At 51.3% G+C, this 115,343-nt stretch carries 88 protein-coding genes and 1 tRNA gene (1 of these 89 running past the window's edge); 42 read left to right on the top strand and 47 right to left on the bottom strand.

The features are described from left to right. Positions 1-97 precede the first annotated feature (97 nt). The 3 genes from ung to purB all read right to left on the bottom strand — a co-directional run bounded on the left by ung (position 98) and on the right by purB (position 5,787). Positions 98-775 carry a uracil-DNA glycosylase gene (gene ung / locus EL633_RS13545; RefSeq protein ID WP_126627693.1) on the bottom strand — a complete coding sequence of 226 codons (678 nt, stop codon included), beginning with the start codon at positions 773-775 and terminating at the stop codon, positions 98-100. Between the two features lie 415 nt (positions 776-1,190). After that, positions 1,191-4,238, bottom strand: coding sequence for a family 78 glycoside hydrolase catalytic domain (locus EL633_RS13540; protein WP_126627692.1), 3,048 nt, complete (start codon positions 4,236-4,238; stop codon positions 1,191-1,193). 235 nt (positions 4,239-4,473) lie between these two features. Beyond that, positions 4,474-5,787, bottom strand: coding sequence for an adenylosuccinate lyase (purB, locus tag EL633_RS13535; RefSeq protein WP_126627691.1), 1,314 nt, complete (start codon positions 5,785-5,787; stop codon positions 4,474-4,476). Positions 5,788-5,986: 199 nt separating this feature from the next. Between purB and EL633_RS13530 the strand changes: the two genes are divergently transcribed. The 5 genes from EL633_RS13530 to EL633_RS13510 all read left to right on the top strand — a co-directional run bounded on the left by EL633_RS13530 (position 5,987) and on the right by EL633_RS13510 (position 11,272). Next, a complete protein-coding gene (locus EL633_RS13530) occupies positions 5,987-7,387 on the top strand; it encodes a hypothetical protein (protein WP_126627690.1) in 1,401 nt (466 codons plus the stop codon). Positions 7,388-7,690: 303 nt separating this feature from the next. Then, a complete protein-coding gene (rpmE, locus tag EL633_RS13525) occupies positions 7,691-7,897 on the top strand; it encodes a 50S ribosomal protein L31 (RefSeq protein WP_126627689.1) in 207 nt (68 codons plus the stop codon). Positions 7,898-7,997: 100 nt separating this feature from the next. Further along, positions 7,998-9,434 carry an MGDG synthase family glycosyltransferase gene (locus EL633_RS13520; protein WP_246039131.1) on the top strand — a complete coding sequence of 479 codons (1,437 nt, stop codon included), beginning with the start codon at positions 7,998-8,000 and terminating at the stop codon, positions 9,432-9,434. A gap of 27 nt (positions 9,435-9,461) precedes the next feature. Further along, the gene (locus tag EL633_RS13515; protein WP_126627688.1) at positions 9,462-10,472 is read left to right on the top strand and encodes a DUF1385 domain-containing protein; all 1,011 of its coding nucleotides are present in this window, start codon (positions 9,462-9,464) and stop codon (positions 10,470-10,472) included. Positions 10,473-10,585: 113 nt separating this feature from the next. Continuing rightward, on the top strand, positions 10,586-11,272 hold the full coding sequence (locus EL633_RS13510; RefSeq protein ID WP_126627687.1) for a protein-tyrosine phosphatase family protein: 687 nt from the start codon (positions 10,586-10,588) through the stop codon (positions 11,270-11,272). Here the strand turns inward: EL633_RS13510 and EL633_RS13505 are convergent. Further along, complete coding sequence (locus EL633_RS13505) at positions 11,209-12,096, bottom strand: Cof-type HAD-IIB family hydrolase (protein WP_126627686.1); 888 nt, start codon at positions 12,094-12,096, stop codon at positions 11,209-11,211. The two genes, EL633_RS13510 and EL633_RS13505, sit on opposite strands and share 64 nt — an antisense overlap. Positions 12,097-12,286: 190 nt before the next feature. Between EL633_RS13505 and EL633_RS13500 the strand changes: the two genes are divergently transcribed. Next, positions 12,287-13,774, top strand: coding sequence for an HD domain-containing protein (locus EL633_RS13500; RefSeq protein WP_126627685.1), 1,488 nt, complete (start codon positions 12,287-12,289; stop codon positions 13,772-13,774). 175 nt (positions 13,775-13,949) lie between these two features. Here EL633_RS13500 and EL633_RS13495 read toward each other — a convergent pair whose 3' ends face one another. Next, on the bottom strand, positions 13,950-15,026 hold the full coding sequence (locus EL633_RS13495) for a tetratricopeptide repeat protein (RefSeq protein ID WP_126627684.1): 1,077 nt from the start codon (positions 15,024-15,026) through the stop codon (positions 13,950-13,952). Positions 15,027-15,410: 384 nt separating this feature from the next. Here EL633_RS13495 and EL633_RS13490 point away from each other — a divergent pair, with 384 nt between their 5' ends. Beyond that, positions 15,411-16,979: a S1C family serine protease gene (locus EL633_RS13490; protein ID WP_246039130.1), complete on the top strand. Its 1,569-nt coding sequence runs from the start codon at positions 15,411-15,413 to the stop codon at positions 16,977-16,979. 329 nt (positions 16,980-17,308) lie between these two features. Here EL633_RS13490 and EL633_RS13485 read toward each other — a convergent pair whose 3' ends face one another. The 4 genes from EL633_RS13485 to EL633_RS13470 all read right to left on the bottom strand — a co-directional run bounded on the left by EL633_RS13485 (position 17,309) and on the right by EL633_RS13470 (position 21,676). Then, the gene (locus tag EL633_RS13485; RefSeq protein ID WP_126627683.1) at positions 17,309-18,787 is read right to left on the bottom strand and encodes a hypothetical protein; all 1,479 of its coding nucleotides are present in this window, start codon (positions 18,785-18,787) and stop codon (positions 17,309-17,311) included. A gap of 418 nt (positions 18,788-19,205) precedes the next feature. Then, entirely contained in the window at positions 19,206-19,982 is a 777-nt protein-coding gene (locus EL633_RS13480; protein WP_126627682.1) for a hypothetical protein, read from the bottom strand. A 202-nt stretch (positions 19,983-20,184) separates the two neighbouring features. Then, positions 20,185-20,976: an anti-sigma factor family protein gene (locus EL633_RS13475; protein ID WP_126627681.1), complete on the bottom strand. Its 792-nt coding sequence runs from the start codon at positions 20,974-20,976 to the stop codon at positions 20,185-20,187. Between the two features lie 73 nt (positions 20,977-21,049). Beyond that, entirely contained in the window at positions 21,050-21,676 is a 627-nt protein-coding gene (locus EL633_RS13470) for an RNA polymerase sigma factor (protein ID WP_126627680.1), read from the bottom strand. A gap of 577 nt (positions 21,677-22,253) precedes the next feature. On the opposite strand from EL633_RS13470, the gene EL633_RS13465 reads away from it, so the two are divergent. Then, positions 22,254-23,378, top strand: coding sequence for a citrate synthase (locus tag EL633_RS13465; RefSeq protein ID WP_126627679.1), 1,125 nt, complete (start codon positions 22,254-22,256; stop codon positions 23,376-23,378). 57 nt (positions 23,379-23,435) lie between these two features. On the opposite strand, the gene EL633_RS13460 is transcribed toward EL633_RS13465, so the two are convergent. After that, on the bottom strand, positions 23,436-25,352 hold the full coding sequence (locus EL633_RS13460; RefSeq protein WP_161982129.1) for a protein kinase domain-containing protein: 1,917 nt from the start codon (positions 25,350-25,352) through the stop codon (positions 23,436-23,438). A 228-nt stretch (positions 25,353-25,580) separates the two neighbouring features. Between EL633_RS13460 and EL633_RS13455 the strand changes: the two genes are divergently transcribed. After that, the gene (locus tag EL633_RS13455; protein WP_126627677.1) at positions 25,581-26,291 is read left to right on the top strand and encodes a hypothetical protein; all 711 of its coding nucleotides are present in this window, start codon (positions 25,581-25,583) and stop codon (positions 26,289-26,291) included. Between the two features lie 76 nt (positions 26,292-26,367). Here the strand turns inward: EL633_RS13455 and EL633_RS13450 are convergent, their stop codons facing one another. The 3 genes from EL633_RS13450 to EL633_RS13440 all read right to left on the bottom strand — a co-directional run bounded on the left by EL633_RS13450 (position 26,368) and on the right by EL633_RS13440 (position 28,839). Next, positions 26,368-26,577, bottom strand: a complete 210-nt coding sequence (locus EL633_RS13450; protein ID WP_126627676.1) for a TOBE domain-containing protein — start codon at positions 26,575-26,577, stop codon at positions 26,368-26,370. Positions 26,578-26,672: 95 nt separating this feature from the next. Continuing rightward, the gene (locus EL633_RS13445) at positions 26,673-27,383 is read right to left on the bottom strand and encodes a TPR end-of-group domain-containing protein (RefSeq protein ID WP_126627675.1); all 711 of its coding nucleotides are present in this window, start codon (positions 27,381-27,383) and stop codon (positions 26,673-26,675) included. A 502-nt stretch (positions 27,384-27,885) separates the two neighbouring features. Further along, positions 27,886-28,839, bottom strand: a complete 954-nt coding sequence (locus EL633_RS13440) for an aldo/keto reductase (RefSeq protein ID WP_126627674.1) — start codon at positions 28,837-28,839, stop codon at positions 27,886-27,888. Between the two features lie 219 nt (positions 28,840-29,058). On the opposite strand from EL633_RS13440, the gene EL633_RS13435 reads away from it, so the two are divergent. Then, positions 29,059-30,288: a cysteine desulfurase-like protein gene (locus EL633_RS13435; protein ID WP_126627673.1), complete on the top strand. Its 1,230-nt coding sequence runs from the start codon at positions 29,059-29,061 to the stop codon at positions 30,286-30,288. A gap of 67 nt (positions 30,289-30,355) precedes the next feature. Here EL633_RS13435 and EL633_RS13430 read toward each other — a convergent pair whose 3' ends face one another. Genes EL633_RS13430 through EL633_RS13420 form a run of 3 tightly spaced genes read right to left on the bottom strand, consistent with a single transcriptional unit; the run spans position 30,356 to position 33,059 of the window. Continuing rightward, positions 30,356-32,284 carry an SHOCT-like domain-containing protein gene (locus EL633_RS13430; RefSeq protein WP_126627672.1) on the bottom strand — a complete coding sequence of 643 codons (1,929 nt, stop codon included), beginning with the start codon at positions 32,282-32,284 and terminating at the stop codon, positions 30,356-30,358. 35 nt (positions 32,285-32,319) lie between these two features. Then, positions 32,320-32,694 carry a hypothetical protein gene (locus EL633_RS13425; protein ID WP_126627671.1) on the bottom strand — a complete coding sequence of 125 codons (375 nt, stop codon included), beginning with the start codon at positions 32,692-32,694 and terminating at the stop codon, positions 32,320-32,322. Between the two features lie 5 nt (positions 32,695-32,699). Then, complete coding sequence (locus EL633_RS13420; RefSeq protein WP_126627670.1) at positions 32,700-33,059, bottom strand: DUF2089 domain-containing protein; 360 nt, start codon at positions 33,057-33,059, stop codon at positions 32,700-32,702. 615 nt (positions 33,060-33,674) lie between these two features. On the opposite strand from EL633_RS13420, the gene EL633_RS13415 reads away from it, so the two are divergent. Together EL633_RS13415 and EL633_RS13410 are read left to right on the top strand one after the other, a co-directional pair. Further along, positions 33,675-34,271, top strand: coding sequence for an RNA polymerase sigma factor (locus EL633_RS13415; protein ID WP_126627669.1), 597 nt, complete (start codon positions 33,675-33,677; stop codon positions 34,269-34,271). Then, a complete protein-coding gene (locus EL633_RS13410) occupies positions 34,243-36,369 on the top strand; it encodes an ABC transporter substrate-binding protein (protein ID WP_126627668.1) in 2,127 nt (708 codons plus the stop codon). Before EL633_RS13415 ends, EL633_RS13410 begins: the two co-directional genes overlap by 29 nt. Positions 36,370-36,436: 67 nt before the next feature. On the opposite strand, the gene EL633_RS13405 is transcribed toward EL633_RS13410, so the two are convergent. Next, complete coding sequence (locus EL633_RS13405; RefSeq protein WP_126627667.1) at positions 36,437-37,864, bottom strand: hypothetical protein; 1,428 nt, start codon at positions 37,862-37,864, stop codon at positions 36,437-36,439. Positions 37,865-38,182: 318 nt separating this feature from the next. Between EL633_RS13405 and EL633_RS13400 the strand changes: the two genes are divergently transcribed. The 4 genes from EL633_RS13400 to EL633_RS13385 all read left to right on the top strand — a co-directional run bounded on the left by EL633_RS13400 (position 38,183) and on the right by EL633_RS13385 (position 41,364). After that, the gene (locus EL633_RS13400) at positions 38,183-39,163 is read left to right on the top strand and encodes an ABC transporter ATP-binding protein (protein WP_126627666.1); all 981 of its coding nucleotides are present in this window, start codon (positions 38,183-38,185) and stop codon (positions 39,161-39,163) included. Beyond that, positions 39,163-39,876: an ABC transporter ATP-binding protein gene (locus EL633_RS13395; RefSeq protein ID WP_126627665.1), complete on the top strand. Its 714-nt coding sequence runs from the start codon at positions 39,163-39,165 to the stop codon at positions 39,874-39,876. The genes EL633_RS13400 and EL633_RS13395 overlap by 1 nt, the downstream gene beginning before the upstream one ends. A 129-nt stretch (positions 39,877-40,005) precedes the next feature. Then, entirely contained in the window at positions 40,006-40,536 is a 531-nt protein-coding gene (locus EL633_RS13390; RefSeq protein ID WP_126627664.1) for a GNAT family N-acetyltransferase, read from the top strand. A 39-nt stretch (positions 40,537-40,575) separates the two neighbouring features. Further along, entirely contained in the window at positions 40,576-41,364 is a 789-nt protein-coding gene (locus EL633_RS13385) for a hypothetical protein (protein WP_126627663.1), read from the top strand. A 143-nt stretch (positions 41,365-41,507) separates the two neighbouring features. Here the strand turns inward: EL633_RS13385 and EL633_RS13380 are convergent, their stop codons facing one another. Beyond that, positions 41,508-42,605, bottom strand: coding sequence for a Gfo/Idh/MocA family oxidoreductase (locus EL633_RS13380; protein WP_126627662.1), 1,098 nt, complete (start codon positions 42,603-42,605; stop codon positions 41,508-41,510). A gap of 315 nt (positions 42,606-42,920) precedes the next feature. Here EL633_RS13380 and EL633_RS13375 point away from each other — a divergent pair, with 315 nt between their 5' ends. Next, the gene (locus EL633_RS13375) at positions 42,921-44,249 is read left to right on the top strand and encodes a sensor histidine kinase (protein ID WP_126627661.1); all 1,329 of its coding nucleotides are present in this window, start codon (positions 42,921-42,923) and stop codon (positions 44,247-44,249) included. 75 nt (positions 44,250-44,324) lie between these two features. Here EL633_RS13375 and EL633_RS13370 read toward each other — a convergent pair whose 3' ends face one another. After that, on the bottom strand, positions 44,325-45,341 hold the full coding sequence (locus EL633_RS13370) for an SRPBCC family protein (RefSeq protein WP_161982128.1): 1,017 nt from the start codon (positions 45,339-45,341) through the stop codon (positions 44,325-44,327). Positions 45,342-45,590: 249 nt separating this feature from the next. Further along, positions 45,591-46,499 (bottom strand): SRPBCC family protein, encoded by a 909-nt coding sequence (locus EL633_RS13365; protein WP_161982127.1) that lies wholly within the window; start codon positions 46,497-46,499, stop codon positions 45,591-45,593. A 298-nt stretch (positions 46,500-46,797) separates the two neighbouring features. Between EL633_RS13365 and EL633_RS13360 the strand changes: the two genes are divergently transcribed. The 4 genes from EL633_RS13360 (at position 46,798) to EL633_RS13345 (ending at position 52,879) form a co-directional block, all read left to right on the top strand. Next, positions 46,798-48,204 (top strand): outer membrane protein assembly factor BamB family protein, encoded by a 1,407-nt coding sequence (locus EL633_RS13360; RefSeq protein WP_126627658.1) that lies wholly within the window; start codon positions 46,798-46,800, stop codon positions 48,202-48,204. A gap of 417 nt (positions 48,205-48,621) precedes the next feature. Beyond that, positions 48,622-49,977 carry an outer membrane protein assembly factor BamB family protein gene (locus EL633_RS13355; protein ID WP_126627657.1) on the top strand — a complete coding sequence of 452 codons (1,356 nt, stop codon included), beginning with the start codon at positions 48,622-48,624 and terminating at the stop codon, positions 49,975-49,977. Between the two features lie 473 nt (positions 49,978-50,450). Next, the gene (locus EL633_RS13350; RefSeq protein ID WP_126627656.1) at positions 50,451-51,812 is read left to right on the top strand and encodes a helix-turn-helix domain-containing protein; all 1,362 of its coding nucleotides are present in this window, start codon (positions 50,451-50,453) and stop codon (positions 51,810-51,812) included. 320 nt (positions 51,813-52,132) lie between these two features. Continuing rightward, positions 52,133-52,879, top strand: a complete 747-nt coding sequence (locus EL633_RS13345; protein WP_371865560.1) for a COG4705 family protein — start codon at positions 52,133-52,135, stop codon at positions 52,877-52,879. A gap of 118 nt (positions 52,880-52,997) precedes the next feature. Here EL633_RS13345 and EL633_RS13340 read toward each other — a convergent pair. Next, positions 52,998-53,070, bottom strand: a tRNA-Arg gene (locus EL633_RS13340). Between the two features lie 431 nt (positions 53,071-53,501). On the opposite strand from EL633_RS13340, the gene sufB reads away from it, so the two are divergent. Beyond that, positions 53,502-54,902 (top strand): Fe-S cluster assembly protein SufB, encoded by a 1,401-nt coding sequence (gene sufB / locus EL633_RS13335; RefSeq protein WP_126627654.1) that lies wholly within the window; start codon positions 53,502-53,504, stop codon positions 54,900-54,902. 95 nt (positions 54,903-54,997) lie between these two features. Here sufB and deoC read toward each other — a convergent pair whose 3' ends face one another. The 4 genes from deoC to EL633_RS13315 are packed head-to-tail and all read right to left on the bottom strand — an operon-like array spanning position 54,998 to position 59,205. Beyond that, positions 54,998-55,720 carry a deoxyribose-phosphate aldolase gene (gene deoC / locus EL633_RS13330; protein WP_126627653.1) on the bottom strand — a complete coding sequence of 241 codons (723 nt, stop codon included), beginning with the start codon at positions 55,718-55,720 and terminating at the stop codon, positions 54,998-55,000. Between the two features lie 43 nt (positions 55,721-55,763). After that, on the bottom strand, positions 55,764-57,446 hold the full coding sequence (locus EL633_RS13325; protein ID WP_126627652.1) for an early set domain-containing protein: 1,683 nt from the start codon (positions 57,444-57,446) through the stop codon (positions 55,764-55,766). Between the two features lie 53 nt (positions 57,447-57,499). After that, positions 57,500-58,426: a ribokinase gene (gene rbsK, locus EL633_RS13320; protein WP_126627651.1), complete on the bottom strand. Its 927-nt coding sequence runs from the start codon at positions 58,424-58,426 to the stop codon at positions 57,500-57,502. A gap of 29 nt (positions 58,427-58,455) precedes the next feature. Further along, positions 58,456-59,205: a DeoR/GlpR family DNA-binding transcription regulator gene (locus EL633_RS13315; RefSeq protein ID WP_126627650.1), complete on the bottom strand. Its 750-nt coding sequence runs from the start codon at positions 59,203-59,205 to the stop codon at positions 58,456-58,458. Between the two features lie 181 nt (positions 59,206-59,386). Here EL633_RS13315 and EL633_RS13310 point away from each other — a divergent pair, with 181 nt between their 5' ends. Together EL633_RS13310 and fni are read left to right on the top strand one after the other, a co-directional pair. Then, the gene (locus tag EL633_RS13310) at positions 59,387-59,854 is read left to right on the top strand and encodes a macro domain-containing protein (RefSeq protein WP_126627649.1); all 468 of its coding nucleotides are present in this window, start codon (positions 59,387-59,389) and stop codon (positions 59,852-59,854) included. 177 nt (positions 59,855-60,031) lie between these two features. Beyond that, a complete protein-coding gene (fni, locus tag EL633_RS13305) occupies positions 60,032-61,216 on the top strand; it encodes a type 2 isopentenyl-diphosphate Delta-isomerase (RefSeq protein ID WP_126627648.1) in 1,185 nt (394 codons plus the stop codon). A 20-nt stretch (positions 61,217-61,236) separates the two neighbouring features. On the opposite strand, the gene EL633_RS13300 is transcribed toward fni, so the two are convergent. The 11 genes from EL633_RS13300 to EL633_RS13250 form a co-directional block, all read right to left on the bottom strand. Beyond that, positions 61,237-61,845: a molybdenum cofactor guanylyltransferase gene (locus tag EL633_RS13300; RefSeq protein WP_281275910.1), complete on the bottom strand. Its 609-nt coding sequence runs from the start codon at positions 61,843-61,845 to the stop codon at positions 61,237-61,239. A 27-nt stretch (positions 61,846-61,872) separates the two neighbouring features. Further along, on the bottom strand, positions 61,873-62,337 hold the full coding sequence (locus tag EL633_RS13295; RefSeq protein ID WP_126627646.1) for a hypothetical protein: 465 nt from the start codon (positions 62,335-62,337) through the stop codon (positions 61,873-61,875). 257 nt (positions 62,338-62,594) lie between these two features. Then, positions 62,595-62,954: a hypothetical protein gene (locus EL633_RS13290; protein WP_126627645.1), complete on the bottom strand. Its 360-nt coding sequence runs from the start codon at positions 62,952-62,954 to the stop codon at positions 62,595-62,597. Between the two features lie 186 nt (positions 62,955-63,140). After that, complete coding sequence (locus EL633_RS13285) at positions 63,141-64,928, bottom strand: sensor histidine kinase (protein WP_161982125.1); 1,788 nt, start codon at positions 64,926-64,928, stop codon at positions 63,141-63,143. A gap of 216 nt (positions 64,929-65,144) precedes the next feature. Continuing rightward, on the bottom strand, positions 65,145-66,773 hold the full coding sequence (locus EL633_RS13280) for a molybdopterin-dependent oxidoreductase (protein ID WP_126627643.1): 1,629 nt from the start codon (positions 66,771-66,773) through the stop codon (positions 65,145-65,147). A 128-nt stretch (positions 66,774-66,901) separates the two neighbouring features. Next, positions 66,902-68,353 (bottom strand): glycosyltransferase 87 family protein, encoded by a 1,452-nt coding sequence (locus tag EL633_RS13275; RefSeq protein ID WP_126627642.1) that lies wholly within the window; start codon positions 68,351-68,353, stop codon positions 66,902-66,904. A 1-nt stretch (position 68,354) separates the two neighbouring features. Beyond that, positions 68,355-69,359 carry a radical SAM protein gene (locus EL633_RS13270; RefSeq protein ID WP_126627641.1) on the bottom strand — a complete coding sequence of 335 codons (1,005 nt, stop codon included), beginning with the start codon at positions 69,357-69,359 and terminating at the stop codon, positions 68,355-68,357. Continuing rightward, positions 69,356-70,045 (bottom strand): TIGR04282 family arsenosugar biosynthesis glycosyltransferase, encoded by a 690-nt coding sequence (locus EL633_RS13265; protein ID WP_126627640.1) that lies wholly within the window; start codon positions 70,043-70,045, stop codon positions 69,356-69,358. Before EL633_RS13265 ends, EL633_RS13270 begins: the two co-directional genes overlap by 4 nt. Next, positions 70,038-70,751 (bottom strand): glycosyltransferase family 2 protein, encoded by a 714-nt coding sequence (locus EL633_RS13260; RefSeq protein ID WP_126627639.1) that lies wholly within the window; start codon positions 70,749-70,751, stop codon positions 70,038-70,040. The genes EL633_RS13265 and EL633_RS13260 overlap by 8 nt, the downstream gene beginning before the upstream one ends. 40 nt (positions 70,752-70,791) lie before the next feature. Then, positions 70,792-71,211 (bottom strand): hypothetical protein, encoded by a 420-nt coding sequence (locus EL633_RS13255; RefSeq protein ID WP_126627638.1) that lies wholly within the window; start codon positions 71,209-71,211, stop codon positions 70,792-70,794. Between the two features lie 307 nt (positions 71,212-71,518). After that, complete coding sequence (locus tag EL633_RS13250; protein ID WP_126627637.1) at positions 71,519-72,034, bottom strand: LURP-one-related/scramblase family protein; 516 nt, start codon at positions 72,032-72,034, stop codon at positions 71,519-71,521. A 1,568-nt stretch (positions 72,035-73,602) separates the two neighbouring features. Here EL633_RS13250 and EL633_RS13245 point away from each other — a divergent pair. Continuing rightward, positions 73,603-74,661 (top strand): N-acetyltransferase DgcN family protein, encoded by a 1,059-nt coding sequence (locus tag EL633_RS13245; protein ID WP_246039129.1) that lies wholly within the window; start codon positions 73,603-73,605, stop codon positions 74,659-74,661. Positions 74,662-74,790: 129 nt separating this feature from the next. Here EL633_RS13245 and EL633_RS13240 read toward each other — a convergent pair whose 3' ends face one another. The 3 genes from EL633_RS13240 to EL633_RS13230 all read right to left on the bottom strand — a co-directional run bounded on the left by EL633_RS13240 (position 74,791) and on the right by EL633_RS13230 (position 78,989). Then, positions 74,791-76,323, bottom strand: a complete 1,533-nt coding sequence (locus tag EL633_RS13240; protein ID WP_126627635.1) for an ammonium transporter — start codon at positions 76,321-76,323, stop codon at positions 74,791-74,793. Positions 76,324-77,222: 899 nt separating this feature from the next. Beyond that, a complete protein-coding gene (locus tag EL633_RS13235; protein WP_161982124.1) occupies positions 77,223-77,897 on the bottom strand; it encodes a pentapeptide repeat-containing protein in 675 nt (224 codons plus the stop codon). A 51-nt stretch (positions 77,898-77,948) separates the two neighbouring features. After that, positions 77,949-78,989 (bottom strand): dipeptide epimerase, encoded by a 1,041-nt coding sequence (locus EL633_RS13230; protein WP_126627633.1) that lies wholly within the window; start codon positions 78,987-78,989, stop codon positions 77,949-77,951. 258 nt (positions 78,990-79,247) lie between these two features. On the opposite strand from EL633_RS13230, the gene EL633_RS13225 reads away from it, so the two are divergent. The 4 genes from EL633_RS13225 to EL633_RS13210 all read left to right on the top strand — a co-directional run bounded on the left by EL633_RS13225 (position 79,248) and on the right by EL633_RS13210 (position 82,349). Next, positions 79,248-79,850 (top strand): HDIG domain-containing metalloprotein, encoded by a 603-nt coding sequence (locus tag EL633_RS13225; protein WP_126627632.1) that lies wholly within the window; start codon positions 79,248-79,250, stop codon positions 79,848-79,850. Between the two features lie 21 nt (positions 79,851-79,871). Then, positions 79,872-80,300, top strand: coding sequence for a hypothetical protein (locus EL633_RS13220; RefSeq protein WP_126627631.1), 429 nt, complete (start codon positions 79,872-79,874; stop codon positions 80,298-80,300). 37 nt (positions 80,301-80,337) lie between these two features. Beyond that, positions 80,338-80,901: a CRISPR-associated protein Cas4 gene (locus EL633_RS13215; protein ID WP_126627630.1), complete on the top strand. Its 564-nt coding sequence runs from the start codon at positions 80,338-80,340 to the stop codon at positions 80,899-80,901. A 221-nt stretch (positions 80,902-81,122) separates the two neighbouring features. Then, a complete protein-coding gene (locus EL633_RS13210; RefSeq protein WP_126627629.1) occupies positions 81,123-82,349 on the top strand; it encodes an ornithine cyclodeaminase, nickel-pincer nucleotide-dependent in 1,227 nt (408 codons plus the stop codon). A 42-nt stretch (positions 82,350-82,391) separates the two neighbouring features. On the opposite strand, the gene EL633_RS13205 is transcribed toward EL633_RS13210, so the two are convergent. Then, a complete protein-coding gene (locus tag EL633_RS13205; protein WP_126627628.1) occupies positions 82,392-83,345 on the bottom strand; it encodes a helix-turn-helix transcriptional regulator in 954 nt (317 codons plus the stop codon). Positions 83,346-83,503: 158 nt separating this feature from the next. On the opposite strand from EL633_RS13205, the gene EL633_RS13200 reads away from it, so the two are divergent. Both EL633_RS13200 and EL633_RS13195 read left to right on the top strand, forming a co-directional pair. After that, the gene (locus tag EL633_RS13200) at positions 83,504-83,995 is read left to right on the top strand and encodes a DinB family protein (RefSeq protein ID WP_126627627.1); all 492 of its coding nucleotides are present in this window, start codon (positions 83,504-83,506) and stop codon (positions 83,993-83,995) included. A 404-nt stretch (positions 83,996-84,399) separates the two neighbouring features. Then, positions 84,400-85,758 carry a DNA polymerase Y family protein gene (locus tag EL633_RS13195; RefSeq protein ID WP_161982123.1) on the top strand — a complete coding sequence of 453 codons (1,359 nt, stop codon included), beginning with the start codon at positions 84,400-84,402 and terminating at the stop codon, positions 85,756-85,758. Between the two features lie 10 nt (positions 85,759-85,768). On the opposite strand, the gene EL633_RS13190 is transcribed toward EL633_RS13195, so the two are convergent. Continuing rightward, positions 85,769-86,620, bottom strand: a complete 852-nt coding sequence (locus tag EL633_RS13190) for a PPK2 family polyphosphate kinase (RefSeq protein ID WP_126627625.1) — start codon at positions 86,618-86,620, stop codon at positions 85,769-85,771. Positions 86,621-86,807: 187 nt separating this feature from the next. On the opposite strand from EL633_RS13190, the gene EL633_RS13185 reads away from it, so the two are divergent. The 4 genes from EL633_RS13185 to EL633_RS36535 all read left to right on the top strand — a co-directional run bounded on the left by EL633_RS13185 (position 86,808) and on the right by EL633_RS36535 (position 94,599). Beyond that, positions 86,808-88,061 carry a DUF4097 family beta strand repeat-containing protein gene (locus EL633_RS13185; protein ID WP_161982122.1) on the top strand — a complete coding sequence of 418 codons (1,254 nt, stop codon included), beginning with the start codon at positions 86,808-86,810 and terminating at the stop codon, positions 88,059-88,061. 310 nt (positions 88,062-88,371) lie between these two features. After that, on the top strand, positions 88,372-91,965 hold the full coding sequence (locus EL633_RS13180; protein ID WP_126627623.1) for an AAA family ATPase: 3,594 nt from the start codon (positions 88,372-88,374) through the stop codon (positions 91,963-91,965). Between the two features lie 561 nt (positions 91,966-92,526). Beyond that, a complete protein-coding gene (locus EL633_RS13175) occupies positions 92,527-93,960 on the top strand; it encodes a deoxyribodipyrimidine photo-lyase (protein WP_161982121.1) in 1,434 nt (477 codons plus the stop codon). Positions 93,961-94,434: 474 nt separating this feature from the next. Beyond that, the gene (locus tag EL633_RS36535) at positions 94,435-94,599 is read left to right on the top strand and encodes a hypothetical protein (RefSeq protein ID WP_161982120.1); all 165 of its coding nucleotides are present in this window, start codon (positions 94,435-94,437) and stop codon (positions 94,597-94,599) included. 6 nt (positions 94,600-94,605) lie between these two features. Here the strand turns inward: EL633_RS36535 and EL633_RS13170 are convergent, their stop codons facing one another. Next, positions 94,606-97,590: a sensor histidine kinase gene (locus EL633_RS13170; RefSeq protein WP_126627621.1), complete on the bottom strand. Its 2,985-nt coding sequence runs from the start codon at positions 97,588-97,590 to the stop codon at positions 94,606-94,608. Between the two features lie 62 nt (positions 97,591-97,652). Continuing rightward, positions 97,653-99,629 carry a nitrilase-related carbon-nitrogen hydrolase gene (locus EL633_RS13165; RefSeq protein WP_126627620.1) on the bottom strand — a complete coding sequence of 659 codons (1,977 nt, stop codon included), beginning with the start codon at positions 99,627-99,629 and terminating at the stop codon, positions 97,653-97,655. A 729-nt stretch (positions 99,630-100,358) separates the two neighbouring features. Between EL633_RS13165 and EL633_RS13160 the strand changes: the two genes are divergently transcribed. The 4 genes from EL633_RS13160 to thrS all read left to right on the top strand — a co-directional run bounded on the left by EL633_RS13160 (position 100,359) and on the right by thrS (position 104,946). Continuing rightward, positions 100,359-100,775, top strand: a complete 417-nt coding sequence (locus tag EL633_RS13160; RefSeq protein WP_126627619.1) for a hypothetical protein — start codon at positions 100,359-100,361, stop codon at positions 100,773-100,775. Between the two features lie 155 nt (positions 100,776-100,930). Beyond that, complete coding sequence (locus tag EL633_RS13155) at positions 100,931-101,542, top strand: hypothetical protein (protein WP_126627618.1); 612 nt, start codon at positions 100,931-100,933, stop codon at positions 101,540-101,542. A gap of 134 nt (positions 101,543-101,676) precedes the next feature. Further along, on the top strand, positions 101,677-102,507 hold the full coding sequence (locus tag EL633_RS13150) for a hypothetical protein (RefSeq protein ID WP_126627617.1): 831 nt from the start codon (positions 101,677-101,679) through the stop codon (positions 102,505-102,507). Between the two features lie 648 nt (positions 102,508-103,155). Then, positions 103,156-104,946 carry a threonine--tRNA ligase gene (gene thrS / locus EL633_RS13145; RefSeq protein ID WP_126627616.1) on the top strand — a complete coding sequence of 597 codons (1,791 nt, stop codon included), beginning with the start codon at positions 103,156-103,158 and terminating at the stop codon, positions 104,944-104,946. Positions 104,947-105,124: 178 nt separating this feature from the next. On the opposite strand, the gene aceB is transcribed toward thrS, so the two are convergent. Together aceB and secA are read right to left on the bottom strand one after the other, a co-directional pair. Beyond that, entirely contained in the window at positions 105,125-106,732 is a 1,608-nt protein-coding gene (aceB, locus tag EL633_RS13140) for a malate synthase A (RefSeq protein ID WP_126627615.1), read from the bottom strand. A gap of 105 nt (positions 106,733-106,837) precedes the next feature. Then, positions 106,838-109,684, bottom strand: a complete 2,847-nt coding sequence (gene secA, locus EL633_RS13135) for a preprotein translocase subunit SecA (protein ID WP_371865559.1) — start codon at positions 109,682-109,684, stop codon at positions 106,838-106,840. A gap of 953 nt (positions 109,685-110,637) precedes the next feature. Here secA and EL633_RS13130 point away from each other — a divergent pair. The 3 genes from EL633_RS13130 (at position 110,638) to EL633_RS13120 (ending at position 113,603) form a co-directional block, all read left to right on the top strand. Next, positions 110,638-111,570 (top strand): hypothetical protein, encoded by a 933-nt coding sequence (locus tag EL633_RS13130; RefSeq protein WP_126627613.1) that lies wholly within the window; start codon positions 110,638-110,640, stop codon positions 111,568-111,570. 118 nt (positions 111,571-111,688) lie between these two features. Continuing rightward, on the top strand, positions 111,689-112,489 hold the full coding sequence (locus EL633_RS13125; protein WP_126627612.1) for a GspE/PulE/PilB domain-containing protein: 801 nt from the start codon (positions 111,689-111,691) through the stop codon (positions 112,487-112,489). A 181-nt stretch (positions 112,490-112,670) separates the two neighbouring features. Further along, entirely contained in the window at positions 112,671-113,603 is a 933-nt protein-coding gene (locus tag EL633_RS13120) for an NAD-dependent epimerase/dehydratase family protein (RefSeq protein ID WP_126627611.1), read from the top strand. Positions 113,604-113,745: 142 nt separating this feature from the next. Here the strand turns inward: EL633_RS13120 and sat are convergent, their stop codons facing one another. Then, positions 113,746-114,921, bottom strand: coding sequence for a sulfate adenylyltransferase (gene sat / locus EL633_RS13115; protein WP_126627610.1), 1,176 nt, complete (start codon positions 114,919-114,921; stop codon positions 113,746-113,748). Between the two features lie 60 nt (positions 114,922-114,981). Then, on the bottom strand, positions 114,982-115,343 hold the 3' portion of the coding sequence (gene cysC, locus EL633_RS13110; RefSeq protein WP_126627609.1) for an adenylyl-sulfate kinase. The gene runs 193 nt beyond the window's last position; only the last 362 of its 555 coding nucleotides appear in the window; the start codon falls outside the window, past its right edge — the gene reads right to left on this strand; it ends in the stop codon at positions 114,982-114,984.

Below are 115,343 nucleotides of genomic sequence, written 5' to 3'. Positions count from 1 at the left end.
ATGGATATACATGAGTATTACTTCCATCCCCATATGCTTATATTCTTTACACGTCACATCTTACGGCTGAGATACAAGCCAGTCAATGCCATCTTGCCTAGAGATCCGGTATCTGCCAGTCGATCTCAGCTTTACCGGCGGCCTGTAGAGCCTGATTGATTTTGCTAAATGGGCGGCTGCCAAAAAAGCCATTACGCGCCGATAGGGGTGAAGGATGGGCCGACTCGATAATGGTATGGCGGGTCGTATCGATCAGGGCCTTTTTCTTCTGCGCATAACCACCCCACAGCACAAAGACCACCGGACTCTCCTTCGCATTTACCACCTTAATCACATGGTCTGTAAAGGTCTCCCAACCATGATTCTTATGTGAATTCGCCTGGTGGGCCCGTACGGTCAGGACCGCATTGAGCATCAAGATTCCCTGATCCGCCCAGGGCACAAGATATCCGATATTGGGGATGCGGCAGCCCTGGTCTTCACGCAGCTCCTTAAACATATTTACCAGAGAAGGAGGTGGCTTGATGCCTGGGCGCACGGAGAAACAGAGGCCGTGAGCCTGATTGTTATCATGATAAGGATCCTGTCCTAACAAGAAAACATTCACGTTATCATAAGGTGCATGCTGAAAGGCTGAAAATACATCCTCCTCTGGCGGGAAAACCTCATGCTTTTGCCGCTCATCATCAACAAACTGCGTTAATTTCCGGAAATATGGTTTTTCAAATTCATCGTTCAGATGCTCATGCCAGCTTTGCGGAATATTTATCTGCATACATTTCCCTTTTAACTCTTATTTTAGAACAACAAGATCTGAGTATCTTTATTATCCTTTACTTCGTTATTATTCTTTCACGAATGGCGTAAAACGGCAATCTATTTGTGGTGGCATGGCCACCTATTTGTGGGCCGCCGCAAGCGGCGGCGGATGGGAGGAGGGGGAGCGAGGGGACACCCCCTCGGACCCCGGCAAGGGGCTGGCTGCCCCTTGCAACCCCGCTTTTCATGCGGTGGTAGGAGGAGAGTCGAGTCCCGCTTCTCCATGGGGTTGGAGCGGATCTAACCTCGCTCCTCCATAGGGTTTAGAGGAGGGTCGAACCTCGCTTTTCGGGGGGTTGGAGGAGGGTCGAACCTCGCTTTTCGGGTGGCTGGAGGAGGGTCGAGCTCTGCTTCAACAAATTGGGGGGAGCTCATGCGGGGTGTAGAGGGAAGCTATAGTGGGTCTGGTTGGGTGTGATGGGATAGGTGGTATTGGAGAGGATGATTTCTCCGGTGGTGCCGGGGGGGAGGGAGACTTCGATGCCGAGGGTGGCATGCTGATGAGTCCAACTGAGGGTTATGTCGCCGTGGGGGGTGGGGACTGTGCCACGGGCCCATTGGAGTTTGCTGGTATGGGGGGCGATACGGATATGGCTATAGCCGGGGTTGGCGGGCTGGATGCCGAGGACCTGGGCTGAGAGGAAGTAGGCGGGCGCTGCCGACCAGCCGTGACAGAGGCTACGGCTCCAGTGTGGACTGGTCAGGTTGGGGAAGGTCTCCCAGAAGGTGGTGGCTCCCTTTTCTAGCATACGGCCCCATTGCTCACGTATCAGGCTGATGACGGTATCGATCCTGTTATAGGCGAAGAGGGTTTCGGCGGTAAAGAAGAGGAACCAGGGACTACCAACGGGAACAATGGCGTCAGCGGCGAATTTGCTGGCCTGATCAGGTGAGCTACCGATGAAGTTGCCTTGCTGAGCGGCCTCGACGAGGGGAAGGATACGCTCAACGCGCTCAACAGGTGCGCAATTACAGAGCAGGACCAGCGTGTTGGTGTGCTCACTGATCCTGGTGCGCGCCAGAAAGGTGGCACGATCATCGAGATGAGTACCATACTCGGCGCTCAGGGCCTGGTGATACTGATAGCCCTGCTCATCACGGACGGTATCAACATAGGCTCCACGCTCCTCAGACCAACAATAGGCGTTGATGGCGCTATAGATACGTTCAGCAGCCTCACGATATTGCTGGACCTCCTGTTGCGGCTGAGAGGAGTTATCTGAGAGAACTTCAGCCATGCGGGCGGCGCGGCGCAGGCTTTCAACAAGTAAAGCATTGGATGAGGTGACCTCACCGTCACGCGTCAAGTCCATCGCCGACCAATCAACCAGGTTCCAGACATCAGGAAAGTTGATCAGTCCACGCGGCGAGAGGAATGCCAGGCTACGCTGTAAGCATTCACGGACCGCTGGATAGAGTTGCGCCAGGATGTCACGGTCTCCAGTAAGCTCATAGTGCTCCCAGACATTCCAGATCCAGAGGAACGTCCACATGGGGATCTGGCTGAACCAGCCACTGGCAACGTGGTCGGTGGTTAGATGAGCCTGCCCCTGTAAGTGTGGCGGCTTGATCGCATCCAGGCGGCGCGAGAGGGATTGTCCCGTCAGGAGGAGGCAACGCGTGGTGAGGTCATAGGCACCAAAGGCGACGGCATTGCTCAATGCTGAATTGCGGGCATCACCAACCCAGAAGACCTGCTCATAAGCCGGGCAGTCTACATAGGTATCCTCCATACACAACTGGACCGTGTAGGCGGCAACGTCCCAGATCGAGGTGAGTAGCTGGTCACTACAGGCGAAGCTGCCACGGCGCTCCACCGGATAGGTGTTGAGGAGGGTATGGAGATTATAGAGCCGGATCGGTGCGCTATCAGGCGTAGGAAAACGGAAGGTGAGTGAAGCGTAACGATAACCACGGCGTTGATGCGAGCGGAACGTCTGATGACCAGCTCGACAAGTATAGCGGAACGTGTTACGCAACATATCGGTCCAAAAGATGCCGCTGGCATCGATGCCCTCAAAGAAATTGGCATCCACAATCGTGCCCTCAGGCGCATCCAGTTCAAGGACGGGAAAACCTACGACTTCACGGCCAAAGTCAACGACTATATGCAGGTCACCGTTAGACTGTGGGTAGAGTAGGGTGTAATTGGCATCCTGGTGTAAGAAGGCGGATATATGCTCAGCCAGGACGGCGGTCGAGCTATCCAGGAATTCGCGTGGCTGGGGTCCGGCGATACTGGCATCACAGAAACCACTGGCTGGGAGCGCGAACTGCTGGGCACGCGTAATCAGCGCGATATCCTCCATATTCTCAGCAGCGGCGATAGCTATGCGCTCGCTAGCTGGCAGTTCGTCAGGCGTGGCCGCTGCTAACAGACGCTGATAGGTATCATCGCGCTCATCAAAGGAGCCAAGATAGACCCAGACGGCCGTTGGATCATCCACCAGTCGCGAAGCGGAAAAGGTCAGGTCCTCAGTCGTCTGAAAAGAGAGTGCCGGCCATTCGGTACCCGCAATCACAAAGAGATTATGGCCTGCCTGAAGGTCAAAGATGTTGTTATGAATGCGCTGACCACTACAACTGATGCCGCGCCCCTCATAATCGGCTGAACTGGCGCTGACAAGCGTAACCTGACATGGCTGCTGGACGATCAGTTCGGTTACAAAGGCGACGCCACGCGTGCCCAGAGGCTCACCGCGCAGGCCCAGCGAAAGGTCACGCACACGATGGCGCAGATCAAAGCTCCAGCCCACGCCCGGCCTCTGACGAGCCAGTTCAAGGGCCAGCACCTTCGTCGGCTGCACCACATCCCGTGTCAAAAAAGGAATCCCACGCGGTACCAATTCATCCCAGGGTGAGGTGCCCACTGGTCCAATGATTGTGGCTGGCTGCCAGTCTTCAGACAGGACATACGAGGGATCGCGCCAGCCATCTTCGGTACGCGCATCATACTGCTCCTCAAAACCCTGCTGCACACAGATACGCGGTACCGCACGCACAAAGACGGGATCAGGTGACACCCGCCAGGTGGCATCACTAACCAGGCGGCGACTTGTGCCATCAACAAACTCCAGCAGTAGCTCACACAGAAAGCCACCCCGGCCCCGAATATATTGAAAGCTATGATCACCCAGATGCGTCACACGGGCCGCCAGGACATTCTCCTGGCCCGTATGCAGCCAGGAGGTAATATCATACTCATCATAGCTATAGGCCCACGGAAACGAGCGCACAGGACCATTGCCAGCATCATGTCCATTCACATACAGTTCATAGCGACTATCGGCCGTAATCAATAGCGTCGCCCGCTGAATAGCCGTGGGACACTCAAATGACCGACGTAAACGTAACCAAAAATTACGTGGTGAAGCCTCACCAGCATCCCAGATCCAGCTGACCAGCGAAGAAAAATCCATTTACCTATCGCTCCTTTGCAAATATGTTTCTATTTATAACTAGTATAAAAGCAAACGAAACAAAATGTAACCCGAGATATCGCTCAAGGTGCCATGCATTTTTTGCAGCGGCATGTGTTGTCGGATATGAAATATCGCGATGTGAACAATATTGGTAGCGAGGAGCTAGACCTGTGTGGCATTGTCCAAAAAACCAGGATGCGTTCTTCCACACATCCTGGCATGTTTAATGCTCTTAGGCCAGGCCAATACGTTTGAAGGAGGTATCGATGTACTTGGTGTAGTAGTCAGTATTGGTGAGTTCGGCCAGTTCGGTAGGATTGAGGTAGCTGGCAACTTCAGGATCCTGATTGAGCGCATCGACCAGGGCGGCCCCTTTGATCGCCCCTTCACTGGTCATCGCCCAGACCTTTTTAGCGTTGCGCTGCACCATCTTATATGCTTCCTGACGACCTACGCCTTTATCGATCAAGGCCAGCAGGATGCGCTGTGAGAAGACGAGGCCACCGGTCATATTGAGATTGGCCAGCATGCGCTCGGCATCTACTTGCAGGCCGCTCATGACATTGTTGAAGATATGCAGTGTATAATCCAGCAATGTGCAGGCATCAGGAATAATGATGCGCTCGGTTGAGGAATGGCTGATGTCGCGCTCATGCCAGAGGGCTACATTCTCCATCGCCGTTACCGCATAGCCACGGAGCAGGCGGGCCAGTCCACAGATGCGCTCGCACAGTTCAGGATTGCGTTTGTGCGGCATCGCTGACGAACCTTGCTGACCCGAACCAAAGGGCTCAAAGGCCTCGCTCAACTCGGTTCGCTGTAAATGCCGGATCTCCTGGGCCATCTTCTCTAGCGAACTACCGACCAGAGCCAGCGTCGTCATAAAGTGAGCATGGCGATCGCGCTGTACAACCTGATTCGAGATCGGAGCCACGCCAAGTCCCATTTGTTCACAGACATATTCCTCGATCTGTGGTGGTATTGAGGCATGGGTACCAACCGGACCAGATATTTTTCCGACGGTAACCTGCTCAATGGCGGCCGCCAGACGTGTCTGGTGGCGACGCAATTCATCAACCCAGAGGGCCAGCTTCAAACCAAAGGTCATCGGCTCAGCATGGATACCATGGGAGCGGCCCGTGATCAACGTATATTTATGTTCAACGGCCCTTTTCGCGATGGTATCGGTCAAGGTCGCCAGGCCAGCCGTCAAAATCGCGCCGGCCTCTTTAAGCTGCGCGGCCAGACCAGTGTCCAGTACATCGGAAGAAGTCATACCCAGATGGATAAAGCGGCCCTCAGGACCCAATTGTTCCTGGATCGAGCGCAGGAACGAGATCACATCGTGATGTGTCTCCTGCTCGATCTCCTGCATACGCTGAGCATTATACTCGGCCTTACGAATCTTCTCGATCGCCTCTTGAGGAATGACGCCCTCGCGTGCCCAGCCTTCGCAGGCCAGTAGCTCTACTTGAAGCCATTTATCTGTTTTGTGTTTGGATGACCAGATGGCGGCCATCTCTGCTCTTGAATATCGCTCAATCATGAATAAATATTTCCCTTATGTATGCGCTAACATGGAAGTGAACTGATCTTCGCACATGACATGGCGCGAGCTCATAAATATGAGCTCGCATTTTTGTTTACGTAGTGGGATAATCAGTACTGCGTCATGCCTAGTTTACCACAGATGCCAATGTACATCACTGTCTAATTTTTTTACTTACAAGGAAGTGAGATCGAGCGTGTTGAAAAGTTTCGCTTCATCCTTCTCTCCGGCCTTAACACGAAATGCGGCTGTTTTATATACCATTAAGAACCTGCTCCCGGCAGGAATAGTAGTAGTGCTCACCGTCTTTACCGTGTGTAGCTACTATCTGTATCATCCTTATGCTGAGCTGACCGCTGACACCCCTGGATATGTGAACTTCGCCCAACAATTACGCACAACTGGAAATCCCATCAATGTCTTTCGGCTACCGACATACCCGCTTTTTCTACTCCTCATCAGCCTTTTTGTTGGCCCACAGAATCTGTTCGCTGTAAGCATCGTCCAGGGGATTCTTTTTATATGTGCTGTGATAGAGTTCTATGTACTAACTCTGCTCCTCTTCAAGCAAAGTTGGATCGCGTGCTGTATTAGCTTACTGGTCGGAACCAACATTATCCTTATCTCCTACAGCAAAACTCTGATGACTGAAGGACTCTCCCTCTGGTTGCTGCTGAGCAGCCTGTTGCTGGCCATCTGTATCATGCGTAGCGGCAATATGGCCCTCTTAAAATGGCTGGGGCTCTTCCTGGCCCTCCTGTTTTTTACCCGACCCGAGTGGGCTAGCTTTCCCATCCTCTTATTTGCATACCTCCTCTGGAATGGCTATCGGCGTAGCGAATTTCGCTCAAAGCTATTGAGCATGGTGCGTGTCGCCATCGTTCTCTATGCACTGTTAGCGATCTATATCGGCTGCAACTTTTTTATCCATCATTACCTTGGCTTAACCAGCGTCGAAAACATGAACCTGATCGGCAAAGTAATGCAATACCATATGCAGAACGAAGCCCCTCCGGGTTATGAGCATATACAACGCATCATTGATTTCAATGTGACCCATACCCATCTCTCTCCCTATCAACTACTTGGCAAACATCCCGAACTTGGTCGTAATAATGCCCAGCCAGTGGGGGATTTCGCCCGCGCCATCATCTGGCGCCACCCCTTTGAATTTATCGGCAAGACCATACCATTGCTCTTTGAGTCACTGACCAGCTATTATCCGGTCAGCATTTCAGCCTCGCCTCTGAATATTCCACAGCACAATTGGACAGAGCAGGCCGTTAGCGTCCTATCGTCGCTGCATCGCAGGCTCTATGCCCTCAACGTTCTCTTCCCCTATGGCTCAATCATCTGGATCAGCCTCCTGTGCTGGTCCCGTACCCGTAAGCATCTGAGCGTTCAAGCCATGGGACTGATCGTCCTCACCGTCTGGTTTGCTCTGATCCTCACCACCCTTGGTGGCTACTACCTGAGCGACTACATGCGTGTCCATATCGTATTTGACGCGCTCATCATCATAACTATCTGGGGAACTATCCTATACGTACCTTACCTTTTCTTTCATCTTTTGATTGCTCCGAAGAAGTGGGCATAAAATGACAATAGATTGTGTTATCTATAACAGAATGAATGAAATAGTACGCACTAGTAATGCTGCTGGATTTGATCCTTACTGGTGCGCGATATAGGTGAGAGCATGATTGATAAGGCATTTGGGGAGGCGAAAATCCTGCCTTATTGAGGGTGACATCTTGACGAAGATGAGCCTTGCATGTACAATCATGCTTGCATTGCTATGAGCATTTTGCAGGTTGTAGAGGTGAGGGAGGCAGAGGTGCAGCAAACAACAAGGCCTTCCAAGCAGCGAAGCCATAAGTGTTGATATCCAGGAGATATTATGAAAGCAGGAATCCATCCAAATTATGTTGAATCCACGGTGCAATGCGCTTGTGGCAACACATTTACGACAATGAGCACGAAGCCTGTGTTGAAGGTTGATGTTTGCTCGAAGTGCCATCCTTTCTTTACTGGTCAGCAGCGTATTCTTGACGCCGCCGGTCGTGTGGAGCGCTTCCGCAAACGCTTCAACCTTAAGGATGAGTAGTTCATTACCAGGGAGTAGTCGTATAGGGATAAAGGTGAGTAGAAACATGCCTTTATCCCTATTTCGCTATGCGTTACTTTTTTTGTAAATTGCAGGGGGGGTGAGTCAACTGAGCGATCCAACGCAAAGAACTATTCTGTTCCTGATTGCTGATACTGGCGCGGGGCACCGGAGTGCGGCCAACGCGATCAGTAATGCCATCCGTCTTATTTCGCAGCGCGAACAGGAAGCATGGCTGGCACAGCAACCAGCAACAGGAGGCGAGCTTCCACCTTCCTCTTATCGTATCGAGATTGTTGATGTGTTTGAGGAGTACAGCCGTTTCCCGTTACGTGAGGCGGTCAAACTCTATGGACCAACGATACGTTATAATCCAAAATTGTTTGGCGAGTTTTTTCATCGCAGTAATCGTGAAGGCACGGTAATGGCGATGACGAGCCTGGCAACCCCGCTTATTTTTAATGGATTATTGAAACTCTTTACGACTATTCAGCCGGACGTGGTTGTCTCGATCCATCCGATGATTAATTTTGTCACGATCCGAGCCTTGCGCCAGCTAGGTTTGAAGATTCCTTTTATCACGGTCGTGACCGATCTGATTAGTGTCCATTTCTCCTGGTTTGCGCCAGGTGCTGATGCCTATATTGTGCCAACAGAGCAGGCAAAGCAGCTCTATCTGTCGCGCAAGCTAGATCCTAGACGCGTGCATATGTTGGGCATGCCGATTGATCCCAAATATACACGTGAAGTGGCTCCAAAGGAAGAACTCCGTAAAAAATTTGGCCTTTCGCACGATTTACCCGTTGTCTTGCTGGTTGGTGGTGGTGATGGAGCTGGCGGCCTGCATGCCGCGGTACGCGCTATTTCTCAGGCTCACCTACCGGTACAGTTACTGGTGGTAACGGGCCGCAACAAAAAACTCTATGCCCAGTTACAGCGTACACGCGCACGTCTTCATGTGCCGGCCCAGATCTTTGGCTTCGTACATAATATGCCTGAATTGATGCATGCAGCCGATGTGATCATTACCAAAGCTGGTCCTGGCACCATCTGTGAAGCCTTAGCCTGTAATCTCCCCATCATTTTAAGTGGCTATGTGCCCGGTCAGGAAGAGGGTAACATCGATTATGTTGTGCATAATGATGTTGGTGTTCTGGCCCTCGATGCTCATACGTTGACCGATGCTTTGCGCCGCCTCATCAAGCCTGGCTCACCTGAACTGCGCCGCCGTCTGGCCAATGCCAGCAGCATTAGTCGACCAGCCTCCTCATTTGATATTAGCCACAAAATTCTCAGCTTTTTACCGGCTCCAGGACAGGATAGTGTCTGGAAGAGGCAAGGAACTCGTCCGGTGCAGTATAGAATGTCCGGACGTATCCAATCGGCGATTCGTATTCGGCGTTTACATAACCATTTACCAAAGACTATTACTAGAAGTTCTGTGGTACGTCGTTTCTCGAAGACACAGGATATCTCCAATGAAGCCTCCAAGCCTGTGAGGCGGCTTGTACGTCGAAATATCAAAGATAGGATCTAGATCTACAGGAAGCGAAAGGATTGCTAGATGGCAAAGTTTTATTATGGTGGTCAGGCGGTAATGGAAGGGGTGATGATGCGTGGTCGCAATGCGGTTGCCATGGCGGTCAGGCGTCCCGAGGGCGAGATCTATGTATACGAAGAGGCATTGACGCCTAAGATTTATCAGAATAAATATTTGCGCCTCCCATTTCTACGTGGCATGGTACTCCTCTGGGAAATGCTGGTGCTGGGTACGCGGCTCATGACGATTTCAGCCAATCTCGCCTCAGGAGCCATGGATCCAGCGGCTCCAGTAGCTGCCAGTCCCGCTTCAGCCGGTGCGCCGACCCCTATTGTTGGAGACCAGGAAGCTAGGGAGTCACCGGAATCCATCGGTGGTGCCAGCCTGATCCTGCCATTGATTGTCTCACTGACCTTTGCCATCGCCATCTTCTTTGTGGGTCCACTCCTATTGACCAGTCTGTTGCGCCAGCAGATCGGTGATGGCTGGCTGAACATTACGCTGGAAGGTGTAATTCGCCTGGTATTGTTGATTGGTTATCTGTATTTGATTGGCCGTGTGGCAGATATCCAGCGGGTCTTTGGTTATCATGGGGCCGAACATAAAGCCATTAATGCCATGGAGCACGGTGATCCGCTGGATGTGCCTCATGTGCGGCAGGCTTCGCGTGTGCATACCCGCTGTGGAACAGGCTTTATGCTCCTGGTGATGGTAGTCTCAATCTTCGTATTCGCCTTTATTGGTTCGCCTCCCCTATTGATCAAGATCGTTGCGCGCATCGTCCTGGTACCGGTTGTAGCGGGTATCGCTTACGAACTGATGCGCCTGGGTGCGGCCAATTATCGCTATCGCGTGGTACGCTGGTTGCTGGCTCCAGGCCTGGCCCTACAGGGACTGACCACCCGTGAGCCCGATGATAGTATGATTGAGTGTGCCATTGCCTCTCTAAAGCGGGTTGTGTCCCGCGATACTGAAACCGAGGCTGTCACTGGCGAGAAGTCGGTTGTCCCTTCGGACTTAGTCACAAACGTGTAGCTGTTTGCAGTCTGTAGTGGATCATGCTATAGATATTAAATGTGTACATACCAGAAAAATATATTGATCTAAACTAAATAGCAGACATATTCATAGAAGAGGGAAGTTTAGGAATGTCGTCAGATTCAGTAAAGCCACCTCCAATTGATGAGAGTAAGCAGGGGGGGACGCCACCTCCTAGCGCGGCGGCTGAGGCTCCACGCGTAAAGTTTTCGTTTGTACATTGGGCTACTACAGGTGTGTTGCGGCTCCTCTATCGCCGCTGGACGCGTATCGCGGCCCGGCTGTTTCCTGAGAACTCTAAAGGGGAGCAGATCGCGCATGCATTACATATTCCTTTGCCCGATACGTTAAATATGAGTTGGGTAACCGAACACCTGGCGGTTGGTGGACGTGTGCGTCTGGAGGATATTCCGGCTCTGAATAGAGCTGGCGTCACCCATGTCGTGGATACGCGCTCTGAGTACTGTGATGATAAGGATGCTCTGGCTCGTGAGCATATTGACCTGCTCTATCTACCTACGCCCGACACATATCCACTATCAGTGGAGCAGTTGATGGAAGGCGCAGCCTGGGTCAACGAACATATCAGCCAGGGAGGGCACGTCCTGATCCATTGTGAGCATGGCGTTGGCCGCAGTGTTCTGCTGACCTGTGCCACACTCGTCTATGGTGGTATGCATGCCAGTGAAGCGTTAGATCTGGTCAAAGATAAGCGCTGGCAGGCGGCTCCAAATCAGAGACAGGTTGCCCGCTTACGGGAGTTTGAATCCGCGTTCCGGGTACTCAACAAAGCATAGCGCTCAATGGCTACTGCCACCCCATCTTCCAGATTGGTGGCAGTAACCGCATTGGCACTGGCCTTCACACGCTCTGGTGCCTGTCCCATCGCCACACCCCAGCCAGCAGCCTCAATCATCTCTAGATCATTATGATTATCCCCGATCGCCATGACTTCAGTCATAGCTATGTCTAGATGCTTTGCCAGCAGAGCTATCCCGGTCGCCTTTGAGCATTGCTGTTGCATGACCGTAATCTCGGCGGTACCATAATTGCCACGTGTAATGCGATTCCAGGAACAGGGCAACTGCGAGATGGCAGGCGCGACACGTTCAATAGCCTCTTCGTCCGCAAATGCCACGACCCGTATAGGATCAGGCTGGTCCACACAGAGGAGATGGTGGGGCATGCGCAGGACTTGTGGGAACTCTCGAAAATAGCCGTCTAACCCCGTATTATCAAACTCAGCGTGTCCACTCCATGTCTCTTCTATGCTACCTGCGATATGGTGAATGACAGGCTGGATCTGGTGGGCGACCAGGATATCGACGGCCTGCTGGGCCAGATGGGCAGGCAGCAGTTGGGTGTGGAGTACCGTACCATCTGGATGATCCAGAATCAGGGCACCATCACAGGTGATCAGCGGAATCTGAATGCCCAGTATATCGGCAAACTGGCGGCTATTTTCATAGCGCCGGGCCGTTGCCAGTGTGACCACCATCCCGGCGGCCTGGGCAGCCTGGATCGCGGCTTGCGTACGCGGGGCAATCTGTTTCTGTGGTGTGAGGAGTGTGCCATCAATATCGATGGCAATCATTTTAATGGCCTCTGGCTCTTTTATCATCAAGTGGCTCCAAGTGGAATAGCATACGAAAAGCGACGAGCATAGACCAGCCCGCCGCACATACCCCTGTGATCATTTGATTTTATTATACATCAAGTTCAACAGACATAGCAGGAAATGCTATGTCATCACCTACTAGTTGGGAAGATAGACATTATTCCTTTTCCTTTGATACAATGACAGTATGAGTATGCGAGAAGAGCCTTTTGAGGGCACATTAAATCAGGAGCAGTCAGGCCAGCCAGCGCTGGATGCAACGCCACTGACAGAAAATCCTGCCGTTAACCATAATACTGACGTTGTACAATCAATCGAGCGTTCATATTGGACTGATGCTGCCGGTTATCCGCTCCTACCTGATGAGCGGCCGGTTGGGACGGTTCGTGATAGCCTGTATGATCTGATTCCACTGGGCTCTCGTGAGCTCAAACTGATCAATACCGCGCCATTTCTACGTCTTCAGCAAGTCAAGCAACTGGGATTTGTTTATCGCGTCTGGCCTGGGGCGACACATACCCGTTATGAACATAGCCTGGGCTGCTACCATCTGGCCGTACGTGCTTTGCGTTCCCTGCTGTTACGTGGCCCGGACGGAGGACTCGACGGGATCGCGATCAGTAGTATTCAAACTCTGGTTGTCTCGGCCCTCCTACACGATATTGGCCACTATCCGTTTTCGCATACCATTGAGGATCTGGGTTATCCAATTATTCATCATGAGAAGGTTGGACGCTCGATTATCGAAAAAAGCGAGATCGCGACCATTTTGGAACGCGACTACCAACTTTCACCCGGTCGTGTCGCTGACTTTATCGATCCACCCAAGTCGAGTCCTCTCCCACCGGATGATGAACTACTCGGCCATCTACTAAGTGGAGCGTTAGATATAGATAAGTTGGATTATCTCCCCCGTGATGCACGCGCCTGTAACGTGCCGTACGGTGGCGTTGATGTGTCGCGCCTGCTGAGTTCGCTACGCATCCATCGCGATCTACACGACGAGCGTTGTCTGGTCGTGACACATAAAGGGATTAGTCCTTTGCACTCGCTGTTGCATGCTCGTCAGGAGATGTTTGATAACATTTACTGGCACCACACCAGTCGAGCCTTCCAGGTGATGCTGGTACGAGCAGTTTTTGATGCCCTGGACGTTCAGGCACTCACTGCCGAACAACTGATGGGATTGACCGATGCTGGCCTGCTGACCCTGCTGGCTGGAGACAAGATGCCCGCTAGCTCACGAGCCCTGGCGGCCGATCTAGAGTTGCGCCGTCCTTATAAAGTCGCCCTAGAAGTGAGTCCAGCCGCTGGCAGTTTGTTCCGCCGCCTGGAAGCGCTGTTCTGGGACGCCCATCGGCGCCGCTATATCGAGCAGAAAGTGGCCCAGGAACTCGCCGAAATCCTCCAGATGCCCGTGACCGACTATGAAGTCCTGCTGGAAATTCCACGTCCCGAGAAATGGGAAATGGACGTCTGGATCTCGTTTGAGCATCCGCCAATCGGCATGAAACCACTTATGAAATGGGTTGAAGCCACCGGACTCCAATCAGACGATCTGGCCCGCTACGAGCAACATCAACGCCGTATCCGTATCGTGATCCCTGAAGCTCTGCGTAGCGCCATCAATCAACATCCAACCGATGATCTTCTCCTATCCATCGTGGATCACCTGATCTAAACAAGATCAAAAAGCATAAAGAAGCAGTAACGGCAGGTCTTGCACCTGCAACCCGTTCAACGTATGACCATGCACAGGCCAGATTCTGAACACGTCTGGCTGTGATCGCCGTCACACGACTACGTGTTTGGAGGACGTTACTTACGTGAACTGGTTGCAGGTGCAAGACCTGCCGTTACTTTTTGCGTTGGTACATGAGGCGGAGGGATTTTTCGTGGATGCGGCGGGCCGGGGCATAGTCAGGCGATAGGCGTTTAGCGCGGTCGGCGGGTATGACGGCTTCGCGATAGCGACCCAGACGGAAGAGGGTGTCGGCCTTCATAGTCAGGAAGCGTACATTGGAGGCATCCATGGCGATGAGGTGGTCAAGGGCTTCATTGGCTTCCTCGAATTGTCCTAATCCACGCAGGCTACGCATAAAGTTTTCCCAGACCAGGATATCGTTGGGTTGCATCTCGGCCAGTTGATGGGCCAATGCCTTGAGTTCTTCATACATCTCTAAGGTACGAAATGCCTGTATACCGAGTGTCAGGCTTTTGACATCCTGAGGATTTAAGGTGAGCGCCTGGCGTATGATTGGAATGACTTCGCGCATACGGCCGATGCGGCAGAGAATTTCAGCTTTCATTTGTAGGGCGAAGAGTTGCTGGGCATCGCGTTCCAGGCTGCGATCAAAGGCTTCTAATGCTTCGGCCAGCCGATTGAAATTGAGTAAGGCCACGCCATAGTTAGCCCAGGCGCGAGCGTCAGCGTCGGATAGCTCGACGGCGCGTCGAGCACTACGTAACGCCTCTGGAAATTTGCCCTGGAGCAACTGTAGACCGCTACGATTCATCCAGGCCAGACCAAGGTTGGTATTGAGCAGGAGGGCCTGGTCATTGGCGATCATAGCTTCTGAGATGCGCTCCATCTTTTGGAGCGCACGGGCCTTATATGCTAGAGCGGACGCCGAATTCAGCTCGATAGTCAGGATATCCTGAGCAATTTCATAGAGCGGCTCAAAACGATTCATGCCATCTAACACTGCGGCCATCCCCAGCAATGCATCCATATCCTGAGCATCTTCAGTGAGAAGATATATAAAGGCCTCGGCTGCTTGCGACCAGTTTCTGTTTAGAAGGTGTTCATGGGCCGTCCGCCGTATCTGCTCAACCACCACAGGCTCCAATGATGCATCCTTTTCTCTATCTTTAAAATTTGTGTGCTGTTTATGTTCAGAAATAGTTGTATTTTGTGCAGTCGGGGATGCCATTCCCTGCTCCCTCTCCTGTATTGTATGCTCATCCAATGTTTGGCTGCTCCATCTTCTGCTCAATTAGTGTTCCCATTATCTCATTATCGACTACGATGAGCAACCCCTTTGTACAAAATGGACTGAATCGTTATAATGGTGGGATAGAAGTTATTCATGTGTGCGTTGCTAATGGGTTGGATAGATCTTTGGGATCTGTTAAAAGATGAAATTTTTTCCATACAAATTTTTTACAAATCCCATAAAGATTTTTCATGCTCTTGTTATACAGTATAGACAAGAAAGTTTTATTACGCTCCAATGATTTCCATGGGAGCTGTAAATGTGTTACGGTGACGATGTTGGTAGTGGGAGGTTTGTAGTGGTTTACGAGGAGGTATCAGAATGGGTAATTCAGATACAAATGATCTAAATAATTTACATAATGATAGAACAACGCCATACCAGCCTGCCCCATCATCGCAGCCTGGACAGCCGGAGGATGAGCGGTTGTCGTATGTTCCACCCACACGAGGTGGCAGTTATGGTACTGAAGAACAGCGCTATCATGAGTATATGCAGCCAGGGGCATATCGACCGGGATCCGCCCAGCCGGTAAATCAGCCTGAGGACGTTTATGGTGCTGTTCCGTCATCCGCGTATCCTCCGCAGTCACGACCGCAAGCGCAGCCTGCGGACAATCGCTATTGGGGTCCGACAGCGAACAACAGTATGCCACAACCGGGGGCGGTTTATCCGAATAGCTATAATCAAGCCGGTTATACTCCTAATGGTCCAGGTGTGCTACCAACCCCGGGGGCTGGTCCTGGTCCTGGACGTAAGAAAGGGAGTGGCATGCGGGCCGCTGCTATCGCGGGCCTGGCCTTGATGATGGCGCTGGTACTTGGTGTTGGTCTGTTTGCCGGCTGGCAGTTTCGATCTTCTTCGATCGCTCCGACGGCGCCTGGCGTCAACAACTCAACCCTCCAGCCAGGGAGCAATCCACAGGCGCCGATTCCAGCTCTCACTGGCAATAACGTTCAGGCTGTGCGTGAAGCAGTGATTGCCAAGACGCGTCCGGCGGTTGTGCAGATTACTGTGCACACCCAGAAAGGTGATGCACTGGGTTCCGGTGTGATTATTGATAAGCGTGGCTACATCGTCACCAACAATCACGTAATCAGTGGCGCGAATGTGGTGGACGAAGTCGTGCTTTCAGACGGAACCCGTATTCGTAATGCCCAGGTAGTTGGTACTGATCCCGCTGATGATCTGGCGATCATCAAGATTACACCACCAACCAATATGGCGGTAATCACTCTTGGTGATTCTTCTAAATTGCGTGTGGGACAGGATGTGCTGGCGATTGGTAATCCACTGGGTAATACTCAAACGGTAACCAATGGTATTGTGAGTGCGCTGGGACGTAATGTGAGCGAGGGTAATGGTGCCACCATTCCTAACGCGATCCAGACCGATGCGCCGATCAATCCAGGTAATAGTGGTGGTGCGCTGGTGGACCTGCAAGGTCAACTGGTAGGTATTCCTACCCTGACCGCCGTAGATCCGGAGTTTAACTCACCTGCTAATGGTGTTGGCTTTGCCATCCCTTCAAATCGTGTACAATTTATCGCGACACAGTTGATCTCAACTGGCCAGGTACAACATACTGGTCGTGCCGCCATCGGCATCATGCCAGCAGCCGTAGATGCCACCCTACAGATGCAAGATAATCTGGCGGTTGACCATGGTGTTTATGTCACGCAACTGGTATCTGGTGGGGCCGCTGAGAAAGCAGGCGTGAAGGTTGGCGATGTCATTGTACAGATTGATAACAAGGCCATTGATGCCATTCCATCGCTTGAAGACGCCCTGATCGCTAAGAATCCTGGTGATACGGCATCGATCAAAGTATATCGTGGCACACAGCAGATCACTTTCAATGTTACTCTGGGTGAGCTTAAAGCCAATTAATCCTGGTTAGTCAGCTTCAAGTAACGTTTATCTGATCCAGGCTGAATAGATGGATAATGATAATATGAGACATCCCGAACTTTAAGGTCGAGTTTGTAAAAAAACACCTCCTGGAGAGAGACTGAAGGAAAAAACAGACAACCATTCAGTCTCTCCAGGAGGTGTTGTTCATGTCATCCCAATATCTCACCCGGCTCGAGGAGTCACAAGTTCCAGTCTGGCATGGTTGTAGTGCAACCTGACGTGCAGGTAGCGCGCCGTAAAGAGTTCCTGTGCTTACTACGCGCCATCTACACGTTTCAGGTTGGGGAAGTAGCAGTAGAGATAAATTAGATCCGCCACGCGCGCATATTGAGTTGTGATTTAAGAAAAGAAGTGATTGGCTCTCTGGCTTGCTGGTAAATTCTAAATAGTAGTGGGAAGATAAAGTAAACAAAGACTAGCAAACTATAGAGCACATAGAGTTTTTGCCCCCACTCCAGATGTGGATGGCTGACAAATGGTCGCCATAGAACACTAAATTCTGGAATATAGTGGCAGGCAGCTTCAAGTGTATAGTTGTTTGCCATACAGATTGGAATGTAGGTTGCGCTCTGAAAGAGGACTGCGCATAGACCTACCCAGGCTGATAAGCTCAAAACCAGTACTGTCAATAGATTAATTAGTAATCCTCCATCTTTACTTTGCAGACGTACCGCGATAGCAAATGAGGCCGGGATAGAAGCAAAGAGAAAGAATCTTGGTCCCCAATAAAGTCCACCATACCAGGACCACCATCTAGAATATACAAGTATCAATCCAACTGTGAAACAGATCCACAAAGAATAAATCTGGTAAAGATCTAAGGCATATTTTTTTTGCCAGGTTTTCAATGTATGGCCTACAGGTAATAAGAGTCCAGGAGTAAAGAAAATGAGTCCTTTGCCAAAGGAAAAGAGAATGGAGAGGAGACCAAAGAGGAAAGGATAACTAAATCCTGCTAATCCTGAATATGGCATGAAAGTATGGAAACCAGCATCATTGTCATAACCATTAGAGAAGAGGGAGCCACGGCGTATCCAGGACTCTGCGAGTATGAGGAGACCTGCTGCTGCTAGCGCCAGGACGTAACGGAGCCGTTTCTGGTCGAACATCCTTTTGAGGATCATAATGCCCAGACTGATCATGGTGGCCGGTGTATTGACGACGCCTAACACGATCGCAATCCAACCAACTGGCGCTGTAAAACGGATGAATACGGCCATGATGCCGAATCCTACACAAACGGCGGTAAATATTTCTCCATAGTAGGATGTTAAATGGGCGGCAAACATTGAGCACGTTACCATGAGTAAGAAGAATTTTCTCAAGAGTGTACGATCCATCCGATCTTTACAGAGCAGATAAGTGATCAGCAAACTAAATGCAAAGAGGATGTAATTGTAGAGCAGAATGGTCTCTTTTGGCTGCCCTATTTTTTCTCCCAGCCATAACAGCGGTAGCGAAAATAATGGACCAATTAATGAATATTTGTTGTGAATTGATTGGACTATTCCATGATGGAAAAAATCTGAAATATACTGATAACGTAGCGTACCATCTCCATGCATTGTGCGCGGCATGATGAGGAGGATGAAGAACATACCAATCAGAATCAGTCCAGTTTCAAGGTATGCAAACACGGTACTATACCTGGCTGGCTTTTCGGGAAACTCTTCAACCTGAGGAGTAGAAGGGATTACTGGCTCAAGCTTGAGCGTATCTTTGTCTGTTGAAGTATGTGTATGCAAGCTTGTATTGTCAGTACTATACTGAGTGTTTTCTTTCACTTTACACCTGATGGACACTATTAAATACCAGATCTCATTCGTCAATTACTGAAAAGAGGGACAGGATATGACTGTTGTGCAATAATCATCTTTTCCTATTGCATTTCATCTATGTAATGTACTAGATGGCCTTATAAAAAAGCAAATTAATAGCCCCTTTGAATATTTATACGCAATTTAAATCCTTGTTGATGCATTGCTTTTTTGTATACTTGCGGATTGTCAATAAAGAGGTGAATGGTGGATCTATCCTGGATCTTTATGCGTGTTTGTCATAACAAGAAAAGTTTCTCTTACTAGAGACGACAAACGTAATAGAAAGCCGGTGTTGTACGTATACGGGCAGTACCCCACTCAGATATTGTTGGCGAATTGCCAACAATATCTGAGGATGTCTCATGTATATGTAGATAAAGGTTTATTGCGAAACCTTGACGGGATCAGCCGCGGCAGGATTGGAGATCGGAGTGGACTGGTTGCCGCGGGAGCGGCGACTGGCCAGGACGACGCCGATAAACAGAATAATCCAGCCCAGCGCCATAATCAGCCAGAAGATAGTATCAATTCCCAGGAAGCGGGCCAGGGTTCCGGCGGCGGCATTGAGGATGGCGCCAATAAAGATAAAGACATTCGCCCAGAGGATGTTGCTGGTGCGTGTACCGCCCATGTTGGCCTGCTTGCGCAGTAATTTCCAGCCGGAGAGCAGGGCGACGCCAGCGACCGCCACTACTCCCAATGTGTTGAGTAGAATAGTCATTACCAGCCAGGGACCAGGATGCAGCGTGCCGGTTCCGGGTGTGCCGGCGATCTGGCTGAGTTTGTGCATATCAACGGTCGCATCCAGTACAAAGATAGCGGAGATCGTACTCAATAGCAATAGGAAGCCCACGCAGACCCGTGTGAAGCGTGGCTTACTCACCAGCGCAATACTGCCCAGTCCCAACCAGGACGGCATGATAGTACCTCCCAGCGCATAGTAGAGGCGAAAGAAATACACGCCCGGCCCTGAGGTGGGTCCGGCGAGCAGCATCGCCATATAGGCGAGTGTAGCAATAAAAGCCATGCATAGCGAGATCGACCAGTAAAGCTGATAACTACGTCGCCGACCAAGGTACTGGCGCAGAATCATCCATGCAAATATCCCGGTTACCAGAACATTGATTAATGGTGGTAAAAGTAATAACGTTGTGTTCAAAATATGCTCATTTCCTGCATGAGATCCTTTCCTTCCTGATACAGGCAAGCAACACCTGAGCATAGATCGAAGGGTCCCATTGAAAAAAGATCAAAGGAGCACGAAATATGTACGTCAAACCTGCTTCCGTGCTCCCGGATATTCTATAGACAGAATATAGCATAAATTATTTGCTTCGACAGCAGCAAAATCTCGTAGAGGCTTAGCGCTGGTACCTTTGTTTTAGCAGCAAAAATCCTAGCAAGCCCAGGATCAGCAGGATAATTCCCAGATCCAGACGAGCCACGTTGTTGCTCAGGTCAAAGAGGAAGAAGGTTGGCGAGCTTGCAGGCTTATTCACCGTCCTGGCAGGGGTCGCTGGTTGAAGCTTGGGAGGCTGAGTGGGTTGCATAGTTGGTGTGGGGCTGCCCGCTCCCCCTCCTGTAGCTGGTCTTGTCTCACTATGGGTGGTTGCGCCATTTGATACGGCAGGATTATTCGTGTTTGAAGGCGCTTGATTAGAGGTTGTCGAACTTGCGGTTCCTGATGCACCACCACCCATATGTGGGAAGGAAAAGGTGCTGAGCACTGCTGAAAGCATGAAGCAGATACCCACAACTGCTACCAATCCGCTCACCATGCGTAGCGTCCTCTGGAGCGTACGCCGCTGTACAGTCCTGCCCCCAAATCGAGGACGTGCTTGTCCTGGTGTGAATGGGATAGGGGCGGGACGTTCTTGCTCTCTGTGTGTATCTGTCACTAAATCCTGTAATGGCTCTGGCTCGGATTGCTCCAGAGAGATGTCCACAGGTAAAGCAAACGAGCGTGGCAAGGTAGGAGCAGGCAAGGACCGCAGTAACTGTACCGTTTGTCGCAACTCGGCAAGCTCTAACTGACACTGCTCGCAGGTCTGCAGGTGTGCACGATCGGCGTCAGACTGTACTCCCCCTGAGAGTTGGTCATCGAGCAAGGCCGAGAGCTGTTCAGTTGTCAAATGCCGATCAAATTGTGACACGCGTGCACTCCATTATGTATAGTATTAAAACGTAATCGTGAAAGCTGCCTGCCACGATTATCAGATAGTGTTCTTAAGTCAGACGATAATTGCGTGGTAAAAGTTCCTGATGTTGTTGTAGATATGTGCGCAACCGTGCTCGCCCCCGCGAAATACGCGAGCGGACCGTGCCAATATTGGTTTGTGTGGCTTGCGCGACCTCTTCATACGAGAGGCCATGAATATCATAGAGAACAATCACTGTACGTTGATCTAAGGGAAGCGCTTGCAGGCCATGCTGAATAAGCTCCTGGAGTTCTCTGGTCAGCACCACTTCTTCTGGATTGTTTGCCCGATCAGTCAGGATGAGTGCCTCAGCGGAACCGGAGTTACGAGACTCATCTTCGTCTGTCAGCATGTCGAGCGAGGCCGTAGGATGGCGCTGAACGCGGCGCCAGTGATCACAGGCCATATTAGAGCCGATACGCAGGAGCCAGGCGCGAAAGGAAGCGTTGCCCCGATAGGAGCGAATCGCCTTGAACGCCGCGATAAAAGCGTCCTGGGTCACATCGGCTGCCGTATCACTGTCACCAAGCATACGAAAAACAGTACCATACATAATGTGTTGATACTGTCCGATGAGCTGATTAAATGCTTCGACATCTCCGTGCTGGCTACGGGCGATGAGTTGTTCCTCGTCGTCACGTGCGAGCTTGTCCATAGATGGCCTCACTTCTTGCTATTTGCGCTAGTTTATCATATTTTATCCCTCATGACTATAATCTTGATAGATATGTATAAGTTTATCCCACATCCTTTATTGCCGCCTGCGGCGGCAGGGGAGAGGGGGAAATATTCGGGGACACCCCCAACCCCGGCAGGAAGGGCTCACCGCCCCTCCTGCACCTCCCGGCTTTTCTTACTCTATTTGATAAACGTCAAGCTGCGGTAGGGAAGAGAGGTGCTATTCGAGGACGTCATGTCCTCAGCATGTCAATGTGGTTGTGGAGAGATTGGGGGTGGTCGCGACCACCCCCAATCTCTCCACAACCACATCAAAAACAAGCGAGCGCCGTGGGCGCGAGGCGTGAGGAAAAGGGAATGCGCATAGCGTTAGCTAGCTGACATGACATGGTTAGAGGTGATACGGTATAATAGCAACGAATACCTGTTGTGAATAAAACACATGTATGCTTCGATGTGGAAGTAATATAAGCCCTCGTTCTGGCTATGTGTAAGCCTGGGGCTGTGTTCGTTCTCACACTAGCGAAGCTGATATCTCCTATGGAGGATCTTTTATGCCGACCACTACAGACGGTCTTGAGGACATCGTAGCAACCCGTTCTCGGATCTGCGATCTGGATGGCAAGCTGGGTAAGCTGACGTATTATGGCGTCGATATTCATGATCTGGCACAATCTTCTTCTTTTGAAGAGACGGCCTATCTTTTGTGGCATGGTGTTTTACCAACGCGTGCGCAATTAGATGATCTGCGCCTACGCTTGCATGCCCATCGTGCACTCCCCGGTCAAATTATTGAGCTGATGCATCTACTTCCAAAGACAACGACGCCAATGGATGTCTTGCGTACATCAGTTTCCGCACTCTCTGCTTTTGATAAAGATTTAACTGATACATCCCCACAGGCTAACCATGTGCGGGCGGAACGACTGACGGCTGTGATGCCGACGATTGTGACCAGTTGGGAACATATTCGTCATGGTCGTGAGCCAATTATGCCTTTAACAGACCATGATCATGCAACAAACTTTCTGTATATGTTGACGGGCAAACTGCCAGATAGCTATACGGCCCATGTCCTGGATGTGGCGTTGATTCTGCATGCCGACCATGAGTTGAATGCCTCAACCTTTGCCGCTCGTGTGACTGCCGCGACGCTGGCAGATATGTATGCGGCCATCGCTTCGGCGGTTGGTACGCTTTCAGGACCCTTGCACGGCGGCGCTAATGAGCAGGTTATCCGTATGCTCTTGCGTATCGGTGAGGTAAGCAAGGCTGAAAGCTATATTAAAGGGGCATTGGACCGTAAAGATCGCATCATGGGTTTTGGCCATCGTGTCTATCGTACCGAAGATCCTCGTGCCAGCCATCTGCGTGAAATCTCGCAGGAATTGGGGCAGCGTACCGGTGATAGTACCTGGTTTGAGATCTCACAGGTAGTTGAGCGCATCGTCAAAGAGCAAAAAGGTTTGTACGCCAACGTAGACTTCTATTCAGCCTCAGTTTATTACATGCTGGGTATTCCCGTTGATCTGGATACACCTATTTTTGCCTGCAGCCGTGTTGCTGGTTGGACCGCCCATGTGCTCGAGCAGTATGCGCATAATCGTTTGATTCGCCCTCGTGCCGACTATAAGGGTCCTAAAAATACATCATATGTATGTTTGGATCAACGCGCCTGATAAAGCAGGCCAGAGCGATCCCTATAACCGCATCGCTTTCACCAAGAGGTGCAATGTCTATGGAAGTAGACGTTGCACCTCTTGTTTCATTTCCTGGTAGTTCTGATAGCGTAAGCGCGTATCTTCGCTGAGTGCCCGACTGAGGATACTCTCAAGGGCGAGCGAGACATTAGGATTGAGGAGGCGAATAGGTGGAAAGGTCGGATAGTGAGGTGGAGCAACATTACTGAGTGCATGATGCACGCTAGCAGCAAGTGCATAGATGCATGTGCGCTGGTCATACATTTTGTCCTGAATGGGCAGGTATGGCGAGATGGCGAGTTTGCGTGTGGTTCTGCGCCCACGCGTGCTGTGCTGAGGTCCTTTGGGTGGTGGTGGAGGTGGAATCTGAAATCCTGTCAAAAAGACCCGACCACGCTGGACCTCGATCAGTATGTTGGCGGGCGATATATCATAGGGACGTATGATTGGCTGCTGCTTTTCAAGGGCCAGCAAGATATTGAGCAGGCTATTTATGTAGCCGATCACCTCTTGTTCAGTCAGGGGACGTAGGAGTTTTTCGATCCGTTCCGCCAGACTTTCGCTATCAATATAGTTCATGACCGCATAATAGTGTCTACCCTCGGCAAAACGGTCCAGTATGCGGGGCAACAAAGGATGGCGTAGCCGAGCCAGTGGTTCGGTGGCCTGATCATAATATGCGACATCTTTAGCCCGTTGGGCGAGAGGATTATCGGTACACTCCCAGCGCTTCAAGACCACACGCTGTCCCTTGTTCTGAGCATCCAGGGCGACCGCAGTCATAATCCCGGTCTCCTCGGTCTGCTTGAGGATACGCGTGAGTGTGTAGCGGCCCTGGCGGATAGTGGTACCAACTAGAGGACTATGAGCAAGCTTGAATGAAGGCTGGGTGAGGCGGCCACAGTTGGAGCAGCAGCGCTGTCCAAAGCGGACCTGCGCATCGCAGTACTGGCAATAGCGATCATCATATTCAGCGCCACAATGGGTACAGCGGCGTGCTCCGGTGCGGTTCTGTTGACCACAATGCTGACAGACATAGCGTTGTTGCGCTACAGTCACGGCCTGGGTATAACGATCCGCAAACTCGATAATACTGGGATAGCGCTGGCGATAATCCTTGGAGAGTGCTCGCTGCAGGACGGCCCAGACTTCGACCGGGATGCGTGGATTCCATTGTTGCGGTGGCGGTGGCGTTTCCTTGATATGGGCCTTCCACATATCTTCCAACTGGCGATACACAAAAGGCGGACGACCACTCAGAAGCTCATAACAACAGACTGCCAGCGCATATTGATCTGAATCGCGTCTGGGAGCCCCCTGCCATTGTTCGGGCGGCATATAAGCGGCGGTCCCGGTGATCTCACCCAGCGAGGCATGGGTCTGCATACCCAGATAATAAGCTGTACCAAAATCTGCCAGCAGAACCTGTCCGTTGCGCCCAATCAACAGATTGCCCGGCTTCACATCCTGATGGACCAGGCCATTTTCATGGACATAACGTAACGCTTCCGCCGTCTGTTGCACATATGGAATCAACTCTTCCGCGAAGGTCTGGCGACGGGTCCCATCGGGTCGACGGAAAAGACCACTGATCGTCTGTGGCGCATATTCCATCACAAAATAAGGCTGGTTACTCCCCGCTAGCTGACCAAAATTATAGATTGGTAGAATATTCGGATGCTGCATCGTCGCGATGCGGCGCGCCTCCTGAAAAAAATTGGCCTGAGATTTAGACGTAAACTGATCCCGGCGCAAAACCTTCAGGGCCAGGATACGGCTGAGTGGATTTGGTTCACGAACTTTATATACATAACCATAGCTACCTGCACCAATGAAATCCATCACCTCATAGATGCCGATTTGTGCACCCTGTACCAGGAAATCACAATACTGACAGCTTACCGTACCATTAGGATTATCATGCGTGCTATGTGGATTAAGACAGCGGGCCAAGTTGTTTATCCTACCCCTTCTGCATAGAATGAGTTGCACAGAGAGAAGAGTCATCCTCTCTCACTCATATACGTCTATCGCAAGTCCAGGTTACGCTTTCCTGGCTATACCCCGACTACTGTATCGTATTATGCCACGGTCAGCGACTTCTCCGCGTATTACAAGTGAGTAGTATCTCTGTCTATTTTATCTTAGCAATAGAGCGTTCTCGCGGAAAGAGGTTGTGTGATGATCGATAATAATGATGAGAATTATGTAAGTAATGCCCAGAATACGCAGAGTCAGGGACAACTCGTGCGTATTGGTGCGGAGGCTGTATATCTCAATGGCATTTTACAGATTCCCCAGGATGCCCGTGGTTTAGTTATTCTTGCCCATGGTATTGAAGATCCTGCGCAGAATCCACATCAGAATGTGATTGCGCTGGCCTCAGCGTTCCAGGAGCACGGTCTGGCCACCTTGCAGGTAGATCTCTTCTCCAGCGACGAAATTGCCCTGGATGAGCGTACCGACTTTTTTCGCCAGAATATCGATATCATGCAGCAACGTCTGGTCGGGACCGCCGAATGGTTCCTGGAAAATGCTTCGACCGAGAATCTCTCCATTGGCTATTTCGGCATCAACGAAGTTGGGGCCGCAGCCATTGCCGCCGCGGCCGCACGACCAGATATCGCGGCAGCCGTGGTTGTCCTTGGCAGTGCTGGCGAACTGGCTAGCCAATATGCTGCCCATGATCTGGCTCCCACGCTGCTGTTAGCGGCCGAAGGAGATAATGTAGCCGTAGACAATCACAAGCAATTACTCGACCTCCTGACAGGCGAGAAGAAAAGCGAAGTTGTGGCCGGAGAATCCAATCTCTTCTCCAATCAGCATAGCGTCAACGAAGTCATCCGCCTCGTTGGAGGCTGGCTCTCCCACTGGCTGGTCCCGATTGTCTGAGCACCAACAAACAAAGGCATCCAACCGCTTAAACCGTTGGATGCCTCTAAGCTTTTATATCACCAAAGGACACACATTATTCTTTACCCAGCATGACCTCGGTAGATTTAATGATAGCCACAATTGGATCGCCGCTCTTCAACTGTAGTGACTCGGCTGAGGTGCGAGTGATTGCTGAAACGATCTCCTGACCATCAGTCAGTGCTACTACTACCTCCGCCATCACACTACCCAGTTTTACCGATTGCACCGTTCCTTTAAGCTGATTACGCGCACTAATTTGCATGCAATATACACTCCTGTTTGACTGCCATCTCTGGTTCAACTAGAGATAGCGAGAGCACGAAAAACACATTCCTCTTTTGATTGTACGCATTTTTTCTAATTCAAAGTTTCACGTAGCAACGCCAGATCTGGATCTGTCTGTGCAAATTCGGCGCCTGGAGGATAGAGTGCGATTGCCTTTTGCAAGGTGGGCCCTGCTTTCGCTAGCAGATCATGGGTGGCGTAAAAACAGGCCAGATTATAGAGGATATTACCCTTCAATTCATCTGGTACCTCGGCCTCGATGACTCTATTGGACCAGTTTTCATAGACTTCCAGGGCGCGCTCTGGCTGGTGGCGATCAATCAGGTAGTAACTCAGATGAATCTGGGTGTGTTCGTAGCAGTTACCCATAAAAGACAGGTAGAGTGGTATCCCTTTGGGGAGCCAATCGAAGCGATCGAATGCCAATAGCTCTTCATCTGAGAGTTGCTGTGTGAGCGCAATGAGATCGTCATAGGCTTGATCTGATTCCGCGAGGATATCTGGCCAGAGGCGATGGCGATTCTGCTCAAAGACGATTGGATTGATCTGCTCAAAATCGCCCGATGGTGTTTGTGCTTCATGGCGCAAGTAGGCCTGTAATCTAAGCACAAGGCGCTGACGCCAGTAGGTCAGATGAGACACATGATCTTTAGCGGACCAGTAGTCAGGTTCACCAATGACAGCCAGTTCGGCGGGTGGCAATTGCTGAAAAAACGCATTCTGATCGCGTTGTGATTGAAGTAAGAGCTGAATTAATAGCGCTTTAAAGTCATGTTGATGCATGGGTATTATTCTTCCTTTGGCTTCTTGGATTAGACAACAGAAAACTGGACATAGTGGTCCCTTAAAAGATGTTTATGTAGAGGAGGAATGCACTTGAAGGTGTGAAGAAAGGCTACAGACTCGTGTGTGCGCTGGAATGTAGACTCTAAAAGAAGCGCGGAAGCTGTGATAGGTTGCTGAAAGAAAGGCTGATCATTGTGTATGCGAGCAAATCAGCGAAAGGCGCCTCTAACCTGAGAAGTGCAATACCCCGTTGAATTTTTTTTGCCATGGCACCTCCTTTCTTCGCTTGAAACATATGTAATGTCTTAAGTATACCGGAATCAGTAATTATTAGCAAGTAAATATAAATGTAGGAGTGCCATGCATCCCATGAAAAGCACCACGGGGACGTGGTCGTGATGAGAGGAGGGATCGCTGGGAGAGGTTTTTGTGAGGGCAAAAAAGGGCCCCCACAAATCATATCGATTGTAGGGGCTTTGTGCTGTTTTATGTGCTAGATTTAGGGGTGTGCAGCCAGGAAGCTGTTGATCTGGTCGAGTTCGAGATCGCTGAGGCGGAACTCGGCGGCCATGAGCATTTCTTCGATCTGTTCGCTGCTACGTGAGCCCACGATGGCTGCGGTGACGCCAGGATTTTTGAGGGTCCAGGCTACTGCGACGACGCCGGCGGTGACGTTGTGTGGGAAGCCGATTTCTGAGAGCAGGTTGGCCAACTCCAGGTTACGCGAGAGGCGTGGCTCCTTATATTCGTCATTCTGTTTGCGCCAGTCGTTATCAGGCATCTTTTCGATGCGCTCTTTACTCATGCGACCGCTCAGCAGGCCAGAGGCCATTGGCGAGTACACGATGACGCCGATGTTGTTTTTCTCACAGTAAGGGAGAATTTCTTTTTCGGCCTCTGAATGAACCAGCGAATATGGTGGCTGTAATGTCTCAACCGGTGCGATCTTCTCGGCGCGTTTCATTTGCTCGACATTAAAGTTCGAGACGCCAATATGACGTACCTTGCCCTCTTTTTTCAGTTTGGCCAGAGCTTCCCAGCCCTCTTCGATATCTGGCTCCGGGTTAGGCCAGTGGATCTGATAAAGATCGATGGTATCAATACCCAGGCGTTTCAAGCTGGCTTCGCACTCACGGCGGATCGAGTCTGCCTTCAGGCTATTGCCAACTTCACGTTTCTCATCCCAGACGAGAGAGCACTTTGTGAAAATAAGGGGTTTCTCACGACCCTTGATAGCCTTACCAACGATCTCCTCAGAATGACCAAGACCATAGACCGCCGCCGTATCGATCCAGTTGATACCTAGTTCAAGGCCTCGTTTGATGGCCGCGATAGATTGGGTGTCATCCTGGCTCCCCCAACCACCTGACCAGTCGCCACCACCGATGGCCCAGGCTCCGATACCGATAGGGGTAATTTCCATGTCTGTTCTGCCGAATTGGCGCGTATGCATGCTAGATCCTTTCATCTATTTCAAGGGTAAGTGGTTTATATGTTTCTTGTTACACGTATCACTCAGCCATCAAGAGACAACGTGCGACATTTTTGCGTTTCCTATCTGTAGTATAAACCGAGATGGTAGCGGTTGAATTGCTTGCCAGCATCGGGTGGATGGTACAATGGGTGAGTTGACTGCAGGATGCCTTGAATATTTTTGGAGAGGATTTTTTAGATGTTTAAGATTGATGAGGTGCGGACTCATTTTCCTGGTTTGGATAGTGGGGCGATCTTTTTTGATAATCCAGGTGGGACACAAGTGGCACGTGAAGTGATGATGCGCATGCAAAATTATTTTTTGTACGCAAATGCAAATCATGGCGGAGCCTTTCGGACGAGTCAGGCGTCTGATGCTGTAGTGTTGGAGGCACGCGAGGCAGTCGCAACCTTCCTGAATGCTGCCCGACCCGAGGAGATTGTCTTTGGTCAGAATATGACGAGTCTGACCTTACATATTAGCCGCAGTATTGCTCGTTTGCTCCAGCCTGGTGATGAGATTGTGGTGACGCGACTGGACCATGATGCCAATATCGCGCCCTGGCTACTGATTGCTGAGGATCGGGGTTGCGAGATACGCTGGGTGGATTTCCGACCAGAGGATTGCACACTGGATATGCAGGCTCTGGAAGCGGCGATCAACGAACGTACAAAACTGGTGGCGATTGGCTATGCCTCGAATGCGGTAGGGACGATCAATGACGTGCGTCAGGCGGTACAACTGACCCGGCGGGTTGGGGCCCTCAGTTTTGTGGATGCGGTCCAGTATGCGCCGCATAAGCTTATCGATGTACAGGAATTGGATTGTGATCTGCTGGCCTGCTCCGCGTATAAGTTCTTCGGGCCGCATACGGGTATCCTCTATGGTAAATATGACTTGCTTGAGCGCCTGACGGCCTATAAAGTGCGTCCAGCGGGCCAGCATACGCCGGATAAGTTTGAGACCGGTACACAGAGCTATGAGTCGATTGCGGGCGTGCTGGGAGCTTTAGAGTATCTGGCCGGCTTAGGTACAGGTGAGGGCGAGAAACTGGAGCGTCGAGAGGCTCTGGCGCGTGGTATGCAGGCGCTTGAGTCCTATGAAGAAGAGCTGAGTCTAGCTTTGCTGGCGGGCCTACAGACGGTACCTGGACTCAAGCTATTGGGAATTACGGCTGCGGAGCGTGTCGGACAACGTGTGCCAACCTTCTCCTTTACGCTGGAAGGCTGGAATTCTCGCCAGGTTGCGGAACGTCTGGCTGCTGAAGATATCTATGTCTGGAGCGGCGATTTCTATGCGCTGGAAGCGATTGCACGCCTGGGACTTGAGAACCAGGGTGGCATTGTACGTGTTGGTCTGGCCCACTATAATACCGCGCAAGAGATCGATAAACTGATTAGTGTGCTCAAACAGTTGCAAGCTAACTAGAGACGGGCACAAAAACAGGGATGTGCCGAATATGTATTCAGGCACATCCCCGTATGACTTAGCGGGCTTAATTGCCCAGGGCCTCAAGGAGCATATCGCCCTCTTCAGGAGTAACACGCCCCTCGGCGATCATGCGCAGGATGGCTTCGCGTTCCTGCTCAACATCGACCGGTGGTGTGGCCGCTGTCGTTGGCTCGGCCGGTGCCGCTGGCACCTCTGGCTGAGCACGCTCAACTCTGGCCTGTTCCTGTTCCGGAGAATACCCCTGTGGATATGCCGCATACGGATCAAGTGACGCTGATGGTTGCTGCGCAGGTGGCGTCGGTGGTGTTGGTGGTGTTGGCGGCGTTGGTGGTGTTGGGGGCACTGGCCGTTCAGTTGGTGGTGCTGGAGGACGAGGCACATTCATGTTGCGTAGTGCCTGTTCCACCGCTTCCATTGCTCCCTGAACCCCTTCGGAGGCCGCACGTTGCGCCTGCTCCACAAGGCGATTGATACGCTCCGGATCCATACTCCATTCACGATCATGCGTGCGGAAATTGAAACGGGCCGCCTTATCATGCTGGCGACGAGCGCGTTCAGCATTTTTCTGGTACTGTTTACGGGCGCGTTCAGCGTTTTTTTGCTGTGCCTTTGAGGAGAACTCATCGGCAATCGCCGAAGTGATCTCGACTCCCAGGTCGCGTCCCATATTGCCCATCTCACGGCCAAAAGAGGCCATCTCACTCGCGAACTCATCCCACCAGGCGCCATTATCGTTGCTACTGCTACTCTTCGGACCTTTCTCGCCCTTTAAGTGCAGATCGCCACCGACCGCCAGGTCCAGACGTGCAGCCCCTTCCCCATAGACGAGGGTAGCGCGATTACCCGTTCTATTAGAGACAACCGAGCGGCCTGTGATATCTCCACCAACCGAAGCCTGGATGGTCAGGTTCGCCTGTTCTGGCAGGACCACGATGGCGTCACTACCAACACGCACAAACGAGGTGCTGCCCGTAGCGAAGTCCGCCTGTAGATTGAGATCCGATCCAACTGTACCGACATTGACCGATCCGTGAATACCCTGTAAAGAAGCATCCGAGCCGATTGTGCCCGTGCGGATATCGCCGCCAATATCCGTGAAGGCGGCATCGCTGCCAATGCTACCCAGCGTGACATTCCCGCTTATGCCACGAATATCCACATCGGTGCCGATACTGCCAGCGTTAACCTGGGCACCCTCATGAATGATCAGATCATGGCCGATACTGCCTAATTTGATCTGCGCCTGTGGACTTTTAGTAATCTGGCACTCATGGCCGATTGATTTTGCCGTCAGGCTACTGACTTCCTGGACCGAAAGGCTATTGCCAATATTCCCAAAGACGACCGTACTCTCACGTTGCCCCACCAGCGTACAGTCGTTGCCAACGTTATCGCAGCGAAACGTATTGACGTCCTGTACCTCTAGATCATTGCCGACACTACCAATGATTGCCTCTTCAATATCTTTGAGCCAGAGATCATTCTCGACCGCTTCTAGCTCTACGCGGCCAATGGCTGAAAGAGCCACATCCCCGCGTATGCGTCGCTGGGCCTTGATTGCGCCCAGGTTCTTGCCGGCGACATCCCCAGTGATATCTTCAAGAGTGACATTCCCCTGGATATCTAACAGATTGAGATCACCTTGAATATTGCTGAGACTGACATCGCCCTGAATAGCTTTAAGGTTGAGATCAGCATTTACCTTCCGGCCCTGTACCTGGCGCACCTGCTCAATGCTGGCATCATCGTTGAGCTCTGAGAGATACACGCTCGTCTCATAAGGAACCTTGATCGTCAGACTATCCTGGGAATTCTGGATGGTGATGTTCTGTTCCTCAGGATCACTCAAGAACAACTCGCTATCAGTCTCAATCTCGATGCTCGGCTGATCCCAGCCACTTATAGTAAGTGCATCATTGATAGTTCTCAGTGTAAGGGATTGAATATTTTCGGCAGAGATTGTTTTTTTCATAGCTTTTTTATTTCTCCTCGTGGAAGATAGCATGGTTACTCAACAAAGACTTCCAGCCGCTCGCCCTGCTCCAGGTCCTGTATATCCAGGAGACGGCCGCTGGCCCCCTCTTCAATCGAGTGTAAAACATCCTCGATCAAGCGTGAATTTAGCTGGGGGAGTAGATGGCCGCCCAGGCGAGCACTTGTACGCAATAATTGAACTGGCATACTGGCAATAATGTTTTTGCGCTTCTGGTGAGGACGCAAGCTGGTCGCCCGGATCCTCAGGGTACGCTCACGTACGGGCTCTGGTGCTCTGGTCAGTTCGGTTTCCAGGGCGTCTAGCAATTGCGCGGCCTCTATGGCACTGACCTGACCGCCCTCCACCAGAAAAAGGATGCGGTCGCGTTCATCTTTTGATAGCGCCATTATGGTTAGCCTTTCAACAATTTCATGGCTTCTTCAACGCTGATCTCTTTAGCCGCCAGCCTATCCAGAACTACGCGGCGATCGACGCGACCATCAAATTCCGGGGTACCACCTAGCGCGGTCACGATATCATCCAGTCGGCTACGGGCTGTGTTATAAGCGATATTCATCTCGGCCGCCAGCTTCTGGATATTGCCACGATATTTTACCAGCAATTCCACGAAATCCAACTGCTCGCGGGTCAGGCGTCCGATCCAACCCAGGCTAAAGCGACCTTCAATCGTAACGCCGCTGGCGGGACACTCAAGGCGGGTTACAATCATTTCTTCCCCGCTGACAGGATCTCTGGTAATCAATGGATGCATACGAGAACTTCCTCCTTGTCTTTACTGGACCCAAACTTTGTGCTACAAAGATTAATATTTACTATTGTCCTGGCGCTTTTTGTATTGATGTGTGTAGGATACCATGGATAAATGAAAAAATCAATACTTTTATGGTAAATATTTTTATATTCTTGTAGATATTTACCTTTTGGTTGGAATATTTTTTAGGAAAGGTGCTCGGGGGTGGTTATGTTGGCATACTGTTTTAAATAAAGTGTGTTTGATTTCCACTTTTAGCGGTGAGGGTAGAACCAGCCGCACTCGGGCCCTGAAGGGCCCATGCTTCTTTTTAATGGGGTGTGAAATTGTGCGCATCGCGCACAATTTCACACCCCATTAAAAACTATTGAAGTATCGGGGGGCGAAAACAATGTTTGGTGAACCACAGATTTCGTGGGGAGCAAAGGCTTATTAGAGAGGGAATGTTTATTTATGGGATTTAGGAGCGTCTGTATTAATTGGTGTCCCTTTTTTCAATGATGCTTGAGAGTAAGGGGAGTGTGTACTGTGGGACTTTGTTTGCGGTTTGAGACGGCGAATGAGGTTTGGATAGGCCACCCTCACCAATATGCATACAGTGAAGGGAGTCCGGCTATGTATCGGCATCTTCCTGAGGATATTTCTCTGGAATGGCTGGTGAGGGAGGCGCGTGAGGGGAATCAGCAGGCGGCAGATCGGTTGTTCGACACATTTTATCGTAGAATTCGCCACTTTTTTCTGCGTGAGTTGCATGTGGGGATTGAGACGGCGGAGGAACTGGTTCAGGATACCTTTGAGAAGGCCTGGCGTAAGCTGCCGAGCTTGCAGGATTGTGGGCGTTTTGAGGCCTGGCTGTATACGATTGCGCGTAATGTAGCCTTTGATCATGGCCGCAAACTGAAGCGACGGAAGCCTCCGACTCCCATTGATCAAGATTTTGATCTGGCTGATGCTTCACCACAGGTTGAGAGCCTGGTACTGGCCGAGATGCATATTCGTGAGATGTGGGATGCGATGCCAACCAGACAGCGTGAATGTCTCTATCTGTTCTACATGGAAAACATGACAATGGAAGAGGTAGCAGTACGGCTCCATCTAGGGGCCGATACAGTGAAAGCATATATTAGTAAGGCGCGCGTCAAGTTACGCGAAGGGATCTATTCATCAGAGGAGGAGGTAAGTAATGTCAAATCAAAACGAAGCAGAGCATGATCCAATGGAGGATCTGTTCATGCACGTCATGTGTGACCGCTGGGCTGAAAAGCTCACGGTTACACGTGTTGAGCACTTCTCTGATGATGAACGAGAGGCATTTGAGCTGCATATACAGTCCTGTCCGCGTTGTCTGGAACTGGCTGGTCAATATGAGGTTGTGGACAAATATTTTTATCGCCTGTTACTCTCTGAATATCCAGCGGCGGCAATGAAGGCGCCTCCATTGCCGGTTGGCCGCAGGAGTCGGCGTCAGGCTTATCATCTTTGGGATACCCTTCAACATAGCTTGGGGCAGCGTATGGTGGCGTTCCAACACTCCTTCTCGCTGCTTTTACAAGGCTCTGGCCTGGTGTTACTGTTCATTATGCTGGGGGCAGTATTTTTTCAGGTTGAGGTGGATGGGACCCGGGTTACGCCTGTAACGATCATGGCGCTCTTGCTGGCATTTATGTTGATCTTACTGGGATTTTTGAATAATGCGCAGTTGCGCAATGCATCTTCGCAGCGTTCAGCGCGGCAGCAAGGTACATTGGCCTGGCGGGAGTTTTCTTTGCCGATGCCGGCGATCACAGGTGAGGTGCAACAGGAGAAACGTTATGCTTCGCGCAGGCGTGTACGACAGCTATGGCGAGACAAGTGGATCTGGGGTGTGATGTTCTGTCTCCTGTTGCTGATTGGTACGATCTCGGCGGGCTGGCTGTGGCCGTTGAATGGGCCGAGTCATAAGCTTAGTGATGATGCCAGTGGTGCCCCCGTGGGTATCAGTGTGGATGGTAGTCGGGTCTTTGATACCAATCGTCAGGATGGTGAATTGAAACGGCAGGCGGCCAGCAAGATTCAGGACGGCGATATTGATGGGGCCAGAGAGTTGTGGAAACAGGCGCTGACACTGGATAGCAATGATGCTGAGCTGTTGATTTATCGTGAGAATCAGGCTGTCAAAGATGCGCTACAGCCATATTTTACGCTGGTCGTGGGGACGGTCTTCGCGCAGCAGCATATTGGCGGGGCTAGAGATATTTTGCAAGGAGCGTATGTCGCACAGAAAGAATATAATGCCCAGGCCAGTAAAACACACGGGACACTCTTACGTTTGATGATTGCCTCTGCCGATGTTGATGGGACCAGTCCTACGACTATCGCGACCCAGGTTGTGCAGGCAGCACAGAAAGATCCCACAATTATTGGTGTGATGGGCTGGTCTACCAGCCGTAGTGCCCTATCCGCGTTGCAGGAGTTGACCGATGCTCATCTGCCGATGGTATCGCCAACCGCCTCAAGTGATTTTCTGACGGGCCGTTCACCCTATTTTTTCAGGGTTGCGCCACCTGATACGCAGCAGGCCACGTTGGCGGCCAACTACGCCAAAGATGTGCTCCATGCCAAACGTGTCGTGCTCATAAGTGATCCAGATGATACCTATAGTAATAGTCTGGGCCAGGCATTTATGCAGCATTATCAAGATGGCCAGCATAAACTGGTGCATGAGCCTTTTGCTTACACCAAAGGTGATCTCAGCACGGTTGCGCGACAGATGAATGATATTCTGGCTCAGAAGCCGGACCTGATCTATTTTGCTGGCTATGTGAATGAGGCCAGTGTCGTCTTGAAGGGTTTGCCTCCGTGTAGTAAAGTAAACTGCCTGACCGTCCTGGGTGGGGACGCGCTCTATGTACAAGGAGATTATTCGCTAGAGGCCTTCAAGAATTATGGACGGCTACGTTTTACCGCCTTCGCATCCGAGGAACGCTCGCTGGCGCTCCATCCACAATTCTTTGCCAATTATGCCAGAGATTTTGATCCTCAAGGACAATATCGGGCCAGAACGTATGGCTATAATGCCACTGACGCCGATATTATTCTGGGTTATGACTCCACGCTGGTCCTGATCCGGGCCAGTCAGCAATTGCAAGCGCAGGGCAAGCAACACCTCAATGGCCGGGAACTACAGCGGGTCCTGCAAACAATCTCAGTCCCGGGGGTGAGTGGAGAGATCCATTTCGCGTCTGACGGCAATCCAGTTGGTAAGGATATCGTAATGCTGCAAGGCAACGAAGACGGCACCACGCATATCGATCACTCACTGGACCATTAGCATGTATTTATGCTTAAACCGACAAAGAAATAACCGTCATAAATAGCTTGGATATGCGACACATGAGTCATCCCCAATTTTTCTGAAATCGCTCAAGGTCTCGGATGAGTGAGCAAACCGTGAGGGGATCATCAGAAGGTGGGAGGAAACAACCGAAGCGGGGACGGTCATCGTTCCACAAGCGACTGAGTGCCCATCGGATCCGATAGAGTGGTGCCTGCACGTGCAGGCACCGCTTTCCGGTTCGGTGACATCGGAAGCGCAAGAGCGCTTGCACGAGTTCGTGATGCCTCGGATCAAGCAAGGAAAGCAGGAAGGCATAGACGAGCATGACCATACCAAGCAACTTGAGTCGAGCTTCTAACGACCACAACCGAGGACATTCCAAGGCCAATTCACATTTCGCATAGCGAAAACTCACCTCAATTTGCCATCTCCGACGATAACTGAAGAACACATCCCATGCTTGCTCTTCGGTGTGGACTGGCTCATTGGTGATCAAATACATGATGCCTTTTTTGACCCGCGCTTTCACGAGAAACAATGGTTCGTGCGTCTGAGGATGGCGAAGGGCTGTCCACCACAGATCACAGGCCATCTTTTCTCCCGTTCTGCCATCCCAGATCTCTTTGTGCGCGCGATACTTCTTCCCCTGGCCAATTTGCCACAGCTTCTTTTCCTCTCCGGCCAGTGTCAGAAACACGTGATGTTTGACCCAGCGGATAATGAAACGGGCCCGATACTTGGCGAGCACGCGCAGCCAATATCCTGAGGCATAGCCGCGATCAAAGACATGAACCAGCAAAGAACCCCATTTCCTGACACAGATCCGCAATCCCTCTTCTTCCGCATCTCGGAGCCTGGTGGCAAAGACGCCTTTGGTTGACCACCACTTCGTGACTGCCAGATGAGGAAGCCCTTGCATTCCGACAATGAGTGCAGCATTCCACTGCATTCCCATGACCCTGACCGGACGAGCAGCAGGCCAATTGAACACGAAGCCCCGCTTTGTCCGCTGCCGCCTCTTGGCTTTACTCGAGAGAACCGGGCAGAGTCCTTCCAACTTTTCGCTTTCGGCTTTCTCCAGCACACTTCCATCCCAGATGCAGAGGATCCGCTTGCATTGCTCTTTGAGGGTGCGTACCTCCTCATCCGCTTTTTCCAGCAGATAGTGGTCAATGAGTCCTACCGTCCACTTCACGGATCGCAACAGCTTTCCGACCCGCTTGGTGCCTGCGGTAGCACTACATGCGTAGCCATCATAGCCTTGCAGATAGGATCCAAGTTCACTTATCCACAGGGCTTGCGGGTTATTGCGCAAGCGGATGATGGCGACCAGGCATTGCAGCAAGGTGCGCACCAACCGTTTGTCCAAGACATCATCGAGCCTGAGCAAAAAAGGCTGCAAAAACTGTTCAAGCAACTGAAGCAGATGCTGTGATCCCCCCTGCGGATCTTGTTCCAAGCGTTTGAAGGTTTCTGACAATTCTGACATAATAACGATGGATCTCCTCATTTAGTGATTGTTTGCTTTTCATATTCAACAGTCTAAATGACGAGATCCATTTTGCCTAGCCCTTCTTTTTTGCCTAGCCCTTCTTTTGAAAAATTAGGGATGACTCATAGTTTTTTGTGTGCCCGGCTTTGTGAAAAGCTGTTTGCTATGGAGAGGAGCAGGGTGGAGCTATATAGACAGGATCAAGTAAAATAAGTAAAATGATCATCTATGGGAAAACATTGTGGTATTTCTATGCATTACTACATGAGAGACTATTTTTTATCCGCTCGGTTTTAAAGATAAAAAGGAGTTAGTATGCCCGACTCTATTGTGCTATGCGATAACCTGGTGAAAATATATAAGGTTGCTGATCTGGAGGTGGTGGCTTTACAGGGTCTCGATCTGGAGGTGACGGCTGGCGAGGTCATGGCGATCGTTGGTGCTTCAGGTTCAGGAAAAAGTACTTTGCTGAACATTCTGAGTGGTCTGGATATACCAAGTGCTGGTAGTGGTATTGTGGATGGTAACGATCTGACGCGTTTGACGCAGGCGCAACGTATCAATTATCGCCGTCATGTGGTTGGTCAGATCTGGCAGCAGAGTGGACGGAATCTTTTGCCGGAATTAAGTGCTCAGGCGAATGTGGAGCTACCACAAATGCTGAGTGGGGTTGGCTCTTCCCAACGCTCCAAACGGGCACGTGAATTGCTGGAATTGGTGGGGTTGGGTGGTAAAGAACTTAAGAAGCCCGGTCAACTCTCCGGTGGTGAGCAGCAGCGTACCGCGATTGCCGTCGCACTCTCTAATGATCCTAGAATCCTGCTGGCCGATGAACCTACGGGCGAACTGGATTCTACAACGGCGGGTGAGATTTTTAGTCTGTTCCGTCGCCTGAATAGCGAATTGGGCCTGACAATTATTACGGTTACCCATGATGCGACTATCGCGGCGGCCGTAGATCGAACTATCGCGATCCGTGATGGTCGGACCAGCACGGAGACGGTGCGCCGTGAGACGATGCTGGAGAATGTAGAGGCGCATATGCCGGCTGCTAGTGCTGTGATTGGACTCTCCTCCAAGACGCACCGTGAATCGATCCTGATTGATCGTGCGGGCCGGTTGCAACTACCTAAAGAGGCCATTGAGACCCTGGCATTTAATGGGCGTGCGGAAGTTCGTATTGTGGATGATCATGTTGAGCTCTGGCCGATTCTGGATCAGGTTAATGGCAACGGCAGTAATGGCCATGGTGTATTGTCGACAATGAATGGTCAGAATGGCAAGGAGCTGAAATAATGGATACAGCAATCGCAACCGAGGCTATTGTACGGGCGAGCGGGATTACACGGGACTATCCGTCCGGTGGCGGTGTCGTACATGCGTTACGTGGCATTGATCTGCTGATCAAGCCGAGTGAATTTGTGGCCTTACGTGGCCGTTCCGGCTCTGGTAAGACAACCCTGCTCAATATTTTGATCGGGCTGGATAGTCCGACCAGTGGGAGTGTCCATATTCTGGGTAAGGATCTGTTGAAGATGAATGAGACCGAGCGTGCGCGCCTGCGCCGTGAGAGTATCGGTATGATGTTCCAGAACGCCCATCTCTTTCCTTCACTGACCGCCTTAGAGAACGTCGAGATCCCCCTACGCCTCTCCAAGATGGCTTCGGCCCAGCGGAACAAACAGGCTAGCGAGGCCCTGGAGCGGGTTGGATTAGGGAAACGCGCCAAACACCGTGGTATGGAGTTATCCGGTGGTGAGCAGCAACGTGTCGCGCTGGCCCGGGCCCTGGTGCATAAGCCGCGCTTTATGGTTGCCGACGAGCCTACTGGTAATCTGGACTCCCTGACTGGACGTGACATTACCCAACTGCTGCGTACGCTGTCCCACGAAGAAAACATCGGTTTGTTGATCGCCACCCACGATCCTGTGGTCTTTAATAGCGCTGACCGCCTTATACATATTCAGGATGGTTTGCTCAGTGAGGAAATGAACCTACCTATACAATGATGCCGTTGGAATATATACTGGGAAGGCGTACATATATTGAGCGGGCCAGGTGCTCTATGATGGCCAGTGCGGGTTGGTATACGATTGTTTGAGCGGTCGCTGTAGCCTGTGGTAGCGAGAGGATTGCTGATGTTGTTTTTAATTGAGCCGACAGTTCGTTATAAGGAAAGTTTCCTGGAGGGGTTGCGGGAATTTCAAGATGAGGGGAGCTTTCTACAAGAGGATTTGCGTGCTCTTTCTACTCACTTTGAAGAGTATGTGCGGCGACTGACGACTCAGTATCAGCGGGCTTCGTTTCCTCCTGATTATGTGCCCGCAACTCGCTACTGGCTGGTGGAGGTGGATGAACAGGGACAAGAGGTGTATGTGGGGAATCTGACGGTGCGCCATGAGTTAAATGCCTTTTTGTTGAAGGTGGGTGGGCATATTGGTTATCAGATCCGGCCCTCATGGCGGCGTCGAGGTTATGGAAAACAGATTTTGCATCTAGGCTTACAGAAGGCTCTGGAGTTAGGGATTACCAGGGCGTTAGTGACGTGTGATGAGACCAATATCGGCTCTAAAAAAGTGATTGAATATAATGGTGGGCAGTTTGAGAATGCCGTCTTTATTGAAGGCTCGCGCATTAAGAAGTTGCGCTATTGGATTGATATTGCTTAATTGATCGTTGTGGTTCCGTAATGGGAAAGGGGTGGAGACGTGTTTGATGTAACTCCCTTACTTCCAGAGGCTCGTCCGGTCGCTCTGGCGGCGACCCAGGTTTATTGGAAACACTTACAAGCTTCGTGTATCGGCATCCTGATCCATGGCTCGGCCTTGAAGGGCGGGCTGATTCCTGGCTGTAGTGATCTGGATTTTCAGCTATATGTGCAGGCGGCAGCTTTAGAGAAGAATGGACAGTTGCCAATTGAACAGAGTATGGCGATCCAGCGCGACCTGGCTGTTATTGATCCTGCTCCGTTCCAGTATATCCAGGCGTACGTAAAGGCTCCACGTGAAACATTACAGGAGGGATTGGTCGGGCCGATTCCTGGTGCCTATCATCTGATCTATGGTCGGCTAGCGGTGCCGGAGGCGACGGACGAGCAACTTATCCAGGGCTCAAAACGTAGCATTGAGCGTATTCCGCAGATTATTGCTAAACTCTCAGGTGATATGTTAGAACATGGTGGTGGGCGGCTGGAGCGCAATCTGCGTTATCTCTGTACCGATGTCTGGCCCATCCTGTATAGTGTCCTGACCCTCCAGTCCCAGCAGGCACTGGCGATCTGGCAACTTCCTAAGATGTCGGCCCTCAATCTGCTCCCATTGCATACACCTATGGGTAGCAATATCCGGCGTTTTTATCAGTGTCTGAATAGCTACTATAGTCGCGAATCCGGGATAGAGGATGCACTGGACGTTTTTACCCATGGTGTAGCGTTCCTGCAAGCGGTAGAACAATGGTATGCCGGCTATGTCTCAACCAATCCATCCATACATTCGTAACGGCAGGGCTTGCCCCTGCTCCAGCTCACGTACAACTATGCACAAACAATACGCCGCACGCGCCTGAAGCTGCTCGCCTTCACACAAATACGTGTTTAAGAAACATTTCGTACGTGGACAGGCAGCAGGGGCAAGCCCTGCCGCTACGGCAGGGTGATGGTGCGGCCTTCGCGGGCGCTGGTCTGGGCGGCTTCGATGACACGGATGACTTCGATGACTGATTGTGGGTCGACCGGAACTTTTGCGCCGTGTGTGATGGCGTCGCGGACCTGGGCATAGTATTTCTCATATGCTCCTGGCTCGGTCTCAATGGGTCCATCTAGATGGATGTTATCATCGGTGAGGTCGGTGGAGAGACGACCCCAGAGGTCGCGTGGTTCGCTACCCCAGCCGGGCTGTCCTGGCTGTTTGCCGGCGCGGAGTGCATCTTCCTGTGGGTCGAGTCCCCATTTTTCATAGGTGCCACGTAGGCCGCTGACACGCATGCGCTGACCTGAGATGCGGGCTACCTGGCTCATCCATAGATGGGCGCTGATGCCGCTGGGGAAGTGTAGGGCGACAAAGCTATCATCATCAACCTGGGCTCCTGGCCGCCGCTGTGCCATCTCTGCGTAGACGCGTTCAGGCTTGCCAAATAAGTAGAGGGCCTGATCGATCAGGTGGCTGCCCAGATCATAGAGTTGGCCGCCTGCCAGTTTGGGATCAGATGATTCGCGCCAGGCACCGGCACGTGGCGCGGGCCGATAGCGCTCAAAGCGGGACTCAAAGCGTGTCAGGGGTCCTAAGAGTCGGGCGGAGAGTATCTTCTGGACGGTCAGGAAATCATTATCCCAGCGCCGATTTTGAAATATGGTCAGGAGCTTGCCGCTCTGCTGACTGGCTGTGAGCAGTTTTTCCGCATCGGCCACGGTTGCCGCCATGGGTTTATCTACTACTACCGGTAGGCCAGCCTGCATGGCCGCTATGCCCAGAGAGACATGGGTATCATTTGAGGTTGCCACTACTGCCAGATCATAGCTCTGCGCGTCCTGCCAGAGTTCCTCGACCGTGGCCAGGATATTGGCCTGGGGATAACGCTTGCGTGCGTTCTGCTGCCGCTCGGGATTACTGGTTACGATGGCTGCTACCTGCATACCAGGTGTGGCATCGATAAGCGGTGCGTGAAAGACCGAGCCAGCCAATCCATAGCCAATGATTGCTGCTCGCACCGGAGCCTGCCTAGCGGATTTATGCGTGGACATTGTGTCCTCCTTTAGTGTTTGACTAGTGCTCCTACTATAGTAACACGAAAAGCAGGCGTCCTGTTTGGTAGGATGGGGAAAATCAAATCGCCCTGTATCCATATCAGGAAAGATATATATGGATATGGTTGAGGATGATGTATAATGGTAAATATAGAACAGCTATTTTTTCGGTAAATCTGATCAGGTAGACTATTCCTCCCGGCTTGCAGATGTGCTATTTAAAGAGAGAGGCCTTGCCGTATATTCTTTTTTTGCGATGCGTAGCCTATGGCATGTAGATATTGATTATACTCCCCGATAAGGAGATGAGTGTTGAGCGGTTCAGTGCGTACGGATCAAGAACTTCTAAATGAATTGGCTATGTTACGGACAAGGGTGACTGAGTTAGAGCAGGAACGCGAGCAGGCTTTGGCACATGGTCAGCAAAAGCTGGAGCGTCTGCAGCAGGATCAAGTAGCACATACGGCGGAGGATAAAGATGCGCCTGTGTATGAGCGTCTGGTGGTACTGGAGGCGATATTTGAGACGATTAAGGATGCTCTGGCCGTTTATGCGCCTTCGGGTAAGATTGTGCGTGCTAACCGGGCGTTCTATCAACTAATGGGTATAGAACACCCATTGGAGTATGATAATCAGTCGCTACAAGAGCGTGGTCAACTGGTGCGTTTGAGTGATGAGCATGGGGTTCCTCTACCTGAGGAGTTGTGGCCGGCGAGGCGCGCGCTCCGTGGTGAGGTGATTACCAGTGAAAATGCACCGGATATTACCTTTTTTACGATGGATGGTCGTGAGATTCAGGCTGATATTACCGGGGCGCCGCTGCGTGATAGTTATGGAAATGTGATCGGGGCGGTGATTGTGCTGCACGATATTACACAACGGAAGCGACTGGAGATGCGTTACGTTGAAGATAATCGGCGGATGGATGAGTTTTTAAGTATTGCCAGCCATGAATTGCGCACGCCAATGACTACGATCAATGGCAATATTCAATTGGCCATGAGGCGTGTCAGAGGATTGAGTAGACCCGAGGGTGGGCCGCCGGATTATGAGGATAAGCTTGCATTGATTCAGGAGTTACTGAGTCGTGCGGAGCGCCAGGTGCGGATCCAGAATCGTCTGGTGAGCGATCTATTGGATGTCTCACGTATTCAGGCCAATCGCCTGGAGTTAAATATTGCGGAATGCGATCTGGCGGCGATTACGCGTGAGGCGGTAGAAGACCAACGTTTCTCTGTACCGCGTCGAACGATCCTGCTGCATAATGTATCCCCTGAGCTATCGATTCCGATCCAGGCCGATGCCGACCGTATTGGTCAGGTGATCACGAATTTTCTTACCAATGCCCTCAAATACTCAGACGAGGATACTACGGTGGATGTTGATATTCAACTACAGGACACATATGCTCGTGTCTCGGTCCATGATAAGGGTCCTGGCCTGCCGGAAGATGAGCGTAAACGCCTCTGGGAACGCTTCTATCGCGTACCAGGTATCAGGATCCGTAGTGGTTCGGGGATGAGCCTCGGCCTGGGTTTGTATATCTGCCATACCATCATTGAGCTGCATAATGGCCAGATCGGTGTTGACAGTACCGTTGGTGAAGGCTCAACCTTCTGGTTTATGTTGCCGCTGGCATAGCCGATCCAGAGCATCGAAAAAGACAGGACCTGTCCCCAACTATAGGGACAGGTCCTGTCTTTTCTATAAAGAAGCTTATGCGTTTTCTTGACGGCGTGCTCGTTCCTCGGGAGTCTCTTCGACCGGGGTTGTACCACGTATATGGGCATTCCACGGTGATTCTTCCTGGATTTCTTCGACGCCGGGTTCTTGTGAACCTCGGAGTTGTGCTGGTGAGCGGGCCAGCATCGGATCTTCCTGGTAATGAGGATAACGGCTAGTGCCGTCCTGGTCACCGATGGGGCTACGATCCATGGAGGCATTGCGACCACCGAGGGTGTCAAGGACAGGATCCAAATCACGTTGTTGCGCCGTTTGTGACTGGTCCGGTGTGGTGTTTGCCGCCACCCGATCACGCTCGGCCTGGGCCTGGAGTGCCTCGGACTGTTGCTGCGCTGCCGCCTGCTCACGGGCCTGTTGCTGTTCCGTGGCCGCCTGCTGCTGCTGCCATTGATCCTGCGTACGAGCCGCTTCCTGCTGGATAGCTTGCTCACGTGACTGGAGAGACTGCTGACTCATCATCGGATCGTTCTCCATGGTCTGTGATTGACGGGCCGTCGTGGCGTTGCGCGTGACCGCGCTCTCATCATGGAAGAGGTAATGCGATTGCATTGGATCCAGCGCTCCTGCCGGTGCCTTTTCAACCATTTGCGCGAAATGCTCAAGATCCTGCTGTAGCACCGTTTCAAAGCGGGCCTCGACCCCCAGGGCATCAACAATCTTGCCCAGGACACCAGCGGGTGGTGTATATGAGATAAAGACATCTACCAGGGTACGATCCGCGCCCTGCGCCTCAAAACGGACACTCCCAGTGTTTTCCAGGCCGCTGGTTGAGCGCCAGCCGATCTGCTGATTGGGAATCCAATTTTCATTGACGGCATCCCATTCCTGGGTACCGGCAACCTGCGCCACCCAATGGCTACGCTGCTCATCCAGATAGGTGACTTCTTTCACGAAGCTCATAAATTTTGGAAAATCATTAAAATGCGTAAAGAACGCATAGACCTGTTGAAGTGGAGCGTTAACTGTTACTGATGCATGATGTTCGGACATATTTTCTCCTCCTTTGCCCACATACCAGATATGTTTGCCAGCCAGACGAGCGTGTCTTCCTGATGGATAGGAGAAAACAAAGTGACCAGGCCTTACTCTGCTGCCTTCTATCTCTGTTTGGATCAGATGTGGCGAGAGTTGCCCGGTCACATACATTTACCAGGATAGCGACTACTACGACCGCATGGTGCAATGATATCTATCATGTACACGGACCAGCGGCCAAAAAGGTTCTCCTGGCGCGAACTGCTACTCGGTTGGTTGTGGTTTCGCGATGATGCCCGGCCTGGCCTGCCGACGTGCAGTCATAGGATCCTGGCCGATATCGGGATTGCGCACACGGGTGCCGTCGCGATCACCCAGGCCACGCGCCCAGGCGGCATAGCTATGTTTGGGATCAAGCGGAGTGGTTTCGGCCTTCTGTTGTGCGACCGCGCGCTCAGCCTCCTCCTGACGTCTCTTAATCGACTCACGTGCCAGGATGGTTTCACGTTCCTGTTGAATCTGGCGTTCGCGTTCACGTTGCTTTTGTCGCTCAGCCTCGCGCTCAGCCTGGAGTAATTTGCGTCGTTCTTGCTCCTGACTCAACTTCTGTTGCCGTGCGGTCATCGCGTCCGGACTCATCATAGGATCGTGCGCCATGGCGGCCCGCTGGCGTGGAGTAATATCACCCTTCTGAGCTGAACTTTCCTGATGGAAAAGATAATGTGAGGACATGGGATCAAGTGCACCGGCAGGTGCCTCTTCGACCATCCTGGCAAAATGCTGTAGATCTTTTTGTAGGATCGAATCAAAATAGGCATTAATACCCAGACTCTCACCCAGGCCCCCGAGAGGGCCGGTTGGCGGTGTGTAGCGAAGATAGACATCCACACTGGTACGCTCAGGACCAAGTGGGCGGAACTTGACGCGCCCGGCATTCTTCATGCCGCGCGTTGAACGCCAGCCAACCTGCTGATCAGGAATCCAATCCTCGTTGACCGCGTCCCACTCATATTGTCCTACGACTTTGACTACCCAATGGCTCCGTTGAGTATCATGATAGGTAACCTCCTTCACAAAGCTCATGAATTTTGGAAAATCATTGAAATGTGTGAAGAGTTCATAGACTTGATGCACTGGAGCTTTGACGATAACCGATGCTGAATGTTCAACCATAGCTGGTCTCCTTTTCGAGGGAGATGCGCACTTTAGTACAGGGCGTACCAATTGCATATCTAACTATCGAGCAGCAAATGACATCTTTCAGGCGTACATGTTTCGAATATCGACGAATTTGGTATAGTGCTAGCAGCACTAAGGATTTCTTAGTATAGCATATTGATTCAAGTTAATCAACGCTGCTTCACACGCAAGCCTGCCGGGCAACGCTTTACAAAATGGGGCTGCTGCTATTAGACTTATTTATAGGAAGAATGTGTTACGAGCATGTTGGATCGCCCTTGAGAGGTGCCGTGTGCATAATGATGAAGAGCAGGATCTATTTGATGATGAGTTCGAGATCATGGATCTGGAGGGTGAGGAGGGGAAGGGACGTGTCTGGCCATGGTCACATGTTTTGCAAGGACAACGTTTCTCGCGCCGCCTGAGCCGCTATTTGTTGTTCCTGACGCTGCTGGTGGCGGTAATTGGACTGGTGGTGCTGGGCCCGAATCTGGCGTTTGTCTCGCGGCAACTATTCGCGGGCGCTCCAACGCCAGTGTCGACCGTTGGCGCGGTTGATAAGGAACAGCCAGCAGCGGACGTTCCGGGTTTCTCTATGGTCACGACGGCCTCCCTCGGAGATCTGATCATTGTGCGTACGGCCCCCCAGGTGCAGAACGCGGCGGGTAGGATTGTGGCGCTCTCACGCACTACCGGCCAGATGCGCTGGGAATCGCAGCCCACGATCCTGGCCATGGGAGTCGAGGACGGCAAACTATGGGTGCAGGAGACCGATAACTCGCTCAACGGTATTAGTGAGCGTGACGGCTCTCTGGTCTGGAAACGCGACCTGCCAGCCGGCTCTATCGTGGTAGGAGTGCGCGACGGCTTGATTTATGTACAGAATAGTCGCCTGGATCTGGCTGTCTATCATATCGCCGACGGCTCGCTGCAATGGAAAGCCGCCACTGTCGGTCGGCTGATGCAGTTTGGCGCGGGCATGGTCTATGTGGTACATGTCTATAGCCGGGCCGTGAGCATTCTCCAGGCATTACATGCCAGCGACGGAAAAATTGTCTGGCAATATACCTTGCCGCTGGTCCCACAGTCGCTGGCCATGGACAAAGACATTGTCTATATTTCAGGCATGAATAATCTGCTCGTAGTCGTACGCGTGGGGACCGAGCAGCCGTTATGGCAGTTACAATTGAGGCCAGGGGATATTGTCGCGCAGGTTGTGGCTGGCCGTGTCTATCTTGAACTTGCCGGTCATGAACGCCTGGATGTCCTCGATGGCCGGACTGGTGCGCCCGCCTGGAACTTCCAGCAGACAGGACTCGCACTGGTCAGTGTTCAACAGGATAGGACCTATGTCCAACTCCCCCAGGGAGTCGCAGTCCTTTCTACGCGCAACGGCCAGATGATCTGGAGCTATGGGACAAGCATCACGCAGCCAGAGATCCAGCTCCATAATAATATCGTCTATGCCAGTTCTATCCAGGATGGGGTCATCAATGCCATGGATGCCAGAAGTGGCCAGCTCCTCTGGCATTATGCTGTCTTTAGCACCAACAATAAACCAGCCAGTCAACCGGCATCCGTGGTGCGTATTGAGGATAGTGTCCTGTATCTTGTCGTCAAGAACAACCTTTCCCTGCGTGCCCTGAGTATTCCCCAGACGGCCCAACTCTGGCAGACGCCACTTACCTATCATGAATAACGATAACCAACGTAGTTTCGGCCCGTGCGGCCAATATTTTGCATGTAATGTTTTTATGCATGTAATAACTAAATATAATCGTATTGATCCACCAAGCAAAGCGTGAGGAGGTGGCGATCATGATCATGATCCGGAACCTTGACGTGAGGCGAGGAGACGGCAACCCGCAAGGGGATTGCCCTACAATAGTCATTTCCAGGTGATTTTATTATGCAGGTGAGGTGATAAACAGAATATTATCTTCGAGATAATGTAACAAGAAAAGCGATAGGTGTAGGGCAATCCCCTTGCGGGTTGCCGTCTCCTCGCTCTCTGTGAAAGCTCCTGGTCATGATCATGATTGGGTATGAAATAGTGTTAACCAACGTAATTTCGGCCCGTGCGGCCGATGTTACGTGAGAGAAAGGAGGTGCAGGGATGCGGGACGATGATGATATTGAGATTGTAGATCTGGATGCGCCCGATGATGTGGCCCGCTCGGGTAGTGGGGCCTTTTCGCGGCGTAGCCGGCTGTGGCTGGGGGTGTTGACTGCTATTGGTGCCGTAGTGGCCCTGGTCCTGTTCTGGCCCGCTGTAGCGTCTCTGGTGGCGATTACACGCGCTACTCCGCCGGCGGCGACACCTGCGCCACGCCCCACCGTGGTGGCACAGACACCCCCACGGGTATCAATGCTGACAATAGGGGATGTTAGACTGGTGAAAGAATCTCCATCCTATACCGGGGATAATGGTTTTCTGTATGCGCTACAGACAACGACGGGCCATTCGCTGTGGCAGGTGAGTCAGCCGGTGCGTGACTTTGGCGTCGTTGCGGGCGATAATGTCTACATCTATACCAGTACCTATTCTCTGGCCATATTGAATGCGCATAGCGGACATCTATTATGGCAGCGGCAGCTAGGGAATGAGGCCACGGTAGTCGGAACGCTAGCGCAGCAAGTCTATGTGTCCGATGGCGAGCAGCTCACGGCCTATGATGTAAACACAGGCAAACAACTCTGGAGCCGTACCCGCGTCGGCAGCTTCCTGCAAGTAGATGCGGGCCTGATCTATACCTTTGCTAACAGCCATCTCGGCTGGAACTTACTGGCGCTACGGCCGCAGGACGGCCAGACAGTCGCGAATTATACCATGCTGGACGTCTATCTCCGCTCCATCCAGATTGAGAACGGACTGGCATACGTCGTCCAGGCCAATAGTATCATGTTTACGCTCCAACTCTCAGATCACCGGCAGCTCTGGCGACAGACCCTCCCCCCAAACGCCAACGTAGCGCGCATCGTCGATGGCCGCATCTACCTGGACATCTACGATCAAGGGAAAGATAATCAGATTGAAGTCCTGCGCGGTAGGGATGGAGCGTTCCTCTGGCACTACAGCTATGGCTATGTCTCCACCACCGACATCCAGGACGGAATTGTCTATGTGAGCGCCCATAGCAGCATCAGCGCACTACGGGTAGAGACCGGCCAACTCCTCTGGCATTACGAAACCGGCTACCTCGACCCCGACATCCGCATCAACGCCGGCACCGTCTACGTCAACTCATTCTCAGCTGGCGTCGTCGACACCCTCAACGCCCACACCGGCAAACCCATCTGGCACTACGCTACATCCCAGCGCGGCAAAGACCAATCCTCAATCATCAGCTTTATCGTCCACATAGACGGCGGCATCGTCTACATCGCCTCCGTCAACGACCTCACCCTCAACGCCATCAGTGCCAGCAACAAAAGCCCACTATGGAACACCCTCATCCACATCAGCCGATAAAACCAGAGATGAGGACAACAGCAACAAAGCGAAAGGAGCAGAAGATCCGGCGAGACCCACCGCCAGACCACATCCTGGCAAGAAAGCGGGAGGTGCAGTGACGCCCCCGCCAGACCACATCCCCGGCGAAAAAGCGGGAGGTGCAGGAGGGCCGGCGAGGCCCTCCTGCCGGGGTTCGGGGTGCCCCCGACCACTCCCACTCTCCCGCCGAAGGCGGGAGGAGGGGGAGTGTCAACAATGACCTTCAGGCTATTCGAGAACAAATTTACAAATGGCGACAAAATACGATTAATTCGTCCTGAGACGGTAACTCAGGCCCATTTTAGCCCCTATTTTTTGCTGTCCAAGCTCGAAAAACATGGTATAGTTTCTCTGGTTGGGAATTCAGATGATTGCAGATGTTAACGTAATCGCCGCCGATTACATCCAAGGGAGTAGAAGAGCATTGCATCTAGCTGGTAGGATAGAAGGGCTTGAACACACGTTTTATTACAGAGAGAGGACCACCGATGAACTGGCAAGGCGCTTTTCGTGTTATTATTCGCGTCATCTTTATTTTTGCGTATATCGCTTTCCTGGCGGCATCCATCAGACACGTCGCCACATTCTTCCACAATTTTGAAGCAGACCCTAACGATTGGGTGAATCCGTACACCCTGGCAGTAAGTATTGACCTCACAGCGCTGGTCCTTACCGTCGGTGTCATGTTTTTCCGTGGCAATATGCCCTGGTATGCCCAGGGATTTACCTGGATCTTCATCGTCGCATTGACCGCCTTTAGCTGGTTTGTCAACTGGGAATACGCCATGACCTTCCAGGGCAATGACCTGCGCGTCAACGATACATTGAGAATGCTTAATCCCATCCTGGCCTCATCCTTCGCCTTCTTGAATCTTGCCTACTCGGTGGTCGCGGAATTCTTCAGCTCCAAAAATAAGACCGCCGCCCAACTGGCCGCCGAAGTCGATGAGCTGGAGATGCTGGAAGCGCAACAGGTGCGCCTGGCTGAATATCGAGCCCGCACAAAACAGCCGAGCATCATTCAACGCGTCAAAAAGACCGCCATCGAGGCCCGTGAAGCGGTCAACGAAGTCTTAACCACAGACCCAGCCGAAAATCAGCAGGTAAAGGTCGCCAGCGCCGCGCAACAGTTAACCCCGGCTATCGAACCTGACATCGTCGCGGAACAGTCTGTAGAGGATCTCACGAGCGCTCCGCAGCACGTTATCAACCAGATCGCCGAGCCACAGGCAGATGAGCGGTCAGCTGCCCATGGCGCGCTCCCCGAACTTCCCCAGCTTGAGCCAGTGATCACCACACCGCTACCTGCGAATGAGTATGAGCAGATCAGTGAATTTGTTTCCAATGAAGAGCCGATCACTCAGCATGAAGACGAGCAGAGCCTGATCACCGAACCACTATCCATAGATGTTAACGAGTATGCGGGTGAGGCGCAGCAGGATACCACAGCCGGCCAGCCAATCAACGAATTGAGTCCAGCCAGCCAGGCCAGTGACGTATTTCTCCCGGCCTGGGCAGGTGGCGAAGATGTTGGCACCTTCCTGACTGAAGATGATATGCAGCCCTATCTGCCCAGCGGTGATACAGCCTCGATGTCTAAAATATCGTCAGCGACCGGAAAACTGACCCGGCGCAAACCCATGAGCGTCGCCGAAGCCGCTGAAGCCCTTTCACTCTCAGAGCGCCGGATCCGCGAGCTACGCAGTCAAGGCATCCTCGTCACCGACGAAAGCAACAAGATCAAAGTCGCCAGCGTCAACGCCTATCTTGGCAAACGCAAAGTGAAAACAGCCGAACTGTCCCTTACCAACTAATATGCTGGTGGAAGAGCGACGGTAGATCCCAGGAAACGACAACACCTTGAGGAGGTAGATGGCACTCGCGGAGAGTCGCCACCTACCTCCTTTTCATCTCCTGAATATGCGCGGGAGCAAGCGCTATTATCAGGCCGCTTGCTAGTACCTTTGTCAAAATTCATTTCATTTTAACCATAAAATTTTATTGTTTATAGAGAGGAGTAAATACATCTATGCGTAAAACTATCTTACAACGCCAATCAGTTACAGATACTGAAGCCAATATGTCCGACGGAGCGGCCGCTGGCAGGAGTGCCGCTCAACCTGTCAATCCCGCCATGCGCGCTCTGAAAAAGGTGCCAGAGATCACCGTCTTTTTCTGGATCATCAAATTACTGACCACCGCCATGGGAGAGGTAACCTCAGACTATTTAGCGCATCAGCTTGATCCAATCATCGCGGTCGCCATCGGAGGCATCGGTCTGGTCGCCGCCCTGGTCCTGCAGTTCTGGGTACGCCGCTATATACCATGGGTCTACTGGCTAGCCGTCGTCATGGTCGCCGTCTTCGGCACCATGGCCGCCGACGTCCTGCACGTTGGATTCGGAGTCCCCTATATTGCATCAACCGCCTTATTCCTGATTGCCCTGGCCATCATCTTTGCCGTCTGGTATAAAAGCGAGAAAACCTTATCCATCCATAGCATCTACACACGTCGCCGCGAACTCTTTTACTGGGCCACCGTCATCGCAACCTTCGCGCTCGGCACCGCCGCAGGCGACCTGACGGCGACAAACACCAGTCTGGGGTACCTATCCTCAGGCATCCTGTTCGCCATCCTGATCGCTCTACCCGCGCTCGCCTACTGGCTCCTCGGGCTCAACGAAATCCTCGCCTTCTGGCTCGCCTACATCCTTACCAGGCCGCTCGGAGCCTCATTCGCAGACTGGCTCGGCAAAGCACCTGACCAGGGCGGTATCGGCATCGGAACCGGCGTCGTCAGCCTGGTCCTGACCGCGTTGATCGTGATCCTCGTAGGCTATCTGACCGTTACCCATAAGGACGTTGAGCCTGAAACACGTTAACGTGTGGATGGGTGTGAAAAAAGAAGTGGATATAGTCGACATAAGGATATGCATAAAAAGTTGTGAGACCAATAACTAACCAATGTGACGTGGATTAACAGGGGGATCCATAAAAAAGCGCGCCCAGCAGGGTTCGAACCTGCGGCCAACCGCTTAGAAGGCGGTTGCTCTATCCACTGAGCTATGGGCGCGTGCAATGTAGGATGAGGGTCATCCTGTGTGTTTCATCATAACAAGGATGATTGTGTACTGTCAAGTACTTTTCGTCATGATTTTTGGCTGGTGGTTGCGCCTGGCGACTCGCCGCACGGGTGGTTTTGGTCTGCGCTCCTTTGTGCTATACTAGCGATTATCATCACGGGCCTCCTCTGCGCATATCCTCATAGCTTCATCGTGCCGCTCTGGCTCTCTTCAGCGCCGATGATATGGGGTGGTAGAAGGGGCAGATTGAGCTCAAAGCAGGGGGATACGGCTCAGTGAGAGCGTGTTCCGCCTTGACATAGCTGAAAAAAGCACCTATAATAACAATTAAATCCGAGTTCAGAAGTAAGGATTAAATAACCAGGAAAGCAAGCGGCTTTCTTTGTACTCAGATAGAATCAGCCAGCAAGTGGAGTGAGTCATGAGTCAAGCATTTGAATTGGAACAGGGTAACTACAGTGCTGGGTTCCATGTAAAAGAAAATTATACATACAAGTCCGAGCGTGGACTGACCCGCAAGGTCGTCGAACAGATTTCCGAGATGAAGGGCGAACCCAGTTGGATGCGAGACTTCCGCCTCAAGAGCCTCGATCTCTATGAGAAGCGTCCAATGCCCACCTGGGGAGCTGATCTGTCGGGTATTGATTTCGACAATATCTTTTATTATATTAAGCCGGTCGCTCAGCAGGGCAAGAACTGGGATGATATTCCCCCAGAAATTAAAGATACCTTTGATCGCCTCGGTATTCCTCAGGCTGAGCAGAAGTATCTGGCCGGTGTGACGGCCCAGTATGAGAGTGAGGCCGTCTATCACAAGGTGCGCGAGGATCTTGAGAAGCTCGGTGTTATCTTCACTGATATGGATACCGCTCTGCGTGAATATCCAGATATCATTAAAGAGCACTTTGGTTCGATCATTCCACCTTCTGATAATAAGTTCGCATCCTTGAATAGCGCGGTCTGGAGTGGTGGTAGCTTCGTCTATGTGCCACGGAACGTGCGTGTTGAGGTGCCTCTCCAGGCATACTTCCGCATTAATGCTCAGAATATGGGCCAGTTCGAGCGTACGCTGATTATCGCCGAGCCAGGTTCGTATGTACATTATGTTGAGGGTTGTACCGCACCAAGCTATACCAGTGATAGCCTGCACAGTGCCGTTGTAGAGATTAAAGCCATGGAAGGTGCCCGTGTTCGTTACACGACCATCCAGAACTGGTCCAAGAACGTGTACAACCTGGTCACCAAGCGTGCGGCCGCGTATCGCGACGCCACCATGGAATGGGTTGATGGCAACCTGGGATCCAAAGTCACCATGAAGTATCCGGCCGTCCTCTTGATGGAGCCAGGCGCCCGTGGTGATGTGTTGTCGGTCGCCTTCGCGAACGATGGCATGCATCAGGATGCCGGCGCGAAGATCACCCACCTGGCCCCACACACGACCTCACAGATCCTGTCGAAGTCGGTTTCAAAGGGCACAGGTCGTTCCTCCTATCGTGGACTGGTCCGTATCAATCCAGGCGCGCATCACACCAAGTCAAGTGTCCGTTGTGACGCACTCTTGTTGGATGAGAACGCTCGAACAGATACCTATCCAACCATCCGCGTTGAAGAGAACCAGACCGAGATCGGCCACGAGGCCACCGTCTCCAAAGTCGGCGAAGATCAGCTCTTCTACCTGATGAGCCGTGGTCTGGATGAGTCCGAGGCCTACTCACTCATCGTCAACGGTTTCATTGAGCCAATCACCAAAGAGCTCCCAATGGAATATGCCGTTGAACTGAACCGCCTGATCCAGTTGGAGATGTCCGGTAGCGTGGGTTAGTCGGTGAGCGGTCCATACCGTTTATTCACACGAAACCAACAGAAAAGAGCTTCCCATTATGGGGAGCTCTTTTTTTTAGGAATGTGTGGGTGCTATTAGTATTCATGTGTTGGTGTGCTGGTACTCTCCTCAGTGATGCCGTCGCAGATCGCGGCTGTAGACGTATAATTGACGCCCAGGCGCTGGCAGCCCATGGCGATAAAGCGTAGGGCCTTCTGTGTGTCGCGCACGCCACCGGATGCTTTTACCTTGATCTTTCCCTGGGCGGCTTCGAGCATGGCCGTTACCGCCTCTTCCGTGGCTCCAGGACCATTAAAGCCGGTGGAGGTCTTGACGAAGTCTGCTCCGACACGCTGCGCGCTGGTGGTGGCCTGTGTGATCTGGTCCAGGGTGAGCATGCTGGTTTCAAGGATGACTTTGAGCACGACCCCGGCGGGACTGGTGATGGCGTGGACCGCCTGTATATCTTCTTCAACCTCTTTCCAGAGCGCGGACCTGATGTAGCTGTAGTTGACGACCATATCGATCTCTTTGACGCCCAATGTGACGTAGTGCTTTGCCTCCTCGGCTTTAAGCACGGCTGGCAGTACGCCATGTGGAAAGCCCAGGACACAGCAGACGTCGGTCTCGCTGCCCGCGCACAGGTCGAGGGCCAGTTCGATATCGCATGGCCTGACACAGACGGTACGCACCTTATACTCGACGCCGAGTTTGATGGCGTCAATAGCTTCCGTATGGGTCAACTCAGGTTTTAAGACTGCATGATCAAGGTAGCGATTTATCTGATCAATATGGCGATTAATCTGGATCTGACTCATAACATCCTCTTTATTTTCCTGAAAATAACATAACAACATTCTCTTACTTCAAGCCGTCGCTATAGACCTTGTTCTCGCGTAGCATGGTCAGTGCGCTCACCCAGCCCGCGCTATGGGGAATCCAGTCTTCATCGGTGAAGAGCCATGGACCATCGGCCTCGCGGGTCGGCTCGACGGCCAGTTTAAATTGCGGATTGACCGAGAAACCATTGGGAATACTCCCCTTGATCTCGGCCCAGCAGCCCGTATAGCGTGTCCCGATCCCATAGATCTGACTATAGGGGAGGGCCACGCCAGGCTCTATCTCGTCCCGCCAGAACGTACAGCCGTCGAAGGACTGTTGCGTGATCCCGGCATGCAGGCCCGCGATCCACTGGATATTCCCCACGGCGATATTTCTGAAGGCTCGATCACCGGTAAACGCCTCTAGCTTTGTGGCCAGTGTAGAGGCAAAGGCGATCGAGGTATTGATGCCATGCCAGGGTCCACAAAAGACCAGTAGTCCCTGGTCCTTGAAATATCCCTCCGGCAAAAGATAGAAAGGATTTTGACTACAGGCCGGCAGAAAATAGCCATAGGCAAAATTCTTGATGGCCTCACGCCATCGCGAGACATCTGGATGGTCATACCAGCGTTTGGTCATTTCGATCAGCCCGACAAGATAGGAGGGAAACGTTCCTCCGGTATCGTGGCCGACATGATGGTGGATATTGGCTTTTTCAGTAAAATCACAGTGCTCGAACGTATAGAAATGGCCATAGAAGTCTCCTTCAGGCCGCTCCGCTGGCACCTGTCTCTGGAGGACCTGTTGCGCCATCTGGATGACCGCGTCTTTGTACTGTAAGATCCCCGAGGCCCAGAGTTCAACGCCTCCCCAGATCATCATCAACAAATCTCTGGTCATCCATTCATCGGGCACCTGGAAATTGGCGGGCGCGCCATGATTGAGATGAGAAAATCCTTCCGGTCCCGCTGGTTGCGTGTGCAAGAGATACTCAAAAGCCATGGTGGCGCGTTGAAGATAGGCATCGCTCCGCTCAGGATCGATCTCGCTGATCAGTCTTGAGGTACGTGTTAACGCCACCACGGATTGCGCCACATCTCCGGGTATCACCAGCATATGATTAGGAATCTCATGGATGATGGCTCCCTTTGGCAGGCCGATCCGTTCAGCTTTATCCTGACAGGACGCGATGTAGTCGCAGCCAACCATCAACTGTCTGGCCAGCCGTTCGACATCAGGCGCGCTCAGCCAGTGGAAGCCTGTATTCATCAGATCGCACAATCCAATGACGCAGGTGGCATGGCTATTGAGTTCACGCCATTCCGAGCCACAATCCTTCCAGCCGCGCTGATTGCGAGCCAGGCGGGCCCGCTCCTCCAGCTGTTCAAGTGCGACCGTCTGGATGGTCTCATCCCACAGCAGATTTCTGGCTACTTTAATGGGCTCACTCTTACATAGTTCATCGGTACCGACTTTGACACAAATCAGATATTCGCCCGCGCAATCCAGCTCTGAAAAATCCAGCTCCCACCATGTACTCCGCCAGAGCTCTCCCCAATAGCTGACCTTTTTTTGTAGTACAACCCTACCCGTGGTATTATCGATAATCTCAAAGAGCGCGCCCTCAGGTACATAGGCAGGATTGGTGCTACGGATCAGTGCTCGCATAGGATCTTTCAGATCATAGCCAATTTGCGAATAGAGTAAACCTGTAACATCCATGTTCTGCTCTCCCTTTTTCTAAAAACTGTCCTATCCATGATTTCGCGCCCTCGCTATACTCCCTGGGTGGTCAGGAATGCCCGCACCTGTTCCAGTGTCGGCATCCCGTTCTGGGCACCCACCACCGTGGTTGAGAGTGCCGCCACCGCGTTCGCGAACTTGATACTGGCGAGCGTACTTTCACCTTGAGCCAGCGCATAGGCAAAACCGGCATTAAAAGAATCCCCGGCCGCCGTTGTGTCGACCACATTGACCGTGTAGCCCTTGATATGCTCAAAGCTAGCCGCTGTACACAGATACGCGCCGTGTTTGCCGGCCTTGGCAATGACGGTACTGGCCCCCTTCCCTACCAGGAACAGAGAGGCCGTTTGAAAGTCGTCAGGATGCTCGATCGCTATACCAGTCAGTTGTGCCAGTTCCGTCTCATTCGGGGTCACATAGTCTACATATTCCAGCATGTCCTTGTGATAGTAGGTTGTGGGAGCAGGATCAAGGATCAGCGTCTTCTTCAATGCCTTCAGCTTTTTCATGGCATATAAGTTGGTCTCCAAAGGGATCTCCAATTGAAAGAGAAAGATGTCGCAGGCCGCGATAGCCTCCCAATGGCGCTCAATCATCGGGATATCTACCTTCTCATTGGCACCCGAGTAGACAAATAACAGGTTATCGCCATGTTTATCCACCGCCACCACGGCCGTACCCGGAAACATATCCTTCTCGATCTCGACGCTATCGCAGTGTATATGATGAGCTTTCAGCACCTCAAGATAGCTTGGCCCATAAAAGCGGTCCCCCAGTTTACCGATCATCCTGACATCAGCACCTAACTTACCCAGCGCAACCGCCTGATTGCCGCCTTTTCCGCCCCCCACAAAGACATCAAAGGTATTACTAAATACCGTTTCGCCTACTGTTGGCAGGCGGTCAGTGGTCGTAATAATATCTATATTAAAGCTTCCTATCACACAGATCTTCTTCATACTCGACTCCCTCCGTTATTCCTATGACATCAGGACGCAGGCACCACCGTATATTGCGCAAAGTTTTCCAATAGTTCATGATAGGCATCAGTAATAATCGCGCATTCCTGAAGCTCAAAAACCTTACAGAACGTCGTCACCTCCGCCTTAGAGCTATCCATCAAGAGAAACATCTCCTTACTCTGTTGTTTTACCAACTGTTTCTTACGCGCCTCTCTATAATCAGGAGTATTGACGCCTCCCTGGCGAGAGAAGCCATTGGCCCCCACAAACGCCTTGTCGAAGGACATGGAAGAGAGGAGACTTTCCGTAATCGAGCCAACAATCGAGCTTGTATTCATCACCACCTCCCCACCCAGCACGATACAGGTGATGCCCTCATCATGAATCATCGTCAGCAGACTGGCACTCGACGTCACGATCGTAATCTTTTTCCCCCGCAGATCCTTGATCATCGGCAGCACGGTCGTACTCGAATCCATATAGATAACATCCCCCTCATCGACCAGCGAAGCGGCATAGCTAGCAATCTTCTCTTTACGATCCTGATGCAGCGTCAACTTATCATCAATCGGCAAATCTATCGTCGAGCCAACCTTCAGTTTGGCCGCGCCACCATGGAGCAACGTGATATAGCCAGTTTCCGCCAGCATCTTCAAATCTCTACGCAACGTAGACTCAGACGTATCCTCCAACAACTCCAGCAACTGCGGAATATAAATAATCTCTCTCTGACTAACAATTTCAAGAATCTTTTCACGCCTCACATAAGGGATCATAGAAAATGCTACCTTCTTCCAAACATAAATAATCCTACCTGTCCTACACCTGTGATATAAATAATACAAGCACCGTCATCCAATGTCAAATATTTTCAAAAATTGTCATCAATTTTAATATCCTTCTATGTTATGATGGAGCGCGTTATAATTATACGTATTTCAATTATGAGGGGGGATTATGATGGCAACCATTCAGTATGCAACGGGTGATATCTTCTCATCGTCGGCTCAGGTGCTTGTTAATCCTGTGAATTGCCAGGGGATCATGGGAAAAGGACTGGCGTTAGCCTTTAAGCAGCGCTATCCAGCTATGTTTCGCACCTATCAACAAGAGTGCCAGAGCGGCCTGTTACGTATCGGCCAGCCCACACTATACACCCAGAGCACACCCTGGATCTTAAATTTTCCGACCAAAGACGCCGTGCGTGCTAATTCTAAGCTTGAATATATTGAAAAAGGCCTGCACTATCTCGTTGCCCATTACCATACGCTCAATATTCACAGCATCGCATTCCCCAAACTCGGAGCCGGCTATGGTCGTCTCAGATGGGAACAAGTGGGTCCTCTCATGGCCCGTTACCTCAACCAGCTCGATATTCCCGTTACCATCTACCTCACCGAAAACGACCAGCAATACCAGCCATAAAGTATTTCCAGCTTTGTTACGCTCATTTGAGAGGGAGGATGCCATGTATTCTTTGGCAAGAGCAACAGCGTATTAAAATATCCGGGGAATTTCGTTCGTCATAGTGTGTGTGTACCTTATGTTGAGGTCATGAACGTCACAGTAGTAAGTAGCTAGAAGAAAGGACCGTTTGCACCTATGGCGGACGAAGTCAAACAACGTAAAATTGAACATGTGAATATTGCTTTGGAGCGCGATGTGTCGGCACCTCAGCGCGCTGGCTGGAGCGATGTCCAGTTTGTCCATCAGGCTCTACCTGAGGTGGATCTGGATGCGATTGATCTTAGTACCACTTTTCTGGGACAGCCGTTGCGCTATCCTATTTTTATGTCTTCGCTGACGGGTGGTCATCCGGATGTGGTGAATATTAATCGCAATCTGGCACGGGCCGCTGAACATTATGGGTTGGCTATGGGGGTGGGGAGTCAACGCGCCGCTATATTGAATCCTGATCTGGCTGAGAGCTATACGGTGGTGCGTGAGACGGCTCCGAGTGCTTTTTTGATCGCCAATATTGGTGCTCCACAGTTGATCCAGCAGGCCGATCATAGTCCGTTTACGCTTGAACAGGTTCAGCGCGCGATTAAGATGATTAAGGCAAATGCTCTGGCGATACATATGAATAGTTTGCAGGAGGCCGCTCAGCCTGAGGGGGATCGCAATGCGTTTGGTGAGGTGGAAGCCATCAAGCAGTTGGTGCAACAGATGGAGTTGCCTGTGATTGCAAAGGAGACCGGGGCGGGCGTCAGTCGTGAGCAGGCTCTACTCTTGCGTTCCTGTGGGGTCTCGGCCATCGATGTCGGTGGGGCCGGCGGTAGTAGCATGTCGGCGATGGAGGCGGCTCGCTCTGAATCGCGGGGCGATGAGCGTACGATGAATATTGGTCTCCTCTATCGTGACTGGGGGATTCCGACGCCGATCTCGGTGATCGAGGCTGGTACGGCCAACCTACCATTGATCTCTACTGGTGGTGTTCGCAGCGGTTTGGATGCCGCACGAGCGCTGGCTCTTGGCGCAACTCTGGTTGGCATTGGTTTTCCGCTCTTGAAGGCGGCCAGTGAGAGTTATGAGAAGGTCTGTGAAGTCATTGAGAGCACGGTAGCGCAGCTTAAGGTGGCGATGCAGCTAAGTGGTGCTAGCAATCTTGTCCAGCTACGTGAGACCGATGTGGTGGTCACTGGGGCCAGTCGAGAATGGTTGTCGTTGCGTGGCTTTGATGATGAGCTAAAGACTATGGCACAGCGGCGCTGGCGGCGTATCCAGCAACTGGTTCAACAGGATACGCCAGAAGAGCCGATCGCCTATCGCTATAATCAAATATAGTTCAGGTGAGGGGTCTCGGCCTATGAAGAATAAAAGGATAATTCTTCTGGAGTATTTACATTCACAAACGAGCGCAATTGCGGATCTACAGTTCGCAGTTGCGCTTCTTTAATTGGTAGCACTGGTACGAGTGCCAACAGCGAACGAGGGTCGCGTCTCCCTTCCCGCAGGCGCTGCTCAATCCATGGCAGGACACTCTGCGGATAGAGCGCCAGGAGTACCTGTGGCACATCGTCTACCATTGGCATCACAACCTTGTCTGGCTGGGCCTGCGATAAGAGAAAGGTCAGGAGGGCGGGCTGAACAAAGGGCATGTCTACGGCGGTCACTACAGCCTGAGGCGTCGTCATTGCGCGCAGGCCGCTATAGAGTCCCATTAAAGGACCAACATGGGGAGTGAGGTCGGTGATCACACGGATAGGAGAGGGGAGGTGAGGGAGATAGAGATCCGCTTGCGGCTGGTCACGAGCAACCAGTATGACTTCCCGGCAAACTGAGGAGAGTAAGGTTGCCAGATGAGAGACAAAGGTCATAGTTTGTGCGCCAGGTAGGGGCAGAAGCGCTTTATCACGTCCCATGCGGGAACTCTGCCCCCCGGCGAGGATAATTCCTGTTGTCGTGTCAGACATCATACCTGTTAAAGAGAGGTGCTAGAACTAGCGTGATGCTGTACGAGCTTTACGTTTGCTGCCTTTAGGTATGTATTGCCGACGGCGCTGGTAGGCCTCGTAGTTAGCACGCTCAGCCGGATATTTGCGGACCAGGTATACAATCCAGGTCACCGCCCATATGGCCAGTGAGAGCAACCAGAGGTAACGCCAGACACGCCAGGAAAAGAAATAACCATCCAGCAAGACACGGGCACCGATAAGTGGTAGGCCAATAAAACAGATTACGGCAAACCAACCCAGGTAGCGGTCATACATGTATTTGAGGAGCGGCTTGCTACGCACGAAGCGCTTACGACCCTCAACTGAGTAATAGAATGTGATTAGCAGGCCGACAAGACAAAAAATAAGCCAGGGCCAGAGAAAATGAAAGGTTTCCGCGGATGGCAGATTGCCATTTGATCCAGCCGTTATTGGATCTTCAAAGAGCCACCGAAACAAGTTAGTGCCCATAAAGCACAACTCCCTTCTTCAGGTATCAACACAGTACGATTGCCACCCATAATAGCATGGATAAGAGCATGCGTCTAGAGTTAATAACCGTCGAAATACACGAATTATCCCAACAGTTATAGAGGGCCAATTGCTCAAAACGCGCGCAATCCTCTATAACCATCATACACCCGGCCAGGCTATACCTGAAAAATAGGGTGCTATGTATGGACCTGGTTGGCAACCCTTCTGTGTGCGATGAATACCTATCCTTTTATTTACCAGTGCTTGGGATGTGCAGAAACGACAACGGGAGGTGTCGGGACTGCTTTCTGCGTACACGTACACTGGGGCTTCTGGGCTGGCGCTGCTGGCTGGGGCTGTTGAGCCTGTTGGGCGGGCTGGGCTGGCGCTGCCTGTTGCTGTGGTTGTTGGGCGGGCTGGGCCTGATTTTTTCCTGTTGCCGGTGTGGCGGGAAGCGTCGGCGCTGCTGGACTTGTCACCGGAGCCGATTGGGTTGTGGCTGGTGTGGGAGAGGAAGATGCACGTAACGATTGTCCCCAAAAAAACGCAAACACTCCGAGAGCGACTGCGGTTACTACCAATGTAATTGCGGCGATCTTGAACTGCTTTGACATACCTGATATACTCCTCAATCAAAAAGAAACAGGACTTCTGCTCCTCTCTCTCCATAGTATAGAATTGTTTCGATGCTCACGCTCATCATAGTGAAAAAATAGGAGTATCTTCTTGTTTCTTTTTCATAATCTTAACCTGATCACACCAATTATCAACATAAATTCTATTGACTCAGCAACCTCTGATCACTCCACTTCCCCTGTAGGCAGTGACCCGCTTGCAGAACAGGGCAACGTAAACCAGAATGTCGTCCCGTGTCCAACATTGCTTTCGACTCCGACACGACCATGATGGCGGTCAATGAGCGCCTGGCACAGATAGAAGCTTAAACCCAGGCTCAGATCCAGTTCATGCTGTACAGCGCTTCCTTTGCCGCGATAGAAGCGCTCCCAGAGGTGAACCTGTTCTTCTATAGGAATGCCCTCTCCCTCGTCATGGACTGAGATTCGTGCCACGGCATCCTCAACCTGCACCCGTACCGTCACTGATTGCCCCGCCGGAGAATGGGTAAGCGCATTCGTCAGGTAGATAGAGAGCACCTGAGTGATGCGTTCAGCATCGGCCATAATGGGAATCGTCGCGGCTGTCGTCAGGTTCTCCAGCGTGATAGTCTGATCAGGCGCAGCTTGTTGCTTGCTCGTCACAACTGCCTGGATCAGAGCCAAGAGATCACATGGTTTCAGAGACAGCGTCAGGGTGTTGGCCTGGATACGGGTATCATCGATCATATCTTGAATCATCCGTTCCTGAATCCGAGCGCTGGCCACGGCTTCGGCTAAGGGTTCCTCAGCCTGCGCAATCTGCTCGTTTGCGGGGGAAGTCTGCCCGGAAATCTGAAGCTTCACCTTCGCTAAGCGGCGCTGCGCTAATTGCAGATTGCCTTTGATTCCCGTCAGAGGAGTGCGCAATTCATGACTGGCCAGGGTCAGTAATTCATTAATGAGATGATGTACTTCATGCTCCACGAGTGTGCGGGTCTGCTGCCCCGTCCGTCTATGCAAGCAGCTGAGATATTGGATGATCAGCAGGGCTTGTGCGGCCACCGCTCTCACCAATTCCACCTCCTCCTGTGAATAATAACTATCCCAACCAGCTTTATAAATGACGATCGCCCCAACTAATTGCTGCTCGATCAATAGTGGAATGCCCAGGATAGTTGCTGGAGTGATTAAATCTTGCGGGAAGTCCTTCGGAACACGCAGACGATCCGTTGAGATAATCACCTCCTGATCAGCACAAAGCTGATCATGGATCCTTTTGTCGGTAAAATCTGAATAGATAAAGCGTCCGTCTACGCCCCGACGCCCTTCTTCTTGTTCAGGAGTGAAGCCACTGCCTATGGCATGGTAAATACGTAGCGTCTGAGGTTCAAGCGCAAGCAGACTCACACGCCAACAATTGAGCACCTGGCGAATCATATCCACCAGCTGTTTGGCTACAAAAAGCATGGGAGGTGATAAAAGGGGCGTTTCTTGAGAAAAGGTAAAATCAATATTGGCAGGAATATTGGAAATAGCTGTGTTCAAAGCCCGCACAGCTTGCTGGACACGTTGAAGGTGGAGCGCTTTTTGATAATGGGGGGAGATGTGGTGGAATACCAGAATGGTACCAATTAGCTGCTGGTGCGCATCCAACAGGAGTGAACAACATAAGTTGAGTGAGAACGTCCATCCGGAAGGTAGGCGGAGCATAATTGTTTGTTCGCACGCACCGCTTACAGCCATCTCATCAAGGGAGAGGCTCTGAAGCCACGACGCGAGAGCGATGGGGTGTTGCTGCTCGTCACTGAGCGTATAGTGCTGCAACAACTCCCGTAAGGGCTTTCCTTGCCAGCGAAGTTCAGAGGACAGCTCCAAGAGCTTGAGAGCTGGAGCATTGATATGTAGGATGCTTCCTTCCTGGTCACAAACCACGACTGCGTCCGGTAATGAAGCAAAAATAGCTTCAAAAAGGACGCCAGGCTGCATGGACATCTCTCTTCCTTTCTCTTTCTCTGTGATTAAGCTCTTAGCTTTTGCGTTACATAACCTGCCAGGCATTGAAAATTGGAAGAAGCTATTAAACATATCATACATACTCAGGCAAAGGGATTCCCAACGTGTCAGTTGCGCACTCCCGAACCAGATAAGAGAAAGGCATCCATGAGAGATACATTCTTCACGGATGCCTTCTTGTTAGTGCGATGATATTTACATGACAGTAATCTTGACGCGAGAGAAGCCGGTTGCTCCGTTGGGGACGGTGCCTTGACGGCGCGAGGTCTGGACGGCTCCGGTGCCGTCGGTGGCGCGTACGGTCAGGGTGTAGTCTCCGGCGCGGGTTGGCTGCCAGGTGGATTTCCAGAAGACCCAGCTATCCTTGGAGGTTGGGGGCTCCAGGGTGGCGTCTTTCCAGGTGGTTCCAGCGTCAGTACTGACTTCGACCCGCTGGATGCCACGGTTACCGGCGAAGGCGATACCGGTCATGGGAACGCTGTCACCGGCGCGAATAGGAATATCGCGGTATGGGAGGTCAATACGGCTCATGGTATGCAGGACGCCATTGTACCAGCCCTGGGCCGAGTAGAGTCCATCGGTAAATTCCTGGCTGAAGTCGATGCGGGTCAGCCACTTGGGATTCTCTTCCCCATAGCGACCGGGAATGAGGATGCGTAGAGGATAGCCGTGGCGTCTGGGCAATACGGCACCGTTCATGTTCCAGGCTAATAGAGGGTCAGCATCGAGGACCTCTTTCAGTGGGAGGGTGGTATTGAAGCCGTCAATACAATAAAAGCCGATGTAGCGAGCATTTGACTGGGCACCACCATGCTGATCGAGCAGGGTACGCAATGAGACGCCATGCCAGATGGCATTCCCGATCAGGTGGTCGTTCTCACCATTGGCAATACACTCCAGCGTAATCGCCCGTGAGGTGGAGGGAAGCTTCTGGAGCTCGTCATAGCTATAACTTCCCGGCTTATTGAGCAATCCAGTGAGCTCCAGTCGCCAGAGAGCAACGTTGGGATCGGGATCAACCGGATTCTGGGTCACGACGTAGTGATCGTTATTCGGGGTAATCTGGGGGATGATATGTTTGGGAAACGCTGTTTTCATACCATCATAAGCGGTATAATCGCTCACGTATTTCTGGATCGCCCCCCACGTGCCCAGTCCCGCACCAACACCTAACGCGACCACACCACCACGGGCCAGCAATTGCCGCCGCTGCGCCACCGCGACATCAGCCGTAGCGACAGGCCGCTTTGGTAATAAGGCCCGGAATCCCAGACATAAAACAAGGCCATAGACCACAAAATCAAGCAATAATCCCAGGATGGTTAAAATGCGGGCAGTCGTATAAGGCCAACCGAGAAAGTTTTGCGGCAACTCCCTCCAGAAAAGGATGGTCGCAACGAGGGTCATAGCCAGGGCAATAGCCAGTCCAACCAGCCACTCACGACGTCCAGGGCGATAGCCATTGGCTGGTAGCTTTATGCGGACGGCCAGGGCATAGAGCAATCCGAGCACTGTCCCGAGGGCGATCATGCCAAGTAGGGCCAGACCCAGCGGATAGGTTTTCTTTGAGTAGGTTGCCAGCAGGCGAATAAATGTGTCAACGTTAATATGCTTGAGTGTAAAATCGCCGAACATCTCTACAGGTGTAGGTATACCAGCCAATAAGCGTAGCAGGCCCATAACTAAAGTGGCACATAAGCTGGCAGCCAGACCAGCAATCAGGGCCCACACAGCGGACAACAACAGCGTCCGCGTGTTCGAGAAACCTCCGGGTGGAGTCGCCGGCGTTTCTTGCCTTCTCGGAGTTGACTTTATATCGGACATAATTCACTTTCTTTCTGCCATCGTGAATACATGATTTCTTTTCCCCGCCATGATAGAAAGTTGCAGGCCTGTCAATCTCTATCATGGCATCCATCAGTGTCACGTCACATGTTCCTGATTTTTACATTTTAATGAGCCAACAAATTCTGAGCTCGCCGATCGCTACGCCGCCGTAAGAAAGCCAATAATACAGCCAGTCCTAGAAGCAAGAGTGTTACACCATAGACCGCCAGGTAATACCAGGTCCAGTCTGATGCGTTGGCGAGGATGTAGCCCAGGATGCTGGTCACACAGAGATACCAGAGCGCGATCATGGCAAGCCCACGACTACTCCAGCCGCGTGCACGCGTCCAGGGGGCCTCGATCAGGAGGGCGATGCCAAGTAACAGGACGGAGAGGTACCAGGGGAAGACATGGGTAGAGATCAGGAAGATGACGCCGAATAAGATGAGCAGCGCCGCCTCCATCGATAGGCGCTCTTGCAAGCGCCTGCGCCAGATCCATAGCGAGACCGAACCAACCAGGAGGAGATCCACAATATAGGTAACCTGTAGCGGCATGCCGGTCTGTACGCTGATCCAGTGGAGGAAGAGGGCCAGGGGACCACCATTGGTCGCGCCTACCTCACTGGCATAGGTGGCAAAGAAGCCCAGGATCTGACCATTTCCCAGGATCAGATAGGGGATATAAGAAACAACAATTGTGACCAGGAAGGTGACGAGCAGGCCCCAGTCGCGTCTCCCACGCCAGACGACAACCAGGAGCAACAAGGGATAGAGCTTGGTCATGGTCGCGATGGCCAGGAGGAAGCCTGTAAGGATACGCGCCCCCTTGCGTGAGCTTTGCGCACAGACAATGGTGAGCAGGATAAAGGTGATCATCAGGGCATCCAGATGGCCCTGGATGGCGTATTCAATGATCGGTAAGGGACACCAGGCGTAGAGCATGCAGCGCGCGGGGTCCATGCCTTTACGCAGCAGGAGCAGCGCCAGGGCCGCTGTTGAGACCAGATCACAGAGGATAAATATGCACTTGAGAACAACGAGATTTCCCGGTGCGAGGAGATAGCTGAACAGGTAGAATCCCTGGGCCGCTGGCGGATAGATGGTCGGGGAACCACGGAAGCGGCTATTACTGTACAGGAAGTCGCGTAAATGGAGGAAGAGAGGATGGTTGGGTGGATAGACGTAGGGACTGAAGCCGTTGAGCGTGACACGCGCATCCCATAGATAACGCCATGAATCGTGCGACAGGTTGGGGTCCTGATGCACCAGTTGGGCACGCAGAACCAGAGCTCCGACCAGGATGAGCGCGATCTCACGCCAGCGTCGACGCCCTACGGGGGCACGCGTGGTAAGGATCAAGATACAGGCGGCCAGATAGGGGAGAAAGCTGATCAGCCAGAAAACGATGAAGGGGCTGCTATCAGTGTCTATGGGCGTAATCACCACCGACAGAAAGATGTTATAGCCGATCGCGATCAGTAACAGGAAGCATAACAAGGGAAAACGCCATGTATCCCCAAACGAGGAGGATACATGGCGCCTGTCCGTCAATGCTGGAAGGTCTAGCGTTGGCATTCTAGTAACTCCAGTTCACACCACACTGCGCACAATGACGGGCGGGATGATCGCTCTCAAAGGCATTGCGGAACTGATTGTAACGCTCACCATGCCAGATCTGCTCGATCGATTCCTGGAAGATGTTGCCCAGCACACGCTCTTCACGATACTCTTTGGCGCTACGATGCCCAAAGGGCGCGAAACAACAGGAGAGGACGTTGCCACTGGATGTGATATAGGTCAGGGTGTAGGGACGCTGACAACCAGACCAGGGGCGCTCGCCGAAGTCGCGTACGATACTTTCCACGGGAGAGGCGGCACCGGCCGCTTTAAAGGTGATACCGCGCTCCTGACACAGTTGCTGCGTCTGACGGATGATCGCCAATTCTTCAGGGAGAGCACGATGGAAGAGCGCCTGTTTGGAGGCCGCCAGGCCCTCTTCAAAATAGACCAGGCGCTGTAAATAGATCTCACGGATCCCATTCTCGCTGGCTTTATCGACCAGTCCGGGCAACTCATGGAGATTCTCACGCATGGCGGTAAACCAGAGCGAGACGGCTGGCTTGCTGGCATCCTGCTTCTGTTGCAGTTTAACGAAGGCATTGACGTTACGCCAGATCTTATCAAAGGCATCCACACCACGGACATGGGCATAGGTCTCGCGGGTAGAGCCATCCATCGAGAGCCGATACTCGTCGAGGCCGGCATCGATCAAGGCCTGGCCTTTGGTCAGGGTCAGAGCGATACCGTTCGAGTTAAACAACACATACGTACCACGATCCTTGAGGTAGCGCACCATCTGCGGGAGATCTTTATTCAACAACGGCTCACCCAGACCATGCAGCACCACGCGATCCAGGACGGGAAACTGATCGACGATCTTACGAAAATCATCAAAGGTCAGGTCCCGATCGTCTTCACGGGAGAGTAAGGTACGTGGACATTGCTGGCAAAACTCGTTACAGCGACTGGTCGGCTCGATATAAATTGAGCGTGGCAGAGTAGCGATGGTCGTCGTTGTCATGCAAGTAAACCCCTTTTACTTATAAGAGCCAGACAGGCAGCGGTAGCAGGAGCCAGAGCAGGCTCAGCCTGCAACAGGTTCGCCAGACGCTGTAAATCTAGCCGGGTATCAATATCAAATAGCGTTGCTAATACATGTACTTTCAAGTTCAGGTGTCGCGCCTTCTCGATGGTCTGTGCTAAAACGACATCCGTACTCATAGGAATGCCACTAAAAACATCATGCGGCTCACGCATAGCGATCAAATAGTAGCCACCATCTTCCGCCGGTCCCAGCACAACATCGGCGTGTTCCAGTCCCTGGTGCGCCTGCACAATCAGCTCGCGACTCACCTGTGGCGAATCTGAGCTAATTAAGATGGTCTGTGTGAATCCGCGCCGGGCCGTATCCTGAAAAACATGATGCAGGCGGGCCGCAAAATCTGATCCCCGCTGAGGGACGGCCAGCATAGGCACTTCTGGCGGTTCCGCCAGTAGCGCATGCACACAGGCCAGAAAATCTTGTTCAGGCGGTGTATAGGCCCAGACAAGATCATACTTCCAACCCGCGAAACGCGTGGCCAGATCCTGAAGAAATGACCGATACAGCTGGAACGTGAACTGGGCCCCAATACTCTGGGCCAGGCGCGTCTTGCCTGTACCAACTTCTGGATACCGTGCCACAATCGCCAGAGCGACCTCAGACATATCTCAGGTCCTTTTTTCTGGCATAGCGCGCCATAGTACTGAGCATCGCGTATGCCGCCCGCAGGCTGCCAACCACGGTACCAGCAACCTTGGATTGTCCATGGCTGCGGCGACGATAGTGTAACGGGATCTCACGAATACGATAATGGGCACGCGCCATCTTGACCAGCATCTCAACCGGCCAACCAAAGGTCATCTCCTGCATCTGGAGACGCTCCAGCACCTGCACCCGCACCGCACGAAATGAGCCAATATCATGGACGGCAACTCCATACATCTGACTCACCAGACGACTGATCATCCAATTGCCCAGACGTGCCTGCGGAGGGACCGCACCGGGCTCGGCCTGCTTGCCCACACGAGAGCCAATCACAAAATCAGCCTCATCAGACACAATAGGGGCCACCATTGCCGCCAGATCCACCGGATTATCGCTGCCATCACCATCCATAAACACAACGATCTCGGCTCCAAGCTCACGCGCAGTCTGAAAACCACGGCGACAGGCCCGCCCATAGCCACGCAGCTCCTCACGTACCACCACAGCACCGGCCGCAGTCGCCACACTGGCCGTATCATCAGTACTCTTGTTATCCACCACAATCGTCCACTGCACCAATCCCCCTGGAATCTCAGGTAACAGGTGCCGTAACGCATCCGCCTCATTCCAGGCTGGAATTACCAGCGCAATTGCATCTTGCCGCATAGACACATATCCTTCATTTCCTGGTATCACCGTACATCCTCTAAAGATAAATCGCCTCACCACGTTTAAAATCATAGACCGCAACTATTTTGCGCTGCGCACTCAAACTCAAAGCCTGCGCCTTCTGCACAGCATCATCCAGACAAAAACACAACGAGACAACGTCCAGATAACAGTTATGGGTCTCAGGCTCAATCCAGGTTCCCAACCAACAATCCGCATACCTCAAATACTTCTCGTTACGCGCAACAAAAGAGAGTAACGCATCGTGCAGGTCCGCATGTGGGGGAAGGATAACTGTCTTGTCCGGATATTTAGGAATCGCCCAGGCATCAATAAGTGATAAAAACTGATGGGTATCCAGTTTGGAGGTCACACCACCTTGTTCCATCGTCGCAATACAGATCTCAAGGATATACTTCTCAAAGTGGTAGCGCTCTAAGAGAGACTCAAACTTCATCTTTTCAACTATCCATCCAGAGAAACAGTGCCCTCTCTACTCCATGCCATCAACCATTGCTCTGTCGCATATCTGCCAACATAGCCGTGAGGCATCTTTCAAGCGAAACACGGACCAGTAGTTATGACACCATGCAAGCAGAAACAAGGCACGAGCGAATAGTAATAATAATCGTCATCAACACTCCTTTTTCAATGATCATACCTGCTGAAAAACATCGCTAGCCGGAACTATACCATGCTTCTCACTAGCTATCACGATCTGATGACGATATATTTACCACTATTCGCCAATAAAATACTTTTTGTTATCTTCCCGAATCGCTATAATCTTTACCGCCATCCTCACGAATCTCGTCAAGAATGATGGCAATGGCCAGGATAAAAGGTCCATCAACATTGGGCACAACATCGACCGTGTAGCTATCACCAAACAGGGCAAACTCACGGCTGATATGCCCTAACAAACGATCATAATGATCAACGATATTAAAATCCCACTCCTTGAAATTCCCCTGCACATAAAAGACCATGCCATCCTTACTACTGACCTCAAAGGTGATGCCCGCATTCAAGGTCTGCGCACGCCGACGCAGGCTCGCGACCTCAACACCATTCTGAGTGATGTCATAGTGGGTAGTATCAGACAAAATCTTCTTCTTCAGATACAAGACCTCGTTACCGGTCTCACGATCATAGATGGAGAAGGTGTCGCCAATCTGTAAAAAATCACCCTTGACTTCGTAGACCACCTGGCCGGTCTCATCACGAATAATAAAGTCATCGCTCAGATTCAGGCCACGTTCTTTTAAATGATAGCGCATGCTCAGTTCACTCCTGATATGTTCTTTAGGTATTGCCACAAATACAGCGTAAAAGAGAGTCTTGCAATACACTTTCTTTTACGCCATACCATAACCAAAGTTGTATACCAACTCTTGTCCGCTGGAGGATTTCAAGGCCTTAAAATTTTCATCAAATTTTCTATATGCAGAAGGTATGGGAATAGTAGCTCTTTATCCTTTTGATAAATACCCCCCACAACGTAAGAACGTAAGAACGTAAGAACGTAAGAATAGTATTTCCTTATAATGTAACTTTAGCATAAGAACATAAGAACGTAAGAAAGCAAGAATTAATAGTTCCTTACAATGTAGATTTAGCATAAGAACATAAGAACATAAGAACGTAAGAAAGCAAGAATTATTACTTTGCAAGAGTAAGATACTTTCTCTATTCTCTCTGCAATATATGTATCATCATAGTAAATGCAATATATTACTATATATTCTCTAAATCCCTGCAATAAATAACTAAAAACATATATATAATAATAATAATATAATAATAATAATATAATAATAATAATATAATAATAATAATATAATAATAATAATATAATAATATATAAATTTTATAATTATCTCGAATATATCAAACATAGACAATGTAACACTACTTTCTTACATTCTTATGTTCTTACGTTCTTACGTTCTTATGCTAAAAACAACATACACATAGAAACAACACAACACTGCTTTCTTATGTTCTTATGTTCTTATGTTCTTATGCTAAAAACAACACAACACTGCTTTCTTACGTTCTTACGTTCTTACGCTTCAGTAAAAATAAGGAGCATTGGGATCAATACATCTCACGTAGCGGCAAGACTTGTCCCCCAATCCTTTTCGGTTAAAGGGGAAACGTAATAAACCCCGACTCCATCGCGTGACGTCGTGTACGTCGAATGGCGCCATAAGCCAACCGAGTGTCCGTCGAGTGGGCGCCACACGCGAGGCCGCACTGCTGGGTTTTCGTGGGCGAACGTGCAAGAACGAGACGCAGTGCTGTGGCGCCTACACCTATCGCGGTGGATGGTGCCGAAGGGATGGGAAACGTTTGGCATTCCATGTCCATCCATCCGGACCCGCCCCTGTACGCATCAGATCAAGAACCATGATTCGGATGCGTGATCGCCATCCTGAACGTTCCATTGCGAACCGGATCAAGAACCATGATTCGGATGCGTGATCGCCATCCTGAACGTTCCATTACGAACCGGATCAAGAACCATGATTGGTGTAGGCGCCACAGGCATGCGATGCTTTTCTAACATGTATCGCCGTTGATCATGCTGCATGCCGGCCTTGCGTGTGGCGCCACTCCACGTACGATAGGTTCACTTCACACGTTTTCCCACCCAGGACCGGATCGTCATCCATGATCGGGATCGGATCGAAAATGTTGCTACGTGAGATGTATTGAGCATTAGGATACGGACCCAGGGCAAAATAGTGCGGTCACATATCGCCGGCTATCCAGAGCGGTTATAATAGGAGCGGCACTATTTCGTTTTCTGTTGATGACACAAGGAGAGGATACAGGGGTAAAATTGGCAACACGCAAAATCGCTATACTTGCTGAGGGCGCTCTGGGCTGGCATGCTGCGAAGACAGCGGTCGGCGTGATTCGTTATGCGCCAGATACAACGGTGGCTGTAATTGATAGTACCCATACTGGCATGGATGTCGCGGAGGCATTACAGGGGCCGGTGGGAGAGGGTATTCCGGTTGTGCGCGATATCACTGAGGCTCTGACCTATCAACCGGATACGTTGTTGATTGGGATCGCGCCACGCGGGGGTGCGCTGCCTGAGTCATGGCGCTGGCAGCTGCTGGCCGCCATCGAGCATGGCCTGAATATTGTGAGTGGCCTGCATGCATTTGTCTCGGACGATGAAGAGTTGCGTACGGCTGCGGCCAGAAAAGGGGTGACGATCTGGGATGTACGCCGGCCACCCGCCAGGACGCGTGTGGCCGATTTTACCCCACACCGCGAGGGGAGCCATACGGTTTTGCTGGTTGGCTCGGACTGTGGTTCGGGTAAGATGTCTACGGCCCTGGATCTGAATGCGGAGGCACAGAGGCGTGGCCTTTCGAGTGCGTTTATTGCGACCGGCCAGACTGGTATGATGATCGCGAACAACGGCTTACCGGTTGATCGCCTGATTATTGATTTTGCTGCTGGTCTGGTAGAGGAGCAGGTGCTGAATTTCAGCCATGCGCATGATTGGGTCTTTGTTGAGGGACAGGGGGCGCTCAATCATCCGGGCTATTCACCGGTAACGCTAAGCCTGCTGCATGGCTCGATGCCAGACGCGCTGATCTTTTGTCATAAGGCTGGCCAGACGGCGATCGATGGCTATGAGCAGTGCCTGTTCCCTTCTTTGAATCGTTTGATTGAGATCAATGAGGAAGCGGTGAACTGGCTACGGCCAGAGCGACGCAGTAAGGTGGTGGGCATTTCGTTGATTACGAACCATCTGGATGAGCCGCATGCACGTGAGGCGGTTGAGCAGATGATGAATGAAACTGGCTTACCAGTCACGGATCCGCTGCGCTTTGGCGTTGCGCCTCTAATGGATGCGCTTGAGCGCCACTTCGCTGGCTGAATCACGGTGCTATCTATTCAATAGAGCTACAAAGGAAAGGAGGCCGCCAGTTCGCGTTGTGCGAAGCTGACGGCCTCCTTTCCTATGGCAAATCGAGACAGGAGGGGGACGGGATGTTCTTTCTCTCTCTTAGTCCTCAACCATGACTGGCGTTGCCGCGACCGTTGTGTCATCGTGGCCGGTCAGGGAAGGTACGACACCCATCAGGGCGTATTCAGGATAAGCAACGGCACCATGCTCGTGCAGATCCAGACCTTCAAGCTCACCAGCTTTAGAGACACGCAGGACACCTACATATTTGAGTCCATACATCAGTACGAGCGAGATCGCCAGCGTGGCGACGACGGTTACCGCTGATCCAATGAACTGTGTGCCGAGCTGGCCAACACCACCACCATAGAGCAGGCCTTTGATGACCGCGCTGGTGTCAGCGCCCGTTGGTGTTGGTGCGCCATACGCGCCACTGGCGAACAGTCCTAATGACAGGGTTCCCCAGATACCGGCGAACAGGTGGACAGGGACCGCGCCGATCGGATCATCGATGCGCAGGTATTCGAGCAGGTCTAGACCAAGCACGACCACAAAGGCCGCGACGATACCGATAAAGAATGCACCAACTGGATCAACCCAGTAACAGGGACAGGTGATGGCGACCAGACCACCTAAGAAGCCGTTGACGGTCAGGCCCAGGTCCCAGGTCTTATTCTTCGAGCGGAAGTAAGAGTAGAACAGGGCAGCCAGACCAGCGGAGCAGGCGGCCAGGGTGGTGTTGAACGAGACGCGTCCAATACCGATGGTATCCAGAGCCGAGAGTGTGCTACCAGGATTAAAACCATACCAGCCAAACCAGAGGATCAAGCCACCGACTGCACCCAGGATCAGGTCGTGGGCTGGAGGTGGACCACCGCCATCACGCTTGAAGATACGGCCCAATCGAGGTCCCAGAGCCAGCGCACCGGCCAGCGAGATCGCACCACCGATACTATGGACAACCGTGGAGCCAGCGAAATCCTTGAAGTTCATCATCGCCAGCCAGCCGTCCGGACCCCAGGTCCAGTGGCCGATGATCGGATAGATAAAGCCGGTCACGCCGATACTATAAAGAATGTCGCCCCAGAAGCCACAGCGGCCAATCATCGCGCCGGATGTGATGGTGGAGGCAGTATCAGCGAAGGCAAACTGGAAGACCCAGAAGGCCAGCAGCGGAATACCGGTACCCATGTAGGTAGCGGGCAGGCCGCTTAAAAAGAAACCCTGCGTACCGATAAAGCCATTCCCTGGCTCAAACATAAAGGCAAAGCCCCAGGCCCAGAACAAGATACCGCAGATACAGGTGTCGGCAATACCCTCAACCAGAATATTCACCGACTCACGCGAGCGAGCAAAACCCGCTTCCAGCATGACAAATCCCACTTGCATACAAAATACGAGGAAAGCAGCCACCAGAGTCCAGACGGTGTTGACCGCATTGATCTCAGGAGTTGGAGTCGCCGCACCGGTCGCGGCATGTACCGCAGTAGGAATCACCCAATACATAATCGACAGTAAAAGCCCTAGGCCCAGCAGTTTGCCCCCCATGTAGTAGGCAACGGTCCGTCGAATCTGAGGATCACGCATGTTCGTGAGGAGGCGTGTCCATGTAGCCCGTAAAAGTGTCGTCATAGGTCAATAAGTCCTTTCGGCCGAAATAAGAACAAATACATATCTCAGGCAGCAGGAAGGCGACAAATCTCATCACTGAGCACAGGATAGAAAGATCAGCATCAGCTAATTTTCTAATTGGAGAGTGGATATATCAGCGTTGATGTATCTGGTTTTGTATATTTCGTACTTGAGTAGAGTATAAGAAATAAGTGGCATCTCTTATAAGGTCCAATATATCTCAAATCACACCCACTAATTTGTGCACAATGCACAAACACCGTAAGTATCGCGTATGTGAATTGACTATTACGACAACTATCTTGAACTTTTATTGATAATCAGGAAACATTCATTGAGCTATTTTTTATATCCGCCACAAATAATTGTGCACATTAACCAATGAACAGGTGCGCATTGGGCCTCTTCTCTTCAAAAAAGCCGCCATCAAACGGCCACGCTCGACAGCAGCGGAAGATCCCATCGATAGCAGGGCAATTTAACCAGAGGAGTTGATAACCACTTTCCGACAAAAGTTACGAAAAGCACACATCAGGAGGTGCAGCTAGCCTTTTTTATAGTTTTTGTATACACAATACACATATAGTTATTTCATCCAGCCTCTTCCACCATATCGTATGTGACCAATCCCGCCCATACCCGACATGGTCATGACCAGGAACCTTGACGTGAAGCGAAGAGACGGCAACCCGCAAGGGGATTGCCCTACGCTTTAACGTGTTTCTTCTTTGTCTACTCTCTCGAATAAAAATACCCTTAAGACTTCAAATATATGACCAAATAACCTGGAAATGATTATTGTAGGGCAATCCCCTTGCGGGTTGCCGTCTCCTCGGCCCATGTCAAAGTACCCCATCATGATCATGATGGGGTATGAAATCGCCAGGGGAACGATCCGATCACGCTTCGGGTGGCGTCTGGATACGGATGCCCATGGCTTCGACCAGGGCCAGCGCCTGCGCGATATTCAGGGTGGCCCCGCTGAGCTCTTTCGCGCTCACACGGGCAGCTTCTAATGAACAAGTACTTAAGTCGATGCCCGACAGATTGGTGCCACTCAGTTCGGCCTGGCGCAAATTGCAATCCTCAAAGCTGACATTGGAGAGGACAGCTTCCAGCAGGTCAGCTTCTAGCAGGTCACAATGCTCAAAGCGCACATTCTTCAAGGTGGTAAAACGGAATTGGGACAGGCTGAGCAGGCAATCTTTAAAGAGGACATCTTCCAGATGGGCCTCGCCCGCCAGAAAGCCTGTCATGCGGCAGCCGATGACTTCGACCCGATGCCAGACACTCTTATACCAGTCGGCGGTCGCGAAATCGCAGGAGGTAAAGCGTATATCGTCAAGTTGGATGTCTTCAAACTCGGTCGTAGAGAATATCACCTGATTAAAAGAGGACTCCACAAAGGCCGGTCGTGCCGCGACCTGGGTTGAGAGATCCACATTTGCCAGGGCCAGCGAGGTATAGCGCTCGTGATATTGCACATATCCACCAACAATATCGCGCCCCTGTGCCCTCTTCGGCAAACGTGGCGGACGCACCTGCACTTCCGGCTTATTGGCTTTCATCGTCATCTTCTCATACACCCTTTTCGTTGATACTTCCATATTCAATCATCAAAAATATTAGTCATCTTCAAGCTGCTCAGCCGCCGCACGCATCCGCACGCCCAGTCCTGGATAGGTCGGCAATACCAACTTCCCGCGCTCCACACCCACGCCGACAAAAGGATCATCATTAATCAAGAGCTGTCCATCCAGATCAGCATAATCCACCAGTGGCGTCAGATGGGCCGCCGCAGTAATCGACAGGGAGCTCTCAATCATACAACCCAGCATCGTCCGCAGATTATAGGCACGAGCCATATGGATCATTTTGAGCACATTGTGTATGCCGCCATTTTTCATCAGCTTAAAATTGACTCCATCCACACACTCGCTCAAGCGTGGCAGATCCTCGATCGTCACACAGCTCTCATCGGCGATAATTGGCAGCTCGACATTCTCGCGCACCAGTTTCAGGCCCGCCAGATCATGGGCCGCCACCGGCTGCTCCACAAACTCAATATTATAAGGAGCCATCGCATTAATATTGCGGATCGCCTCCTTTGGAGTCCAGCCCGCATTCGCATCCACCCGGATCACCGCCGAAGACACATCCCGAATCGCCTTCAGGATCTCGAGATCGTGCCGTGTCCCCACCTTAATCTTCAGGATAGGATAATCCTTGGCCAGCAGCGTCTTCCGAGCCATCTCCCCCGGACTATCCAGGCCAATCGTAAACGAGGTCCGTGGCGTATGCGCGGAATTCAAACCCAGCAGCTTATAGACCGGCACACCCAGCATTTTCCCCACAATATCATACACCGCCATATCCACCGCCGCCTTCGCCGAAGGATTATGCCGGATCACCTTATCCAGCCGCTGCATAATCTCCTCAATCAAAAACGGATCATCCCCTAGATTGCCCGCAAACAGAGCGATACAGGCCAGCACCGTCTCCGCGCTCTCCCCATAATATTTACTCGGGGCCGCCTCGCCATATCCCACCGCCTCCTCATGCTTCACCTCAACCACCACATTCGAAGCCGTATGCTGAACACCACGCGCAATCCGAAACGGCGTCGTCAACTGAAGATCTATTGGTTTCGCATCAATATGTAGCATAATACTGTTTCCTCATCCAGGCGTGCTAAAATGGCCAATGAAATACCATCCCATACCTATCATCCAGACAGAAATGGAACTACAAACCATCATAGCACGCCCTTCAATGTTCACATCTGAGATCCCCCCGTAACGGCAGGTCTTGCCCCTACTACCCTCCACGTACGAAATGTCTCTTAATCATGTGTCCCCAAAAGCAACACCTGTGCTATAATAGAGGCAAAATCAGCCGTACATCGATGGAGTGAGAGGGATAGCATGCCAACACGAGATGATGCCTACGCTTTAATGACCAGCCATGTGAAGAGTGAGAGTCTACAAAAACATATGCTATCGGTTGAAGCCGCCATGCGCGCCTATGCACGTAAATATGGGGAGGATGAGGAATTGTGGGCGATGACGGGACTGCTTCATGATAGTGATTATGAAGAATATCCCGACCTGAAAGAACATACCCAGGTCGCGGCCCAATGGCTACGTGACGAGGGATATGATGAGCGCATCATCTACGCCATCCTGGCCCATAATGATGTCAACCTGGAGAGCCATCCTCGCGCCGATCTTCTGTCCAAGGGCCTCTATGCCTGTGACGAGATCACGGGCATGATTACCGCCACCGTCCTGGTACGCCCGACGAAAAGCATTGAAGGCCTGGAAGTCTCTTCGGTGCGTAAGAAGATGAAATCCAAGGGCTTTGCCGCCGGCGTGAACCGCGAGGATCTCGTTAAGGGGGCCGAGGAACTGGGGGTGGATCTCAACGAGCATATCGCCTTTGTGATCCAGGCCATGACCCGGGTTGCCGCTACATTGGGCCTGGCTGGCACAGCAACACCAGAGACACAGCAGGAAGCCATCAACTAAGTACAGGTAACATTGAGCACCATGCAGCAAAAAAAAACCAGGAACCTACTAACGCCACAACGCATCTATACCGCCAAAGAGGTCGCCCAGTACGAATATTGTCCACTGGTCTGGTGGCATGAACAATATGATCCAGCCGTCCACGCTGACAATGATGCCCTGTTCGCCCAGATGGTAGAGATCGAACAAGAATATGGCTCGCTGGCACCCGAGATGCCGGATTACCAGGTCATCGAGCAGATCCTGGTGCGCCGTGGTGCCTTCTATGAGGATGGTCGCAGATCCAAGCAACTGCCCGAAATGGAGGCCGACGAAGAACTGGATGAGGAATATACTGAGGCGGTCGATAATCATCCCAAAGTGCGTCGTCTCCTTGGATTAGCAGTACTGGCCCTCGGCACCGGCGTCGTACTCGTCGGTTTTTCCATACTCACTATGATTCTCAAATAATATATATTCAATAGGAACGGAAGGATACGTATAAACTATGGTAGGCGGGGCCCTCTTTGCGACCGGCATCGGGTTACTCTTATTCTCCGTAGCCTGCTTCTCATTACTCTTCAATGAACGCCGACTCCAACGCGAAAACCTGATTCGAGAACACCATCAGGCGCTGGGCTTGCCTCCCGGAGAACTCGTCTACGAGAATACCGATGGCCTCGGCGAAGCCATCACCTCAGACGAATTTCCACTCAGCGCCAAACCAACCTATATTGTCCGACTACCCAACAAACAACTACTCCCCATCGACATCAAACCGATCGCCATCGACTCCATGACCCCCGACAGCCACCACGTCCTCCAGGTCGCCACCTACTGCCTGATCCTCGAAGAATACGCTGAAGAGCCACCCACCCACGGCCTCCTCCGCTATACCGACCGTGAATTCCCCATCGAATACACCCCCGCCCTACGCAAAAAGATCCTGCGCCACATCAAACAAATGGACCTCTGCGCCCCCCAACTCCCCCCATCCCTCACCAAACAAAAGGCCAGCAAGTGCCGCGCCTGCATCTACCAACCCATCTGCCCCGTCGGCCAGAGCAAATAACCCCCTCCCCATCATCACCTCGCCCAGAGAGAGATCCCCGGCTAATCAAAATAATATTCAGCGCCGAATCAACCATACAACAATAGATGCGACAAGCAATCCATTTCCTCAAGCGGTCGCATGGATCACAGCCAATTGACATTCCAGAACGGGCCGCATACACTAGGCAACAGGAAGATGGCTCCAGTCACGAGCGTTTAACAGAAATGCGAGAGCAAGCAATGCATACAGTACATGAAGTAATGGAAATGAGCGGCCATATCATTGACTCCTGGACGCTACCAAAGGCCTGGGACACAATTATGGATCGCGGCGGCAACTTTGATGTTGAAGAGATACAGGTTGGTGCCACCAAAGATGACACCAGTTATGTGCGCATTAAAGTAGAGGCCCCCAATGACGAGGTTCTTGAGCAGATTATTTCTCAACTCCAACAACTCGGTGCCGTCCTTTTACATGCCGATGATGTGCATGTTACAAAGGTTGAGCAAGACGGGGTGCTACCCGATAAATTCTACTCTACCACCAATCTACCCACCCAGGTACGCTTAAATGGACAATGGGTGACGGTCGAAAATATTGAAATGGATGTGGCGATCGCGATTGATCGCGAGCACACACGTGCCTATTGCCGTCCAATGCATGATGTACGCATCGGCGAGGAAGTTGTGGTTGGACACGACGGGATCCGCGTTCAGCCCTATGCACGCGCACGTGGCCATGATGATTTTGCGTTCATGCAGAGCGATGTATCCTCAGAAAAAGTCAAAGTACGAGCTATCCACAACATCGCCCGACAGATGAAAGAGGTACGGGCGCATCAGGGGAAGATCCTCTTCGTCCTGGGTCCCGCCGTGATCCATACTGGCGCGGGCCGCTATGTGGCTGAGTTGATTCGTATGGGCTATATACAGGTCATCTTTGGTGGGAACGCGATCATTACCCATGATGTAGAGTCGGCCCTCTTTGGCACCTCGCTGGGCGTCAATCTAGAGAGTGGCGAACAGGTTGTGGGTGGTCACCGCAATCATCTACGCGCGATCAATACGGTTCGCGGCATTGGCTCGATCGAGAAAACCATTCAGTCAGGCTTGTTGCGCGAAGGTATCACCTACGAGGCCCACCAGCACAATATTCCCATGGTACTCGCCGGCTCGATCCGTGATGATGGTCCAATGCCAGGCGTGATCTCAGATATGCAGCAGGCACAGGCCCGCATGCGCGAAGAAGTTCACGGTGTCGAGATGTCCATCATCGTAGCCTCGATGCTCCACGCGATCGCCACCGGCAATATATTGCCCGCGCATGTACGTACCGTCGTCGTCGATATCAATCAGTCGGTCGTCACAAAACTGGCCGATCGTGGTAGCTTCCAGGCCGCCGGACTGGTAACGGACGTGGAACTCTTCCTGCGTGAGTTGGTGGATTTCCTACGTAAAGAACAATAGGTACCCCTTCACATGGGAGCAGCGACTGCTTCCATAACAGGATCAGGTGCGCTCAGCTAGCGCGGTTATTTGCTGGCCCAGTTTCAACAACTCGCCGCGCAACTCCGCTGGCTGGCGCACCGTAAACGTACAATGCAAGCGAACCAGGATCCAGGCCATCCATTCCAGGTGGTCAACATAGCACTTTAGCTCGACACCATCCTCGACCTGTTCTAGCAAAGCCAGGGCGGGTGGCACAATACGCTGTGCTTCTTCCAGGGTAGTATCCAACAACACCTCAACAAACCACTTGGCCGGCGTAGAAGGGATCGCCTTTAACACAAACGACAGGCAATCAAAGTTATCGGGCCGTACAAAAGTCTTCTCCTCAGCCTCAATCGTGACAATACGCTCCAACCGAAATGTACGCAGTTCCAGGCGCAGATGACAATAGCCCACCACATACCAGTAGCCCGAACGATACACCAGGCCATAGGGATCAAGTCTACGCTCCGTTACCGCCCCCTCAAAAGCGCGATAACACATCTGGATCGCCCGCCGCTGACGCGCAGCCTCACTTAAAGTGAGCACAATATCGCTCCGTGGCACCGCCCCCGAAGGATTTACATCCACCACCAGCGTCTCCTGTATCGCCTGGACACGCTCACGTAATGCCTCAGGCAGCACACGCTCAATCTTGGCCAGCGCCCCCTCAACAGCCGGCGTAGCCAATGTCAGACCCATCTTACGGCTCACCAGCAAGCCCACAGTCATCGCCAGCGCCTCATCATCATTAAACATCAGCGGAGGCAACTTAAACCCTGGTCGCAAGCGATAGGAACCATAGCGCCCACGCATTCCCTCAACCGGAATCCCCAGATCTTGCAGCATCGTAATATAGCGCCTTACCGTCCGTGGATCCACCTCCAGGCGCTCCGCCAATTCCTGTCCGCTGATCTGTTGTCGCGATTGCAGTAACTCCAAAACTGTCAGCACCCGTGTGGTCGGAAAATACATTGTCCGTGGCTCCATTTCCCCTGGTAATTTGCATAGCGCAAAAAGACCATCTAATCAGGACGTATCTTACCCTCTTTTGATTGTAAACTCAAGGTAACAGTATTTTTTGAACATGGCATTGGATTAGACACATAGAAAAAAGAAAAGAGAAACAGCACATGACCGAGTATGTCACAAAAGCTGAATTATTAACCCGTATGCAGGATGGCTATACAGCCTTTACCGCCTTACTCTCCTCACTCAGCGACGAGCAACTCACCACACCAGGAGTCAACGGCAAATGGTCCATCAAAGACAACATCGCCCATTTAAGCACCTGGGAGAAAAGTGTCATCACCGCCCTGGACGCTCTCCACAACTATGTCGAACCCGGTAATCCTACCGCTGGTATGAGTGAAGACGAACAAAATGAACTCTACTACCAGGCCAACAAAGATCGCCCACTCTCAGAAGTACGCAACGAATTCGCAACCGTCTCACAAGAGATTCAAAGCGCAGTCGAGCGCCTCTCAGACGACCAGATAAACAGCCCGCTCCCCTGGAGCACATCCACCAACCCCATCTGGCCCTGGATCGCTGGCAACACATACGAACACTACGAAGAACACGCCCAGATCATCGAAAAATGGCTCGCCACCCAACAACCGTAACGGCCCTACGAACGTACCCATCGAACGTAACGGCTGCCCTCGTGGCTGCGAACCTCCGCCCACGAGCGTAGCCGCACACACCATGAGCTCACCTCCCGCCACGCCTCGCCCTACTATACCCTCCACCCACCTCCCCCTAATCCTACGCTATACCCGCTTCCAACATACCAGACGGGCAGGCAGCAAAACCGAAAATTCCAAAGTCCTGGGCAGGGACTTCATGATAGGCACAACAGGAAATTTAGTATATAATAGAAAAACTAGCTGATCCGAACTCTCTGATCCAGCCAACCACCATCTTCGGCAGTAAGAAATAGATACGCACATGCAGGTGTAGAAAAATAAGTATGCAACAATTTCAGCGATCATCATCCACACAACACATTTCACAGGACTCGGAAGCTATGACGAACGAGCAACATCTTTATCAGACGGCGGAAGAAAGCCAACTGGATGAGGCGGCACGCGCGGCCGAACGCGCCCGGCTCCGTCAGGGGGTCATGCATGTGCGCATCGACCATTTTTATTGTACGCTGGAAGAACAACTGGATCCATCGTTACGCGGCCAGAGCTTTATTGTTGGTACCGGCACTGGACGTCCTAATGAGCCAGGCCGTGTGATCGATGTATCACCAGCGGCCGCCCGCATGGGTCTGGTAGTAGGTATGCCTTTGCGACGCGCCCACCGTATGGCTCCCCGCACCCGCTTCCTACCAGCGTCCTACAATCACTATCAGCCTATCCTCAAACAACTCAAGGATCGCTACCGCGCCTACTCACGCATCATTGAAACGCTTCCTGTCTCCGATGCCTTTATAGATCTTCGCGGCTGCGAACTTCCTTTTACCTCTCCAGCCGCACTGGCGGAGCGCCTATGCGCCGAGATCGCCGAACTGGGCTTGAATGCCATGATCGGGGTCGCCAACGGCAAATCCACGTCCGAGTTGGCCGCACTGATGAGCCGACGTGACGGACGCGATGGCGTGCTCTATATACCACGTGGCCGTGAAGCCTCATTTGTTCAGACGCTCCCATTAAGCCTGTTACCAAAACTGCGTGCTACCGGCATGGGAACAATAACAAGCACACCAGAGACAAGTGAGCGTAACTCAAATAATGAAGGTGAGACAAAGGGTGAGCAGCAAGTAGATGCCGTCGCGGTCGCTGAAATGGTTGCGCATCTCCATGACTTTGGCATTACTTCATTTGCGCAAATAGCCGAATTAAGCGAGGAGGGACTGGTCCGCCGCCTGGGCCAACTCGGTAGCTGGTTGTATCGTGTAGCGATTGGGGAGGATGATAGTCTGGTGATACCGGATGCGCCACCGCTGAGCCAGAATGCTCGCGTGCACTTCCACCATCAGGCCGACGCGGATGAGACGTGTAGCGCCCTACGTAAGCTAGCCGACCATCTCAGCGAGCGTTTACAGGAACAACGCCTCAAAGGACAATCCATCGCGCTGATCCTCTGGCCCAACCGCCTCCCGCGTGAGACCCGCAATCTCCAGCCGCGCGATGACAATGGAGAAGCAACCACAACCATAGCCGATGAGACCATCGGCGGTCAGATGCTATTGGATCGCCATACCGACGCAGCTGACATCATCGCCCACCATGGCTTAATGCTCTTCGCCCACTATCATCGTTCCGGCATGCGCTATCTACAGGTACAACTGCGGATCGGCGATATGATTACCACCGCTCCGACCAGCTATTATCCACCACCAGCACGGGCCCGTGGCCGACTTACACGCAAGCTATAATTATGCCAGCTTACAGGTCCGTAACCTCTTTACGGGCCCGCAATTGCTGTAAAGACTCAAGTTCATTGCGACCTCTAGCCTCAAGCTCCGCCTTCCAATCGTCTTTATAGGTACGCATCGTCTCCACCAGCGTCTGCGCAATCGCCAGATTGCGATACCATTTATGATTGGCGGGCACAATATACCAGGGAGCATCATCAGTACCACACTTGCTCAACGCATCCTCATACGCTTTTTGATACTCATCCCAATACTTACGCTCCGAAAAATCGCTGGTCGAAATCTTCCAGGCTTTATCCTTCTCATTAATACGTGCGCGCAGCCGCTCAGTCTGTTCCTCCTGACTGATATGTAAGAAGAATTTAAGGACAATTGTATTATTCTCGGTGAGCAACTTCTCAAAATGGTTAATATCCTTATAGCGGCGGCTCCACACATCCTCCGAGACCAGATTATGCACCCGTACCACCAGCACATCCTCATAATGCGAACGATTAAAGATGCCCAGCACACCTTTCTCAGGCGTTACTTTATGCACACGCCAGAGAAAATCATGCGCCGCCTCTTCAGGAGTAGGAATTTTAAATGCATTGACCTTACACGCCTGTGGATTTACCTGCGCGAATACGTGGCTAATCGTGCCATCTTTACCACTGGTATCCATACCTTGTAGAACCATCAAGATACTATGATGCCGAGCAGCCGCCAATAATTCTTGTAGCTCTCCCAGTTCCGCTCCCAGCCTTGCCAGTTGCATATCCACTTCTTCACGCTTGATAGAAGGTGCCACATAAGCAGGATCATATTTTTTGAGATCCACCTTATCGCCCTTAGTAATTTTCCATAATAAATCTTCGCCCATAAACAGCGTATCCTTTCTCAACAAATACTTATACCTTGTATCACTCACATCAGGTGAAAAGATGATACAAAATCCAGGGACCTCTGGATGAAAGCGCGAACTTTTATGCTCTTGAATCGTATGTTATGGTAGTGTTTTTATTCCTATTATTTATTCCAGACCGATGAAATTCAAGGAGGCCCGAGCCATGCAAAGTCAGGAAGACCAGCAGTCCTCACAAGGACAAGAATATGCTCCCACCAGTGGGCACATGCTCAATACAGATCCCCGTGAACAACCATCTCCCCAACAGTCTTCCAACTATACATACCAGGAACGTAGCTATGAAGAAGGCTATAGCAATCAAAATTTCTATGATGATCCCTGGTTTCAGGACAATGCAGGTGAAAAGCTACGACCTCAGTCCGGCTCCCAGCGTGGTATCAGTACCATTTTCATGGTGCTAGGAGCACTACTCCTGGGTGTGCTGATCGGACATTTCGTCGGCATCGTGGGCGGCTGGTTTTTCTGGCCAGGTATCGCAGTACTGGCACTGATCGCGATCTTTGTTATCTATAGCAACTGGCACGTGATCACCATCCCACTCCCCATGGAACGCTTTCAGATCCAGGAACATGCGCGGCTCACCATCAATAATACGGTCGGCTCGGTCTCGATCCGTAGAGGCGAGCAGAACGAAGTCACGGTCACAGGCACCAAACGCGCCAGCGGCCCCTGGATTACCTCTAAAAACATGCTCATGAATTATGATCAGCGTGGAGACGAGCTCAAAATCAAGAGCGAAATCCACTGGTCCCCATTACAATTTGGCCTGCGCAGCATCGATCTAGAGATTACCGTTCCTCAACACTGTGATATCCAGCTCAAAAATGGCTCCGGCAAGATCGACCTCCAGAACATCAGTGGAGCCATCAAAGCACGCACCGGTAGCGGCTCCATCATAGCTCACGGCATGCAAGGCCAGATGCAATTAAAGTCCGGCAGTGGCTCCATTGAAGTCGATGACCTGAGCGGGCGTATAGAACTAAATACTGGTAGTGGACACGTGACGGCCAATCAACTCAATGGCGAAGTCATGCTCAGAACCGGTAGCGGCTCCATCGAGGGAACAGACATCACAGGTCGTGGCGAAATCAAAACTGGTAGTGGGAGAATTACCCTCACCCGCTCCATACTCAGTGGCAATACCAACATCCACACCGGCAGTGGCCAGATCAACTTCTCCGGCGCCATCGAACCACTAGGAGACTACACACTCCACACCGGCAGCGGCTCCATCAGCCTCACCCTACCAACCCAGAGCGCATTCAATCTCAAAGCCCATACAGGATCAGGCAGAGTCGACAACGCATTTGGCAACAACCAGGCCGGCAGCGATCCTCGCGCCCAACTCACACTCCACACCGGCAGCGGCTCCATCACCATCCAAAAATCCTTTTAACAGCCAACCACCCCCAAAGCGATCATGCCTGAATAACCACAATTCATATGCATGATCGCTAACCTCAACGTTCCACCAATCAGTTATCCATAGGGAACACAAGCTATATATAGATATACATGATATAATAGAGTATAATTCTTCTTCGCCATGGCTAATATCGATGCTAGCAAAAATAATCTCGTATAATCCGAACTATTGACACATCACAGTTAAGACACGTATACTGCTTTTGCCGAGAACTCGTGTGTGTTTTTGTAACAGTCGTAGATATTACATTCGACGGGAAGATTGTGGAAGAGAAGTATTCATGGAACAACCAGCCCTATTAAGCATCATACGTACAGAAACAAATTATCGGTTTCGTCTTGATCTTCCCGATGGCCCAACTGGCCAGGAATATAGCACGGACCTTACACCAGAACAGCGTGAGCGGCTACGACGTGCGCTCCAGGCGCTCGGTCATACTGGATCAACCGGTGATGGTCGCCGTCAGAACGTTAAAACTGGACCAGCCAATGAGGCCCTGCTCTCCTTAGGCCGCTTCCTTTTCGACTCGGTGCTCCCAGAACCACTTCAGGAAATGCTACGCCGACTCGATTCCGCGCTACTTATCAGCACGAATACGCCAGATATCCCCTGGGAATTGCTCTTCGATAATAGCACGAAATCCCGACGCTATCTGTGTCAGGCCTTGAGTGTTGGTCGCTCACTTCTCCAGGATCGTGAAAGTACTCAGCGCGCGGCGAGCATGGATCGTGTGACGCGCAACAAAGCCAATAAACGCGATACGCAAGGACTTTCAGTACTCTTCCTGGTTAATCCAACCAGCGATCGTCCAGCCGCCGAAGAGGAAGTTGCCTCCCTCTGTACAGGTTTGCCTGAGTCGGTTACACGCATTATTTTGTATCGCCAGCAAGCCAATCAGCTAGAGATGCGCGTACGTATGAGTGCCGATGCACCACATGTATTACACTACGCGGGTCCACTACCGGTTATCAACTCGAACAATGATCCCGCCCTCGCACTGGGCGGCAACGCGCGCCTGGATGGATCAGCGCTGGAGCAACTCTTTCAGGGACTTCCCAAACATCCATTGGTATTCCTCAGCTATCATGATGAGGAACGCTCCCAGCGTGCCGCTACGAGCACGCTAAGCAATGGACAGGATCGAGACGAGCAGACGGAACAACTGGCAGGCGCTATTCTGGCCGCTGGTGCAGGTGCCGTAGTAGTAGAGCGCTGGCCAATTCCAGCCGCCCGTGCACGCGAATTCATGATGCTTTTCTACCAGGATATCGCGGACGGTGTGGCACTGGGTGAAGCCATGCGCCGCGCACGTATCGCCATGGCACAACACTATATCGAGGATACCTCCTGGCTCTCATTTGTCCTTTATGGTGATCCAACCCAGCGTCTGGTTGTCAGCACTCTCTCCAACAAAGAGCGCCAGTTTGAGCAACACATAGATCCGTTCGATGATAGTCAGTTGATGTCGCCCCTACTCTCCTCAGGCAATACGCCCGATCGCCGCTTTATGAAGGCGGTCCTGGAATTCGCCCTGGGTGAGGCGCGCCGCATGCACAAGGATTATCTGGGCACCCCACACCTGTTTATCGCCCTGACCAAACTGGACGGTGGTTGTACGCAAGATGCCCTGCGCAATCTAGGTTTCTCACCCAAGCAGGTACGCGACGTGATCCGTCTGGCCCTGGGATCTGGCAAAGCCACCAGCGATACCCCGATCCTACCCACGCGCCGCTGTAAAGAGATACTCCAGACCGCTGAGCATAATGCCATCAATGCTGGCTCCACCTCGGTTGATGAGCGAGCGATCGCGCAGGCAGTTCTCAGCGAAGGCGACGGAGTTACCCATGAACTCCTCACCAAACTGGGCATCAATCCCAATCAATTGATCGAGATGATCCTGGCCAGTAACGCCCACGCGCTGATCGAACTGGTCCCTTCGGCCAATCCAAATCCAGATGCCATGCTCAATGATCTTCCCAACGCCATTAGTCCAGAGATCAGTGCGAAAGGTGGCAACTCCGCCCTTGAAAAACTGGGACGCGATCTGACCCGACAGGCAAGCAACAAACAATTGACGCCATTGATCGGTCGCGAAAAAGAGATCCGGCAGTTGATGCAGACCCTGATGCTCAAGGATCGTAATAACCCTATCCTGATCGGTGATTCTGGCGTCGGTAAAACCACGATCGTCGCGGGCCTGGCCCAGCGCATCGTTGATGGCAAGGTACCACCGGAGCTACGCAATAAACGACTGATCGAGCTATCAGCCAGTTCCCTCGTAGCTGGCACCAAATATCGCGGTGAGTTTGAGGAGCGCCTGCTTAAGGTGCTAGAGGAAGCCGAGACAGGTGGCAATATCATCCTCTTCATCGATGAAATGCACCTCTTAATCGGCACCGGACGTGCGGCCGATGGTAGTATTGATGCCGCCGGTATTCTCAAACCTGCGCTGGCCGGTGGTCGGCTACGCTGTATCGGGGCCACCACTCCACAGGAATATCGCCTGATCGAAAAAGATGCCGCCATGGAGCGCCGCTTGCGTCCAATCATGATTGAGGAACCCTCGCCAGCCGACGCCCTGGTTATTCTCCAGGGTATGCGCGACCTCTATGAAGAGCATCATCACGCCTCGATTACCGAGGAGGCATTACAGGCGGCCGTCAACCTTTCGGTCCAGTATCTGCCGAACCTGCGTCTGCCGGATAAAGCCTGTAGCGTGCTGGACGAAGCCTGCTCGCAGGCCCGCGTCTTCTCAATTGAAGATGATTCACAGGAACAGGATGATCTGGATGAGATCGGGGCCTCGCCCGTCATCACTGCCGCCATGATCGCAGAGGTCATCTCGGCACGCACCGGCATTCCTGTACGTGCCCCGGGCCGTGAGGAACGTGATCGCCTGCTCAGTCTGGAATCCCGTCTGAAGTCACGTGTCATTGGACAGGATGAAGCCGTTAAGCGTGTAGCCCAGGCCATCCAGGTATCTCGTGCGGGACTCAAACCACACAATCGTCCGGCGGGCGTATTCATGTTCCTTGGTCCGACCGGCGTCGGTAAAACCGAACTGGCCCGTGCCCTGGCCGCCGAGGTCTTTGGTTCAGATGACCATTTGATCCGCGTCGATATGTCAGAGTATATGGAGAAACACTCCGTTTCACGGATGATTGGTGCTCCTCCAGGCTATGTAGGCTACGATCAGGAGGGTCAGTTAACCGGCAAATTACGCCGTCGCCCACACTGTGTAGTCCTGCTCGACGAACTGGAAAAAGCCCATCCAGAGGTTTTCGACCTCTTCCTGCAGGTCTTTGATGCCGGTCGCCTGACAGATGCCCAGGGCCATACCGTGGATGCGCAGCATGCCATCTGGATCATGACCTCAAACGTCGGCACAGACATGCTTGGACGTTCGATGCCCAGTGGCTTCCGCGCCAGCATCAAAGAGACTGCGGAAGAGATGCAGCGCGATCGACTGCTAGAACGGCTACGACAAACCTTCCGGCCAGAATTCCTGAACCGTATCGATGATGTCGTGATCTTCCATCCGCTCAACCAGGAACAGACGCATGCCATCACCTATCTACAGATCAACGAACTGGCAGCCCGCCTGCTGGAACAGGGTCTGGTACTGCATGTAGAGGATAGCGCTATCGATCTGCTCTGTAAAGAAGGCTTCAGCCAGACCCAGGGAGCGCGTCCGCTACGCCGTGTGATTGAGCGCCTCCTGACCGTGCCGCTGAGCCTGCGTATCTTACTGGCCAACATTCCACAAAATGGCGAGGTCCATGTCAGCGCCTCCGATGGCAAGCTAGATATCGATATCCGCGAGCCAGGCGTCAATGTTGAAGTACCTGTAGATGCACAGGTAGAAGCCCACTAACCCCCAGAAAAGACAGAGGCCCGCCGGATAAAACTGGCGGGCCTCTGTCTTTTCTGGTAGATTGTCTTATATAAGACTTCTATGGATTTCTTCTCAATATCGCGTAATTTTACACGCATCAAAGAATCTCGGTAGGCTTGTCAGGGGAATTACCGTGCTGAAGGCATTGTTAAGTAATATTAAAGAGCATTCCAAGCGAAGGGGAGTATACTGTCCATAGTAAGTGAGCAATGCGTGTTGGGGTGCCAGTCCATTCTGTTGAGCTGAACTCCGCACATCGAGCGAAGACCAGTCCTGTGGAAGTACGCTGTTGAGCCACGCTCCGGCCCTGCTATTCGCAACTGGAATTTGTACATGGAGCGTTGTAGTTCTGATCCAGATATCAGCACACATTGCTCACATACTAAACACATACACCCATCTATTACCTCCCCTCCACCAGGAGAATGGCAGGATACGCGGCTTGACGTATCCTGCCATTCTTCTTTTGTGCCCTGTTCTCCCCTCCCGGAGCGTCTCTTATTCATCCATAAAATGAAAGTGGAAGGGACATATGTGCTCATGCTTGATATAAAGACTTTTGTACAGGGACTCGATAATCGACAGCGTATACAGGTCTGGCGACCCGGAACATGTGCCGAAGATGCCCGCTGCGTTATCTATTGGATGCAGCGCGCGCAGCGAGGCCGAGAAAACCATGCTTTAAATACGGCCATCATTCTGGGCAATGCATTAAATCTGCCTGTGGTTACCGCGTTTGTCGTCACAGATTATCCACAGGCCAACCTGCGCCACTATACGTTTATGCTCGAAGGATTGGCAGTGACCGCCCAACACGTAAAGGAGCGCGGCACACCTCTGGCCATGCGCCAGGGAGAGCCTGCCAGCGAGATCAAACAGTTAGCGCAGAACCTCCAGGCGGCCGCGGTTGTCAGTGATATGTGCGAGCTACGCGCTCCCCGTCAGTGGCGCAAGGATTTACAGCAACAACTGGAGATCCCATTCATCTGCGTCGACTCCGATACCGTTGTACCCATGTGGTGTATTCCCCAGCAAGAATACGCCGCCCGCACCATTCGTCCCAAAATACAACGTTTACAGCCCGTTTTCCTACAACCACAGCTCGATATTAAGAGCAAATATCCATTGACAGAGCCACCTTGCGATCCAGGAGAGTCAGAGAACCCCCTGAATTATCTGCATAGCTTGCAGATTGATCGTAGCGTCAAAGCGCCTGATCATATCCATGGTGGTTATAGCGAGGGGCAAAAAAATGTGCAGCGCCTACTCAAAGAACGTCTGCATGCTTATGCGGACCAGCGCAACAATCCAGAACTGGTCGGCACCAGCGAGCTATCGGCCTATCTGCACTTCGGTCAGATTTCGGCACAACAACTTGCCTGGGATGTCGAACAATATACCCCTGAGGAGACCGGAAGCGCTCATATCGACATCACTGGGGGTAAGGCCGCCTATCTGGAAGAACTTATTATCAGGCGCGAACTGGCAATCAACTTCGCCTACTATAATCCTCATTATGATTCCTTAGCGGGCGCGCCAGAATGGGGACGCAAGACACTCAACAAACACGCTAATGATCCCCGCGAATGGATCTATAGTCAGGAAGAATTCGAGCAAGCCAGAACCCATGATGAACTCTGGAATGCCGCCCAACGTGAAATGGTCGTCACCGGCCGTATGCATGGTTACATGAGGATGTACTGGGCCAAAAAGATCCTTGAGTGGAGCGAAACACCCGAGCAAGCCTTTAACATCAGTGTCTACCTCAATGACAAATATGAACTGGACGGGAGAGACGCAAATGGATATGTCGGTATTAGCTGGGCCATTGGCGGGCTTCACGATCGCCCCTGGCGCGAACGCCCCATCTTCGGCCTGATCCGCTACATGGGAGCCAGTGGCATGAAGCGCAAAATGGATACTCAATACTACATTTCCAAATACGGCCAACATCCCCTCATCAAAGTGCGCTAAGCAGGTGCCCGACTCCCCCCGTATCGGGGAACGTGCAGCCAGCCACACTCGGGCGCTAAAGCGCCCATGCTTCTTTTAAATGTAGTGTGAAATTGTGCGCAGAGCGCACAATTTCACACTACATTTAAAACTGGATTTCATGAGAGTCAAACAACAACATATCAGGAACAACAGAGCGCACGCAGGGCTTTTTCATGTTCGCCCAGAGATCGCAGGGAGATTACTAGCAAGCAATCAGATGGACATTATTTCAGGTGGAGTGTGTGTTGAGCGCGGCTGCAGCCGCGCTCAACACACACTCCACACCCCAACCTGGCGCCGCAGGCGCCAAAAAGGAACATGAAAAAGCCCTGGAGCCACGCTCGTTATGTTTCTTAAGACACCACTATTGTGATATCATAAGGAGAGATCTATACTTCTAGATTGAACATATTCTGATACCACAATAGATGCGCGAGGAGGTTTTCATTTCATATGAAGGCAGTAAAAACACACGTTGGTCGCTGTGATACCTGCGGCGAACCAGCAGCTTATGCACAGCTCCTGGCTGGCGGTCGCAGTTTCCGTTTTTGTGAGCAACACGCTCCACTACTGGTAAAAAAACAAGCCGAAGCAGCCGCGGCCAGCAACAAAAAATAAATACCTTTACCTGGCCATGGGCAACAGTATATGGAATGTAGACCCGCCTCCCGGAATTCCTCTACTCTCAATCCAAATCTTCCCACCCATGGCTTCAATTAAACGCCGCGAAATATACAGCCCCAGACCCGAACCCCGGACAGGACTATTCATATCACTCTCCAACCGATAAAACCGCTGGAAGAGCCGCGGCTGATCCTGTGGGGCGATACCTTTGCCTTTATCAGTAACACTGATGACTACCGCCGTCTCTTGCTCCGTTGAGTAGGCAGCCGAAAAAGTAATCGGGGTTCCCGCAGGTGAGTATTTCAGGGCATTCGTACTAATGTTCATCAATACTTGATGCAGGCGCAGCGGATCAGCATAGACGTAAAACTGGGGGGACACATCGCAGATCACCTGGCGCTGATCATGGGTAACCTGCGGCTCAATCATGATCATTACTTTGTCGAGCATGTTTTTCACCGAAACACGCTTAATTAAAGCTGGCTTGATCGCCGCCTCAGCCTCAATGCGGCTGGCATCCATAACATTATGCAGCAGGATCGCGAGCTCCTCACATCCCATCTGTGCCCTCTGTAAGAACTCCTGCCTCTGTTCCTTTGGTAATACCTCATCATACTGGGCGATCAGCTCAATATAGCCCTGTACAGCGGTTAGCGGAGTACGCAACTCATGCGAAGCCGTGATCATAAACTGATCTTTCATTTTATCCAGTTCTTTAAGCTGTTCATTGGCACTACTCAAGCTCTGATAGAGTTGGGCATTGGTAAAAGCCACGCTGGCCTGCTCCACAAAGTCCTGTGCATTTGCGATATCAGCTTCGTCAAAGGATAGATCACTATTGCTTCCAAGCGGCACCGAGCGCGCGAAAATCAAGAGTCCATTGAGCCGACCACCAGTTACCAGGGGAGCCAGAATCGCCGTATAGATACGATGGCGAATCAACTTGGCCCGTAGCGCAAACTGGCGTGAGCCTGGTTGCTGATCTCGGCTAAGCGCCGTCTGTGCCCCGCTTTCACTTGAAGGCTGCGTCCGACGTGACGGACCAACCTCCAGCAAAAAAGGATGCAGCGGCTGCGCTGTTTCTTGCTCGTATTCCGCGATACGCAATGTTGGCCAATCAGTGAGCAGGTCACTACTTTCCAGTTGATCAGGCATTGTCACCGCCAGCGGCTCCAACAGGCCCTCCGCACGCCTGGTATAAAAAGCCACATAATCCGCATGCAACGCATTGGACCCTTCCGCACAAATAAGCTGACTGATCTCAATCGGCTCCATAGCAGCAGCATTTAATATCGTCGATATATTCACCATAGCGCGGGCAAACTTTTCGCGCCCTTGCACATCTTGATAGAGATAGGCATGCTCAATCACGATCGCAATCTGATCGGCATAACTACGTATAATCGAGGCCATCAATGCATCGCTACGCGAGAGCACATGGCGGGCCACACCCAGGCTTCCCAGAATCTTGCCTTGATAGATAATCGGAAAAAAATGCATCGAGGGTATATGCTGCCGCTCCTGCCAATGTCGCAACTCACTTGGAAGCTCATTCGCGTGGACGTTCCACAACAGTTCACATTCCTTACGATCAGCCACCAGACGATACAAAATAGTATCACCGGCAATACGATAATTCAGTGTATTGACAAGCCGGGATCCAGTACTCACAATGAGGTGTGAATGCTCAGAGAGTGGCTGATCATATTCTTCCAACAACACAACCATGGCCGAAGTAAAGCCAAACTGCGTAATCAGTACATTCAAAATGCGCTCACGCAACGCATCTAGCTCTAAAATATCGCTTAACTGGGTCACCAGATACCGCACCTGTTCAGCCTCTTGTAGCCGTTGGTCGCGCTCACGTAACAACGCCTCATTCTCACGCGTCGCAAACAGATGGCGCGTCACGATCAGCATACCAACCACTGAACTAAGTACAAACAAGCTATTTACAGCCTCATTGTTGACCCAATGCAAATACATCACTTCAATAATACATAATCCGCCTAAAATGAAAGCCAGCGGCACATACATACTTTGGACATGGAACCAGTGTAAGCGTTGGCCCCGAATTGCTATTGCGCCCTCTTGTCCTACAGTTGCAGCATTTTCCCCACTCTGTACATAAGCGCGAACCTGAATATTGTATTGGTAGAGAGTCGAGAGACCGATCAGTAGCGCACCGATAATCCAGGCCAGATTCGCCCAAAGATTCTCTGGGACTGAAGGGGTAAAAGAAATATCGTGCCAGCTACAACCAATATCCCCTAGAATCGTGAAGACGAGTCCACCACCTAATATCCAGATAGAACGCCGTATATGCAGATTTGCACAATGCTGCAAATACAGCAGCAAAACCAGCAGCAGAAAAACATCGCCTGAAATTGACAGTAACGCTAAGCGTAATCGGAATAGCCAGTCACTGAATCCTATGCCAACAGGAAGCGGCAAATTGAGCGTAATAGTGAAGAAATACCAGAAGATACCTGCCAGACAACATGTGGTGATTAACGTATCGACAATCATACTTGCACGTAATGGAGACGTACCAGGCAATAGACGAATGCCGATAAACAGGCAGGGATAAAAAAGGCAGAAAATGGCGTATCTTAATAACAGCAAAAAGTGGCCCGTGGGTGGATCAAACATGGTATTTTCAACCAGCCCACGCGCCCCTAATGCTAGCAAACCAAAGGTGATAAACAACCAGGCATTATGGCTACGTGTATCCAAAAAATGAGGATCCGAGCGCGCCCAATGTGATGCCTGGAAAGCCCAGAAAGCCCCGACGCATGCCGTGATGAAGACCGTTATGTGTGGCAAGAGATCATCACCGGGAAGATCAAGTTGCATGCTCATCAAAACCAGGCTGATCCCGCTAATCACAACGAGAAAGATAGCAAAAATCAGCGCCATCACACTATAGCGATATCGCTTTTGCATCGAGGCCAGATCTATGTGCTCAACTGCTATCGTCTTCATGCCTGCTCCGCTGCACGCATAGATATTGCCAGCAGACCCTCAGACCGATAGCTAAAACAGGTCTATTTCTCGTTTGGCTGCTGCAAATTCTTGCGTACAAGGTCCATATACCAGAATGGCTGACGTTTTCGCAACATTGGCTTACTACGAACAAGATTGCCAGGAATCGAATCTAGGATATTATATGCCAATTCGCCAGTTAATGAACCGGCCATATCGCCAGGGCTATACTCCAACATCCGTGTGGTCCGACGTCCTGTTCTCTGTTCACGAGTATCGATGGTCATCATCATCAAGCCTTCTTCATCCTCATCTGCAATCACCTCAGAAAGAGAATAAGGGGCAGCACCACCTGGTGAAAAGACACCACTTAAGCCGTTGGCGCGCATACCATGGCCCGTGCCAAACCAGTTCGCCAGAGCCAGATACACATTATGTTCAGCGGCACGCGTGCGCCAGATCATAAAATGGAATGGCTCATTCATCCCTATACCATCGCTCATTATCGATGACGAATGTGACAATTGAAGTCCAATTGGAACAGGAAAATTCAGGAAGGTTGGCGCACAAACCAGATCAGTACCCTTACTGGCAAGAACACGCAAGGTCTCGGGAAAAAGCACATCATAGCCAGTTGCCAGACCAATACGACCAGTTGGCGTATCAAAGGTCGGAAATCCCAGGTCGCCTATCGTAGCCCATAAACGATCTATCTCACTCAGGTGTATTTTGCGATAAATGCCATACACCCCTTCCGGATCAAGGAGAAGGACCGTATTGTAATATGTGTCGCCTTCAGCCCGTTCAGCTACGCCTAATACCATGCTGATCTGTAGCTCATTGGCAAGCGAGACCAGGGCGTCGGTCTCTGGTCCTGGTACCTGGATCGCGCCTTGCTGGAAATGCGCCGCCAGCGCGGCGTTATCGCCCTGGGCCAGTACCTGTGGAGGCACAGGACCGGGCAAGAGCAATTCCGGTAACACCAATACATCTGGTACGGCTGGTGCATTATCGCGCATCAGCGTTTGCAGCCAGTTTTGCAGATACAAAATCCTATCGACAGGGCTCGCAACTGGAGCAGCCACAAACTCGGCCAGATCCATCTGCACAATACCAGCGCAAGAAAGCTGACCGGTTGGTAACTCACCCAGTTCATAGAGACTATGGTAGCGCAACGGTTCCCATAAGTAACTATTTTGAACAACCGAACGATAGGCTGTTGGTTGCCGATCGGCCAGGGAATGTCCGATCAGCTCGCCATCCTTTAACCAGCGCTTATCCCGACTCCGCTGCAAATCCACTTCCCCATAGACAATGCCTTCACCTTCTTCAAGAAAGGTCTGGAGTGAGCCATCGGGATTTAGCACACAACTGCCACCACGGAACTGTACGCCACGCTCCCGTCCATAACGGTTCGCGGCAATTACATACATTTGATTTTCAAAAGCGCGTGCCATCCACCAGCTACTGGGACAGGATTCATCCACCCAGTTCGTTGGAAAGAGCAACACGTCCGCCTCATGTAAGGCAGCAACGCGGGCAGCCTCAAAATATTTAGCATCGCCACAGATCAACGCACCCAGTCGACCCAGGGGCGTCTCCCAGACGGGAAACCCCAGATCCCCGTCGCGTGCCCAGCGCGGATCACCAATATCGAGATGCACCTTTCGATATACACCAACCACCCCATCTGGACCCAGTAATACCATGCTATTATAAAAAACCTGCGTATCAGGATCCACCTCTGGTAAACCCAGAGCAACGTAGCAAGCATACTTACTGGTCAATGCTTGAAAACGATCAGTAGTTGGACCGGGAATAGGCTCCGTATAAGGAGCGATCTCATCGCCGGAAAGCCAACAATAACCGGTTGTTGCCATCTCTGGTAAAACTATCAGCCGTGCATCATGCGCCGCTGCATCTTCTACCAGGCGGAGAAGATCCTGAATATTCTTTTCCTTCTCGCCTAGAGTTGGCTCATATTGAATGGCAGCAACCCGGTAAGTGGAGATTTGTGGTTGTGTGAAGAGAGAGCTCATTAAAGCTTCTGTGCTCCTGCTGTAGGACTATGGGAAAGCCATAACTGAAATAATATGCTGAATAAATCGTGATTATCCCTTGTATTATAACACTAATCAGTCTCTACTATACATAATTTTTCGCATTTTTGTAGTACTTTGTGGTTGATTTCTGTCTCTTTCAGCATTTTCCTCTATAACATCTTCCTCTATTCGCTTTCTGCCCGTTTCTCATCACTCTATCCATAGCATTGAAAGTATCGATACAAGAGCAGAGTTTAAGAGGCGCGGAAAGCCTGATCATTCAGCAAGCTGATCAGAAATATGCATAATTCCTTAAACCGATCTAACAACCTGGATAACCAGCCAATAGTATAGAATTACATGCATTTTTTAACGCACATATCAACTTTATTCTATTCGTTTCCATTAAAGTTAAACTTTTGACTCTCGATTACTTAAGATGCGAGATAAAACTCACCGTCCTGTGAAGTATCCCGCGAAAGCTTACTAAACCTATATATAATCGCATCATCCGATCTAAATGTGACCATTGTGGAGTACAGATACAGCTATGTTCAAGATGACACAATAGCCAGTCTGGCAACTCTACATATCATGCATCCGACCAGGGAAAACGATGCACACATTTTGATTGCCAGGATAGCATGAAGATACGTTTATGCTTAATAGGTTTATAGCATGATTCTATTGAACATGAATATACTTTATATGGAAAGGTACACAACAATGAACTTCAAAAGTGTCAAACCACTTATCGCAACCCTGAGTATCGCAGCATTGAGCATGGGAGCATCAGCTGGCCTGACCATGCCTGCCAGCGCTCATTCAAATGATTGGAGCCCTAAGCGCGAAACAGAAGTTTGTTCACCCGAAAAAGACCGAAGCATCCTTAAAGATAATGAAGTTGAACATAACGATATTGACTTCAGACTGAGAGCAACGGTTGTCTGTGTGAACGCAACTGCCAACAACAATAACAACAATGTTAACAATATTCACCTGACCAATAAACTCACCAACCACATTAATATCCGAACAAGCAACCGTCCAAATTTCCGTAACAATAACCGTATCCACAACAATAACAACAACGACAACGCAAACGAACAGAGACAGGCCTTGTTGCATAACAACGACGACTAGATCAGCAAACCGGCTGGCTGGCTACTGAAGCCAGGTCAATCAAGTCCATGCTTCAGTAGTCGCCAGCTGGCGATATCAAGCTATCCTGAGCTATATATGGGATGAAACACCGTTCTGCGAGCAAGGATGCTGTTTCTCTCTATAAAGGAAAATCCATGTTTATTAAAAGAGTGAAACCCTTCCTGATGGCCCTTGGTATCAGCGTCATCAGTCTGGGAGTCTCGGCAGGCCTGGCTTTACCAGCTGGTGCCCATAGGGCCGATATCGTTGCTCCCACAGTAGTACTCAGTGGCACAGGCGCGCTGTGTCCAAATATGATGACTATCGCTACCCTGTTACCTGGCGATGCACTTGAGGGAACAGTGGTTGTCACATCAACCGGTGGCCCCTCAACAACCAATATCAGTGATACGAATACTGGTCTCTCTCGAGAATTCTTTGGCCTGACACCTCAGCCCTTCTCGATTCTAAATAATACCGCGACGGTCGATACCATTAGAGCTTGTGATCGACTGGCTCCACTCACAGCCATTATCCATGCCAACCTGATCAGAGCTGGTAGCACAAGCGGTAACAACGTTGGAACCATCAATATTAAAGTCAACGCCAGTGCGATTAACAATAATAATAGTACAAATAATATTACGTTACTGACCAAACTCTACAATCTCCTTTATGGCATGAATAAGCAGCATCATTATAAACATCATAAACATTATGATGATCAAGATAGCCATGACAATCATAACCGCCACAATAACCAATAATCGCAAAAACACTCATCACCAGGTCAAACACCTGGAGCTGGGATTCCCTGATCTATGCATGGAGTCAAAATAAGCACAGGCAGCCAGAAGCAAGGATGCTTACTCATATAGTGATAAAAAAGGGAAAATTTTCCATGAAAAGCAAATATATTAAACATATATTCTCTCCTCTAGCTATCAGCCTCATCAGTATAGGAGCCACAGCAGGTCTGAGCTTGCCAGCCAGTGCCCGTACAACGGATGTGGTTGCTCCAACCTTTGTCGTCACTGGTGTGATCTGTGGACAATCTGGTAACACATTAGCCACGCTGCTGCCCGGACAATCCTTAACGGGCGATGTGGTGATCACAAGTAGTCCAGGTAGCGTTACTATGGCAGATAGTAATGGTAGCGCGCAAACATTTTTGGCGACAAACCCACCCAGCCCACAGCCTTTTACGTTTATCAATACAGCAATGAGTCCCGATACCATTTTTGCTTGTAACTCAAGCCCATCCCTTGCATCCGTTATTAATTCTAAAGTGCTCGTTACCGCCACAGGAGAATCAGCCAACGGAGGTGGTCCAAGAGCACCCATCAATATTGTGATCGATGCGCACGCGAACAATAATAATACCAATACAAACAATATCAATGTCAGCAATCTCCTGCGTAACCTGATCGGGCATAATGGTTATGGCAATAATAATGGCTATGGCAATCGGCACTATAAACACCACCATTATAAACGCCACCACGATAACGACGACCAGCCGGGAGACCAATCCAACAATCACGCTAACAATCAATCTAGCGACCACGCTAACAATCAATCCAGCGACCATACTGGCAATCAATCCAGCGACCACGCTGGCAATCAATCCAACAACCACGCTGGCAATCAATATAGAAGCCACTCCGGTAATCAATTCAAAAACCGCTCTGGTAATCAATTCAAAATTCGCTCTGGTAATCAATCCAGATAGCCACGATACAATCCGGTCACAAATAGTCTCCACTCAAACTAAAAAGGCGGTCCGTACCCTCACGGACCGCCTTTTCTCGCGCCTGCGGCGCTCGTCCCACTGATTTCATGCGTGTGTTACGGGCACCGCCCGCAACACACGCATGAAATCATTCTCCTTTCGGCCCGCTTGCGGGCCGAGTCAGAAAAAAGAAGGGAGTACACATAAAATAGCCCTATGGCATTGGCCGTAACCACTTTACAGACGAGAGAGGGGTATGTTACTATTTGCTCAATGAAATGAACAGGTGTATGCTCTAGAGAATAGTCCCTAGAGAATGTACTGATAGTGTACACAAAGAATTACGGCCATAACGCGAGACATGTCTCTTCCCATAGGAATACAGAGAGGCAGCATCAGCGGCTGAGAGTGCTCCCCAAAACCTGCAAGAAGTAAGATACCCCTCGCCAGTCTGTACTGAGAAAGTAAAGTACACGTTTCACCTACGTTACAGGGTGCATGAGCACGTTCTTCTTGCGCGACGATAAAAGGCCAGTTTGAGCAAGGAGACGCGGAAGCAGGGTGGAACCACGAAAAGTATCAGACCTTTTCGTCCCAGTGTGGGATGAAGAGGTTTTTTTGTTGTTGCCAGCTAAGGAGGCTTTTGTTATGCCAGTTGAAGTTGAACTCCAGGAGTCGGTAAATTATACGCCGCTTCAACGTATGCGCCACTCGGCTGCACATGTGATGGCCGAAGCGATTCAAGAGATTTTCCCCGAGGCAAAATTTGCGATCGGGCCGGCTATCGAAGATGGTTTCTACTATGATTTTGATCTTCCACGTCCTCTGACACCTGATGATTTACCGGACATTGAGCAGCGAATGAGGCGCATTATCGCGGCTAAGTATCCATTCGTACATGATAGTTGGCCACGCGACAAGGCACTGGAACACTTCCGTAATAAGGGTCAGGATTACAAGGTTGAGATCATTGAAAATCTTGCGGTATCAGAAGTTGGAATCTATCAACAGGGAAATTTTCTGGACCTGTGTCATGGACCCCATGTCAAGAATACCAGCGAGATCGGTCCGATCAAGTTGATGCGCGTCGCGGGAGCTTACTGGCTTGGAGATGAGTATCGTCCAATGCTCCAACGTATCTATGGTACGGCCTGGTTTAACCAGGAGGAGTTGGATCAGTATCTCTGGCGCCTGGAAGAGGCATTAAAGCGAGATCATCGCAAGCTGGGGCGTGAGTTGAAACTCTTTACGTTCAGCGATGAGGTCTGCGCGGGCGTGCCACAGTTCTATCCACGCGGCGAGACATTGCGCCACTTGATGGAATCCTATGTCCGCGAAACACAGGAGCGCTATGGCTATCAACATGTCTGGACCTCTAATATTGGGAAGGTGCGTCTGTATAAAACGTCTCAACACTGGTATACATATCGCGAGAATATGTTTCCGGTCATGAAAGGCGATCAGGAACTTTCAGATGACGACGCATACATGCTGAAACCGATGAACTGCCCACACCATATCCTGCTATTTAAGTCACAGATGCATAGTTATCGCGAACTACCAATCCGTTATGCGGAATCGGATACACTCTACCGCTATGAAAAAGTCGGCACGCTCACGGGACTGGCTCGCGTGCGTAGCGTGACACAGGATGATGCCCATGTCTTTATGCGACCCGACCAGATTCAAGAGGAGTTCAACCGCTCCATCAACCTGACACTAGAGGTTTTTGAGACCTACGGCTTAACGGATTACTGGTTGCGCCTCTCTCTACGTGATCCACAGCGGAAAGAGGAATATATCGGTAATGACGAGGTCTGGGAGGTGGCGGAGTCTGCTTTACGCCAGGCGATTGATAGCAAAGGCATCCAGTATGAAGAAGGGATTGGTCAGGCCGCTTTCTATGGTCCAAAGGTTGACTTTATGGTGCGCGATGCTTTAAATCGCGAATGGCAGTGTTCAACCATTCAGTTGGATCTTGTGCTGCCAATGAATTTTGAGTTGGAATATATTGGCGAGGATGGAAAGCCCCATCGTCCAGTTATGCTTCACAGGGCCGTCACAGGTTCGACAGAGCGTTTTATGGCTATGCTCATTGAGCACTTCGCAGGCGCATTCCCGGTCTGGTTAGCACCCGTACAGGCTATGATTATTCCCATTGCGGACCGCCACCAGGATTATGCGTATAAGATATTGGAACAATTGAAGGCCGCCGGTATTCGCGCAGAAGTTGATGTACGCAGCGAACGCATGAATGCCAAGATTCGTGATGCACAGTTACAAAAAATACCGTATATGCTCGTGGTTGGCGATAAAGAAACCGCAGCCGAAGCCGTCTCGGTCCGTCTACGTACGAATGTTGACCTGAAATCTCTTCCTGTCACACAATTCATCGCCCGCGCCTCAGGCATCATCTCCTCCAAAAGCATGGAATTGTAGCGCTACGCGCAAAAAAATCAATCTGGTCAATGCCGCTGGCATTGACCAGATTGATTTTTTTGATGGGGCAGGAAATTGTTGGCGATGCCAACAATTTCCTGCCCCATCAAAAGTTATTATACAAAGCCGAATAGATACTAAAACACTTGAGCCAGGTAAGCAACCTCCCAGGCTGTAATCAGGCCAGATATTTATAGGCGGGCAGGGTCAGGAATTCGATAAATGTATCGCTGGAGATCAGTTCATCCAGGATTTTAGCGGCCTGGGAAAACTTGCTATTTGCATAGGTAGGCTCACCTAACTGCTCTTCCAGGTGATCCAGTTCGGTCGCCATAAACTCACGGACAAGCTTCAAAGTCACTTTGCGGCCATCAGCCAGGATACCCCGTGGATGCCGTATCCATTGCCAGATCTGGGCACGCGAGATCTCAACGGTGGCGGCATCTTCCATCAAGTTGTTGATGGGAACACAGCCATTGCCGCGCAACCAGGATTCCAGATATTGCAAACTGACACTGATATTGTTGCGCAATCCAGCTTCCGTGATCGTTCCTTCAGGCATCTGGAGGAGATCTGCTTCGCTGACCTGCACATCTTCGCGTTTACGCTCAATCTGGTTAGGAGTTGGCATGACGGCATCGAATTCGGCCAGTGCGATCGGCACTAGTCCGGGATGCGCCACCCAGGTACCATCATGACCATCGGTGGCTTCACGCCGCTTGTCAGCCCGTACACGTGAGAGCGCCTCTTCATTGGCAACCGGATTATTCTTGATGGGAATCTGGGCCGCCATGCCACCAATCGCAGGTGCATTGCGCCGATGACAGGTGCGAATAGTGAGGAGAGAATAAGAATGCATAAAATGCGTGGTCATGGTCACCTGAGCACGGTCCGGCAACAGGAATTGTGGATGCGTATGCAGTTTCTTGATCACACTAAAGATATAATCCCAACGTCCACAGTTGAGTCCAGCTGAATGCTCCCGTAACTCATACAGGATCTCATCCATTTCAAAGGTGGCCAGAATAGTTTCGATCAGGACCGTGGCTTTAATGGTTCCCTGCGGTATACCAAGCGTGCGTTGAGCCAACACAAAGACTTCATTCCATAAGCGTGCCTCAAAATGGCTCTCAAGCTTGGGCAGATAGAAATAAGGTCCTGTCCCATTCTTAAGGAGTTGCTGCGCGTTATGAAAAAAATAGAGACCAAAGTCAAATATGCCACCGGGCACTGGCTGTCCATCTACATAGACATGTTTCTCATCCAGATGCCAACCACGTGGCCGGATCAATAGGACGGCGGTCTGCTCATTCAGCTGATATTGTTTCCCTTCCGGACTACGATAACTAATGGTACGATGGATCGCATCGCGTACATTGATCTGACCCTGGATAGTAGCTTCCCAGGTTGGAGAATGGGCATCCTCGAAGTCGGCCATAAAGACTTTTGCCCCTGAGTTCAAAGCGTTGATGACCATCTTACGCTCAACCGGGCCCGTAATTTCGGTCCGCCGATCTTGCAGGTCGGCTGGCAAAGGCGCAATCGTCCAATCGCCACGGCGAATATGCTCGGTTGCGGGCAAAAAATGCGGTAACTGTCCTGCATCGAGTTCGCGCTGGCGTTGAATGCGGCGCTCTAATAACGTACGACGGCCTTCGCGTACCGCGCGGGCCAACAATGCAACAAAGTGCAACGCCTCCGGTGTCAGGATTTCAGCAAACTCTGGTGTGACATTAGCCCGTACTTCCACGCCTTCAACCACGTGCGATAGCTGTTGATCAGTCATAGTCAGCCCCTTTCGACGAAAGAACGCACTGTATCTACAAAAGACTATAATCGTGCGATGCCCGTAGAGGTAGCACCTCTACGGGCATCGAACAAAAAAAACAGATCAGGCTCCGTGACACTTTTTATATTTTTTACCGCTACCGCAAGGACAGAGATCATTACGGCCAACTTTGGGTAAGCCATTAGCACCAGCTGATGCTGTAGCAGCACCAGTGGCAGTATTACGCGGGGTACGCGCGGGAGTGGCTGGTACACCTGAAGGTTGACTGGCCACGGCCCGGCCAGCATCGCGACGCGTTTTTGCCTGCTTGACCGCCTTTTTGGAGACGTCCTGCTCATCACTTTTCGCCTGGCCACTGGCCTCAGCCAGCGCTTCAGCGTTGGTGTGAATGTTCGTAGGCATCTTGCGCTGTGGCTCTTCACGCTGCAAAGTGATGGTGACATCATTGCGCAGCAACTTGAGCAGCGAATCCACTGTATAGTGCTGAATGCCTAACTTCAGTTCGTCAAACATGCGGAACGCTTCATTTTTAAACTCGACCAGTGGATCACGCTGACCGACCGAGCGGAAACCGATACCGGCACGCATAACATCCAGTGAGTCGATATGGTCCATCCACAGCCGATCAACCACCTGCAACAGATAGGATCGCTCGAACTCACGGATCGGATCAAAGTTCTCGACGCCCTGTTCATTCGCCTGCTTACGCAATTCTTCACCACGCTTCTCATAATGGTCAAGCACCAGTTCGGTAAGATCGCGCTTCATGCTATCGCGACGTACGGCATGCATATTCTCAGGCAACAGCTCATCTGGAATTTCAACCCAAACCTCCAGAGTCTTGAAGAGATTCTCTAACTGCTCTTCCTCCGTCAGTACAGGACCAGGAAAGGCTCCATCTACCAGGCGGCCAACCTCGTTGGTAATCATGCTAATGATACGCTCGTGCATATCTCCATGCTCAAGCACGCGATGGCGATCCTCGTAGATAACTTCACGCTGTTTAGCGATAACATCGTCATATTCAACGACATTTTTACGCATATCAAAGTTGTAGCCTTCAACACGCGTCTGGGCGCTCTCGATGAAACGTGAGACGAATTTACTCTCCAATGGAGTCTCCTCGTCCATACCGACGCGCTCCATGATACCAGCCACACGATCAGCGGCGAAGCGGCGCATCAATTCATCGTCCAATGCTAAGAAGAAACGGGATGAACCTGGATCACCCTGACGACCGGCACGACCACGCAACTGATTATCAATACGGCGCGATTCATGACGCTCAGTACCGATAATATGCAGACCACCAACCTCCACGACCGCATCATGATCCAGATCGCACTCTTTGATCTTTGCCTGCAGGAGTTCATCCTTCTCAGCCTCGGTCATATTGGCAATATATTCTTGGATCGCCTCTTCTTTTTCCTGACGCTCATCCTCACTACGGCCTGGTAGCTCACGAATGTAGTCCACCTGTTCCGCATGCTTACGCAGAATACTGTCAAAGTAACCCGCTGGATTTCCACCGAGCAGAATATCGGTACCACGACCAGCCATATTCGTGGCGATGGTCACCGAACCACTGCGGCCCGCCTGGGCAACGATCTGGGCCTCACGCTCATGATGTTTAGCGTTCAAGACGTGGTGAGGAACCCCTTGCAACTCAAGCAGATGGGAAAGCATCTCGGAAGTCTCAACGGAAGTCGTACCAACCAGGACCGGCTGGCCGATTTCGTGACGCTCTTTGATCTCCTCGACCACAGCATTATATTTGGCCTCTTGCGTCCGATAGATCAGATCCGCATAGTCCTGACGCTGTGTCGGCTTATTGGTGGGGATCACCATCACGTCCAACTTGTAGATTTTATTAAACTCTTCAGCCTCGGTCAGAGCTGTACCGGTCATACCTGCCAGCTTTTTATATAAGCGGAAGAAATTCTGGAACGTGATCGTGGCCAGGGTATGATTTTCACGCTGGACTTTCACATTTTCCTTGGCCTCAATCGCCTGGTGCAAACCCTCGCTATAGCGACGACCAGGCATCTGTCGACCTGTAAACTCGTCGACGATGATGACCTCACCATCTTTGACGATATAATCTTTATCACGCTTGAAGATGACCTGCGCCTTAATAGCATTCTCCATGTAGCGCGTCAGGTCAATATTCTCTTCTTCGTAGATGTTGGTGACACCCGCCAGTTTCTCGATCCTATCGATACCGGACTCAGTTAACATCACCGAGCGTGTTTTCTCTTCAACTGTATAGTCGTTCTCACCATCCAGTTTGGTAGCCCAGCGTGCAAACTGCGCATACGTCTCGGTAGATTCCTGTCCCTGACCGGAAATAATCAAGGGGGTGCGGGCCTCGTCAATAAGGATATTATCTACCTCGTCGACGATCGCATAATTAAGTTCACGCTGCACCATCTGGTCCAGGGAAGTCACCATATTGTCACGCAGGTAGTCAAAGCCAAATTCATTATTGGTACCATACGTGATATCCGCCTCATAGGCGGCCCGACGTTCAGCGGACTGGGCATCCACGGTATTCACAATAACACCAACGGAGAGTCCCAGGAACTTATAGACCTGGCCCATCCATTCAGCATCACGGCGTGCCAGGTAATCGTTGACCGTCACCACATGCACACCTTTACCGGTCAGCGCGTTCAGGTACACGGGAAGGGTTGCGACCAGCGTCTTACCTTCACCAGTACGCATTTCAGCGATACGGCCCTGATGGAGGACCACGCCACCAATCAACTGCACCACATAATGGCGCATCTTGATACGCCGCAGGCTAGCCTCACGTACCACCGCGAAGGCCTCTGGCAGTAGCTCATCTAAGGTCTTGCCCTGTTTTTGATAGCGCTTGACAATGGCTGGCAACAGATCATCGATCTTGTCGGCTTTGATCGCGACCAGTTCCTCTTGTACTTTATGCAATAAATCAAGACAGAGTTGGCCGAGGCGATTATTGCTGGCCTCATCATGGATGCCGGAGGATCCGCGGCTCTTCTCATAAGCGGGCCAGAGCTCATCAAAAGTCTCGGTTAGTTGCTCTTCATCAATCTCTTTCAAGTCAGGCTCAACCTGAGCGAGGAGCGCGACAATGGTTTTTTGGGGGGCGCCACTCTCATCGGGCCATTCCTGGTTCTTCTCGGCAAGTTCCAGCGCCTGACTGACACGCAGGTTATTTAACCAGGGAGAAAGGTTTTCATAGGTCTTCTCAAAACACGCAGAGAGCGTGTCCTGTAAATGATATCGTAACTCGTCCTCTGGATGGTTACGATCAATCTTCTGGCGAGGCTCTGTAATAGCGTGATGTAACTGTTCATCGGTACATTGCTTTGCCTGCGGCTCTACCTGTTGTAAAACCTCGCGAAACAAAGTAACCAATTCATTCTGCAGTACCATACCACCCTTGAGGTAGAGAGCAAGCTGTGAGCGCAACTCCACCGTCTTAGCAGCCAGTTCCTCATCAGATAATTTTTGTAGTCCAGGTTCCAGTTGCTCGATTTTATCGATAAGGGGCTGGATGGTTTTTAGTTCTTTTTTATTGGGATCGCCCAGGATTTTTCCTAGCAGTTGCATACGTGCTTGTCTCCTACTGACCGGTGCTTATACTGTGCTTCTAGACTTTCTGTATTGGATTATATCGTTGGTGTATGCCAAATAGCGGTGTCAACCCATTATACCATTCTTTCATAGTACGAAGGGGGGTGCTTTCCGTTGCATAGCGGTTGAATGGATAGGATTACCAGGCATTGACGTTGGGAGATTTTTTTCTGGCTCTATTAATAATAACACCTGGCACTATTTTAACATTCCCGACCACAGAATATGTTGCTCAGGTACAATAGAAAAAGGAACAATATGTAGAAGGGTGGAAAATGTAAATGAAGAGCCAGCATACACGAAAAATTGCACTGAAACGCGCTGATGATTTCCCCGAGAGACCGCAAGCTCCCAAACCACCTGCCAGACCACAACCCTCTCAAATTCCGTTGACAGCGACGAAACGTGCACAGATCACTGCGAATGAAACATCAAATATGTACGGGCTGGAAATTGTTTTAGAGCGCCTGCAACGCTGCTTTGCCAACCGTATTTCAACCGCTGAAATTGAAGTACTGGAATTTAGTCTACGGCAACTTTTTGAACAGGCCAATCTACTTTTCGGCCAACTTCTACCAGAACTCGCCTTATATGCAAATCACCTGCCAGACGATGGAGAGCTTACGCGCTTCTATAACATTAAAACTTTACTACAGTATTTAGATAGCACATTAGAATGGTTAAATCCACTCGTGCAGTTGATACTTAAATCAACCACGATGATATTAGAAGCATTGGATCGCAGTTGCAGCCTCTATGGAGCAGCACGCGTCAAGAAACGTCTCCTACTACAGGGTGAGGACGAAGAGACCACGGAGGTGCTGGCAGCGATCGAGGTCGCCCTTATTCCTGATAGCACCTATTATCAATGGATGCAGGCATTAAGAATCATCACCGTCAGGTTACAAGGTTGGCAACAGCAACAAATGGATCACAGAGCGTTCTCAGCGCTCTTCGCAGAACAGGTCCATGTTAATCCGGCGCTAGACTCAATAGGCACTACCCTCCCGCTGCTCCTGGACTGCTTCCAGACTATTTTCGGGAGCATCCTGCCAGAGTTTCATACTGTCGCGCGCGGCGATGATGAAACAGCCACCGTTCACCTCCTCAATCTCATACAATACACCGATCTTCTACGCGCCCATGTCGATAGCTTGTTGCAAAGCTTCCGTTTATTGGATAGCTACTATCAACATCCAGAAACGCAACAATGATCTTAACCGTATAAACAACGTCTTAACAAAACCATAACCATAATCATGCCCGGTTATTATCTATGACGCCGTATAGTTAATAATAATATTAAGTCATTTATATTCAAGGAGTCACATCATGTGCAAGAAGGCCCTATCGCTTCCTGCATCTCCAGCTATCGAACACACATATACAGTTCTAGATAGCATCCAGGATCTCACCTCTACGATGCAGCATCTGGTAACAGACAAAATCACATCGATGGCCTTACTCATTCTGCCACTCTATTTTGACTCCAGCGCTAACCCACAGACCGCTGAACCCCAGTATATTCAGCAAAGCATTGCCTATCACCTGGACCCTCTATGCCGCCTGGTACGCAAAACTGATCGGGTCTTTGTATATGAAACGACATTCTACTTTCTACTCTCGGGTGCCGATCTACAAGGAGCTACTATTGTACAGGAAAGGTTATGGGAAGCGCTTCTCTGGCAGATCCATCATGCGCCAGAGACAGGCATCCTGAGACCCCGGGCTATCGCCATCGGGCATAGTGCTTATCCTCAAACATCTACTGAGGTCCAGACCTGTATCCTGGCCGCACGCGAAACGCGAGTCCTGTTTGAAGTACAAGCAGCACAACCAGAGATTAGCCAGGAAGAGGAACTTTTAGAGCAAGCGCGCAAACTAGGGATTCCATACCTCTCGCCATTACCACACAAACTACCAGAAAGACTCCTCCAGATCGTTCCTCCTGAACTCGCCCAGGAGCTACAATGCTATCCACTTGGTCGTGAACGCGACACCTTGACGGTGGCCATGACCGATCCACGTGATCATCAGGTCCTGATGCGTCTACAACAAGCCACAGGCCTGAACATCTTCCCCATCCTCGCATCATCACAGGAACTACAAACGGCCCTTGAACTGTTAGTTTGATATGAGACCTTTCCTTTGCTATAATCCTTTTGGAGCTATACCCGTTTTAATACGTATAGCTTCATCCATTTACTATAATCCGAAAACACGATAAGAATCACATATGCGGTATTCAAAATTTGCGCGATTGTGATTTTTAAGTCTTTTTTAATCGAACACAACAACCGCAAAGGATGGATACATGCGTATTTTAATTACCGGCGGAGCAGGCTTCATCGGCTCTCACATTACTGATCACTATGTTGCTGAACAACATGAGGTTGCTATTGTCGATAGCCTATGGACTGAAGGTGGTGGGAAAGGCGCGCATATCAATGCCAATGCCCGCTTTTATCAGGCAGATATCGCCGATGAGGCAGCCTTAGCGACAATCTTTGATGAATTCAAACCAGAAATCGTCAATCACCATGCGGCCCAGCATAGTGTAGCCGTCTCGACCAAAAATCCCAAACTTGATGCTCAGGTTAACGTACTAGGACTCCTGAATGTCTTAACACAATGCACACGTACAGGCGTCAACAAAATTATTTTTGCTTCATCCGGGGCCACCTATGGTACACCCGTACGCCTGCCTCTCAATGAAGATACTCCACAACGGCCAGAGTCACCTTATGGCATCACCAAATTAATGGCCGAACATTATCTGCGCTATTGGAATGAAGCACAGGGACTCAAATTTACAGTCCTACGCTATGGAAATGTCTATGGACCTCGACAGGATCCTAATGGAGAAGCAGGCGTCATTGCGATCTTTGCCAAACGCTTCCTGGCACATGAAGGCGTACGCATTGATTGGGATGGTGAGCAGCGCAAGGATTATGTCTATGTGGAGGATGTGGCCCGAGCCAATGTGCAGGCCCTGCAACGGGGCGATAACGAGATATTTTGTATTGGTACTGGACAGGCCGTCTCAGTCAATCAGATTTATCAGACACTGGTCAGTTTGACCGGTTTTGAAGCGCCGATTACCAAAGCGCCCAGACGACCGGGTGACATCTATCAAGCATTCTTTGATGCGAGCAAGGCCGAACGTATCCTGGCATGGAAACCTCAAGTCTCCTTCGAGGAAGGTGCCAAAGCGACATTGGATTTCTTTCGCCAATCCCAACAGTAGTGGATTTTTTTCGCCAATCCCAATAGTAAATGTAGTGTCAAGTCATGTGCTTGGCACATGACTTGACACTACATTTAAAAGAAGCGTGGGCCCTTCAGGGCCCGCGTGCGGCTGGTTGTAGCCTTACCAATAAGAGTAAAAATCAAACCCTATCTGAGATAGGTTGACGCATAGAGTCAATCAGCACTTGCGCTACTTCTGGACGTGAAAATTCACGTGGAGGAACTTCACCCGCTTGCAGCATCTGGCGGACTCTGGTTCCGCTCAGCATAATATGGTTTTCGCTACCATGCGGGCAGGTCTTCTTGGATGCCATAGCGTCACATACCTTACAGAAGAAGGTATGGTCAAAGAACATAGGTGTAATTCCCAGGGCGGTAGCATCAAACTCAGCGAAGATATGCTGTGCATCATAGGTGCCATAGTAATTACCCACACCAGCGTGATCGCGACCAACGATAAAATGGGAGCACCCATAATTCTTACGCATCAGAGCATGGAAGATCGCTTCACGCGGTCCAGCATAACGCATAGCAGCCGGTAAGACTCCCAGCAATACGCGCTCCTGTGGATAATAATTTTCCAGCAGCACCTCATAACAGCGCATACGCACATCAGCAGGAATATCATCTCCCTTGGTATTACCTACGAGCGGGTGCAGAAACAGGCCATCGACAGTCTCCATGGCGCACTTCTGAATATATTCATGCGCACGATGGACTGGATTACGCGTCTGGAAAGCGACGATCTTCTTCCAACCACGCTCAGCGAACTGTGCACGCGCCTGTGCCGGAGTATAACGCTGCTGCGCAAAGGTCTGCGGTTGTAACGCCACAACGCGCACAGGTCCACCCAACAATACATCTCCCTGCTGATATACAACCTTTACGCCTGGATGGGCCTCATCCTCGGTACGATAGACCTGGCGGGCCTCCAGCGTCTTATCATAGCCGAACTTCTCCTGCACCGTCAGAATCGCCTGCAGAACCCCATCAGTAGTAACCAGGGCCACCTCAGCACCATCCTGAATGCTATCGGACTGCTCACGCGTGACGGCCAGCGTAATCGGAATCGACCAGGGCAGGCCATTGCTTAGATGCATGGTATTAACCACACTCAAATAATCTGCACGCGTCATAAAGCCACGCAACGGACTATAGGCACCGATTGCCAGCATCTCCAGATCCGCCAGTTGACGCGACTCTACGGTAAGCTGGAATAATCCCTTAGCCCGCTCCAACAGGGCCTCACGCTCGGAATCCTCAACCAGATTGATAACCAGTTCCCCGCCATGTGGCGTAATCAAACCATTTGACATAATTTCTGTCTTTCCCTCTACAACAAAACAGTCCACGACACAACGCATCAACACAGCCCATTAAACGCGGCTTGCAACCTCAACAGGCTCCAGATAACCAAGCTCTTCTAATCTGGCAAAGATACGTGCAACGCTCTCCTCAATGGACTCCTTGTCGGTCTCAATCACCAATTCAGGATTTTCTGGCTCCTCATAAGGATCGTCAACACCAGTAAAATTTTTGACCTTACCTTCATCAACCAGCTTATAGAGACCCTTAACATCACGCTGACGACAAACATCAAGAGGACATTTGACATAGATCTCAACAAAATTACCAATCTCCTGCCGTGCCCATTCACGTGCTTCACGATAAGGAGAGATGGCAGCCGAAATACAGACCACACCATTGCGGGTCAGCAAACCACAAACAAAAGCAATAC

The sequence above is a fragment of the Dictyobacter alpinus genome, from assembly GCF_003967575.1.
Taxonomy (GTDB): Bacteria; Chloroflexota; Ktedonobacteria; order Ktedonobacterales; family Ktedonobacteraceae; genus Dictyobacter; species Dictyobacter alpinus.
Note: the sequence above shows the minus strand (reverse complement) of the source record. Positions and strands in the feature narration are given on the sequence as shown.

Bases quoted from the DNA above. Each gene is read 5' to 3' on its own strand.
- deoC (WP_126627653.1), bottom strand. From the start codon at position 55,720: ATGAGTCAGATCCAGATTAATCGCCATATTGATCAGATAAATCGCTAC.
- EL633_RS13445 (WP_126627675.1), bottom strand. From the start codon at position 27,383: ATGCATCAACATGACTTTAAAGCGCTATTAATTCAGCTCTTACTTCAA.
- EL633_RS13325 (WP_126627652.1), bottom strand. From the start codon at position 57,446: ATGGATGTTACAGGTTTACTCTATTCGCAAATTGGCTATGATCTGAAA.
- EL633_RS13470 (WP_126627680.1), bottom strand. From the start codon at position 21,676: ATGGACAAGCTCGCACGTGACGACGAGGAACAACTCATCGCCCGTAGC.
- EL633_RS13200 (WP_126627627.1), top strand. From the start codon at position 83,504: ATGACCGAGTATGTCACAAAAGCTGAATTATTAACCCGTATGCAGGAT.
- EL633_RS13505 (WP_126627686.1), bottom strand. From the start codon at position 12,096: ATGATAAAAGAGCCAGAGGCCATTAAAATGATTGCCATCGATATTGAT.
- EL633_RS36535 (WP_161982120.1), top strand. From the start codon at position 94,435: ATGAAGGCAGTAAAAACACACGTTGGTCGCTGTGATACCTGCGGCGAA.
- EL633_RS13260 (WP_126627639.1), bottom strand. From the start codon at position 70,751: ATGCGGCAAGATGCAATTGCGCTGGTAATTCCAGCCTGGAATGAGGCG.
- EL633_RS13130 (WP_126627613.1), top strand. From the start codon at position 110,638: ATGAAGAGCCAGCATACACGAAAAATTGCACTGAAACGCGCTGATGAT.
- EL633_RS13415 (WP_126627669.1), top strand. From the start codon at position 33,675: ATGTATCGGCATCTTCCTGAGGATATTTCTCTGGAATGGCTGGTGAGG.
- rbsK (WP_126627651.1), bottom strand. From the start codon at position 58,426: ATGAAGAAGATCTGTGTGATAGGAAGCTTTAATATAGATATTATTACG.
- EL633_RS13490 (WP_246039130.1), top strand. From the start codon at position 15,411: ATGGGTAATTCAGATACAAATGATCTAAATAATTTACATAATGATAGA.
- EL633_RS13270 (WP_126627641.1), bottom strand. From the start codon at position 69,359: ATGACAACGACGACCATCGCTACTCTGCCACGCTCAATTTATATCGAG.
- thrS (WP_126627616.1), top strand. From the start codon at position 103,156: ATGCCAGTTGAAGTTGAACTCCAGGAGTCGGTAAATTATACGCCGCTT.
- EL633_RS13120 (WP_126627611.1), top strand. From the start codon at position 112,671: ATGCGTATTTTAATTACCGGCGGAGCAGGCTTCATCGGCTCTCACATT.
- EL633_RS13265 (WP_126627640.1), bottom strand. From the start codon at position 70,045: ATGTCTGAGGTCGCTCTGGCGATTGTGGCACGGTATCCAGAAGTTGGT.
- EL633_RS13150 (WP_126627617.1), top strand. From the start codon at position 101,677: ATGAAAAGCAAATATATTAAACATATATTCTCTCCTCTAGCTATCAGC.
- EL633_RS13395 (WP_126627665.1), top strand. From the start codon at position 39,163: ATGGATACAGCAATCGCAACCGAGGCTATTGTACGGGCGAGCGGGATT.
- EL633_RS13160 (WP_126627619.1), top strand. From the start codon at position 100,359: ATGAACTTCAAAAGTGTCAAACCACTTATCGCAACCCTGAGTATCGCA.
- EL633_RS13290 (WP_126627645.1), bottom strand. From the start codon at position 62,954: ATGTCAAAGCAGTTCAAGATCGCCGCAATTACATTGGTAGTAACCGCA.
- EL633_RS13315 (WP_126627650.1), bottom strand. From the start codon at position 59,205: ATGATCCCTTATGTGAGGCGTGAAAAGATTCTTGAAATTGTTAGTCAG.
- EL633_RS13365 (WP_161982127.1), bottom strand. From the start codon at position 46,499: ATGGTTGAACATTCAGCATCGGTTATCGTCAAAGCTCCAGTGCATCAA.
- EL633_RS13450 (WP_126627676.1), bottom strand. From the start codon at position 26,577: ATGCAAATTAGTGCGCGTAATCAGCTTAAAGGAACGGTGCAATCGGTA.
- EL633_RS13495 (WP_126627684.1), bottom strand. From the start codon at position 15,026: ATGGCATCCCCGACTGCACAAAATACAACTATTTCTGAACATAAACAG.
- EL633_RS13250 (WP_126627637.1), bottom strand. From the start codon at position 72,034: ATGCGCTATCATTTAAAAGAACGTGGCCTGAATCTGAGCGATGACTTT.
- EL633_RS13425 (WP_126627671.1), bottom strand. From the start codon at position 32,694: ATGGCGCTATCAAAAGATGAACGCGACCGCATCCTTTTTCTGGTGGAG.
- EL633_RS13165 (WP_126627620.1), bottom strand. From the start codon at position 99,629: ATGAGCTCTCTCTTCACACAACCACAAATCTCCACTTACCGGGTTGCT.
- EL633_RS13420 (WP_126627670.1), bottom strand. From the start codon at position 33,059: ATGCATCCATTGATTACCAGAGATCCTGTCAGCGGGGAAGAAATGATT.
- EL633_RS13280 (WP_126627643.1), bottom strand. From the start codon at position 66,773: ATGTCCGATATAAAGTCAACTCCGAGAAGGCAAGAAACGCCGGCGACT.
- EL633_RS13295 (WP_126627646.1), bottom strand. From the start codon at position 62,337: ATGGGCACTAACTTGTTTCGGTGGCTCTTTGAAGATCCAATAACGGCT.
- EL633_RS13300 (WP_281275910.1), bottom strand. From the start codon at position 61,845: ATGTCTGACACGACAACAGGAATTATCCTCGCCGGGGGGCAGAGTTCC.
- fni (WP_126627648.1), top strand. From the start codon at position 60,032: ATGGCGGACGAAGTCAAACAACGTAAAATTGAACATGTGAATATTGCT.
- EL633_RS13275 (WP_126627642.1), bottom strand. From the start codon at position 68,353: ATGCCAACGCTAGACCTTCCAGCATTGACGGACAGGCGCCATGTATCC.
- EL633_RS13310 (WP_126627649.1), top strand. From the start codon at position 59,387: ATGATGGCAACCATTCAGTATGCAACGGGTGATATCTTCTCATCGTCG.
- EL633_RS13205 (WP_126627628.1), bottom strand. From the start codon at position 83,345: ATGTATTTTCCGACCACACGGGTGCTGACAGTTTTGGAGTTACTGCAA.
- EL633_RS13455 (WP_126627677.1), top strand. From the start codon at position 25,581: ATGATCGATAATAATGATGAGAATTATGTAAGTAATGCCCAGAATACG.
- purB (WP_126627691.1), bottom strand. From the start codon at position 5,787: ATGATTGAGCGATATTCAAGAGCAGAGATGGCCGCCATCTGGTCATCC.
- EL633_RS13180 (WP_126627623.1), top strand. From the start codon at position 88,372: ATGGAACAACCAGCCCTATTAAGCATCATACGTACAGAAACAAATTAT.
- EL633_RS13230 (WP_126627633.1), bottom strand. From the start codon at position 78,989: ATGCTACATATTGATGCGAAACCAATAGATCTTCAGTTGACGACGCCG.
- EL633_RS13125 (WP_126627612.1), top strand. From the start codon at position 111,689: ATGTGCAAGAAGGCCCTATCGCTTCCTGCATCTCCAGCTATCGAACAC.
- EL633_RS13185 (WP_161982122.1), top strand. From the start codon at position 86,808: ATGCAAAGTCAGGAAGACCAGCAGTCCTCACAAGGACAAGAATATGCT.
- aceB (WP_126627615.1), bottom strand. From the start codon at position 106,732: ATGACTGATCAACAGCTATCGCACGTGGTTGAAGGCGTGGAAGTACGG.
- sat (WP_126627610.1), bottom strand. From the start codon at position 114,921: ATGTCAAATGGTTTGATTACGCCACATGGCGGGGAACTGGTTATCAAT.
- EL633_RS13175 (WP_161982121.1), top strand. From the start codon at position 92,527: ATGCTTGATATAAAGACTTTTGTACAGGGACTCGATAATCGACAGCGT.
- EL633_RS13430 (WP_126627672.1), bottom strand. From the start codon at position 32,284: ATGAAAAAAACAATCTCTGCCGAAAATATTCAATCCCTTACACTGAGA.
- EL633_RS13210 (WP_126627629.1), top strand. From the start codon at position 81,123: ATGCATACAGTACATGAAGTAATGGAAATGAGCGGCCATATCATTGAC.
- EL633_RS13515 (WP_126627688.1), top strand. From the start codon at position 9,462: ATGGCAAAGTTTTATTATGGTGGTCAGGCGGTAATGGAAGGGGTGATG.
- EL633_RS13220 (WP_126627631.1), top strand. From the start codon at position 79,872: ATGCAGCAAAAAAAAACCAGGAACCTACTAACGCCACAACGCATCTAT.
- EL633_RS13190 (WP_126627625.1), bottom strand. From the start codon at position 86,620: ATGGGCGAAGATTTATTATGGAAAATTACTAAGGGCGATAAGGTGGAT.
- EL633_RS13400 (WP_126627666.1), top strand. From the start codon at position 38,183: ATGCCCGACTCTATTGTGCTATGCGATAACCTGGTGAAAATATATAAG.
- EL633_RS13345 (WP_371865560.1), top strand. From the start codon at position 52,133: ATGCGCGCTCTGAAAAAGGTGCCAGAGATCACCGTCTTTTTCTGGATC.
- EL633_RS13440 (WP_126627674.1), bottom strand. From the start codon at position 28,839: ATGCATACGCGCCAATTCGGCAGAACAGACATGGAAATTACCCCTATC.
- EL633_RS13225 (WP_126627632.1), top strand. From the start codon at position 79,248: ATGCCAACACGAGATGATGCCTACGCTTTAATGACCAGCCATGTGAAG.
- EL633_RS13240 (WP_126627635.1), bottom strand. From the start codon at position 76,323: ATGACGACACTTTTACGGGCTACATGGACACGCCTCCTCACGAACATG.
- EL633_RS13285 (WP_161982125.1), bottom strand. From the start codon at position 64,928: ATGTCCATGCAGCCTGGCGTCCTTTTTGAAGCTATTTTTGCTTCATTA.
- rpmE (WP_126627689.1), top strand. From the start codon at position 7,691: ATGAAAGCAGGAATCCATCCAAATTATGTTGAATCCACGGTGCAATGC.
- EL633_RS13380 (WP_126627662.1), bottom strand. From the start codon at position 42,605: ATGTCCACGCATAAATCCGCTAGGCAGGCTCCGGTGCGAGCAGCAATC.
- EL633_RS13195 (WP_161982123.1), top strand. From the start codon at position 84,400: ATGACGAACGAGCAACATCTTTATCAGACGGCGGAAGAAAGCCAACTG.
- EL633_RS13155 (WP_126627618.1), top strand. From the start codon at position 100,931: ATGTTTATTAAAAGAGTGAAACCCTTCCTGATGGCCCTTGGTATCAGC.
- EL633_RS13370 (WP_161982128.1), bottom strand. From the start codon at position 45,341: ATGTCCGAACATCATGCATCAGTAACAGTTAACGCTCCACTTCAACAG.
- EL633_RS13405 (WP_126627667.1), bottom strand. From the start codon at position 37,864: ATGTCAGAATTGTCAGAAACCTTCAAACGCTTGGAACAAGATCCGCAG.
- EL633_RS13500 (WP_126627685.1), top strand. From the start codon at position 12,287: ATGCGAGAAGAGCCTTTTGAGGGCACATTAAATCAGGAGCAGTCAGGC.
- EL633_RS13540 (WP_126627692.1), bottom strand. From the start codon at position 4,238: ATGGATTTTTCTTCGCTGGTCAGCTGGATCTGGGATGCTGGTGAGGCT.
- EL633_RS13410 (WP_126627668.1), top strand. From the start codon at position 34,243: ATGTCAAATCAAAACGAAGCAGAGCATGATCCAATGGAGGATCTGTTC.
- ung (WP_126627693.1), bottom strand. From the start codon at position 775: ATGCAGATAAATATTCCGCAAAGCTGGCATGAGCATCTGAACGATGAA.
- EL633_RS13170 (WP_126627621.1), bottom strand. From the start codon at position 97,590: ATGAAGACGATAGCAGTTGAGCACATAGATCTGGCCTCGATGCAAAAG.
- EL633_RS13510 (WP_126627687.1), top strand. From the start codon at position 10,586: ATGTCGTCAGATTCAGTAAAGCCACCTCCAATTGATGAGAGTAAGCAG.
- EL633_RS13235 (WP_161982124.1), bottom strand. From the start codon at position 77,897: ATGACGATGAAAGCCAATAAGCCGGAAGTGCAGGTGCGTCCGCCACGT.
- EL633_RS13390 (WP_126627664.1), top strand. From the start codon at position 40,006: ATGTTGTTTTTAATTGAGCCGACAGTTCGTTATAAGGAAAGTTTCCTG.
- EL633_RS13355 (WP_126627657.1), top strand. From the start codon at position 48,622: ATGCGGGACGATGATGATATTGAGATTGTAGATCTGGATGCGCCCGAT.
- EL633_RS13255 (WP_126627638.1), bottom strand. From the start codon at position 71,211: ATGAAGTTTGAGTCTCTCTTAGAGCGCTACCACTTTGAGAAGTATATC.
- EL633_RS13215 (WP_126627630.1), top strand. From the start codon at position 80,338: ATGGTAGGCGGGGCCCTCTTTGCGACCGGCATCGGGTTACTCTTATTC.
- EL633_RS13435 (WP_126627673.1), top strand. From the start codon at position 29,059: ATGTTTAAGATTGATGAGGTGCGGACTCATTTTCCTGGTTTGGATAGT.
- sufB (WP_126627654.1), top strand. From the start codon at position 53,502: ATGAGTCAAGCATTTGAATTGGAACAGGGTAACTACAGTGCTGGGTTC.
- EL633_RS13465 (WP_126627679.1), top strand. From the start codon at position 22,254: ATGCCGACCACTACAGACGGTCTTGAGGACATCGTAGCAACCCGTTCT.